Origin of the sequence: Niallia sp. FSL R7-0271, assembly GCF_038005785.1 — a bacterium.
GTDB lineage: Bacteria > Bacillota > Bacilli > Bacillales > Cytobacillaceae > Niallia.
The window spans coordinates 2,379,533-2,494,875 of sequence record NZ_JBBOTZ010000001.1; the positions used below are offsets into that span (position 1 = coordinate 2,379,533).

Annotated in this window: 117 protein-coding genes, 1 other RNA gene and 1 pseudogene (2 of these 119 running past the window's edge); 16 read left to right on the forward strand and 103 right to left on the reverse strand. The window is 39.4% G+C overall.

The window, feature by feature from the left end:
• Positions 1 to 1,073, reverse strand: the 5' portion of a protein-coding gene (locus MKX82_RS12175; RefSeq protein ID WP_237941624.1) for a YceG family protein. The gene continues 571 nt to the left of window position 1, outside the view; the window shows 1,073 of its 1,644 coding nt (coding positions 1-1,073); the start codon lies at positions 1,071 to 1,073; its stop codon lies off the left edge, out of view.
• 291 nt (positions 1,074 to 1,364) lie between these two features.
• Between MKX82_RS12175 and MKX82_RS12180 the strand changes: the two genes are divergently transcribed.
• Positions 1,365 to 1,619: a hypothetical protein gene (locus MKX82_RS12180; RefSeq protein WP_233313458.1), complete on the forward strand. Its 255-nt coding sequence runs from the start codon at positions 1,365 to 1,367 to the stop codon at positions 1,617 to 1,619.
• On the opposite strand, the gene MKX82_RS12185 is transcribed toward MKX82_RS12180, so the two are convergent.
• The 13 genes from MKX82_RS12185 to MKX82_RS12245 form a co-directional block, all read right to left on the reverse strand.
• Positions 1,594 to 2,418: an HAD family hydrolase gene (locus MKX82_RS12185; RefSeq protein WP_341077449.1), complete on the reverse strand. Its 825-nt coding sequence runs from the start codon at positions 2,416 to 2,418 to the stop codon at positions 1,594 to 1,596. The genes MKX82_RS12180 and MKX82_RS12185 overlap by 26 nt on opposite strands.
• Positions 2,415 to 3,527 (reverse strand): cysteine protease StiP family protein, encoded by a 1,113-nt coding sequence (locus tag MKX82_RS12190; protein ID WP_341077451.1) that lies wholly within the window; start codon positions 3,525 to 3,527, stop codon positions 2,415 to 2,417. Before MKX82_RS12190 ends, MKX82_RS12185 begins: the two co-directional genes overlap by 4 nt.
• Positions 3,528 to 3,532: 5 nt before the next feature.
• Entirely contained in the window at positions 3,533 to 4,888 is a 1,356-nt protein-coding gene (locus tag MKX82_RS12195) for a phosphoribosyltransferase family protein (RefSeq protein WP_251645398.1), read from the reverse strand.
• Positions 4,827 to 6,026: an HpcH/HpaI aldolase/citrate lyase family protein gene (locus MKX82_RS12200; protein WP_233313454.1), complete on the reverse strand. Its 1,200-nt coding sequence runs from the start codon at positions 6,024 to 6,026 to the stop codon at positions 4,827 to 4,829. Before MKX82_RS12200 ends, MKX82_RS12195 begins: the two co-directional genes overlap by 62 nt.
• A 223-nt stretch (positions 6,027 to 6,249) precedes the next feature.
• On the reverse strand, positions 6,250 to 7,029 hold the full coding sequence (locus MKX82_RS12205) for a TerC family protein (protein ID WP_233313453.1): 780 nt from the start codon (positions 7,027 to 7,029) through the stop codon (positions 6,250 to 6,252).
• Between the two features lie 109 nt (positions 7,030 to 7,138).
• A complete protein-coding gene (locus MKX82_RS12210; protein WP_233313452.1) occupies positions 7,139 to 7,720 on the reverse strand; it encodes a TerD family protein in 582 nt (193 codons plus the stop codon).
• An 89-nt stretch (positions 7,721 to 7,809) separates the two neighbouring features.
• A complete protein-coding gene (locus tag MKX82_RS12215; protein ID WP_233313451.1) occupies positions 7,810 to 8,400 on the reverse strand; it encodes a YpjP family protein in 591 nt (196 codons plus the stop codon).
• 177 nt (positions 8,401 to 8,577) lie between these two features.
• Positions 8,578 to 9,348, reverse strand: a complete 771-nt coding sequence (locus tag MKX82_RS12220) for a class I SAM-dependent methyltransferase (RefSeq protein WP_341077456.1) — start codon at positions 9,346 to 9,348, stop codon at positions 8,578 to 8,580.
• 100 nt (positions 9,349 to 9,448) lie between these two features.
• On the reverse strand, positions 9,449 to 9,883 hold the full coding sequence (locus tag MKX82_RS12225) for a BrxA/BrxB family bacilliredoxin (RefSeq protein WP_233313449.1): 435 nt from the start codon (positions 9,881 to 9,883) through the stop codon (positions 9,449 to 9,451).
• 79 nt (positions 9,884 to 9,962) lie between these two features.
• Positions 9,963 to 10,247, reverse strand: coding sequence for a YrhK family protein (locus tag MKX82_RS12230; protein WP_128310177.1), 285 nt, complete (start codon positions 10,245 to 10,247; stop codon positions 9,963 to 9,965).
• Between the two features lie 96 nt (positions 10,248 to 10,343).
• Positions 10,344 to 11,474 (reverse strand): conserved virulence factor C family protein, encoded by a 1,131-nt coding sequence (locus tag MKX82_RS12235; RefSeq protein ID WP_341079528.1) that lies wholly within the window; start codon positions 11,472 to 11,474, stop codon positions 10,344 to 10,346.
• A 34-nt stretch (positions 11,475 to 11,508) separates the two neighbouring features.
• Positions 11,509 to 13,392 (reverse strand): ABC-F family ATP-binding cassette domain-containing protein, encoded by a 1,884-nt coding sequence (locus tag MKX82_RS12240; RefSeq protein ID WP_341077465.1) that lies wholly within the window; start codon positions 13,390 to 13,392, stop codon positions 11,509 to 11,511.
• On the reverse strand, positions 13,373 to 14,029 hold the full coding sequence (locus MKX82_RS12245; protein WP_233313443.1) for an HD domain-containing protein: 657 nt from the start codon (positions 14,027 to 14,029) through the stop codon (positions 13,373 to 13,375). Before MKX82_RS12245 ends, MKX82_RS12240 begins: the two co-directional genes overlap by 20 nt.
• 358 nt (positions 14,030 to 14,387) lie before the next feature.
• Here MKX82_RS12245 and MKX82_RS12250 point away from each other — a divergent pair.
• Positions 14,388 to 14,661, forward strand: a pseudogene (locus MKX82_RS12250) (IS1595-like element ISSpps1 family transposase); the annotation flags it as partial.
• A 452-nt stretch (positions 14,662 to 15,113) separates the two neighbouring features.
• On the opposite strand, the gene MKX82_RS12255 reads toward MKX82_RS12250, so the two are convergent.
• The 3 genes from MKX82_RS12255 to MKX82_RS12265 all read right to left on the reverse strand — a co-directional run bounded on the left by MKX82_RS12255 (position 15,114) and on the right by MKX82_RS12265 (position 19,754).
• Positions 15,114 to 15,704 (reverse strand): hypothetical protein, encoded by a 591-nt coding sequence (locus MKX82_RS12255; protein ID WP_341077467.1) that lies wholly within the window; start codon positions 15,702 to 15,704, stop codon positions 15,114 to 15,116.
• Between the two features lie 108 nt (positions 15,705 to 15,812).
• Entirely contained in the window at positions 15,813 to 16,670 is an 858-nt protein-coding gene (locus MKX82_RS12260) for an amidohydrolase family protein (protein ID WP_341077469.1), read from the reverse strand.
• 21 nt (positions 16,671 to 16,691) lie between these two features.
• Positions 16,692 to 19,754 carry a GNAT family N-acetyltransferase gene (locus MKX82_RS12265; protein ID WP_341077471.1) on the reverse strand — a complete coding sequence of 1,021 codons (3,063 nt, stop codon included), beginning with the start codon at positions 19,752 to 19,754 and terminating at the stop codon, positions 16,692 to 16,694.
• Between the two features lie 280 nt (positions 19,755 to 20,034).
• On the opposite strand from MKX82_RS12265, the gene MKX82_RS12270 reads away from it, so the two are divergent.
• Complete coding sequence (locus MKX82_RS12270) at positions 20,035 to 20,619, forward strand: MerR family transcriptional regulator (protein WP_233313436.1); 585 nt, start codon at positions 20,035 to 20,037, stop codon at positions 20,617 to 20,619.
• Between the two features lie 80 nt (positions 20,620 to 20,699).
• Here MKX82_RS12270 and MKX82_RS12275 read toward each other — a convergent pair whose 3' ends face one another.
• From MKX82_RS12275 to MKX82_RS12290, 4 genes are all read right to left on the reverse strand, one after another.
• Entirely contained in the window at positions 20,700 to 21,494 is a 795-nt protein-coding gene (locus tag MKX82_RS12275) for a type II pantothenate kinase (protein WP_341077475.1), read from the reverse strand.
• A gap of 62 nt (positions 21,495 to 21,556) precedes the next feature.
• A complete protein-coding gene (locus MKX82_RS12280; RefSeq protein ID WP_237941636.1) occupies positions 21,557 to 22,033 on the reverse strand; it encodes a glutathione peroxidase in 477 nt (158 codons plus the stop codon).
• Positions 22,030 to 22,587, reverse strand: a complete 558-nt coding sequence (locus MKX82_RS12285; protein WP_233313432.1) for a hypothetical protein — start codon at positions 22,585 to 22,587, stop codon at positions 22,030 to 22,032. Before MKX82_RS12285 ends, MKX82_RS12280 begins: the two co-directional genes overlap by 4 nt.
• A 15-nt stretch (positions 22,588 to 22,602) precedes the next feature.
• Entirely contained in the window at positions 22,603 to 24,273 is a 1,671-nt protein-coding gene (locus MKX82_RS12290) for a formate--tetrahydrofolate ligase (protein WP_233313430.1), read from the reverse strand.
• A gap of 424 nt (positions 24,274 to 24,697) precedes the next feature.
• Here MKX82_RS12290 and metA point away from each other — a divergent pair, with 424 nt between their 5' ends.
• Positions 24,698 to 25,606: a homoserine O-acetyltransferase MetA gene (gene metA, locus MKX82_RS12295; RefSeq protein WP_233313429.1), complete on the forward strand. Its 909-nt coding sequence runs from the start codon at positions 24,698 to 24,700 to the stop codon at positions 25,604 to 25,606.
• Positions 25,607 to 25,682: 76 nt separating this feature from the next.
• Here metA and MKX82_RS12300 read toward each other — a convergent pair whose 3' ends face one another.
• On the reverse strand, positions 25,683 to 26,378 hold the full coding sequence (locus MKX82_RS12300) for an AIM24 family protein (RefSeq protein WP_341077497.1): 696 nt from the start codon (positions 26,376 to 26,378) through the stop codon (positions 25,683 to 25,685).
• Positions 26,379 to 26,521: 143 nt separating this feature from the next.
• Here MKX82_RS12300 and MKX82_RS12305 point away from each other — a divergent pair, with 143 nt between their 5' ends.
• Complete coding sequence (locus MKX82_RS12305; RefSeq protein ID WP_237941639.1) at positions 26,522 to 26,728, forward strand: hypothetical protein; 207 nt, start codon at positions 26,522 to 26,524, stop codon at positions 26,726 to 26,728.
• Positions 26,729 to 26,812: 84 nt separating this feature from the next.
• On the opposite strand, the gene mntR is transcribed toward MKX82_RS12305, so the two are convergent.
• The 5 genes from mntR to MKX82_RS12330 all read right to left on the reverse strand — a co-directional run bounded on the left by mntR (position 26,813) and on the right by MKX82_RS12330 (position 31,685).
• Positions 26,813 to 27,238, reverse strand: a complete 426-nt coding sequence (gene mntR, locus MKX82_RS12310) for a transcriptional regulator MntR (protein WP_233313426.1) — start codon at positions 27,236 to 27,238, stop codon at positions 26,813 to 26,815.
• Between the two features lie 226 nt (positions 27,239 to 27,464).
• On the reverse strand, positions 27,465 to 29,624 hold the full coding sequence (locus MKX82_RS12315) for a type IA DNA topoisomerase (RefSeq protein WP_341077502.1): 2,160 nt from the start codon (positions 29,622 to 29,624) through the stop codon (positions 27,465 to 27,467).
• A 126-nt stretch (positions 29,625 to 29,750) separates the two neighbouring features.
• Positions 29,751 to 30,728, reverse strand: a complete 978-nt coding sequence (locus MKX82_RS12320) for an aromatic acid exporter family protein (protein ID WP_233313422.1) — start codon at positions 30,726 to 30,728, stop codon at positions 29,751 to 29,753.
• A gap of 3 nt (positions 30,729 to 30,731) precedes the next feature.
• Positions 30,732 to 31,031, reverse strand: a complete 300-nt coding sequence (locus tag MKX82_RS12325) for a hypothetical protein (RefSeq protein WP_233313421.1) — start codon at positions 31,029 to 31,031, stop codon at positions 30,732 to 30,734.
• 342 nt (positions 31,032 to 31,373) lie between these two features.
• A complete protein-coding gene (locus MKX82_RS12330; protein WP_233313419.1) occupies positions 31,374 to 31,685 on the reverse strand; it encodes a hypothetical protein in 312 nt (103 codons plus the stop codon).
• A gap of 384 nt (positions 31,686 to 32,069) precedes the next feature.
• Between MKX82_RS12330 and cspD the strand changes: the two genes are divergently transcribed.
• The gene (gene cspD, locus MKX82_RS12335) at positions 32,070 to 32,270 is read left to right on the forward strand and encodes a cold-shock protein CspD (RefSeq protein WP_009791749.1); all 201 of its coding nucleotides are present in this window, start codon (positions 32,070 to 32,072) and stop codon (positions 32,268 to 32,270) included.
• A 40-nt stretch (positions 32,271 to 32,310) separates the two neighbouring features.
• Here cspD and MKX82_RS12340 read toward each other — a convergent pair whose 3' ends face one another.
• Positions 32,311 to 32,520 carry a zinc-finger domain-containing protein gene (locus tag MKX82_RS12340; RefSeq protein ID WP_233313417.1) on the reverse strand — a complete coding sequence of 70 codons (210 nt, stop codon included), beginning with the start codon at positions 32,518 to 32,520 and terminating at the stop codon, positions 32,311 to 32,313.
• Between the two features lie 47 nt (positions 32,521 to 32,567).
• Complete coding sequence (locus MKX82_RS12345; RefSeq protein WP_233313415.1) at positions 32,568 to 33,221, reverse strand: reverse transcriptase-like protein; 654 nt, start codon at positions 33,219 to 33,221, stop codon at positions 32,568 to 32,570.
• A 176-nt stretch (positions 33,222 to 33,397) separates the two neighbouring features.
• On the opposite strand from MKX82_RS12345, the gene MKX82_RS12350 reads away from it, so the two are divergent.
• Positions 33,398 to 33,808: a reverse transcriptase-like protein gene (locus MKX82_RS12350; protein ID WP_233313414.1), complete on the forward strand. Its 411-nt coding sequence runs from the start codon at positions 33,398 to 33,400 to the stop codon at positions 33,806 to 33,808.
• Positions 33,809 to 33,897: 89 nt separating this feature from the next.
• On the opposite strand, the gene MKX82_RS12355 is transcribed toward MKX82_RS12350, so the two are convergent.
• Together MKX82_RS12355 and MKX82_RS12360 are read right to left on the reverse strand one after the other, a co-directional pair.
• Positions 33,898 to 34,167, reverse strand: coding sequence for a DUF6123 family protein (locus MKX82_RS12355; protein ID WP_233313413.1), 270 nt, complete (start codon positions 34,165 to 34,167; stop codon positions 33,898 to 33,900).
• A 28-nt stretch (positions 34,168 to 34,195) separates the two neighbouring features.
• Positions 34,196 to 34,690 carry a divergent PAP2 family protein gene (locus tag MKX82_RS12360; RefSeq protein WP_233313412.1) on the reverse strand — a complete coding sequence of 165 codons (495 nt, stop codon included), beginning with the start codon at positions 34,688 to 34,690 and terminating at the stop codon, positions 34,196 to 34,198.
• Between the two features lie 119 nt (positions 34,691 to 34,809).
• Here MKX82_RS12360 and sspL point away from each other — a divergent pair, with 119 nt between their 5' ends.
• Entirely contained in the window at positions 34,810 to 34,941 is a 132-nt protein-coding gene (gene sspL, locus MKX82_RS12365; RefSeq protein WP_233313411.1) for a small, acid-soluble spore protein L, read from the forward strand.
• A 38-nt stretch (positions 34,942 to 34,979) separates the two neighbouring features.
• Here the strand turns inward: sspL and MKX82_RS12370 are convergent, their stop codons facing one another.
• From MKX82_RS12370 to MKX82_RS12380, 3 genes are all read right to left on the reverse strand, one after another.
• Complete coding sequence (locus tag MKX82_RS12370) at positions 34,980 to 35,834, reverse strand: 5'-3' exonuclease (RefSeq protein WP_233314725.1); 855 nt, start codon at positions 35,832 to 35,834, stop codon at positions 34,980 to 34,982.
• 176 nt (positions 35,835 to 36,010) lie between these two features.
• Positions 36,011 to 36,847: a sulfurtransferase gene (locus tag MKX82_RS12375; protein WP_341077514.1), complete on the reverse strand. Its 837-nt coding sequence runs from the start codon at positions 36,845 to 36,847 to the stop codon at positions 36,011 to 36,013.
• 14 nt (positions 36,848 to 36,861) lie between these two features.
• Positions 36,862 to 40,473 (reverse strand): dynamin family protein, encoded by a 3,612-nt coding sequence (locus MKX82_RS12380; RefSeq protein ID WP_341077519.1) that lies wholly within the window; start codon positions 40,471 to 40,473, stop codon positions 36,862 to 36,864.
• A gap of 615 nt (positions 40,474 to 41,088) precedes the next feature.
• On the opposite strand from MKX82_RS12380, the gene MKX82_RS12385 reads away from it, so the two are divergent.
• On the forward strand, positions 41,089 to 41,541 hold the full coding sequence (locus tag MKX82_RS12385) for a chemotaxis protein CheX (RefSeq protein ID WP_233313407.1): 453 nt from the start codon (positions 41,089 to 41,091) through the stop codon (positions 41,539 to 41,541).
• 307 nt (positions 41,542 to 41,848) lie between these two features.
• Here the strand turns inward: MKX82_RS12385 and MKX82_RS12390 are convergent, their stop codons facing one another.
• The 3 genes from MKX82_RS12390 to MKX82_RS12400 form a co-directional block, all read right to left on the reverse strand.
• Entirely contained in the window at positions 41,849 to 43,363 is a 1,515-nt protein-coding gene (locus MKX82_RS12390) for a carboxypeptidase M32 (protein WP_233313406.1), read from the reverse strand.
• 151 nt (positions 43,364 to 43,514) lie between these two features.
• Positions 43,515 to 45,434 (reverse strand): ATP-dependent DNA helicase, encoded by a 1,920-nt coding sequence (locus tag MKX82_RS12395; protein WP_233313404.1) that lies wholly within the window; start codon positions 45,432 to 45,434, stop codon positions 43,515 to 43,517.
• A 266-nt stretch (positions 45,435 to 45,700) separates the two neighbouring features.
• Entirely contained in the window at positions 45,701 to 45,868 is a 168-nt protein-coding gene (locus tag MKX82_RS12400) for a hypothetical protein (protein ID WP_237941644.1), read from the reverse strand.
• A 499-nt stretch (positions 45,869 to 46,367) separates the two neighbouring features.
• Between MKX82_RS12400 and MKX82_RS12405 the strand changes: the two genes are divergently transcribed.
• Entirely contained in the window at positions 46,368 to 46,661 is a 294-nt protein-coding gene (locus tag MKX82_RS12405) for a hypothetical protein (RefSeq protein ID WP_233313402.1), read from the forward strand.
• Between the two features lie 337 nt (positions 46,662 to 46,998).
• Here MKX82_RS12405 and MKX82_RS12410 read toward each other — a convergent pair whose 3' ends face one another.
• The 8 genes from MKX82_RS12410 to MKX82_RS12445 all read right to left on the reverse strand — a co-directional run bounded on the left by MKX82_RS12410 (position 46,999) and on the right by MKX82_RS12445 (position 55,240).
• On the reverse strand, positions 46,999 to 48,132 hold the full coding sequence (locus MKX82_RS12410; protein ID WP_341077523.1) for a THUMP domain-containing class I SAM-dependent RNA methyltransferase: 1,134 nt from the start codon (positions 48,130 to 48,132) through the stop codon (positions 46,999 to 47,001).
• Between the two features lie 182 nt (positions 48,133 to 48,314).
• An RNA gene (gene rnpB / locus MKX82_RS12415) (RNase P RNA component class B) lies at positions 48,315 to 48,698 on the reverse strand.
• Positions 48,699 to 48,779: 81 nt separating this feature from the next.
• Positions 48,780 to 49,085: a cell division regulator GpsB gene (gene gpsB, locus MKX82_RS12420; RefSeq protein WP_233314724.1), complete on the reverse strand. Its 306-nt coding sequence runs from the start codon at positions 49,083 to 49,085 to the stop codon at positions 48,780 to 48,782.
• Positions 49,086 to 49,158: 73 nt separating this feature from the next.
• Positions 49,159 to 49,719 (reverse strand): DUF1273 domain-containing protein, encoded by a 561-nt coding sequence (locus tag MKX82_RS12425; protein ID WP_233313400.1) that lies wholly within the window; start codon positions 49,717 to 49,719, stop codon positions 49,159 to 49,161.
• Between the two features lie 241 nt (positions 49,720 to 49,960).
• Positions 49,961 to 50,344 carry a CotD family spore coat protein gene (locus tag MKX82_RS12430; protein ID WP_267913266.1) on the reverse strand — a complete coding sequence of 128 codons (384 nt, stop codon included), beginning with the start codon at positions 50,342 to 50,344 and terminating at the stop codon, positions 49,961 to 49,963.
• 318 nt (positions 50,345 to 50,662) lie between these two features.
• The gene (locus MKX82_RS12435) at positions 50,663 to 51,922 is read right to left on the reverse strand and encodes a ribonuclease H-like domain-containing protein (RefSeq protein WP_233313399.1); all 1,260 of its coding nucleotides are present in this window, start codon (positions 51,920 to 51,922) and stop codon (positions 50,663 to 50,665) included.
• A gap of 55 nt (positions 51,923 to 51,977) precedes the next feature.
• The gene (locus MKX82_RS12440) at positions 51,978 to 54,224 is read right to left on the reverse strand and encodes a DEAD/DEAH box helicase (protein ID WP_233314723.1); all 2,247 of its coding nucleotides are present in this window, start codon (positions 54,222 to 54,224) and stop codon (positions 51,978 to 51,980) included.
• Positions 54,225 to 54,445: 221 nt separating this feature from the next.
• On the reverse strand, positions 54,446 to 55,240 hold the full coding sequence (locus tag MKX82_RS12445) for an alpha/beta fold hydrolase (protein WP_341077527.1): 795 nt from the start codon (positions 55,238 to 55,240) through the stop codon (positions 54,446 to 54,448).
• Positions 55,241 to 55,410: 170 nt separating this feature from the next.
• Between MKX82_RS12445 and MKX82_RS12450 the strand changes: the two genes are divergently transcribed.
• Both MKX82_RS12450 and MKX82_RS12455 read left to right on the forward strand, forming a co-directional pair.
• Complete coding sequence (locus tag MKX82_RS12450) at positions 55,411 to 55,890, forward strand: Hsp20/alpha crystallin family protein (protein WP_233313397.1); 480 nt, start codon at positions 55,411 to 55,413, stop codon at positions 55,888 to 55,890.
• Between the two features lie 116 nt (positions 55,891 to 56,006).
• Positions 56,007 to 56,159 (forward strand): YpzG family protein, encoded by a 153-nt coding sequence (locus MKX82_RS12455; protein WP_233313396.1) that lies wholly within the window; start codon positions 56,007 to 56,009, stop codon positions 56,157 to 56,159.
• A 59-nt stretch (positions 56,160 to 56,218) separates the two neighbouring features.
• On the opposite strand, the gene MKX82_RS12460 is transcribed toward MKX82_RS12455, so the two are convergent.
• The 4 genes from MKX82_RS12460 to MKX82_RS12475 all read right to left on the reverse strand — a co-directional run bounded on the left by MKX82_RS12460 (position 56,219) and on the right by MKX82_RS12475 (position 58,712).
• Positions 56,219 to 56,746, reverse strand: coding sequence for a YppG family protein (locus tag MKX82_RS12460; RefSeq protein WP_233313395.1), 528 nt, complete (start codon positions 56,744 to 56,746; stop codon positions 56,219 to 56,221).
• A gap of 167 nt (positions 56,747 to 56,913) precedes the next feature.
• Entirely contained in the window at positions 56,914 to 57,270 is a 357-nt protein-coding gene (locus tag MKX82_RS12465; protein ID WP_233313394.1) for a YppE family protein, read from the reverse strand.
• A gap of 50 nt (positions 57,271 to 57,320) precedes the next feature.
• The gene (locus MKX82_RS12470; protein ID WP_341077533.1) at positions 57,321 to 57,581 is read right to left on the reverse strand and encodes a hypothetical protein; all 261 of its coding nucleotides are present in this window, start codon (positions 57,579 to 57,581) and stop codon (positions 57,321 to 57,323) included.
• A gap of 147 nt (positions 57,582 to 57,728) precedes the next feature.
• A complete protein-coding gene (locus tag MKX82_RS12475; protein WP_341077536.1) occupies positions 57,729 to 58,712 on the reverse strand; it encodes a DUF2515 family protein in 984 nt (327 codons plus the stop codon).
• A 92-nt stretch (positions 58,713 to 58,804) separates the two neighbouring features.
• On the opposite strand from MKX82_RS12475, the gene recU reads away from it, so the two are divergent.
• Entirely contained in the window at positions 58,805 to 59,410 is a 606-nt protein-coding gene (gene recU, locus MKX82_RS12480; protein ID WP_233313391.1) for a Holliday junction resolvase RecU, read from the forward strand.
• A 47-nt stretch (positions 59,411 to 59,457) separates the two neighbouring features.
• The gene (locus tag MKX82_RS12485; RefSeq protein WP_341077538.1) at positions 59,458 to 62,187 is read left to right on the forward strand and encodes a PBP1A family penicillin-binding protein; all 2,730 of its coding nucleotides are present in this window, start codon (positions 59,458 to 59,460) and stop codon (positions 62,185 to 62,187) included.
• A gap of 37 nt (positions 62,188 to 62,224) precedes the next feature.
• Here the strand turns inward: MKX82_RS12485 and MKX82_RS12490 are convergent, their stop codons facing one another.
• From MKX82_RS12490 to MKX82_RS12575, 18 genes are all read right to left on the reverse strand, one after another.
• The gene (locus tag MKX82_RS12490) at positions 62,225 to 62,527 is read right to left on the reverse strand and encodes a YpoC family protein (protein WP_341077541.1); all 303 of its coding nucleotides are present in this window, start codon (positions 62,525 to 62,527) and stop codon (positions 62,225 to 62,227) included.
• Entirely contained in the window at positions 62,470 to 62,736 is a 267-nt protein-coding gene (locus MKX82_RS12495) for a hypothetical protein (protein WP_341077543.1), read from the reverse strand. Before MKX82_RS12495 ends, MKX82_RS12490 begins: the two co-directional genes overlap by 58 nt.
• Positions 62,733 to 63,392 (reverse strand): endonuclease III, encoded by a 660-nt coding sequence (gene nth / locus MKX82_RS12500; protein ID WP_237941649.1) that lies wholly within the window; start codon positions 63,390 to 63,392, stop codon positions 62,733 to 62,735. The genes MKX82_RS12495 and nth overlap by 4 nt, the downstream gene beginning before the upstream one ends.
• A gap of 149 nt (positions 63,393 to 63,541) precedes the next feature.
• Positions 63,542 to 64,240: a DnaD domain-containing protein gene (locus tag MKX82_RS12505; protein WP_237941650.1), complete on the reverse strand. Its 699-nt coding sequence runs from the start codon at positions 64,238 to 64,240 to the stop codon at positions 63,542 to 63,544.
• Positions 64,241 to 64,397: 157 nt separating this feature from the next.
• The gene (gene asnS, locus MKX82_RS12510; protein ID WP_233314722.1) at positions 64,398 to 65,690 is read right to left on the reverse strand and encodes an asparagine--tRNA ligase; all 1,293 of its coding nucleotides are present in this window, start codon (positions 65,688 to 65,690) and stop codon (positions 64,398 to 64,400) included.
• A 285-nt stretch (positions 65,691 to 65,975) separates the two neighbouring features.
• Positions 65,976 to 67,178: a pyridoxal phosphate-dependent aminotransferase gene (locus tag MKX82_RS12515; RefSeq protein WP_233313386.1), complete on the reverse strand. Its 1,203-nt coding sequence runs from the start codon at positions 67,176 to 67,178 to the stop codon at positions 65,976 to 65,978.
• Between the two features lie 120 nt (positions 67,179 to 67,298).
• The gene (locus tag MKX82_RS12520; protein WP_233313385.1) at positions 67,299 to 67,772 is read right to left on the reverse strand and encodes a cell wall elongation regulator TseB-like domain-containing protein; all 474 of its coding nucleotides are present in this window, start codon (positions 67,770 to 67,772) and stop codon (positions 67,299 to 67,301) included.
• A gap of 119 nt (positions 67,773 to 67,891) precedes the next feature.
• Entirely contained in the window at positions 67,892 to 70,675 is a 2,784-nt protein-coding gene (gene dinG, locus MKX82_RS12525; RefSeq protein ID WP_341077550.1) for an ATP-dependent DNA helicase DinG, read from the reverse strand.
• A gap of 208 nt (positions 70,676 to 70,883) precedes the next feature.
• Positions 70,884 to 71,267 carry an aspartate 1-decarboxylase gene (gene panD, locus MKX82_RS12530; RefSeq protein ID WP_233313383.1) on the reverse strand — a complete coding sequence of 128 codons (384 nt, stop codon included), beginning with the start codon at positions 71,265 to 71,267 and terminating at the stop codon, positions 70,884 to 70,886.
• Between the two features lie 31 nt (positions 71,268 to 71,298).
• Positions 71,299 to 72,144, reverse strand: coding sequence for a pantoate--beta-alanine ligase (panC, locus tag MKX82_RS12535; RefSeq protein ID WP_237941654.1), 846 nt, complete (start codon positions 72,142 to 72,144; stop codon positions 71,299 to 71,301).
• Positions 72,141 to 72,974, reverse strand: coding sequence for a 3-methyl-2-oxobutanoate hydroxymethyltransferase (gene panB, locus MKX82_RS12540; protein ID WP_233313381.1), 834 nt, complete (start codon positions 72,972 to 72,974; stop codon positions 72,141 to 72,143). Before panB ends, panC begins: the two co-directional genes overlap by 4 nt.
• A gap of 244 nt (positions 72,975 to 73,218) precedes the next feature.
• Entirely contained in the window at positions 73,219 to 74,202 is a 984-nt protein-coding gene (locus MKX82_RS12545; protein WP_341077555.1) for a biotin--[acetyl-CoA-carboxylase] ligase, read from the reverse strand.
• Positions 74,187 to 75,383 (reverse strand): CCA tRNA nucleotidyltransferase, encoded by a 1,197-nt coding sequence (locus tag MKX82_RS12550; RefSeq protein ID WP_341077557.1) that lies wholly within the window; start codon positions 75,381 to 75,383, stop codon positions 74,187 to 74,189. Before MKX82_RS12550 ends, MKX82_RS12545 begins: the two co-directional genes overlap by 16 nt.
• Positions 75,380 to 76,522, reverse strand: a complete 1,143-nt coding sequence (gene bshA / locus MKX82_RS12555; protein ID WP_341077558.1) for an N-acetyl-alpha-D-glucosaminyl L-malate synthase BshA — start codon at positions 76,520 to 76,522, stop codon at positions 75,380 to 75,382. The genes MKX82_RS12550 and bshA overlap by 4 nt, the downstream gene beginning before the upstream one ends.
• The gene (bshB1, locus tag MKX82_RS12560) at positions 76,519 to 77,259 is read right to left on the reverse strand and encodes a bacillithiol biosynthesis deacetylase BshB1 (protein ID WP_341077561.1); all 741 of its coding nucleotides are present in this window, start codon (positions 77,257 to 77,259) and stop codon (positions 76,519 to 76,521) included. The genes bshA and bshB1 overlap by 4 nt, the downstream gene beginning before the upstream one ends.
• Positions 77,228 to 77,650, reverse strand: a complete 423-nt coding sequence (gene mgsA, locus MKX82_RS12565) for a methylglyoxal synthase (protein ID WP_251646275.1) — start codon at positions 77,648 to 77,650, stop codon at positions 77,228 to 77,230. The genes bshB1 and mgsA overlap by 32 nt, the downstream gene beginning before the upstream one ends.
• Before the next feature lie 11 nt (positions 77,651 to 77,661).
• Positions 77,662 to 78,468: a 4-hydroxy-tetrahydrodipicolinate reductase gene (gene dapB / locus MKX82_RS12570; RefSeq protein ID WP_233313373.1), complete on the reverse strand. Its 807-nt coding sequence runs from the start codon at positions 78,466 to 78,468 to the stop codon at positions 77,662 to 77,664.
• Positions 78,469 to 78,539: 71 nt separating this feature from the next.
• Positions 78,540 to 78,863: a nucleotide pyrophosphohydrolase gene (locus MKX82_RS12575; protein ID WP_233314721.1), complete on the reverse strand. Its 324-nt coding sequence runs from the start codon at positions 78,861 to 78,863 to the stop codon at positions 78,540 to 78,542.
• 253 nt (positions 78,864 to 79,116) lie between these two features.
• Here MKX82_RS12575 and MKX82_RS12580 point away from each other — a divergent pair, with 253 nt between their 5' ends.
• Complete coding sequence (locus tag MKX82_RS12580) at positions 79,117 to 79,995, forward strand: YitT family protein (protein WP_233313372.1); 879 nt, start codon at positions 79,117 to 79,119, stop codon at positions 79,993 to 79,995.
• A 26-nt stretch (positions 79,996 to 80,021) separates the two neighbouring features.
• Here the strand turns inward: MKX82_RS12580 and MKX82_RS12585 are convergent, their stop codons facing one another.
• The 26 genes from MKX82_RS12585 to MKX82_RS12710 all read right to left on the reverse strand — a co-directional run bounded on the left by MKX82_RS12585 (position 80,022) and on the right by MKX82_RS12710 (position 104,966).
• Positions 80,022 to 81,245: an MFS transporter gene (locus MKX82_RS12585; RefSeq protein ID WP_341077567.1), complete on the reverse strand. Its 1,224-nt coding sequence runs from the start codon at positions 81,243 to 81,245 to the stop codon at positions 80,022 to 80,024.
• Positions 81,246 to 81,385: 140 nt separating this feature from the next.
• Positions 81,386 to 82,060, reverse strand: coding sequence for a zinc metallopeptidase (locus tag MKX82_RS12590; RefSeq protein ID WP_233313369.1), 675 nt, complete (start codon positions 82,058 to 82,060; stop codon positions 81,386 to 81,388).
• Between the two features lie 67 nt (positions 82,061 to 82,127).
• Positions 82,128 to 82,922: a sporulation protein YpjB gene (gene ypjB / locus MKX82_RS12595; RefSeq protein WP_233313368.1), complete on the reverse strand. Its 795-nt coding sequence runs from the start codon at positions 82,920 to 82,922 to the stop codon at positions 82,128 to 82,130.
• Between the two features lie 79 nt (positions 82,923 to 83,001).
• Complete coding sequence (locus tag MKX82_RS12600) at positions 83,002 to 83,589, reverse strand: DUF1405 domain-containing protein (RefSeq protein WP_233313367.1); 588 nt, start codon at positions 83,587 to 83,589, stop codon at positions 83,002 to 83,004.
• A 127-nt stretch (positions 83,590 to 83,716) separates the two neighbouring features.
• On the reverse strand, positions 83,717 to 84,265 hold the full coding sequence (locus MKX82_RS12605) for a ReoY family proteolytic degradation factor (protein WP_233313366.1): 549 nt from the start codon (positions 84,263 to 84,265) through the stop codon (positions 83,717 to 83,719).
• Positions 84,266 to 84,344: 79 nt separating this feature from the next.
• Positions 84,345 to 85,607, reverse strand: coding sequence for a tetratricopeptide repeat protein (locus MKX82_RS12610; protein WP_233313365.1), 1,263 nt, complete (start codon positions 85,605 to 85,607; stop codon positions 84,345 to 84,347).
• Between the two features lie 12 nt (positions 85,608 to 85,619).
• Positions 85,620 to 86,522, reverse strand: coding sequence for a hypothetical protein (locus tag MKX82_RS12615; protein ID WP_237941658.1), 903 nt, complete (start codon positions 86,520 to 86,522; stop codon positions 85,620 to 85,622).
• Between the two features lie 124 nt (positions 86,523 to 86,646).
• Entirely contained in the window at positions 86,647 to 87,933 is a 1,287-nt protein-coding gene (aroA, locus tag MKX82_RS12620) for a 3-phosphoshikimate 1-carboxyvinyltransferase (protein ID WP_233313363.1), read from the reverse strand.
• Positions 87,934 to 87,959: 26 nt separating this feature from the next.
• The gene (locus MKX82_RS12625) at positions 87,960 to 89,063 is read right to left on the reverse strand and encodes a prephenate dehydrogenase (RefSeq protein WP_341079533.1); all 1,104 of its coding nucleotides are present in this window, start codon (positions 89,061 to 89,063) and stop codon (positions 87,960 to 87,962) included.
• A 28-nt stretch (positions 89,064 to 89,091) separates the two neighbouring features.
• Positions 89,092 to 90,195, reverse strand: coding sequence for a histidinol-phosphate transaminase (gene hisC / locus MKX82_RS12630; protein ID WP_237941659.1), 1,104 nt, complete (start codon positions 90,193 to 90,195; stop codon positions 89,092 to 89,094).
• 31 nt (positions 90,196 to 90,226) lie between these two features.
• Entirely contained in the window at positions 90,227 to 90,592 is a 366-nt protein-coding gene (gene aroH / locus MKX82_RS12635) for a chorismate mutase (RefSeq protein WP_233313360.1), read from the reverse strand.
• Between the two features lie 3 nt (positions 90,593 to 90,595).
• Positions 90,596 to 91,675 (reverse strand): 3-dehydroquinate synthase, encoded by a 1,080-nt coding sequence (gene aroB / locus MKX82_RS12640; protein WP_341077574.1) that lies wholly within the window; start codon positions 91,673 to 91,675, stop codon positions 90,596 to 90,598.
• Positions 91,675 to 92,847, reverse strand: a complete 1,173-nt coding sequence (gene aroC, locus MKX82_RS12645) for a chorismate synthase (RefSeq protein WP_233313358.1) — start codon at positions 92,845 to 92,847, stop codon at positions 91,675 to 91,677. The genes aroB and aroC overlap by 1 nt, the downstream gene beginning before the upstream one ends.
• A 101-nt stretch (positions 92,848 to 92,948) precedes the next feature.
• Positions 92,949 to 93,722 (reverse strand): CheR family methyltransferase, encoded by a 774-nt coding sequence (locus MKX82_RS12650; RefSeq protein ID WP_233313357.1) that lies wholly within the window; start codon positions 93,720 to 93,722, stop codon positions 92,949 to 92,951.
• 222 nt (positions 93,723 to 93,944) lie between these two features.
• Complete coding sequence (ndk, locus tag MKX82_RS12655; RefSeq protein ID WP_233313356.1) at positions 93,945 to 94,391, reverse strand: nucleoside-diphosphate kinase; 447 nt, start codon at positions 94,389 to 94,391, stop codon at positions 93,945 to 93,947.
• Positions 94,392 to 94,477: 86 nt separating this feature from the next.
• A complete protein-coding gene (gene hepT, locus MKX82_RS12660; RefSeq protein ID WP_233313354.1) occupies positions 94,478 to 95,440 on the reverse strand; it encodes a heptaprenyl diphosphate synthase component II in 963 nt (320 codons plus the stop codon).
• A 46-nt stretch (positions 95,441 to 95,486) separates the two neighbouring features.
• Positions 95,487 to 96,194, reverse strand: a complete 708-nt coding sequence (locus tag MKX82_RS12665; protein ID WP_341077579.1) for a demethylmenaquinone methyltransferase — start codon at positions 96,192 to 96,194, stop codon at positions 95,487 to 95,489.
• Between the two features lie 5 nt (positions 96,195 to 96,199).
• On the reverse strand, positions 96,200 to 96,991 hold the full coding sequence (locus MKX82_RS12670) for a heptaprenyl diphosphate synthase component 1 (RefSeq protein WP_251646269.1): 792 nt from the start codon (positions 96,989 to 96,991) through the stop codon (positions 96,200 to 96,202).
• A 137-nt stretch (positions 96,992 to 97,128) separates the two neighbouring features.
• Complete coding sequence (gene folE / locus MKX82_RS12675) at positions 97,129 to 97,692, reverse strand: GTP cyclohydrolase I FolE (RefSeq protein ID WP_233313351.1); 564 nt, start codon at positions 97,690 to 97,692, stop codon at positions 97,129 to 97,131.
• Positions 97,693 to 97,891: 199 nt separating this feature from the next.
• A complete protein-coding gene (locus MKX82_RS12680; RefSeq protein ID WP_016203034.1) occupies positions 97,892 to 98,164 on the reverse strand; it encodes an HU family DNA-binding protein in 273 nt (90 codons plus the stop codon).
• A gap of 418 nt (positions 98,165 to 98,582) precedes the next feature.
• Entirely contained in the window at positions 98,583 to 100,061 is a 1,479-nt protein-coding gene (gene spoIVA, locus MKX82_RS12685; RefSeq protein WP_233313350.1) for a stage IV sporulation protein A, read from the reverse strand.
• 557 nt (positions 100,062 to 100,618) lie between these two features.
• Entirely contained in the window at positions 100,619 to 101,668 is a 1,050-nt protein-coding gene (locus MKX82_RS12690) for an NAD(P)H-dependent glycerol-3-phosphate dehydrogenase (protein WP_233313349.1), read from the reverse strand.
• Positions 101,669 to 101,683: 15 nt separating this feature from the next.
• Positions 101,684 to 102,994: a ribosome biogenesis GTPase Der gene (der, locus tag MKX82_RS12695; protein WP_233313348.1), complete on the reverse strand. Its 1,311-nt coding sequence runs from the start codon at positions 102,992 to 102,994 to the stop codon at positions 101,684 to 101,686.
• A gap of 294 nt (positions 102,995 to 103,288) precedes the next feature.
• Positions 103,289 to 103,474 (reverse strand): capping complex subunit for YIEGIA, encoded by a 186-nt coding sequence (locus tag MKX82_RS12700; RefSeq protein WP_233313347.1) that lies wholly within the window; start codon positions 103,472 to 103,474, stop codon positions 103,289 to 103,291.
• Positions 103,471 to 104,361: a YIEGIA family protein gene (locus tag MKX82_RS12705; protein ID WP_233314720.1), complete on the reverse strand. Its 891-nt coding sequence runs from the start codon at positions 104,359 to 104,361 to the stop codon at positions 103,471 to 103,473. The genes MKX82_RS12700 and MKX82_RS12705 overlap by 4 nt, the downstream gene beginning before the upstream one ends.
• Positions 104,361 to 104,966 carry a YphA family membrane protein gene (locus MKX82_RS12710; protein WP_237941662.1) on the reverse strand — a complete coding sequence of 202 codons (606 nt, stop codon included), beginning with the start codon at positions 104,964 to 104,966 and terminating at the stop codon, positions 104,361 to 104,363. The genes MKX82_RS12705 and MKX82_RS12710 overlap by 1 nt, the downstream gene beginning before the upstream one ends.
• 145 nt (positions 104,967 to 105,111) lie before the next feature.
• Between MKX82_RS12710 and MKX82_RS12715 the strand changes: the two genes are divergently transcribed.
• Entirely contained in the window at positions 105,112 to 105,258 is a 147-nt protein-coding gene (locus MKX82_RS12715; RefSeq protein ID WP_233313345.1) for a YpzI family protein, read from the forward strand.
• Between the two features lie 87 nt (positions 105,259 to 105,345).
• Here the strand turns inward: MKX82_RS12715 and rpsA are convergent, their stop codons facing one another.
• The 10 genes from rpsA to MKX82_RS12765 form a co-directional block, all read right to left on the reverse strand.
• Positions 105,346 to 106,488: a 30S ribosomal protein S1 gene (gene rpsA, locus MKX82_RS12720; RefSeq protein WP_233313344.1), complete on the reverse strand. Its 1,143-nt coding sequence runs from the start codon at positions 106,486 to 106,488 to the stop codon at positions 105,346 to 105,348.
• A 177-nt stretch (positions 106,489 to 106,665) separates the two neighbouring features.
• On the reverse strand, positions 106,666 to 107,340 hold the full coding sequence (gene cmk, locus MKX82_RS12725; RefSeq protein ID WP_233313343.1) for a (d)CMP kinase: 675 nt from the start codon (positions 107,338 to 107,340) through the stop codon (positions 106,666 to 106,668).
• A gap of 202 nt (positions 107,341 to 107,542) precedes the next feature.
• The gene (locus MKX82_RS12730; protein ID WP_233313342.1) at positions 107,543 to 107,725 is read right to left on the reverse strand and encodes a YpfB family protein; all 183 of its coding nucleotides are present in this window, start codon (positions 107,723 to 107,725) and stop codon (positions 107,543 to 107,545) included.
• Between the two features lie 95 nt (positions 107,726 to 107,820).
• On the reverse strand, positions 107,821 to 108,483 hold the full coding sequence (locus MKX82_RS12735) for a flagellar brake protein (protein ID WP_233313341.1): 663 nt from the start codon (positions 108,481 to 108,483) through the stop codon (positions 107,821 to 107,823).
• 149 nt (positions 108,484 to 108,632) lie between these two features.
• On the reverse strand, positions 108,633 to 109,979 hold the full coding sequence (gene ypeB / locus MKX82_RS12740; protein ID WP_251646261.1) for a germination protein YpeB: 1,347 nt from the start codon (positions 109,977 to 109,979) through the stop codon (positions 108,633 to 108,635).
• A gap of 16 nt (positions 109,980 to 109,995) precedes the next feature.
• Entirely contained in the window at positions 109,996 to 111,042 is a 1,047-nt protein-coding gene (gene sleB, locus MKX82_RS12745) for a spore cortex-lytic enzyme (RefSeq protein WP_341077599.1), read from the reverse strand.
• A 168-nt stretch (positions 111,043 to 111,210) separates the two neighbouring features.
• Positions 111,211 to 111,885 (reverse strand): glutamic-type intramembrane protease PrsW, encoded by a 675-nt coding sequence (gene prsW / locus MKX82_RS12750; protein WP_251646259.1) that lies wholly within the window; start codon positions 111,883 to 111,885, stop codon positions 111,211 to 111,213.
• Positions 111,886 to 111,931: 46 nt separating this feature from the next.
• Positions 111,932 to 112,894 (reverse strand): YpdA family putative bacillithiol disulfide reductase, encoded by a 963-nt coding sequence (locus tag MKX82_RS12755; protein WP_233313337.1) that lies wholly within the window; start codon positions 112,892 to 112,894, stop codon positions 111,932 to 111,934.
• Positions 112,895 to 113,024: 130 nt separating this feature from the next.
• On the reverse strand, positions 113,025 to 114,302 hold the full coding sequence (locus MKX82_RS12760) for a Glu/Leu/Phe/Val family dehydrogenase (protein WP_233313336.1): 1,278 nt from the start codon (positions 114,300 to 114,302) through the stop codon (positions 113,025 to 113,027).
• Between the two features lie 584 nt (positions 114,303 to 114,886).
• Positions 114,887 to 115,343, reverse strand: the 3' portion of a protein-coding gene (locus tag MKX82_RS12765) for an adaptor protein MecA (RefSeq protein WP_233313335.1). Its footprint extends 128 nt past the window's final position; only the last 457 of its 585 coding nucleotides appear in the window; its start codon lies off the right edge, out of view; its stop codon occupies positions 114,887 to 114,889.

Below are 115,343 nucleotides of genomic sequence, written 5' to 3' on the forward strand. Positions count from 1 at the left end.
TTGATTAAAAGAGCATGGTCGACATTTACAAGACTATGCATCCGATCCCAGTATTCCTTTCTATTGCTGCTTACACCAAATACTTTAGCAAAAATAGTTGGAATTTTCACTACTCCATTGCTGACTTCAAAGTTAGGGCGAATCATTGCTTTTTCTTTCTCCAACAAAAAAAGCTCATCATATGTCGTTTTTAAGGTGACAGAAGTAGGAGTATAATCCCTTAGTTGCCATGGTTTATATAGGCCAGAACCTTCATGGTTAAGAATGCTTTCAATTTCTTTGGACGCTCTGTACGCAACCGTTGCCGTTCTCCGCCGTTTTTCAGTTGGAAACTCTTCTGCCTCTTTTGCTTGCGGATATATATGTGTAAAAGCCGGCTGTCCTTCACCGGATATTTGTGTGAGGATGTCATCACCATTTGGACTGACGACCACTAAATCACAGCCTATTGTAGCCAAGTATGTCAAAAAATAAGCCTGGCTTTTGCTGCCTGTCCCGTACCACAAAAATTGCGGCAGCCTGTCTTCCTCTCTGCACGCTTCAAGACTCGGTTCAAGATGATTGATGGACCATTTAATGACATCGACAAGAATTCTTCGCAATTCGCTGCTTTTTAAGCCACTCGGCTCTGCTTCTGCAAATCGCTCCAAAACCTTAATCATCCCTTCCCTTAATTTCCTATGAATGGATGGGACTTGAGATTTCAACAGCAAATTCTCTCCATCTAAAAAAGCGACAAAGCGATTGACCGAAAGATTTTGTTCTTGCAGCAAATTCAGCACTCTTTGAATCGCCTGAAAATGCTTGTTGTCAAGCACCCTATTCAAGTGATGGTTGCTGATAAGCACAAGCCTGCTGTCATCTTGACTGACCCAATCATACAGCTGGTTGTAGTATTCGTCTTCATCCATCGGAACGCCAAGCAGCTTTACAAGCACTTGTCCGAATGTGATGACACCATTTTCTTCTTTATAGAGCGGCCTGCTTTTTGGCGGCTGCTGCAATGTTGTATACCAGTTTTCCATTGATACAGGAAGTATCTGCCCATTCAGCGTGTGTAAATTAACATTCATTTTCCCACTTCCCTAAACGAACTGCTCTGTTAAATATGGCCTTGTGATTTGAAAAGGCTTTATATGTATCATAGCAAAAGTATATAGATATTGCTAAATATTTACCGTATATAAATTAGTACGTTTACTAGTCTAAAAAGTTTCATATTTTTTAAGCACTGCTTAACTTTCTAGCCTTCCAAGCAATATCTTTTGGGCTTTATATACCTATGTTCAATCCTTTTTAACGTCTCACCATTTTGAAGCAATTGCATATTATACAGTAAATCTAGGCTAAGCAGGTGTTATAATATGAGATCATTATATCGAAAAAAGTCTTATCATGAACTCGAGTCAGAACTGGAACAATTGGAGCAAGTTATAAGTTCCAAAACCTATCTTTTCTTTGATTTGTTTTTTATCAGTTTAATAATCAGTTTTGCCATAAGTGTGACCTTCAAGTCTCTTTTGCTAGGAATATTCACCTTTTTTATTTTTTATTCTGTTTTTATTGGCATCTATCGCTTGCTTTCCAAATGGTTTAAAGATTCTCCAACAGAGGAGTAGCACTCCTCTTATAAAGCCGGTGCACCGTTTCGATGATTTCTTCACCAGCATCAGCACCAGAGAAATTAGTAAGATTATAACGATTAGCATCTCGCACTTCGTCTGCTAATTCACCATGCTTTGGCATCCAAGCATGAGTACAAGCATCCAGTAAAGGAAAATCAAGGAGAGAGTCTCCTGCCCCTGCTGTAATTTTGATGCCTTCTCTTTTTTGGATAAATTTTACGGCTTCTCCTTTACACACAGGTGCTGGCATAAAATACAGCTTTCGCCCTTGCAGGGAAACCTTCCAGCCATTTTCTGATGCTATCTTTCCAATCAGTTTTTTCGTCTCAGAAGTTATTTGCTGTTCTAATATATAATAAAAGAAGAGATCATCTGCTATTTTCATAGAACCAGGTAAGGCTTGCCCGTTGACTAATTCCATCAGTTTTTCTTTTTCAATACATTGCTTTGCAAGCTTTACCTGAACTTCTTTCGTCCAATCTGACAATATTTCTCCTTTATAATGGATATTCGCACCATTGGAGGTCACACTGTAGGTGATTGGAATGTTCTCTTCGAAAATAAAGATACGCTTATATTGCTCATACGTTCTTGTCGTCACAGGCACAAATTGCAGCTGAGATGCAAGCTCCTTTAATTTTCTTAGTGCATCTGTCTTCATATAGGAGATATAGTTTCCCTTTAATCTTTCAACAGGTACCATGCTTTCATTTAATGGAGTTCCCATTTCAGACAGAGCGCGTTCTGAATAAATCAAGGTTCTGTCTAAGTCTGACGCGAACATCATCATCATTTAGCACCAACCTTTTTAATAAGACCGCAGCATGTATAGCTCATTTGAGGATATGGAATGATTTCCACATTTCGTTCTTTTGCAAGCAAAACAATATGGCGCACATATGGGCTACTTGGGTCTTTCATGAGAATTTTCCACGGAACTCTCCTTAAAAGCACCCTAGTCGTCTCTCCGACTCCTGGCTTTACGTAATTAACTGTTTCAATTCCGAAAGAATCTTTCATTTCGAGGACTTCCTTCATTCCCTTGAAAGAGACTTCCTCTTCTTTTATAACATCCGAAATTGCCTGCTCCAATTTTTCTGTATCAATATGATGAAACTCAGAAGTGATTTCTTCCAAATACTTCTCTGAGACGTCATATTCTGTTAGTTCTTCGTAAAATTTTGCACCATGGAAATCTGACTCACCTATATAGGCATCATTCAGCACGGTTCTGCTGATAAGACCAGAGACTGTTGAATTTAAACATGCGCTTGGAATTAGAAAGTCCTCTCTTGTTCCATATAAATTTGTGCAATGCCCAGGGTCTGCCACTACAGCGAGTGCATCATCAAGCTCATATCCGTGGCTGTCTTTGAATTCAGCTAGAGATTTAGTTAATTCGATGGAAATGGCTCCTTTGCCTGTCCAGCCATCGATAAATTGAATATTGCCCTCAGGATGTGTTTTTAGGATGTACAGAAGAGCATTTTCGTCAATCCCTCTGTCTCTGATGATGGAAATGCTATAATGCGGGAAGCTCATGCTGTATTTCTGCTCTAAGTAACGTTTAATCAATATACCGATCGGTGTTCCTGCCCTAGCTAAAGAGACAAGCACCGTATTATTGCCCTTTTTTCTGTAAATCTGCTCAGCAACAACAGCAGTGCAAAAAGCAACCTTCTCCTTATATTCATCCAGAGTTTCCCAAAAAACTTGGAGATATTTTTCTGGAGGATTATATTCCTTCGGCAGCGTTTCACTGTAATGCTGTCCACCCTGAATGCGGCGCTCCCGCTCCTCTGTATCGCCTTCTAAATTTAAGCTGCTTAAATCCTTTAACAGAAAAACAACATCTTCCTCTTTATAAGAGCCAAACTTTTTTAGATCGGTCTTTTCCATCATATACACTACCTCCCACTGCAATGCACTACATTTATTTTTTTTACTCCCGTTTCTTTAAGCTTTGCAAGCAAGAGCTGAAGCTTATCCTCTTCCACTTTTCTCTCAAAGAATATAAAAATATCATCGTATGCATAAGACGGAATATTGTATAAATAATGGTCTATATGCTCATCTTCAGGGTTTAGAAAATGGATGGCTGTTTTGGCTCCATAATGGTTTTCATTATGAGGATAAATCGGGCTTCTCGTGCTGGATTGGTAGGAAACACCCTGTCCCATTAGACTTGCAATTTTCATTGGAATATACATAAACTCGCCAGTTCCAATACAGAGTGTTTGGGTGCCAAGTCTCTTTTTAGCCAAGTAATCAGCTGCTTTATCCATCCAGTGATTTTCACTTGACAGAAGTCCGAATCTTCCAGTATCCCCTAAGTAATAGCCAGGATTTTCCTTGCCTGCTAATGTTCGTGAGTAATAAGGAAGCTGGCTGTTTTCCGTAAAATCATCAAGCGAAATAAACTCCGTCTCCACATTATCCGTGATTAAAGGATTTGTTTCCTGTTGAATATCTTCGATTTGCAGCGCTCCTTCAAGACTGAATTCTCCCTTTAATAGACTCACAATGCGAATATTAATCTTGAGCTCCTGCTCTAACTGTTTTAGCTTTTGGTCATTTTCTTTGCTGCGCCAATCCAGAATGGAGACAATTGTATACTCTTTCCGCGGGAATTTCCCCTGAATATCCTTAATAATATTAATGGCAGTCTTTCCTGTCGTCAGTTCATCATCAACAAGAATGACTTCGCGAGTATTATCAAGCATGGAAACATCTATATAGCAGCGATGAGACGTAGCATGGGAGTGCTCCTCCTCAAAAGAAATTATCGATTCCATACCCTCCACTAACTCCCGAGTCGTGTGAAAAAAGGACGCATGTTGAAATGCTTTATAGAAACTGTGGCCCAGTGCAGTTGCTGTTTCGGCAAACCCGATAATAACAGGATCAGCCGTCTCCTTCCTGATGAAAGGGGCATCCTGAAAATTCGCAATGGAATGATGATAGCAGTCAAGCAATTCCTCTCTTTTTGCAGATAGACTATCTATCTTTAATTCTTCATATCTGGCAGCAAGCGCGAAACCCGTCCATAATCCAAGCTGAGGCTTAATCGGAATATGTTTTCCTAATAGCCTGCTGACAAACAAAAACGACCTTTTTTTATTGATTCTTGCCGCCATTTGAAATAGTTCTTCTGCATGCAGCTCAAATGGATTTTCCTTTATTTCAATATGCATCTTTAAATCATTTAGAATTGGCAATAAAATTTTCTTGTTTGAGTAAGTCAATGTATGTAAATTCTTCATGGAACACCCCATAAACTCTAGATTTTAGCATGATTTTCTGAGCCCAATAGAAATGGGGCTTTATTTCATTCATTTTATTGGAGAAGGAGCTTTTCATTACTCCAATCTCTCCATTACTGCTTGCAATTATATTTGCCGCGTCCAAATATTCCTCATAGCTGACAACATTTAACGCTTGTACAGGCTTAATATGGGTTGGGTGAATGATTGTTTTTCCTGTCAGGCCATTCGTAATGTCCATCAGTACTTCTCTAATCAAGCCATCCATATGCTTATCAATAAGCTGTGTTCTCATCTGCATGCCTGCCTTGCCGTATCTTTTTCTAAATGGCGTTTCCCGCAGCTGTGGTATCAGCATTCTCTCTTTGGAAGAAAAGTACTCCCAAACTGGTCCTGAAACAACATATGGACTGTCAGCGCGTAAAAATACATTGATGATATCTGTGATGCAATCGCGGATAATGGCCACATCATACACCGTTGTATCACTGTTTCTCCGAATGCCATAAAGACCGCAAAAATCAGTCGCTCCAATGCGGACATTTAAAATAAGATGTTTATATGTATCAAGAACTTTTTTAATCGATAACAGTTCTTCGAGCCTAGTCTCTTTTTCTATTATTTTCTTCGTTTCTAGTATCGGCATTGCATACAGCAAATTCCCCTTCGTATTATAGGAATCCAATTCTTGCAAAATGATGCTGCCAATTTGGGCATCAAACTTAGGAATCACAATACCTGTCAGCAAATGCATACAATCTTTAAGAGCGTTCATCAGCCGTAAAAACTGGTCAACAGAGCGAATTCTAATAAAAATCATTGGCATTTTGCTTTTCACTAATATTCCCTGCTCGATACTTGCCTTTATGTTAAGCAGCTCTTCTTTTAATTTCGCTTCTGCAAGCTCTACTTCATGATCACCGATAGAATCTTCTAAGCATATAACCATTGATGTTAAGCCGGGATGCTTGTTTATCAGAAGATCATGATAAATATTTGGTCTAGTTGCAGGCATATACAGGGTGGAGGCAAGGGCATAGGATAAAATCTCCTTATCAGAAGTTATCGACAATTCCTCAGGCTCCTTATAAAAAAGCTTTTCAACAAGCTGATTATTTAAATCGGAAAATAATTTCATTTCAGTAACTCCATTCCACTATAAAGCCTTTTGTGATTAGACTATTCTGATAATTATTATATAAAAAAAATTAGAAATTACCTTTTATTTTAATATAATATCGGTTTTCTTGCATTAATATTTTCTTGTTATGGGTAAATTTGTAATAACATGAGGATTATGTCTTTAGATGGAAAAAAGAAGGGATGACAACTTGTCATACCCCTTCTCTCTCGTTACTTTATTAAGCTTCGCCTTGCTCTGCTTTTTTCTTATTACGATTATGAACAACAAATGTTGCTGCGAAAGCGATAATTAATATGCCAAAGAATACAATATGGTGTACATGAACACCAAACACACCTAAGAACATCTTTACAGAAATAATTAAAATCAAAATATATGCTGTGCTTTCCAATTCTGGCACACGGTCAATCAATTTCAGGAATACACCTGCAACTCCGCGCATCATCAGAACGCCGAGCATACCGCCGACAAGCAGCACCCATACTTCGTTGCTGACACCGAAAGCGGCAAGAACGCTGTCTACTGAAAAGGCAATATCCATTAGCTCAACAGCGACAACTGTTCCCCAAAATGTACCGAACAAGCGGATTAACAAACCATTTTGGTTAATGCCATGCGATTCTTCTTCGTTTTCTGCTGCTTCCTTCTCTTTTCGTTTATCGATAAAGTACTTGATTGCTAAATACGCCAAGTACGCTGCACCGAGTACCTTTACCCACCACAATTTAATTAGTAATACACCGACTCCAATTGCGATGAAGCGGAATATGTATGCTCCAAGCAAACCGTAGAAAAGAGCTTTTTTACGTTTTTCAGGCGGAAGATGCTTAACCATAACAGCAAGCACAAGTGCGTTATCAGCTGATAGCAGTCCTTCCAAAATTATAAGTGTTCCAATATATCCCCAGCTCACTGGGTCTGACAGTACTCTTCCCCACGCTTCCCAATCAAAAAACATAGAATATGTTTCGATAAAGGATTGAATAATAGCATCCATTCGTGTAAGTTCCTCCTCATTGATCGCTGTATCAGTTTTGTATTTTTTTATCTGCAATCAAATGGAAAGGCAATTGAAAAGGTTATCCCCTCTAAAAGCAACTAACAGATTAGCCGACTTGCAGTCCGAAATCTGTTGCTAATGCTGCCAAGCCGCCTTGATAGCCGCTTCCGATTGCACTGAATTTCCATTCGTTGTTATGGCGATAAAGTTCTCCGACAACAAGCGCTGTCTCAATAGAGAAATCTTCTCCTAAGTCATAGCGGATAAGCTCTTCATTATTTTGTTCATTCAGAATACGCGCATATGAGTTAGAAACTTGTCCGAAGTTTTGGTTTCGTGCGTCACCGTCATGAATTGTAATAGTAAAAGCAATCTTTTGAACACTTGCAGGCACTGCTTGAAGGTCAATAATAATTTGCTCATCATCACCGTCTCCTGCTCCAGTTCGGTTGTCACCAGAGTGAACGACAGATCCGTTTCCGCCAGATGTGTTGTTGTAGAATACAAAATCAGCTTCAGATGTTACTTTACCGTTGTCACCAAGCAAAAATACAGAAGTATCCAAGTCGAAGTCATTTCCGCCGTCATACTTGTTTACATCCCAGCCAAGTCCTACGATAACTTTCGTTAATCCTGGGTTTCCTTTTGTTAAGTCTACTTTTTGTCCTTTTGATAAACTGATTGCCATGATTAATTCCTCCATTTTTTTCATTTTTATTATCTACGTTTCAAATGCTTCAATAGTTTCGCATTTTTATTATTTGTCGGGATTTTTTTTTAACTCATCCATTTAGGCGGAGTATTTTTATCCCAGTAGATATTGCCTAGTGCATAATGATTTTGGAAATTATCCTGAAACGTGTGATAATGAAAATTGAACCAATAGCCATCTTGCGGGGGGCGATCCCTTCTTACATGAAAGCGAATCACGTCTTGATTTTCTTTCACTATGTGGAAAATCCGCTCGCTCGTCCCAGGGCTCGGCATTTCTGTAACCGTAAGCTGGCTCAAATCTTCATCAGGGAAGCTTGAAGTCACATTGTTAATCGCTTTTTCAATATTCGGTAAAATCGCAATTCTGAATTCATCCTCAATCACCGGTTTAATCTTGCTCCCGAATTTCGTATAGCTTTGCACTTCTGCTTCTTCCATCAGCTTGCCCACGACCTTATCCCTTTCCGAACGCTCATCCAGAATCCCCGTATCAAGGGTTAATTCTTCTGAAGAGACTGGCAGCTTGCTTTCATCAGCAGGCTTCTTTTCATCACCATTGCTGGTATTGTAAAAAGCGGAAGGGGACGGAGTTACCAGTCCAAATGTTAAGATCGACACAAAGACAACAAGACTTTTTCGAATCCAATTAGGCATTGTAAACACCTCACTTTCAAAAATCCTGTTAATCCTATGTAAAGCCAGTTTTTTTCTTTGTTTAATGGTGCTCTAATATATATACAGTACTATTCAAGTATATAATAAAGTACAATTATTCAGCCACTATTTATACAGTATTATTTAAAAATTATAGCCTGTTATCCTTAATTTTTCCTATAATTCAATGATGCCATAGTGAAATTTGGCTGTTTTTCGCTGTATTCGCTGAAAACCAAAGGCTTCAAAGCGCGTGCTTTTATAATGGTCCTTCAGTACAACCCTTTCTTTGGCGACACGGCGTGCTTCTTCTATCATCGTGGTTGTCCATTCTTCATAAACAGCTAAATGCTTTAATGGTTTAATTCCATCTGAATCAATGCTTTCCTCAAACATTGGATCTAAATACACACAATCGATACTGTTTGTCTCTTTTTTTCTCAGCTCATCAAGTGCATGTCCGCTCGTCACCTTCACCCTTCGCATAGCTTCATCCATTTGCTCATCATGGGACTGCCAGACAGCAAGACCTTCTTTGACAATAAAGGCAATGACCGGACTTGCTTCCACTCCTTCAACTGCTCCTGATTTTCCGACTGCAAAGCTTGCGATAATGCTGTCAGACGCTAAGCCGAGCGTACAGTCAAAAAGAGACTTTCCCTCTGTTAGATTGCAAGCATCAACGAAAGGATCATGCTCCTCTTTTTGCAGTCTTTTAATTCGGAACATTGCAGAGCTAGGATGAAAGAAAAAAGGCTCGCTCGCATTTGCTGCAAACAGTTCATATCTTTCCTTGCCCGCCACTAACACATCTTCTTGATACTTAGTGATCAGAGATTTGACTGTCCTTTTATTTCTGTCCACATAGCTGCACTGCAGCAAGGCTGCTGCCGTTTTCGCTTTGTCTATCATTTCTTGATTTGTTCTTCCTGCAGTTGTAACTATCATTTTCATTCACCTTTCTTAACACTTAAAAGGAATTGCCTTTATAAGAAAAAAAGAGGGGCTGCTAGTGTGCCCCTCTTTGCTTGTTCTATTGCTTTTATTATTAGCAGTTTTGTTCGAAAGCAGACATCAAATTTTCCATAATCGCTTCCATGGAGTTGCCTTCAATATCATAACGAGGGATAAAATGGACAACCTGATTGTCTTTAATTAAAGCCATAGAAGGAGATGATGGCTCGATATCTCCAAAGAACTCCCTCATTCTTGCAGTCGCTTCTTTATCTTGACCTGCAAATACTGTAATAAGATTATCCGGTTTTTTCTCTGCTTGTAATACGGCCTGTGTTGCAGCAGGTCTTGCAAGACCTGCTGCACACCCACATACAGAATTAACAACAACCAGTGAAGTTCCTTTATTGCTGCTGATAAACTCCTCTACCTCTTCTTCTGTTGTTAATTCCTGAAAACCTGCGTGCACAAGCTCTGCTCGCATCGGCTTTACCATTTGTCTCATATATTCTTCATATGCCATCGACATTACTATTTTCCTCCTTTATTTATGCATGTGCTATAAGCATACAATAATGAAATGCATACATGCAACGAAATGAATCTGATTAGGCGTGTTTCTTTCTTTTTTCTTTTCCCACTCTTTTTACCTGTAAAAGATGACATGTTCGGATAACTGGACGAATAAGAAGCAAGACGCTTCCTGCGATATAAAGAACGGCACCTGTTATCTTCCAGCTCAACAGCATGTTGAAAATCGTTCCTAACAGGAATAACAGTCCAATCAGGATATCATTGATTGTATATATCGCCTGATATTTATCCTTTAAAATGATAGCTAAAGAACCGATAGAGATAACATGATTTTCTTCTTCTTCTGACTGTTTATTCATGTTTTTTAACACCTCGCTAAAAGAAATACTAGTGAATGTATTCCTTTTAACGGGGAGTCTAAACACAATTAGTCCAACAAGAAATATTTTCTAAAGTCAATCCTGCTTGCGTGCTTCAGTCATCTGTTTCCAGACAGAACCTTTCGCCTCTTCTCCAAGCTCAATTCTTTCGATAGCCATTTTAATTTGCAGACTTACTTCAAATTCAGGATCATCTTCATGAGCCTTTAATGCTGGCAAAGCCCTTTCATCTCCCACTTCATACAAGAACATTGCAGCACGCCATCTTACAAGCTTGCTTTTGTCATCTAAAGCTTTCATCATTTCTTCCATTGCTTCAGAGAAGCCTAAATCTGACAAGCAGTCACCTGCAGTTCGTCTTACTGTTACCGTTTTATCTTGAAGTGCTTTATAAAGGGACGGCAGCACGATTACATCTTCAATCATTCCGAGATATACTGTTGCCAGCCTGCGAATGGACGGCTTTTCATCATCAAGTGCTGCCGTTAACACTGGTATATCATCAACCGTCGGATCCTCACTTTGTTCTAATCTCTGATATCTAATCTTCCAATCTTCATGCTCTAAATCTTGAAAGGTCAGTTTGATTTTTTCCCGCTTGTTCAAAGTTGCTTCTGCTGTTTCTGGGTTCTTTGCAGCTTCTGCTAGGCTTGCAATTCTTTCATCAGGATATGCAGCCATCAATTCCTCTTGGACAGCTTGACCAATTTCGTCAAACTCACCGTAGCGCACTCCGAATTCCTGCCATTTTCTGCTTGCCACAACATTATCTTGCGGCATTCTTACCTCTGAAACGGCCTTCATGAATTGCTCTGGCAAGCCGTAACGCTTTTCTTCCGTTCCATCCGTCAGCTTTACTTGCATAGGTATCCCTTTGTACATTTGCACAAGCACTTTTATTTCACCGAAATGCTCGTTCACTTCCGGCTCTTTTTCTAAACTTTCTGCTTCTTCCCCAAAAGCATTTCGTACTTGGGCAAGAAGTTCCTTCCAGTCATATTTGGCATTTCGTTCAACTGCCAAGAAATCAGCAACATGGTAAACCCCTCTAATACCTTCAATTGCCAGAATGTCCTGGATTACCTTCGGTGCTTCTTCGACATTGTCCTTTTTATAGTTATTGCTTGTTCCCATCGGCAGCTCTTCATTTAAATTGATTTTCATCGTATTCGGGCTAGGAGTAGGTTCAATCGCCATAATTTTCATCAAAAAAATCCCCCTCAAAATCATTTTTTAACGGTTAACTTTCAGCAATCTCAGACAGATAGCTCCACCGTTCTATTAAAAATTCCAATTTCTCATTTAATTCTTCTTGTTCTTTAAGCAGAGCGTTGGCTTTTTCAAAGTCACTTCCTGTGTTTTCCATCTCTGTTTCAATCGCTTCAAGGCGGCTTTCGCAGTTTTCTATATCACTGTCGATTGTCGCCCATTCTCGCTGTTCATTATAGCTTAGTTTAACCTTCTTCTGTTTCGGCTGTTCTTGCTGCTTCGGCTTTTCCTTCACCGCTTTTTCTGCCTGCTCTTTTTGTTTTTCGGATTGGAGATATTCGGTGTAATTGCCGTAGTAGCTCTCTATATTACCGCCGCCTCTGAGCACTAACAGCTCTTGCGCTACTTTATCTAGGAAATAGCGGTCATGGGATACTGTAATAACAACACCTTTGAACTCATCTAAATAATCCTCCAACACCATCAGTGTTTGTGTATCAAGATCATTTGTCGGCTCGTCTAAAAGCAGGACGTTCGGCTCGCCCATTAGTATTTTCAGCAAGTATAATCTTCGTCTTTCCCCGCCAGACAGCTTGCCGATCATGGTTCCATGCGTATGGGGCGGAAACAAGAATCTTTCGAGCATTTGTGCAGCAGAGATCGTTTTCCCGTCTGTTGTCTCAATGATTTCAGCCGTCTCCTTTAAATACTCAATCATGCGCTTTGATTGGTCCATTTCTTCGTTTTCCTGCGTATAGTAAGCAATTTTCACTGTTTGTCCAATAATATAGTCACCATGGTCTAGCGGAATCTTGCCAGCAAGAATGTTAAGCAGCGTTGATTTTCCTGTACCATTATGACCGATAATGCCAATTCTGTCTCCAGGCTTTACAAGGAGATTAAAGTCCTTCAGAATCGTTTTGTTTTCAAAGGATTTGGAAGCAGACACAAGCTCAAAAACCTGTTTACCTAGCCTGCTGCCTTTTAAGGAAATATCAAGCTTGCCTTTATCCTGAACGGATGCAAGTTTGTCATCTAATTCTTCAAAGCGCTGAATTCTTGCTTTTTGTTTAGTTGAACGGGCTTTAGCACCTCTGCGAATCCATTCCAGCTCTCGTCTGAACAAATTCTTTTGTTTATCAATAGTTGCTGCCTCGTTTTCTTCTCTGATTGCCTTTGCTTGCAGAAACTCTGCATAATTGCCTTTATAGCTGTATAAATTGCCTCCCTCTAGCTCAAACATCCGGTTGGTAACCTTGTCTAAGAAGTAACGGTCATGTGTGACAAGCAGCAGGGCACCATTAAATTTACCTAAATAGTCTTCCAGCCATTTAACCGCATCAAAGTCAAGATGGTTTGTAGGCTCATCCAAAATGAGCAAATCCGGCTCTTGAATAAGGACTTGCGCAAGAGAAACACGCTTTTTCTGGCCGCCTGACAGCTCACCAATCTTTTTGTCATAAAAGCTGACGCCAAGCTTTGTTAATACAGTCTTCGTATTCGTATGAACATCCCAGCCGTTTTGGGCATCCATTCTTTTTTGGATCTCGAACAGCTCGCCGTGCAGCTTATTATTTTCCGGGTCCTTTTCTAACTTGAGCAATATTTCCTCATAATTCCGGACCACTTTCCATACTGGTGCATCACCTGTATACACATAATCTAAAACAGTCATTTCGGGATGGATTTCCGGACTTTGGGAGGAGTATGCGATTCGGTAATCTTTCGGGGCGATAATCTCGCCTTCATCAGGCAAATCGATACCTGCCACTATCTTCAGCAGCGATGACTTGCCTGTGCCATTAATACCAATCAGTCCAACTCTTTCTTTTTCACTTATAGAAAAGGAAATGGAATGAAATAATTCTTTTTCCCCGTAAGTTTTTGTTAAATTTTCAATTGAAATACTCTTCATAACTACCATTCCATTCTTTATAGAATTCTTTTAAGTAATTTTCCATCAATTGATGCCTTTTTGCTGCAATCGTTCTGGCTGTATTCGTATGAAGCAAGTCCTTTAATTTCAGGAGTTTTTCATAGAAATGCTGGATGGTGCTAGACTGGCCGCTCCGATATTCCTCTTCTGTCATATTTTCTCTAGCACCGACAGAAGGATCGTATATGACATGTCCCTTTTTTCCGCCATATGCAAAGGTTCTAGCGATACCGATTGCGCCAATCGCATCCAGTCTGTCCGCATCTTGAACAATTTTCGCTTCAATCGACTCTGGCTCCGCGTTGTTTCCGCCGCTGTATGAAACCGTTGCAATTGCCCTTACTATATGATTTCGATCATTCTGTTCAAGCGGGAGACTTTCTAAAAACTGCTCAAGCAGCCGAGTACCTTCCTCTTTAGATTCGTTCAGTTTTGCATCTGCCACATCATGTAAAATAGCGGCAAGCTCTATAATAAATGGATTTCCGCTTGATTCTTTTTCACAGATGAAAAGCGCAGTATTTCGCACTCTGTCAATATGATGCCAATCATGGCCTGTCACATCATCTTTTAATTTATCTTTCACAAAATTCTCTGTTAGTTGAATGATATCCATTATTTGAATGAACTCCTATCTATATCCTACCGAAATATTGTAACACGAATGAAAAAAATCAACTACAAAACCGTTTGAAGCACCGATACTCTTTTCCTATCTCTTTTAAAGTTTGCAAAAGAGGAAAAAGATAACTAAACAATAGGAAGCGGAAGAGAAAAAGAAGTCTAACTCAATGCCAAAAGAAGCAGGGATAGATCACAGCTTAGACGTGCTAAAGGAAGGCTATCAATTTGTATCAAACAGATGTCAAGCTTATCAGTCTGATATATTTGAAACACATCTTTTAGGGGTACGGGCCATTTGTATGAGAGGGAGTGATGCGGCAGAGCTTTTTTACGACAACAGTAAATTCAGCATTATAAATGGCAGCAAGAAAGAATATGTAAAGAAAGGAATCTACCATTTAAACAATATTAATAGTTACCATTCCCGTTTAAAGAAATGGATACGTCGGTTTAATTTGAGTTTCTACAAAGTATTTACTATTATATTTAGTATGGTTTCAGTTCCTTGACAATAGGAATACAGAGAGTGAATTAAGTAAGAAAAATCAAATGCTTATCCTAGCAAGTGTTAACGGAACTTGGGAAACAGCAGAAACTTTACGACTTAGAGATACGGCATTTTAGGAAGAGAAAAAAACTTGGTAACTGCATTTCCAAGTTCTAAGTAGGTATAGGGAGCATAGACTCCTAACTTTATTTGATTATTGTTTCAGCTGGTGTAACTCCTTCATATTGTTTATACAATGTAACGATTTTCGTGATATTCCAAGTTCTTTTGCTTGTAACCGGATTTTTCTCTAAAGTAATTAACTTATGTCCTGTTCCAAAGCTCTTGTAAGAACTTTTTAAATCATAAGCAATGCTATATATTACATTTTCATCGTTAATTTTTTCAACCTTCTAAACTATTCTATTCTTATACTTTAGACATACGAACGTGATTATATGAGCATATGTGTATACTTTAACATAGCCAATCTAAATAACAATTTCTTCTTAGTATTTTTTTAATAACAATATTCGAAAAAGAGCATTAATCGTAATTGGGTTAATGCTCTCGTTAATAGAGGCATAAGTTATTTATTTTCTTTTGTAAGTCCTAAGTATTCGCCGGTTTTAGGATTAAATAAAACCTCTGCATTTAGACCATTTATTTTTCCATCTACACCAAGAAAAATGTAATTTTCATCTCGCATTAATCTAAAATGATATCCGTGTGAGAAAGGGGCATCTTTTGGGCTTGGTTGCAAATGATATTTTTCAACGGCAATTTTAATAATTTGACTACTATCAATATTAATTTCTAAATGTGGAATAGTTAGTTCATCGGAATTGCCAATTATTCTGTGACTTTTATGTTTGCCTTTTTCAATAACAAATACCATCTGGCGTTTAACTGATGGTAAAGCAAACACGCCTTGCCAATTTCCTTTTTTTCCATTATAGCCACTTAAAGTTTCATCATCAACACTGTTCATAAATAAAAGAATTGCTTCTTTATCGAATTTTTCCCCTAGTTCTAATCCTAAATTATACGCTTCTTTAAGAGTTAATTCTTTCTCTGGTAAATCTACTTCATAATTCCCATAGTCTATTGTTTCTTTAGCAAAACAGGAGATAGAACCCATGAGTATTAAGATAAAAAAACAAGCTAAAATAGTTTTCATTTTATACACCTGCTACCTATTGTGTAGGTAGTAGTTTTTCCATCTTCCAAAATTAATAATGCTTATAGGACTATCTTTTTAAGATAGTCCCTAATGTTTTTTTAAAAATCAACCATAAAGAAACTTCTTGATTTTTGGAAAAACCTTCAAGGCTGTATTATAAAACACATCTTCATGATACTCACTTGGAATAAGGTTTTGAATAAATTCAATATATGGTTGGAATGGAGCTAACGGCCAATCTGTCCCGAACAAAAGCTTATCATAGGAGTTGGCATATACGAGCGCATGCCTTAAATGCTGTAAAAATATTCCTTCTTGCGCCTTCTCTAACTCCGCTCTTGCCCCAACAACCACCCCGGAAAGGTCAGCATAAACATTTCGGTTTTTATATAAAATCTCTGCACCAGTCAATGTCCATGGATCGCCAAAATGGGCCATCATAAAACGAATATTGCGATATTTCACCGCAACTTCATCAATTGCAAGCGGATGGGAATATTTCAACAACCCTCTTTCGGAGTATGTATCTCCAGTATGAAACACAACTGGCAAGTTATACTTTTCCGCTAGTTCATACACAGGATTGTATACTTTATCATAGGCATAGAACGGATAATAGCCTAAATAAATCTTTATGCCGACAACATGATCCTTGTGGATTTCCCGTTCCAGTTCTCTGATAGAAAAAGAATCTAGCTTGTATGGATTAACTCCGGCACAATAGACGATATTAGGTGGCAGTATATCTCCAAGATCAAGCCCCATCGGTGTTTGGGCCTTATAGTCGGGAAAGCCCATATGCGGCGTTTCTGTCACTCCCATGCCAATTGCTAAGACAATATTCGCATCTTTCATTTCTGATTGAACTCCGTCCGTGCTGTAATCAACTTTAGACAATGATTTTGCTGTTTCTTTAAATGATTCGATATTAGACAAATGGATGTGAGCATCAATAATTTTCATTGGTTCTCCTTTTCTATCACTCTATAATTTAGTAAACCGAAGGGATTTAAGTATGTCTAACTGTGATGATGTGACATTCATCTTATCAAAATAAAGGAAGCTCGGCAGTGTAAATACTCTGTTCTGATTGTCTCTTTCACAATTTGTCATGGAAACAAGCTGAATGATTTCATTATTTGTGTAATATTGTGTACTGATTCTGTTTCTGTCTGTGAGTAAATGCAGCTTATCCTCTGTACCTTGTAGTTTAACATGAAAGTCTTCCTTTAAAGTAATATCCTGCTCCATAGCTCCTGTAGTATAGACTCGGTTATGCAATTTATGATCAGCTAGCTGCAAAGTGCAATTGTTATGCAAAAAGAGATTTGTATGCCATTGCTCCTTCTCCATTTTTCTGCCTGCCGTTTTATGCACAGACACAAACACAGCAAGAAGAGGCAATCCTGGCATTGTGACAAAGTATTGAGAAAATGAAAGCCCTCTCCATTGGGAGTGCTGGTTAATATCTGTATCGATTCTGATACCAGACCATTTGTTTGCGAAATTATCCCACACATCGACAAACGCAAGCTTAGTCGATTCTTTCATCATAGAATAATCATTCAAATCAGGCGGACCTGCCTTCATCCCGCCGGCCCAAGGGTTCCACCAGCTTTTTGCAATCAGCTCTGGAAATGCCTGATCAAGCCATTCTGTTTCGTTTACTTGTAAGGAAAAGATACCTGGATAATAATCGGCTGCAGCGGAAATTTCCAGGATGCCGTTATGAAGACGATATGTTTCAAATCCTTTTTCGTTTATGATGTTTTTTGTTATCCTTCCTTGCGGATAAAACAGGATGTTATCAAAATAAGATTCTCTTATTTCCGTCTTCATTACTGTCGTCATTTTATTGACTGCCTGCCACGCAGCTGCTTCAAACGGTAAATGGAGCGGAGTATTGACTTTTAGATCTTGCAGATGGGCAGAAGCATTATTAATAATCAAATCCATATCAAATTTAAGCGCATTGTTGCGGTAACTTGCAAACTGATAGGATAAAGATGTATTTGCTTCAAGCATCGGGTTGCCGCCATTCCAGATTAACTCGAGACCTTTATGGATTTCCTTCTTAGAAGCTTGAATACCTGCCGCTGCTGATTCTACTTCTCTCCAATTCCTATAAGCGCCGATAGACATATACAGAGGCGGGAAGGAATAGACATTACCTTGCCTGCTTTTTTGTGACTCGAGATGCATTTTCCACCCTTCCATCCTTATTTTACTGCCTTGCGTCCAATATACACCGACAGGGCTCGACTGATCTTGAGAAAAATACCAGTTGCTGCTCATGTCTTTTGACGCAATGTCTCGCGGCTCCACCATATCGGCTTCCTTGAATACAACAACCTCCCCTTTTAAAGGTAAGTATACCTCTGCCCAATCATGATAAAAGGTCTCCTGCAGATGGATATCTAAAGAAGTCTGTTTGTTTTCAAGGAGAACCCATCTTTTCACAAGTCCTTCTGCAAATAGCTGGATGTTAAGCTTTATACTATTGTCTGGATGTTCAGTAGATTGATAATGAAGAGTGAGAATAATAGATGTCTTTTCGTAGGAGGTTTCGACTTTTTCTGGCTTCTTTTTTGACAGCTCATTGGAGTAGGGCTTGCCAAGCATCGGGGCAAACATGGCGAACGGTAAGTTCCCTGTCTGATTGGTGCCTGCTGTCATTACATTATCTGCCTTTCTGACATTCACTTGATAAATCCCATTAAAAACATGATAGTAATCTTTTGTTTCACCGAAAAATCTCTCACCAATTCCCTTTAATGCCAGTGCAATTGGTTTATTTACCGTAAGCTCACCACCTTGCCATTTCACTTGAACAAGGATGTCTTCATTCGTAAAGCCTAAAGCTAATATAGAAGCAGGTATTGATACGAACCGCTTTTCTTTGCCTTTTAGCAAAAGGCTGAATGTGGAATCTTTAAAAGACAAATATTCACTTTCAGGAAGCATAATGGTTGCCTGTACAGATTCAGTAAGATTATTTTCTAATTCCAAATCAAGAGCAATCTCGAAGCCTTCCTGCAATGCATAGTGAATCGGTTTTGCCATGATAGTTACTGGCGTTTTTGGACAGATTCCTAGTTTAAATGTCGTCATAGTGCCACCTGCTGCTATATTGACCGCAATGGTTGGGAATGTTTTGCCCTTTTCTGCCTCAGGTCCCTCGGTTAAAAAGAATGTATCTGTTATCGTCATTTCTTCTTCAACAAAGAGGCGGTGGTTAAAATCACAAATAACTCTTTCATTTGGACAGGATGATAACTCAATTAAAAGAGGAGTGGTGGACTTGTTCTTAATAAAACATGTAACTTCATGTTCTTGTCCTACGAGCAATTCATGATTTTTTAGAGATAATTCAATCGAGAAATCATCTGTTTTTAGTGCACATAAACCTCTGCCCGTTTTTTCAAAGCTTGCTTTAAGTGCGGTCTCTTTATTTACCCATTCATAGTCATAATAAGTAAACCCATCTACATTCCTTCCATCTGGCTTTAATTCCATCGTGCGCAGCATGTCCTTGTACCAGTCAATTTTAGCCATATAAGGAGCGAGCAGCTTGTCATTTAATATGGTTGGAATAAAGTTCATTAAGTGAGTATAGCTGTCTTCATCTTCCCAGAAAAAACCGCAGCGCTTATAAAGGGGGACCGCTTTCGTATTACCTGCCCATGTGTATAAGTCGAGCCGTGGCCATTTTTTATTAATAACTGCTTGTAATGCATGAAGAAGCAGCAGTTTACCAACCTTTTTCCCATGAAAATCGGGTCGAACATTTAACAGCGGGATATATAACGAACCAACATCTTCTTTATACACAGACAGCCCGCAGTATCCTACCACCTCATCGTTATGTACTGCTAAAAAAGTATGCAGATTATCTGTGCTGCGATGCTGATCAATTATTTGTTCTTCTGTTTTTACACTGCCGCCCCAAGCCTCCTTGCTTTTGTTCCACATCTTCGCAACTTCAGCAGCAAACCGATCCTCGTACTCCACAATCTGTATATCAGCAATCGTTTGATGGATTGTCATTTAGCGAATCACCTTTTTCTTCATATTGTATGGATGGAAAACATAATCCTTCCTTTCATTTTATTTAGTAATAACCCTTTCCAATCCTATTTTCTATCGTATTATGATTGGAAATTATTGTAAAGATATTATCATAAAATAACAGAAACTATTAATCAACAAAACTAGACAAACCTCGCTAAAGGAGATTTTTTTAAAATAGCGAACTAGTATTTAAAGTCGAAAAACTTATTTGTTCTTCGTTCATTTATTCTATCAAAACGAAAGGTGATGAAGCATAATGATGGAACAAGAGAGAGTCGCTTCTGCTACGGAGGAAATTTTATTAAGCGTTAAGGAGGCAGCTGTTGCAATTGAAGAAAGTCCTGGTGTTGTGCGCAACTGGCTTAGAGAGCTGAAAGGAGTTATTCCGGCGATTGTCGGCGAACACGGTTACCGCTATTTCGATGATAACGCAATGGAAGTATTGGAAAAGATTAAAAAGCTGCGTAATGAAGATAAATTATCTTTGCGAGAAATTGAAGATGTGCTGACCGACACGGAGCCGCAAGTCTTGCAGCAGCAAGTAGCGAAGCCGTCAGAAGAGATGCTTCAAGAGCTGAAAACAGTAAAAGAACAGCTTGAGCTGCAAATCAACTTCAATTCAGTGCTTGTTCAACAATTGAAAAAGCAACAGGAGCAAATGGATCAGCAGCATGAATTTATTGAGACACAAAAAGAACAGATTGCTGCCCTTACCGCTGCTGCTAATCAGCCTTACGTACACACATATGGTACAAGGAAAAGCAAAGACGAAGAGGATAAAGCGACGAAGGAAGCACCAGTCAGAAGAGGAGCGATATTCCGCTTGTTTTCGTATCGCTAATTTGTCATGTTAGATGATGGCATTTGTATGGACTGTTGTTAAGTCTTTTTCTATACAAATGCCATCATCCTTGATTTCTTTTAGACAGAAAGTAGTGCACCACAAGCACCGCAAAACTGGCCATCCTGCAGAAACAGCTGACTCTTTGGAAATAAATAATCAAAGGAAGAAATGCTTTTTTGCAAAGGCATATTCACTGAAACGGCTCCACCCGCATAGATAATCTGGTCTATTTGATGAATAGTGCCAGCCTGCTGTGACAGTAGAACAATCGTTTCGGCTGTCATTTGAAAAAGAGACGATAATTTATCTTCCTTGCTACCATCCAATGTATTTCCATAGCCAAAATTACTCGCAGTCAGGCTTCCGTTGATACCAATATCCTCTTCATATAAATCCTTCACAAGAACATCGATCTTATTCTTGCTGCCTTTAGAAGCAAGCTCTGTAATTTTTGCAAAATCCTGAACTCCAGTTAATAATTGTGCAAGTCCCATGATTGTTCCCCCGCCAATTCCGCTTCCTAAAACCCGCGAATGACCCTTCTTGCTAACCTTAAACCAGGAAGTACCAGTTCCGATATTAACAAGCAGGAATTCGTCATTAACATGAGGATAATCCCTATCCTTCAGCCATCTTGCTCCAGTACAGACAGCATCAAATTCAGGAAGAATGGAGGCATCAGGAAAAAACGCTTGTTTTAAATAAGCAGCCTTGCTTCCAGTAAGGGCTATATCATTCCATTCAAAAAGCTTCAACCACTTTAGTGCAGTATCTGTTTGAGCATTAGGATATTTTCTAAAATGAATTCGTCCGTTCTGCTCAAATGCAAGCTTAATCATGGAACCGCCAGCATCTATCCCGATTTTAGCCAAACTGCTCCCTCCTTTTGTTATAAAAAAGGAAGAACAGAGTAATCCATTCTTCCGTTTTCTTCTTATAATAACTTTTCAATATCCTCTTTCATTTCATACGGAGAAGCATTTGGAGAATACCGTTTAACTACTTTACCAGAACGGTCTACTAAAAATTTAGTAAAATTCCATTTAATCGCCTTCAGCCCCATTGCACCAGGCGCCTCATTACTTAAATGCTTGTAAAGAGGATCGGCATTTTTGCCATTCACTTCAACTTTTGCAAACATCGGGAAGGTAACGCCATAATTCAATTCGCAGAATTCAAGAATTTCATCCTCAGCCCCAGGCTCTTGATTCATAAACTGATTACAAGGAAATCCTAACACAGCAAAGCCTTTATCATTGTACTCCTCAAAAATCGATTGAAGCTCTTTGAACTGCGGAGTAAATCCGCACTTGCTCGCAGTATTGACGATAACAAGCACTTTCCCTTTATAATCATTCAGTGAAACTTCTTCGCCATTAATTTTTTTGACCTCAAAATCATAAACAGTCATCCTATCATTCCCTTCCTGTCCAAATCAATCAGCACCTTCTGCCTCTGCAAGCCAGCCAATGTTGCGAGCATATAATCAGTCATGCTGACTAAATCATCCATATCGCCTTCTGTAACTAATCTGCTGAAATCAATGGAGATATGATTATTTACTATATTATCAGAACGGAAGGGATCAACACGAATTTCCTGCTTAATAACATGTTCCGCTCCCCATACTCTTTGCAGCAAGTCCTGCAGCATCCAAACTGTTTCTTGATTATTCTTATGTCTGACATGTATCGTCAAACGAATTTTCGCTCCTATTAAATGCATTTTCTCCTCAAGCTCTAAAAGCTCTGCTGCTAAGTTTTTCAGGGAAGCATACATCGACAAAGTAATTTGAGCATTTTGTTGCCCTCTTAAGGCAAACACAAGATGAAACTCCCTGGACATTGTACTGGTATCTAAAATGTCTTTGCGATTTAAGATGTCGATTGTACCTTCAAGATCCCTATCATAAAGCTGTCCTTCTACAACCGTTTTTAAATTATCATAAGCAGTTGGGTCAAACATATATTAATCTCCTTTTTAAAAGAGGCCGATTGCTTTTCCGTCCTCATTCACATCCATTTTTAAAGCAGCTGGCTGCTTCGGCAAGCCTGGCATTGTCATTACATCTCCTGTCAAGGCAACTAGGAAACCTGCTCCGATGCTAGGTTTTAGTTCTCTTACTGTGATTGCAAAGTTACTCGGTCTCCCAAGTAGACTTGGGTCATCTGAAAGAGAGTATTGCGTTTTCGCCATACAAACAGGGAGATTACCCCAGCCGAACGCTTGGAAATCCTTGATTTGCTTTTTTGCTTTTGTGCTGAACTCGACATGGCTCGCACCGTATATTTTCGTGGCAATAGTGTCGATTTTCTCCTCGATAGAAGCATCTAAGCTGTATAAGTGTTTAAATTCATTCTTTTCTTGTTCCATAATTTCTAAAACCTTGCGAGCAAGCTCCAGTCCGCCTTCGGAACCCTTCTCCCAAACTTCTGTTAAAGCAACGGGGATACTCTGACTTGCACACAGCTCTTCTAGCACTTCGATTTCACGCTCTGTATCTGTATAGAAACGGTTAATCGCCACAACAAATGGTAGTCCAAACTGATTAATGTTATCCACATGCTTTTGCAGGTTGGCAAATCCCTTTTTTAAAGCTTCTGTATTTTCCGCTGCCAAATCACTCTTCGCCACACCGCCATGCATTTTCAATGCTCGGATGGTTGCGACAATCACAACGATTTCCGGATTAATTTGTTCATTGCGGGCTTTAATGTTCAAGAATTTTTCGGCACCAAGATCTGCGCCAAAGCCAGCTTCTGTTACAACATAATCAGCAAGCTTGCTTGCGGCAGCTGTGGCAATCACACTGTTGCACCCATGGGCGATATTGGCAAACGGACCACCGTGGATGATAGCAGGTGTATGTTCAATTGTCTGCACAAGATTCGGCTTAATGGCATCTTTTAACAATAGTGTTAGTGCGCCTTCCACACCAAGCTCGCCGACTGTTACAGGTTGTTTGTCCATATTATAGGCAATGACCATTTGGGACAGTCTTTTCTTTAAATCATTTAAATCATGTGCCAGACAAAGCACTGCCATTATTTCTGATGCAACCGTAATATCAAAACCGTCCTCTCTTGGCACACCTTGAAGAGGACCGCCCAACCCGATAACCACTTTTCTTAAAGCACGATCATTTAAGTCAACAGCTCGTTTCCAGACAATCCGTCTTTGGTCAATTCTCAGCTCATTTCCTTGGTGAATATGATTGTCTAGTATTGCGGCTAATGCATTGTTGGCTGTTGTAATGGCGTGAAGGTCACCAGTGAAATGAAGATTGATATCCTCCATCGGCAAAACTTGAGCATAGCCACCTCCTGCAGCGCCCCCTTTTATTCCCATCGTTGGCCCAAGGGACGGCTCTCTCATTGCAATAGCTGTTTTTTTATTAAGTTTTTGCAAGGCATCACCTAAGCCTACTGTAACTGTTGATTTCCCTTCTCCTGCAGGTGTCGGGTTAATTGCCGTGACAAGAATGAGTTTGCCTGACTGTTTATCTTTTAATTCCTCCAGCTTATCAAAAGAGATTTTCGCTTTATATTTTCCATACAGTTCTAAGTCATCCTCTGTTAAACCTAACCTCTTCGCAATATCGAGAACAGGATGAATGGTTGCTTGCTGTGCAATTTCTATATCTGTTTTCATTATTTTCCCGCCTTTATAAAATTTAATTTTCATTTCGTATGAATATATTCATCTTAAAAAATCTATGTACAGCATTATTTTGCCAATAATCTTATTTTACAGATGAACGAATAAAATTAAAAGGAAATATCTGAAATGTTCGTTTTTACCTTTGCCAGCATAGAAAAACAGCAAGAACACCCAAGGGGAAATATGCTGAAAAAAACTTATTTTCATACATTTCAGCAATTATATTGCGGCAAACCGAAAGGATATTTATAATAGGCTATATGTTTATACATTATTTAACTAATCTAAGTTTATGAAATACTCGGAATACAACGATAGCTTTGCTTATTGTTCTATTAATTATTCCAGCTTGGAAAATAAGGCATAACAATTGTACAACATGAAGAAAAAAGGAAAAAACAGGAGGCGAACCATTATGCCTATTAAAATTCCTCAGCTGCTGCCAGCAAGGGAAATTCTCGAAGAAGAAAATATCTTTATAATGGATGAAACAAGAGCAAAGGCTCAAGATATTAGACCATTGAATATATTAATTCTTAATCTAATGCCTGAGAAAGAAAAAACAGAAGTACAAATTCTTAGACTTCTAGGTAATACATCGCTGCAAGTCAATATCTCGCTGCTGCGCACAGCATCCTATCACTCTAAGAATACAAGTCCGAACCATTTAGAACAATTCTACACTGATTTCCAAGCCATTAAAGGTAATAAATATGATGGCATGATTATTACGGGAGCACCAGTTGAACTGATGAATTTTGAGGATGTTCAGTATTGGGAAGAGCTGACAGAAATAATGGACTGGACGAAAACAAATGTAACGTCCACATTGCATATATGCTGGGGCGCCCAAGCTGCTTTATACCATCATTTCGGCATTAAGAAATATGAACTTGATCAAAAATGCTACGGTATCTATTCCCATGAAGTCCTTAGACCGTCTGAAAAGCTGCTGCGCGGATTTGACGACAGCTTCGTTGCACCGCATTCAAGACACACTAATGTCCAAATCCGTGAAATTGATGAACATCCATCACTCCAGCTGCTCGCTGCATCTGATGAAGCCGGTGCATTAATTATCAGCGGAAATAATGGCAAACAGATTATGATAACCGGCCATTTAGAGTATGATTCATCAACACTTGCTGAAGAGTATAAACGGGATAAAGAGAAGGGACTAGATATACATCTGCCGCTTCATTATTTTCCAAACAATGACCCAAACAGAAGACCGCTTAATATATGGCGTTCTCATGCACATTTGCTGTTTTCTAATTGGCTCAATTACTATGTATACCAAGAAACACCGTATGAGTGGAAATGAAAGGCTCGTGTTACATAAAAGAGGATTTGGCTTCCAAACAATTGTTGGAAAGCCAAATCCTCTTTTGTTATGTAAATCAGCCGTTGCTGTCAGAAAAATAAACTTCTTCAAATGGCTGGATTACGACAAATCCTTCACCGCTGAATTTCATTTGGATGGATTCACCGCTTCCTCTTCCGAAAAAGGTTTTTAACGAAACGTCTGTCACAAATTCGGGCTGCAGGTTACCAGACCATGCAACAGTTGCATTCGGGTCTGTGAAAACAGGTTTTGCTGGTGTCACTTTCAATGTGAGAGGTTCATAATGAGAAGTGATGGCAATCATCCCTCTTCCAGACAAATGAATGTTGAAAAGACCTCCGGACAGCATTCCGGCAACTTTTCTCATGAGCTTAATATCCCACTTTACAGTTGGCTCAAATGCAAGAAGATCATTGCCATTAACAAAAATCGATTCACCATTCAGATGAAGAATCGTGATTTTTTTACCTTGATCTGCAAGATATAATTTCCCTTGTCCTTCTGCTTTCATAAGAGAAGCTCCTTCTCCTGTTAAAGCTTTTTTGAACATTTTGCCTAAGCCGTGTTCGAGAATGCCTTCTCTTGTAAATTTAATGTTTCCCATGTAGGAAACCATGCTGCCAGCTTTTGCCCAAACCATTTCCTCTAAATTCACTTCCAGCATCCGCTGTGTTTCCAGTTCAAACAGTCCTTCACCTTTATCCTGCTGTTCGGTTTTTTCTACAAATTCCTCCAAGGAATATCTGCTCATAAGTTTAATCCCTCTCTTTTCATCTATTAGGCTTACTTTTTACTAATACGATTACATTTGGTAAAAGTTTCATGATTATTTTTTCTGTTTTCGCACATACTAATCGATGATTTTGATTTTTAGCGAAAGGATGGATAAAAAACGTGGAAACAATCGTTGCTGTCGAAAGAAATTACTTAGGTGAGATTATAAGCTTTAAAACATCAAATGAACGGATTATTTCTTACAGAAAAGCACTGCTTGAAGCAGAAGAAGGCTTGCTCGATGGTGTAAGGCTTTGTGAGGCAAGCTATGAAGATGGACAAGCGCTTATTATTGAGGATACCTTTGCGGAATACCCGCTGATTTAATCGTTATTATGTAAGAGGGGCTAGACATAGAGACACACCTTATTGACAAAGGGGGTTTTCAATAAAAAATGTCTCTCGCCTTAATTAATCCAGTTCCTCGTTTTTTCGCTGGATAATTTTAAGCTCCTCTATTCTTTTATTATCTTCCTGAAAATATTGGACTAAATCTCCAACACGATCTATTGCGTCCCAGCTTAAATGATGTTCAATGCCTTCCACATCTTCATAAATATTTTCTTCCTTTACGCCGATGATACGTAGAAGGTCTTCTAGCAGCTCATGCCGATAAACTAGCCTTTGTCCGATTTTTTTGCCTTTCGGGGTTAGTATCAGCCCTCTATATTTTTCGTATACAAGATATTCATCCTTATCTAGCTTTTGAACCATCTTTGTAACAGAGGAGGGATGCACGGACAAGGCTTCTGCAATGTCGGAAACTCTTGCATATCCTTTGTCTTCTATTAATTTATAAATTTGTTCGATATAGTCTTCCATGCTGGGTGTTGGCATATATGACCCTCCTAATTTTGCATATACTCTCAAACACTTGCCATGTTTGGCAAAACTAGAGCAGTTTCACAACTGCTCTTGTCCTTCGCTTTGGCTTATTGCCAAACACGCAAGAACGAAAATATCCTTTATGCATTTTACTATATAAGAATTAAGGAAACAAGCACTTACCCTATTGGTTCGAACATAAAACAACATGTTCTTAACTAGGCAGGAGATCGCTTGCTTATTTCTTGCTGGAAAAATCCATTTGCCAGCTGAAATAATCATTATCCTCATTTTTGACATACTTTAATACAGCGTCAAATTTATTTCCTTTTTTGCTTGTCAGTCCTTTAACTTCTGCTTCCCCTTTTTTAAGCAGTGACTTCACCATTGTTTTTGTCGGTTTTTTCTTTAATGCTGCCAAAAACTTGTCATTCTTCCAGATTACAAACTTACAGCCTTGTTTCCAATTGCTGCAGCCGTAGCCTTTTTGCCCCTCGATTACTTTATGACCGCAAACAGGACACGTGCCAAGATTCTCTATGGTTTTTTTTGTATACAAAACCTCTTGAATGGTAACAGCTTGTTCCCCTTTAATCTTTTCAACGGAATTTCTAGTGAATTCACCAATAAGCTGCAAAAATGCGCTTTTCGTGTATTTACCTTTTTCAATATCATACAGAGACTTCTCTAGCCGACCTGTGAAATCGAGGTTAAACAATTCCTTGATTGGGAATGTTTCAACAAGTGTCTTGCCTAAGTCGGTGCAGTTAAGGTTCTTCCCTTTTGCCTCTATATAGCCGATATCCTTTAGCTTCTTAATGGTCTCTGCACGGGTGGCAGGTGTTCCGATACTGAACCCGCTTAAAATGGAAATGACATCTTCTTCCGTATCGCCTGAAGTATCGAAGTTTTTTCCGCATGTTTCCATTAAGCGCAACAGTGTTTTTTCGGTATGCTCCTTTGGTGCCTGTGTCGTATGAGTAGTTGTTTCCATCTTTTTAATGTCCACTTCTTCTCCTTTGCTTACAAATGGAAGAAGGACATCCTTTGACTTGATGTTCTCCGCTTTTTTCCATCCTTCAACAAGCTGCACTTTGCCTTTTGTATGAAACACACCGTTTAAATTTGCATCTAACACTTTTGTGACAATTCTCGTTTCTTCATATTCAGCAACAGGCATGAATTGCATCAACAGCCTTGTTCTAATTGCTTCATATACTTGCTCCTCATCCTTAGTCAGCTTCTTTGGAATAAGATAAGTTGGTATGATGGCACTATGGCTTTCGACTTTTTTATTATCAAAAACTCTTTTGGATGCATAAAATTTAATATCGTCTTTATACGGTAAGTTCGCTGAAATGGCGCTGACTACCTTTGCAGTTTTGCCGATCAAGCTTTCCTCTAGTGCCATACTTGCCGTCCTTGGATAGGTTATATACTTCTTTTCATAAAGACCTTGGGCCACCTTCAATACTTTATCTGCAGTCCAGCCTTTATATTTGCTCGTAATATACCCTTGCAGATTAGACAAGTTGAACAACAACGGAGGATACTCTTTCTTTTTCTGGACGGTTTTGTCTGCCACAACAGCCTTCTTTCCTACTATTTCCTGTTGTATTTGCTCGAGTTCTGCCTTTGTTTTAAACTTGTCCTCTTTGCCGACAGTATAAATGCCTGTGTATTTTCCTTCAGCAGCTAAGAATGTGCCTTGAAGCTTAAAATAATCCTCTGGCACAAATTCGCGAATTTCTTTATCTCGATCATAGATTATTTTTAAGGTTGGAAGGAGGACGCGGCCAATATTAAGGGCTTTTCCTTTCCCCTTCTGATATTTCAATGTTGTAACAGAGGTAAGATTAATGCCGATGAGCCAATCCGCCCATTGTCTGCTCACACCAGCATCCTGCAATGGCCTCATTTCACTGTTTGACCTGATTTGCTGTAAACCGTTCAACACTTCATCCGGTGTCCATTCATTCAGAAGCAGTCGGTAAACTTCCTTGTCTGTCCGAAGATTATAAATTATACTGTCTCCGATAATCTGCCCTTCCCGATCATAGTCGCAAGCCGATATAATCGCGGTGACATCTTTTCTTCTCATAAGCTGATGGATAATCCGCAGCTGTTTTTGCGCACCACTATCAGGCTTATCTCGGTTACGAGGGTCACTTTTTACTTTATATTTAAAGTTCTCCGGTATAAACGGGAAGTTTTCCATCTTCCATGTTGCCATCTTTTCATCATAATCTTTTGCATCATTCAGCTGCAGTAAATGTCCGAATGCCCATGTAATAATATAGCCATTTCCTTCAAAATAACCGTCCTGCTTGGTTTTTATTTTTAATGCATCTGCAATATTTTTTGACACAGATGGTTTTTCAGCAAGTATTAACTTCATGTTATCACCTTTTTTATATGCTTAGCCTTGAGCTTTTTGCTATCAAAACAAAAGATTCTCCTAAACATCTCATTTTCTCTAAAGAGACATGCATGTTCAGGTAGAATCTTTTTCATTTCTATTATATCAATTATAAGCTACTTTGAGTGATTTTTTCACTTTCAAATACTGTTCAAGCTCTTTCAGCACATTATAGAGCTGAGCCTGTTCTACAAACAAATCCCAATCCTGCGGCAATGCTTGCATCCTTATTTCTTCCTCTAGCTTTTCAAGCTTGCTCAAGAAAAGCTGTGCTGTATTACCAGGATGTATGCAAAGACTCAGTTCTTCCAGGAAATTAGCAATCGAATGGCGCTGTTCCGGAAGCCTGTTTACTGTCGTTACCTTCGCGAAAAGTCCTTCTATTATTTCTAGCTGTTTTTCCCTAATTGTAAAATACTTATAATAATAGTTTTCTTTTCGGGTAAAATGATTTTCAACATCCCTGTATGCAAGCGACTTGGCAATCTGTACTTCCTTCGCTGTTTGCATCAGCTTCAATTTATAATCGAAAGCTGACTCATTAGAACGCAGGAACTCAACCATCCCTTGAAGCATTTCCTGAAAATCCTTTTCAATCTTCTGCTGGTATACCTTCATTTCCTTGTCGAGGCTCGGCATATAGCTGTTGACTAACAGCGCTGCGCCAATTCCGATTACAATGAGCATGAACTCATTTTGAATGACATCCCAGTTCATATGGCCATTTGAATAGATATGAAGGATGATGACAGTGCTTGTTACGACGCCTTCATTTACTCTCAGCAAAACAGTTGCAGGGATAAATAACAGGAGTAACAGTCCAATCGCATACGGTTTATAACCAATCAGCTCAAAAAACACGTAGGAAAACGGAATCGCAAGCATGCATGCTATGAATCTCGCAAAAGCGCTGTGCAATGATTTCTTTTTAGAATTTTGCACACAAAGAATCGTAATGATAGCAGAAGATACGAAAAAATCTAGGCTGCATAATTGAGCAACGGTAATTCCCAAACTTACAGCAACAGCAGTCTTGAAAGTACGGTAGCCTATTTTATATTTTTTTAGAGATTTTATTAGCATTGGTCAATCACAACCTGTAACTAATAGATCATCCTGTAAAGAAACCAACTTCCCATTAATTGAAATTTCATCTCCAGTTTTCACAAACAATGATACTACACAACCGCTGAATGGAACTCCGATCTCCTTCAAATCTCCTTGATCGGTTTCGATTGTCAAAATTGTTTCCCACTCATAAAAGTATGCTTTTTCCTGAACAAAAACCTTCTTGACTGTTCCAGCAAACGGACTCAATATCACTTGATCTTCCTTAGAAATTTCATAATACGGACTTTGACTGTTCTTTACAATCGTTTCAATCATTTTTTAAAATCTTCCCTTGTAAATTTTTTGCTCCATTGGTTTGATGGACGAGCATCTAATCCAGAAAAAATAAGTCTTTTTATCATGTTAATAAAAACACATTTTCACCGACATTTCAATGGTTTCCCTCCTATTTCCACATGTTTTTTTTATGATAAGCCTTTCATTTTTATCCATAAAAAAAACCGGCCTTTTACCGGGGGTTGACTGATGAAAAACTTTGTTATAAAAGCAGCTTTTTCTTTGTGCAATAAAGGGAGCTATAGTGTCTTCGGAATTCCTCACAAATTTGAGTAGGAGTCTCCAATCAATCTTTATTCACGAACAGGAATTTTGTTCCTTCTAGAAAGATTCCTCTTTGCCTGGTTCAAAGCCGTATTTTTTGATTTGCTTTTCTGTTTGTACATACCATTTATCCCTTTCAACAATATTGGAGACCGTCAATATAAGCGAAGGGATTTTTTCTACCATAAATACAATTAATCCGATATTTTTGTTCATAATAACAAAGGATTCACCGTGAGAAAAGGTGGTCAGCTCCTTGCCTAATTGAAGGATGCTTTTGACAATAGCCTGCTTGCTTTCATCTTCCAATACAATATTAGGCGAAAAACGCAAAATCCAGTTAGCATTTTCAATCGAAAATCGATACATACTTGTCACCTTCTTTTATTGTCTTCGCAAAAAAGCATAAAAGCAGACAACTGTCTACAGCTGTCCTATTATAAACAAATCCTTTTTACTTATCATTATATGGATATGTTGTAAAAGATGATTTATGTACTTAAAAATATTCTTTTACACTAATATTCACAAGAAAACAAGCACTGTGGTGTATCCGTTTTCTTTTGTTTCGAGCTCAAAAATACTTTTTATGAAAAAACTCTATGAAACCTTGACTCTACTGGGTTAATCGTGTATATTATAGACATCATTTAACAAAATTCTGAAAAATTACTTTCTATTATTATTTTGTTCTATGAGAATATTTATTTTTCAGCACTAATGTGTCTTGAAAGGCTTAGGAGGAAACTTAACATGCAAAACGGTAAAGTAAAATGGTTCAACAACGAAAAAGGCTTTGGATTCATCGAAGTTGAAGGTGGAGACGATGTATTCGTACACTTCACAGCTATCCAAGGTGACGGTTTCAAATCACTAGAAGAAGGTCAAGAAGTTTCTTTCGAAATCGTTGAAGGAAATCGTGGACCTCAAGCTGCTAACGTAGTTAAACTATAATAAAAACTTAGAGCAACAATATCCAAGAGCTGGCATTTTGTCAGCTCTTTTTATCTTCCTCTTTATAATTTCCTGCCAGCATATCTCCGAATTTTTTTATTTCTAAGCCGACTGTACATTCTGAAATACAAAAACGGTGTGCCTGCCTTTTACCTTTTTCTATTTTGTTATGCTCATATAAAAAACAGCCTTTACAATAATCATTTATAAGCTCTTCTGCTTGCAGCAGCCATTTTTTTCTATCCGTCACAAGGCATTCTCTCCTCTTTCTAACATGATTGGCATGCAACATGTACGTTAAATTATTTGCATTTTGCTATAAATCCGCTTCTCTTCAAGAGCTTGGGTAGCCAATTTATCCGCCTCTTTATTTTCATTGCGGCCAATCGGTGTATATTTAGCATTTATTTTCATATCAGAAAGCTTTTTTTCAATGCGGTCAAGCCACTTGTTTAGAGCTTCTTCGTAGCATGGCCACTCTCCTGACAGCTGATTTAAAACTACTTGTGAATCACCTTTAAATTCACATGTTGCTCCTTTGACTTCTAATTCTTCCAACAGATTCAAGGCGTGATAAAAAGCAGCGTATTCTGCTTCATTATTGTTTTCCATATCATGAAATAATTCGTTAGCCCGAATGCGATATTTTTTTTTGCCTTGGTTGAAATAAAGGATAACTCCAAGCCCAGCTGTGTTTGTTTGCTTTCGATACCCGCCGTCAAAATAAATGACAAAATCATGGGGCTCCTCTTCCACTTCAGCATTCAGCTTAATAAGCTCCTTCAAGCTCCATTCCGTTCCATTTTCATCATAGTAAGTCAAATCAACGCCTTTTTTGTTTTTCTCCATATCTTCCCCAATTAAAATGGCTGTGCTTTGTGCCATCCAGTCAGAGGTGAAATAAACCTCTTCTTTTTTTAAGCGGTATTTGTATTCAAGCTTATATTTCATCTAAAAAGCGCCCCTTCTATATTAGATTCTATTCATTAGAAATGTTAAACGGTATAATAAAATGGTTACTAAGTTAAAATCCATATAAAATAATGTTATGTAATTTGGCTAACTTTTATAGCTTAAAGCTCAAGTCCACTGTGAATAATAATACCAGATAATTTGGAGGTTTAGAAATGATAGAAGTCTACATCGATGGTGCAAGTGCTGGAAATCCTGGTCCGAGCGGTGCTGGCATCTTCATTAAAGGGCATGGGAGCGCCGAAAAATACTCTGTGCCGCTTGGGTCTATGAGCAATCATGAGGCAGAATACTATGCGCTGATTCACGGTCTTAAGATCTGTTTAGAAAAGAACTATCGGACAGTCAGCTTTCGGACAGACTCTGAGCTTGTCGACAGAGCTGTAGAAAAAAGGTTTGCTAAAAACAAAAAATTCTCTCCCCTTCTCGAAGAAGCACTTCTTATGGCAGATGAGCTAGACTTATTTTTTATGAAATGGATTCCAAGTGCGGAAAATAAAACAGCGGATGAATTAGCCCGACTGGCAATACGCAAAAATAATCCGAATGATATGCAAAACTCATGAGGTTAAGATTCTTTTCTTGCTGTCGCTAATATTGCAACTCCCTATAGCAAATCCTTTTGAGTAGAATAATCTAAGTAAAAAACCCCCTATTATAGGGGGAATAGCTGTTCATCCTTCAAGTATGTTAATGCTTCTTTTCTTGTTGTCACCTGCGCTTTTACAAAGCGTTCAAGAAGTGACATATAAAAGCTGCCATCAAAATGCTTCTGAATTTTAAGTGTGCATTCAATAGCTGTGTTAATTAACTCATCTGCTGCATTTGTATAAGCTTTTCCGAAGTAAATAAAGCCAACCGCATCTTCCCCGAACGAAAAGCCTTTGCTTTCTAAAAACAGCAAATACTCTTCAACTGTCTTCACCTTTCGCCCAATCCTCCCGAATTTCATCTTATTTCCATGTTACTTTATTCTTCGACATATTTCTATCTTTTTTTAGTACTATATGCCCTAATGTTCCCATCAAAACGCCCAGTAGAGCGCCTCCAACCACTTCCTCTGGCTGATGGCCAAGCATTTCTTTTAAGCGTTGCGGCTGCTTTTCCTCAAATGGAACCTTTTCATCTGTTTTCAGCTTTTCCATCAAGTCTCCCAAGTCATTGACTTTCAGTGTCAGCTCTCCAGTCTGGCGCCTGATTCCTTGTGCGTCATACATAACAATTAGCCCGTATACAAGTGATAAGGCAAAATCAATGGTCGGCACGCCTCGTCTTAATGCAATAAACGTCGTTAAGGATGATACTCCAGCAGAATGGGAGCTCGGCATTCCGCCAGTTTGGAAAAACAGGCGGTTATCCCATTTTTTTGTTTTTACATAATGAATGGGAATTTTCAAAAATTGAGCCAATCCGATGCTTGTTAAAGCAATGTAAACACCTTTGTTCATATCGTCACCTCAAGATTAGTTTTCATGAAATATGTTTAGATTATTCCATCCTGCAAATACTACAAATGATTATTTATTACCAAATGGTCGATTCCAACATAAGCAGGGGGTGAAATTTCATGAGCAAGGATAGAAACAGAGGCACAGCAGCAGGCGGCGTAAATCCGCAAGGCTATGGACAAGATGCTGATCAGACGCCTGCACCGAAAAGCAAGCTGGAAAACGCGGCAAAAAAGAAAAACACAAAATAAAAAACAGGACCGTACATACGGTCCTGCTACTATTATCCTTATGCGAGAGCCTCGTCTTTTTTCTGAACGAGACGATCAAAATGCTTGAATTCTAATTCTCTGAACTTGGCAATTGCTTTATCTGGAGTGATTTGATACAGACTTTCCTCAAGAAGACAGTCCACTGGCACATCACATTTAATTTCTGCCAATGTTCTGCTGAGATGGAGCATGTCCAAATCTGCTTCAATTTTGGCACGCTGACCTTTTGTCAGTGAAACAAGATTCTCTAATATTCCTTCTATGCTTGCATGACTCTGAAGCAGTTTCAAAGCTGTTTTTTCTCCAATCCCTTTTACTCCCGGATAATTATCGCTCGTATCACCCATCAAGGCCTTCAAGTCAATCATCTGCTTAGGCTGAATCCCTTTTTCCTCATAAAAACTATCTGGTGTATGCACTAAATAATTGCCATATCCTTTTTTTACAAGAGCTACTGAAATATGATCATCAAGCAGCTGCAGAATATCTTGGTCACCTGTTAATATCGTTACATGAGCTGACCCCTTCATTTTTTTGGCAATTGTACCGATGCAATCATCTGCTTCAAAACCGACAACACCTATATTGGGAATATCAAAGCTTTCCACCACTTCTTTAACAATATTAAACTGCGGCATCAATTCTACTGGTGCTTCCGATCTGTTCGCTTTATAGTCAGGATACATTTCCGTCCGAAATGTTTTGCTTCCCATATCCCAGCAAACTGCAACATGTGTTGGATTAAAATGGTCTACCGCTGTAAAAAAATGTTTAACAAACCCGTGGATTGCATTTGTTGGTAACCCCTTTGAATTTATCATAAATTGCCCTGTAACAGCTGTTGCAAAGTAAGCCCGGAACAATAGGGCCATTCCATCAACTAGCAGCAGGGATGGCTGTTTTTCTGTATTCAAATAGATCGCTCCTATTCATTTAGTCTACTCTATTATAACAGAATTCCAATCAAATTTAAGCTAGTGCGTTTTTCCATTGACAAGTGAGCACAAAAAAGGATAATCCTGCGACTATCCTTTTTTGTGGTTTTTTTTTATTTTAAAACGTCAACCTTGTTATCATCATAGGAAATCCAATCACTGAAGCTGCCCGGATATAGGGACACATTTTTAAATCCAGCTGATTTCATCGCAAGATAGTTAGGAATTGCGGTTATGCCTGATCCACAATACACAATATACTGCTTTTTTTCGTCCAATTCAGTGAAGCGCAGCTTTTGCTGCTGTGCATCTTTAAATCTTCCATTCACTAAACCATCTGTCCATACTTTATTGATTGCACCCGGGATATGCCCGCTTTTTTTGTCAATCGGCTCTATCTCACCTGTAAATCTTTTATGCTCTCTTGAATCAATTAATACTGTCGCATCACTTGGCTCACGAACGAAAGCTTTCACCTCTTCATAAGTTGCTGCCATACTCCTATTCACATCAGGAACAAAATGTGATAATTCATAAGCAGGAATCTCTGCTGTAACGGGGCCGCCAATCTCGAGCCATGCCTGCATTCCCCCGTTTAAAATATATACATTTTTATGTCCCATATAGTTTAAAAGCCACCACAGTCTTCCTGCAAATGCACCTTCTTTGTTGTCATAGGCGATAACAGTTGTATTATTACTAATACCTGCCTGTGCAAGTTTTTCTGTGAACAGCTCCACATCTGGAAGCGGGTGTCTGCCCCCATGCTCTTTGACTGGTCCTGACAAATCCTTTTCCAAGTCGAAATACAGACTGCCAGGAATATGATCAGACTCATACAGTTTCTGTCCTTCATCAGGATTTGCCAGACTAAAGCGGCAATCAATAATTCTTATATTTGGACTGGACAAATTTTGCACAAGCCAATCTGCCTCCACTACAAACTCCATCTGGTCTTTCCTCCTTACCTACTGTTAGCATATGTTAATACATTTCTGTCTTTAATTGCTTGCAGTGCATTTTTCATGTTAATACGGGTTGCTTCGTTTTGGAACAGCTCTGCTTTCCCACTGTAATATTCCTCCATTTGTCTGTGGAGGGTTTGAACCATTGCTTGTTTTTCTTCTTCCAAACAGTCATTAAAATAATTAAATAGCCGCTCTTTTTCTGTTTCAAAAAAAGTATAGCCTTCGCTTTCGATTACGGTTTTTATTTCTTCGGCAAGGTATTTTCTATCTCCTTTTTCAAAGAAAGCTTTCGGGTTTTTATAATAAGATAATGCTTTTTTAAAAAGCGCTCTGTCAAATGTTCTAAATGGAGCCAGATGGGTTAAAACATCTTCCAATCTTTTTGTATCATCAAGCTGCAGGATGATTTCTTTATTTTTTTGGCGAATGCTTTTAATCGACTGTTCAAAAAGTTCTTTTCTTTGCGCATAAAAGTAATTCTCACTTCGTAAATTGACTGCCCTCAGCTCTTGCTCCACTTCATGGCTAAGCTGCATAAGGAAATCATCCAGCGCTTTTTCTCCTTCCTGTTTTCGGCTTTCGCCTTTAAGCAGGCCAGGGTGGAACGCTTCTTTCAGCCAATCATTGAACTGCAGGAATATTCTCTGTTTTAAGTAATGAACCTGCTCATCTATTTCTGCTTTCAGCTTTTTATTTAAATAAGAATGCTTCTGTTGAACAAGGAGGGAGCGAAGTTCTTGTTCTTCCCTTTTCCACCGCTCCATTTGCTCCTTTTGCTTCTCATGCTCTGTTTCAGATGTCAGGATAAAGTCCTCCAACATATGTATGCCAGCTAAACAGTCTGCTTCTGCTGCTTTCAGCATAAACGGAAGCCATTCATCCTCAATGAATTGGAGCAGACTCGCTTTAAAATGTTCCATTTGACCTTTATATGGTTCATCACCGCTAAAGAGACTGGAAACTGGGAAAATACGCGGATTTCTAATTCCATAATGTTCGAGCTGTTCATAAAGATAATCAAAGACAAGATCTAATTCCTCTTGATCCTTAGCCAAGTCAATAGCGTTCATAATAAAAAACATCTTATCCTTCTCAAAAGAATCTTTCATTCTTCCTAATTGAAGCAAAAAGGACCGATCTGCTTTAGCAAACGCGTGATTATAATAAGATAAGTACAGGATAGAATCAGCTGCCTTCATGTATTCAAAGCTTAGCTCACTATGCCTTGTATTAATGGAATCTCCGCCAGGCGTATCGACTAATACGATGCCTTTTCTTGTCAAACTGCAGTCAAAGTACACATCAATTTTCGCAATGAAGCAAGATACAGCTTCAACCGATACATAGTGCTCCAGTTTCTTCATATCCTCTGTTGTGACCGTACCTAGTGATTCTTTACGTGCTTTATACCCTTCAGAAAAAGCATCTAAATAGCGAAAGTGACTCGCCGAAGACGGTGATTTTGCTTTTTTGATATTTCCGATGGCAAGCAAAGCTGCTTGCAAAGACTCGGCTTTTTCATGAAACACTTGCAGATAATCTTGAAGCTCACCTAATATCTCACTCTCACTTTTCCAAAAGACAACCATTTTACCATGCTGATTGTTTCTATCAACAGGGAGGATGCGGTTAATGGCTGCTGTCATCGGATTAGGCGACACTGGCAGTAAAGGATGTCCAAGCAAGGCATTAGCAAATGACGATTTCCCTGCAGAGAAAGCACCGAATAAGCAGATGGTATATTGTTTATTGCGAATGGTATCTGCTCTTCGCTCTAGATTGCGGACAACCTCCTTAAAACCTGTTAATCCTGTTAATGCTTCAGAAACAAATGCAAGCTGTTCTATCATTTCCTCCGGCTTCGTTAATACTGTTTCTGTTTTAGGCCGGACTTCCGCCTGTCTTTTTCTTTGAGTCGGTTGTGCTGCGTTGACAGGATTTATTTGCTGGACAATCGGCTCTGCTGGCTTTTCAATCAGCTGCAAATAATGAGGCTCTTCCTCTTCTCGCCGCTCCTCCATCAGTTCTGTTAAGCGGTTTTTCCATGTATCCCAGCTTGTGTTTATTTCAGCAATTTTCTGTTTTGCTTCTAGTAAGGTTTCGAGGTTTTGCTGTTGTTCTGCCAAGGCAAGCTCCTCTTGTTTTGTGAGCTCATCCTGCTCGCTTACTAAGATAGAAAACAGCTTAATCGCTTCTTTTTTTACATTGCTTTTTATGTAATCTTCGACCTCTTCACAATAGCGGAGCAAATATGTTTCTGACATTTGTGCATTTGGGTTCACAAGTGATTGCAGAGCAGTCATTTCCAAAATAAACATAGATTCTGTCATATATTGCTCTTTAAATGCACCTGCATCACCGCCCACTTTTCCGGCAATAGAACTAAAAAATTCTGTCATTGGGCCGAGCAGCTGTAACTGGACTGTTTTAACCAAAACTCCATGAAATTCTGATAATCTTTTTTCCTGTTCGTTTTTGATTTTTTGTTTGCTGGAGAAAAGTCCAAGCTTAAATTTCTTATCTTTGGAATTCAAGTAGCTTTCTGCAAGCTCTCTATTTGCATAAGGCATAATATACGCATTTTTTATAATAGAAAGAAACTCAGCTTCCCACTCTGCCTGCTGCTCCTTACGACTGACTAGACGTTGAAGCTTCAGGTTAAGATTCTCCATTTCAAGCTCTAATTTTTCTATTTGCTCCTCGCTTATTGCCGCAAGAGGCAGGCTTGCTGCTTCCAGGTTTTTCTTTTTCCGTCTTGTCATTGTATTGCTGTGGTCTGTTTTTATTTTTAAAAACGATTGATCTGCAGAGGCTTCTGCTAAGGAATGTTTATTTGCTATTTTCTCTGCTATATATTGTTTCAGCATGCTGATTTCATTTTTATTTTTGTCCATGTCTTTGATGGAAGTGTAGAATATCTTCTCAGGCACTGCCCCACTAGATATAAAAGCATGCTCTACACTTTGCTTAAATGCTTCAAAAGAGATTTCTTCTTCTCGGTGCTTATCAATCTGATTGATAATTAAAACAAAACTTTTCCCGCTGTCTACAAGCTGTTTCGTAAATTCGATATTAATTTCAGACTGAACATGATTATATTCTACGACATAAAAGAGAACATCTGACAGATGGATGCTTGATTCTGCTGCAAGCATATGAGCTTTATCAATACTGTCAATTCCCGGTGTGTCGACAAAGACGATATTGGCTGATAATTCGATATCGCTTACATTTAAGGCAACACCATTAATTAACTCCTTGTTATTCAATTGGCTGTCCACTAATTTTAAGTCTGTGCAATTGGGAAATAACAGAGGCGAGCCTTCTGTGAAATCAACTCTAACAGAGTCTGCTCCATGTTTTACCCTGATTTTATGAGCTGTAGTGGGAATAGGACTGCTCGGCAAAAGACTCTTGCCCATAAGTTCATTTATTAAACTTGATTTGCCGGCAGAATAATGGCCGCAAAAGGTAAAAATAAAATCTCCTTCATGGATCTTATTAATTAAATCCTTTACCTTTTTGCCAGCTGCCGGATCATTATAACTAGCAAGAAATTGATAAAATTGAGTGAGGTGGTTTAGTTGAAAAATGGTTGTAGGAAGCATGATTAACTCCTTTTACTTTGGTGATTAGTTTCATTTTAACCATTTTCAACATTGGAATAAAGAAAATATTTTGAATTTTACACATAAACCGAGAAAATTTGAGGAAATTTGCGAATAAAACTAGCATATCGGAGAAAAAATAACTGCAAAGCAAATATGTATTTATTTTGAGTGAGCAGATGGGGATACGTTTTTCAGAACATATTTCATAACAGATAAGTAACCGACTGCTGCTGCAGCAATAAGAACTGCGATCATAGTTGAACACCTCTTTTCTAAATGAGAGCGATTTTCAAATTCAGTTACATTTTAACATTAATGATAATCATTTTCAATATGGAGGACATTGTTTTTTTTACAATATAAAAAAATTCCTCTAAAAAGAGGAATGAAATGTTTTGAAGGATGTTGCTGTGCATCTTTATTATAAAATGCCTGCTTTGAAATTTCATTGTAAATAGTATCCAGTACTCGTGAAAACAAGCAGGAGTATAAGCCTATATTAGTTAGGAAAATATAACCACGCCATTTTTTCCGTAAATTCCAAATTTACTTATCCAAATTTTATTTAAACTATGATAAGATGTTGTTAACTACAGTATGGGGGAATGAATTGTGACAATCACGCGAAGTGCAACAGAAATATTAAACGGGACTATTGAATCAGTTAAAAACGTAATCCCCTTTGAATTAAGTATTGATAAACCTACTTTAATCACGGCACCTTACCAGCAAAAATCATTAGGTGTTTTAATCGGTTTAACAGGTGATTTCCGTGGAAGAGTCATTATAGATGGAAACCAGGAAGTATTCGGAAAGATTGGCGAAGCGATGTTTGGAATGGTGCTGGAAGGAGAAATGCTTGATTCTTTCTCTGGAGAGCTTGGCAATATGATCGCTGGAAATCTTACTACATTTGTTTCTAAAAATGGGATTGCTATGGATATAACTCCTCCGACCGTGTTGGTGGGAGAAACGAAAATGTATGGCTTTGACAAGGCCCTTAGTTTAAAAGTGACACTTGCTGACACAGGCACTATTCACATCATTTTAATGCTTGAAGTGTAAGTTTTCGATAACAAAGAGATGGCAATTACTAGTCAACTCTTTGTTATTACAGTAATTCACTCATTTTCCTTCTGGCTTTGCACCTCTATCTTAATCTTGTTCTCAACCTTCATTCCGCAATGAGGGCATATAGTGCTCTCTTTATAAAGAATGAGGCAGTGCTTGCAATAATAATGTTCCATCAATTATCACATCCAGTTTATTATCTCTAACAGTATATTTATAAACAGCGCTTTTCGTGCATGCAAGCATACTTTCCCTTTAAAATAGAGGAAAGAGCAAGGAAATATTCCTTGCTCTTTTTTGTTTACAGCTTATAAACATTTGAGTACTTGTCATAAAGATATTGTATTAAATACTGTGCGTTTAGCCCTTCGCCAGTTACATCATTTAAAATTTCAAGCGGTTTTTTTGTTTTTCCGAACTGATGAACTTTTTCTTTGAACCATTGCTTAATCGGCTCAAGCTCGCCTCTTTCTAGAAGCTCGTCAAAGTTAGGAAGATCTTGGAGAAGTGTTTCTTTAAATTGAGCTGCATACATATAACCTAAGGCATACGATGGAAAATATCCGAAGCTTCCGCCTGCCCAATGGACATCCTGCAGCACTCCTTCCCCGTCATTTTTTGGCTCAATTCCTAAATATGACTTGTATTTCTCATTCCACACTTTCGGAAGATCTGCTACTTTCAGTTCACCGTTAAACAGGGCCTTCTCTATCTCGTAGCGAATGATAATATGCAGTGGATATGTTAATTCATCTGCTTCAATCCGAATAAGTGATGGCTTCGATTCATTGATTGCACGATAATAGTCTTCTACATCAACTTGATCAAACTGGCCGTCTGCATATTCCTTCAGCAAGGAATAATTTTTCTTCCAAAACGAAGCGTTTCGTCCGACAAAGTTTTCATAGAATAAAGATTGTGACTCATGGATACCCATCGAAGTTCCTGTACTAAGCGGTGTTCCGACAAGTTCCTCCGAAATATTTTGCTCATACAGTGCATGCCCAACTTCGTGCACAGTTCCAAACACAGCTACCCGAAAATCTGATTCCACATATTTAGTCGTTATGCGCACATCTCCTGGGTTTATGCCTGTAGCAAAAGGATGAACCGTTTCATCCAGGCGGCCTGCATCAAAATCATAGCCAATTTGCTTTAACAGCTCAAGGCTAAACCCATGCTGTTTGTCTTTTGGAAAGTGAGCGAACAAAAAGCTTGTTTCTGGTTTGTGCTGTGACTTGGCAATTTTTTGTACGAGAGGCACAATTTTTTCTCTTAACTCAGCGAAAACTTCGTCTAATATATGTACTGTAATACCCGGCTCATACATATCAAGAAGAACATCATATGGCGTGCTGTCATAGCCCCAATAATCGATGAATTTTTTAGTTGTTGCTACTAATTTTTCCAAGTAAGGCTCAAATAAAGAAAAATCTGACTTTTCTTTCGCCTCTTCCCAAACGCTTTCTGCTTTCGATTGAAGCATCACATATTCTTTAAATTCACTCGGAGGAATCTTTTTGTTCCGGTCAAATTCCTTCTTCATTTCTTCCACTGTTTTTTTCGTGACATAAGATAACTCATCTTGAACACTTGCATCAGATAATTGGTTTAAATATTGTTCTAGCTCTTGCGAAACAGACAAATTAAATGCTTCTGCAGACAATGTGCCGACTACCTCTGTGCGCTGATCAACACCCTTTTTAGGTGCGCCTGTGCGCAAATCCCAATAAATGAGGGCCAAGGCCTCGTTGTATGCACCAATTTTTTTTATATAAGCTAAAAAATCCTGTTCTATTTCTTTAATATTGCTCAAATTTACTTCTCCTCCTTATCTGAAGCCCTCTGATTTTATTCAAAGCGTTTTCTGAAAACTATCTTACCATATTTTTCTTTCGAGGAATATAAGGGATGCTTATGTATAAATATAAAAAAGCAGTTCTTTTTTCAAGAACTGCTTAAAGTATTTATATATATGCAGGTTCTACCGGCAACGCTGCAACTACTGCATCTTTCACTTGCTTCTGCTCTTCTTTGTCCATAAGGATATGGATATGACCGCTGTCCTCATTTGTACGGATTAATCGTCCAATTCCCTGTCTTAAGCGGAGAATCATATATGGCAAATCTACTTCTGTAAATGGATCTGCTGCATTTTCACGCTTTGATTTATAAACAGGGTCATTTGGAGGGAATGGTAAGGAGTAAACAAATACATTCTCTAATGAACTTCCTGGCACATCCAGACCTTCCCATAAGTTAACAGCACATAATATAGACTCTTCTTCATTTTGGAATTTAGAAACAAGGCCGCTGATTTCTCCTTCTCCTTCAAAATAAATCGGAAGGGTGAAATCCTTTGGCAAGGCTGTCTTAAACTTCGCTAAGTCTTCCTTGCTGTTAAACAGCACAAGCGATCTTCCGCCAGCGGCAACTAGCTTCTCGATTACATAATCTTTCTTCAAATCTGTATCATCATGATTATATTCTGTCATGATTACATTCATGTTTTCGTCATAATCAAATGGAGACTCCACAGAGAAGGATAAGAACTCTTTAGCTCCTAAGCTGTTTGCCATATATTCAAATGACTTGTTATCCGATAATGTTGCAGACGAGAAGATAATCGGCTTGTTTTGGCTGAAAACATCTTCCTTCATAATATCTTGTACAAGTCTTGGCATAATTACAAGTGTCCGCTCTCCGTCATGCTCTTCAAACCAAATAATACCGTTCATTTCTCTTAAGAATAAGTGCAGGGAATGAGAAATTTGCTCCAAGTATTCTTCTACTACTTTCAAATCATACTCATTAATAACATACATCTCACTTTCAAAGACTAGTTCTTCCTCCAAATCAGAGATTAGACCTGCAAGTCTTCGGCCTTCTTTCATAACAGTATCAGTCTTTTTGATTTCCTGCTTGTCCGAACCTTCTGTTTCAAAAGAAGCATTCGTTAATGCAGCAAAAAATTGCTCGTTTTGATAGATTGTATCTTCTATAATATTTAATGTTTTTTCTCTGACATCATTGGCAAGCAGCTTAGTAAGTAGCTTTTCCAAATTTTGTTCTGTCAAGCGGTATGTCAATGCTTTTTGGGCTGCATATTCCAACAGATGACCCTCGTCAAATACGACACAGGCGCTATCTGGCAACAGTGGCAATTGACCTTCTCTTTTTCTTGATTCCTTTGTCCAAATATGCTCCATGTAAAAATCATGAGAGCAGATGATTAAATCCTTGGCATTACGATAGTAATCTCTATGCAAAGTTTGGCCACAACGGTGGCGCTTATCGCATGTGAAGCAATCCTGCATGGAATCCCATGCCACACCGCCCCAATCTTCATCTGTCAAGTCAGGGTAATCCTTTCTGTCCCCGTATGGCGCAAATGACTGAAGTGAACCACTGCCGTGAACAAAGTCAGGTAATGTATCATAAATAGAATTATACGTGTCCTCAAACGTTATTTTTTGATCTAGCTTGTTCAAGCAAAGATATTGGTTTCTTGACTTCGCCAGACGGACATCAATTTTCAGTCCTAATGCCTGCTCCAGTTTGGCGATATCGCCTTCCTTTTTAACAAGCTGTTCGATTAACGTTTCATCAGAGCATGCGATGATAGCAGGCTTGTTCACATATCGAGCATAGCAAATGCTGTACAGTAAATACACAAAGGTTTTGCCTGTGCCAACGCCAGCCTCTGCAAATATTGTCTTTTTCTCCTTGAACGCCTTTTCAAGCTGATAAGCCATAAACACTTGCTCATCGCGAAGCTCATAGCCGGCCTCTGGAAGGATGTCATAAAAAACATCCCCAATCCATTCCCCTAATTTATCGTAAAATGATTCTGTTTTTGAAACCTCAAATGGCATGCTGTTTTGCATGATACCCCTCCATAAAATGAAATACGAGACACTCCTCACTTGACTAAAAGGAAATTTCTAAAATTATTATGCCAAGGCTTGAAGAAGTTTGCCTCTATTAAAAACTTACGCTTATCGAAATGAATGCATTTATTTATAATAGGCAATTCCAAATAAACATGCAAGAGAAAAGAGGGCCGCCAACCGCAAGCTAGGCCCCCTCTTAACTTATTGCTCTAGTATGAAAAGAGCCTCACAAAAAAAGAAAAGACAGCATCAAGTTATTCCTACTTGATGCTGTTTGATAACGAAAAATTCATTGCCTGCTTAACGGATTGCTGTGCATCTATATAAGTTTGAAGCAAATCTTCTCCGATATCTTCATTTTTAACTATGTCTAATGACTGGTTAATGGCATGCAAAATTTTTTCATAATCGATCGTATTGTCCATCATTATAAATCCCTCCACACAAAACTATATAGACTTATATATACACATGTTGAAGGGATTTTATACGCTTTTGGTTTGTCTCTTTTATGCTGATTATCGTTTTCTTCTGCCCCAGTACTACTTGCTGAAGCCGTTGACTGCTCTTTGTTAGTTTTTGATCGAAATGTGGGCTTTTTACCAGTTCAACCCGATTATCTGCTTCCCAATTCCTTCATATTATATTATGGTTTTATAGAGGTGTAAACAAATACTATTAAAATCTAATTTTTCAGGTTTAATACCTGCAACAAAGAAGTTATGTTAAAAGACATTTCTAATAATGGTTTAGGATGCTTAAAGGGCTTCCTATTATCTTTACCATAATAACCATGTTTCACCTTAAATGTACTTATTTAATTTAATGTGGTATGCTTATCCGTAAGCACTTTAAATAATTTTAGTAAATTACTTGTATCTCTACTATTACTTGTGGTAGGTGTTAATACCGAAAAAGGAGATCAAAATGAAAACTAAAGCTAAAATTATAGGGACAAAGTACAATACGGACTATATACGTCCTAGATATGGTGTTAAACTTGAAACACTTGAAGGTAAGTTTTTAATTATCGATTTTGATTACACGGAAACACCTAAGCTGAAAAGCTATACGCCACGCAGTGTGTATTATGATGGGAAAGACTATGGTTCCAAGCTATCTTGGTACACAAAAGCAGTGGAAAATATGACAGTTCAGAAGTTCTTAGCTAATATTGCGGATAAACTGGATAAAAAATATTTACCTACGTTAAGTAAATAATATAAATATTAAAGACTATGCCTATTTTAAAGTGTAGTTATGAACGGCTATCATTAGCCGTTTTTTTTATTGATTTATAATAAGAAGAGAATGAAAAATACCAAATACGCTTATAAAACTACTCTTTAATATTTATTTTTACGAACAAGGCTTATTCCCTTCTTCGCTGTACGAATACATATCATTTTATTTAACAGTTTAATGTCTGCCACATTTAAAATATGTTGTATAGTACAGCAAGTCAAGAATAAGCCCAAATTCCTCCTATATATGGTTAATTCATGCAGAAAGTTCCCACACTAATTAATAACTCTTTAAGACCCTTAACATATAAAGGTTAATCCCGTTTTCTTCTGCCCCAGTATTGATAATAATCTGTTTTGATGAAGCCGTTGAAGAGCTTGCGCTTCTTCGTTGCTTTTTTGCCGTATTGTTCTTCAAATTCTTCATCTGATGTCAGCATGTAAATGGACCATGTTTCAAGCGTTTCGAATGCTTGTCCCATTTCACGGTACATCCTTTGCACTGATGGCTTGTCGCCTAAACGCTCTCCATACGGAGGGTTGCCAACAATTACACCATTTTCCTTTGGTGTTGTAAAGTCTCTTACTTGCATTTGCTTGAATTGGACTAAATCACCAAGTCCAGCCTCAAAAGCATTTTCCTCGGCGATTTTGACCATTTTATGGTCAATGTCAGTGCCTGTTATGTCAAGAGGCTGATCATAGTTTGCCAAGTCTTCTGCTTCCATTCTCACTTCATCCCATAGCTTTGCGCTCATCCAATCCCATTCCTCGGATAAGAACTCACGGTTAAAGCCAGGAGCGATATTCTGCCCGATTAAGGCTGCTTCTATCGGAATCGTGCCAGATCCGCAGAAGGGATCGACAAATGGACGGTCTGGTGTCCAGTTTGTTAGCTGTATCAAGGCTGCTGCAAGTGTTTCTTTAATCGGCGCTTCTCCTTGTCCAGTCCGGTAGCCTCTGCGGTGTAGTCCGTGCCCAGATGTATCTATTGTTAATGTAGCTACATCTTTTAATATACTGACTTCTAGTTTGAACAGCGGGCCATTTTCTTCAAGCCAGCCTGTTTTTTTATAATGTGTACTCAAAGATTGAACAATCGCTTTTTTGACGATTGCCTGACAGTCTGAAACACTGAAAAGTTTTGATTTTACTGATTTTCCTGCTACTGGAAATTGAGCGTTTACAGGAAGATAGTCATGCCAGTTCAATGCCTTTGTCTTTTCAAACAATTCATCAAAGGTAGTTGCCTTAAACTCGCCGACAACAATTTTAACTCGGTCTGCTGTCCGCAGCCACATATTGCTTCTTGCGATTGCTTTTTCATCACCTTTGAAATGCACTTTGCCGTTATCTACCGTACACTCGTAGCCAAGATCTCTAACCTCTTTCGCTACAATTGCCTCCAGCCCCATTGCAGCTGTTGCAACCAATGAATATTTTTTCATACTTTCACCTATTTTCTAAAAAATAACTAATTATGTATATCACTTATTATGTCCATTTGGCATCTGCCATTATCATTTATCTTCAAATAAAAAGATGACCTTATGTTTACCTGATTGAAACAGAGTAAACATCAGAGTCACCTTGTGCTATTTTTATCATCATAATGTAATCAACATTAACGCTTTATAAGCCATGTTCTGTTCCTTTGTACTGTAACGACCTTAAAGGCCTCGTATAAAGGCGGTAATCATCTATCTACAGATTATAAATCTGTCCTTCTCCTCGTTTAGTTCCTCAGAGAAAGTTCCCCTACCAAAATTTGGGTTTCTCGCTCGCGGGGTTTACCTCGTTCCACCCTTTTCATTTCTGAAAAGGCTCCGTCACTGTGGCACTTTCAAGGTATTCATGCCATATCCTATAAGGACTTAGGCATTTTCCCTGCCGTCAGCATAATATATGCTGCCCTAGCTTATTTTTTGGCTAGGCACGAACACTACAGGCATCTCAGCCTGTGCGAGCATGGACTTTCCTCTACAAACAATGTTTGCAGCGATTACCAAAGCGTTGTTATTGATACATTTGCTATTATAGTATGTCCAGCTGATAATAGCAATAGCAGATTCTGGATTTTCTAATTCATTTCAAATCAATCATATAGCTTGCTTCCAAATACATGCTTTTCCAGATTGGAAAGTCTTTTTAAAATATCAAAGTTAGTTGTGCCCGCAGTAGTTGTTGGCGCCTGCGGTCTTTTGGAACTTTCGTCAACCTGTCTTTTTAAGCGCATATTCTCCTGCTGCAGCTCTTCAATTTCTTGATGTAATGTTTCATAATCCTTTATAACCAAGTCTAAAAACTGGTCTACTTCTTCTGGTTTATATCCTCGCATTGCCGTTTTAAATTCCTTCTCGAGAATATCTTTTGCCGTTAACTTAATCTTATCTGATAGCATCATATTCCGCTCACCTCAGTCAATTGCCGTATTAAATTAATTTTTCCAGACATTTAGCGATTTGTCAATTTTTCTAGAAGAAGTCTTTATTAAATTCTTCTTCCTCCACAATTGCCTGCAGATCATAAAAACTGATTAATCGAATGTCGTAATCATTTCTTTCCTTATATTGTACTGCAAGTTCGTATAAATATTTAGGGTTTCCCGTTTTTTCTGTATCATAAAACAGCAGTAATGCATCGCTTTTTTGCAAAAGAAATACATTTTTCATCCGAAACTGGTTCGGACTTTCGTATTCTTTTTTTGATACAGAGTCGACATAGTCTGCCTGCATCAATATTTCTTCATACCATTCTTTATTTTCTTCCTTCCAGCTTTGCTCCTGATTTAAAAATGGGGTGACTACTCCAAGCTTTAGTTCAGGATGACCATTTAACTGCAAATCATAGACGACCTCCGCCGCCCAAAGCTCTGTTCCCAACTGACCGCTGATGAGCACCCATTCAAGGCCCTCCTCAAGCAATTGTTCCAGTTCTTTTCTTATCGCTTTTTTTATGTATTCTACAGCAGGGTCATTTTTTTTAAACAGACCAATTTCGAATGGCTTATATCCTGAAATAGCAGCTACTTTCATTTTGTCCATTCCCTTGCCTATAAACTTCTTATTTTTTCAGTTCATGTTTAACCTTAACTAATCTATTTCTGTTCCTTTTAAAAAATGACCTTTTTATTTGCAAAATATTGTAAAAAAATAACCTTAACCTTCCTTAAGAAACATTATAAGCATTTTTGGCAAAAAGAGAAATTTTTTTCCCTCACTTCATATCAAATGGCTGCCGAGTAAGGAATCGGCAGCCACGGATTATTAATAATTATTATCTTCTCGGAAAACCGCCTGGGAAACCACCTGGTCCTCCTGGAAAACCGCCTTGGCCACCTGGGAATCCACCTGGTCCTCCTGGCGCTGCTCCAGGATAAGCTAATCCAGTAGCTGTAAATGGTACGCCACCAGGTTGTGCAGGTTGCTGAGGCACCGGAAACGGAACTGGCGCTGGCCCCATATTTGCTTGCGTATTTGTCACCACATTCTGAACAGATTGTGTGTGCGGGAAATAATGCTGATGCTCATAATTCACGTGATTTACCGTCGTTGTATGGGATGGGTGAATATGAGGAACAATATTGTTTTGGAACGTGTTATTTACACAGCATTTCGTTGGGTGTACAACAGCAGGCAGTACATTAGGTTTGCAATGCATATTAAAATCTCCTCTCCATTCTTTAAGTTTTATTATCTTACAGTAACAACTTATGTTGGGAGAGGTAATCTTGTACTAATACAAACACCTAAATTTCCACTCTTTTTAAACCTTATAATAATGCGTATAAATTTTCTTTTAAAGATGAAAATAAAATGGCTGTCAGGCAAACGACGACAAAAAACATGAACATTACAACTTTATACAACATGCACACTCCAATAACTCATAAAATAGGATAAACTTTAATCTTATCTTATTTTAATAGGAATGGGGCTGCTAGACAACAAGGTAAATAGTGGCTTTTTCAATTTCTAATTAGGCTAATATACCCATTTTCTTGCACAAACGGTTTTTCCGCTTATAAACATCTGTCATAATTCGTGTATTTTCAGCAATTTTCGTGCCTTCTATCAATTTATGAGCACGGGTTGTATATTCTAATGCCTTTTTATATTCTTTTAATTTATGTTCATAAAGCTTTGCAGCCTCTATATAAGACTCATAAACTACTTTTTCATCTATTTTGCCTTCTGCTTTAATAATATTTTCCCAGAGGGTTTGTGCTGCATCATCATTTTTGTCTTTTTTGTATTGCTTTGCCAGCACAAATTGAGCCAGTAGATTCTCTTCCTCATTGCCATCCATAATCGTTTTCAGACTTTCAACTGCCTGTGTGCTTTCTCCAAGAGAAGCGTACCATCTGCCTACCTCATATGTTTCTCTTGCTGACATAGACTCATCCTTTTGCAATAACTGAAAGCTTAAATGCGTATAGAGGGTAATAAGGGAAAGAATGTCGATTTCATTATGCTTTAAAATTCCAAGCATCCCTTCTGGGTTTTTTCTTTCCACAAAATCAAAGTAAATCATCGGCGCGAGAAATCCAGGGATATCATCTTGCCTTTCGACACCGAGTACATCCTGCTCCACAATGGATAGCTTCGCTCTTTCCAAACGGTGCTTCCACATTCTTCTAGCAGCATGATATAAATCAAAGTGGCCAAATTCCGGAAGCTTTGGCACATGCTCTCTTACAAATACATGTCTTGTCTTCACTTGCGGCCAATCAAAGGCTTTGCCATTATAAGTAACTAGTGTTGTATAATCAACATTTTCCAGAAAGCTTTTAAACAGCGGCACTTCAGAACCTGGATTTGGCAAAATATGCTGCTTAAGGACAATTTCATCCCCTTGCACTCTGGCATAACCGAGAATAAAGATGGTATTGCCAGTACCTCCCCCTAAACCAGTTGTTTCTGTATCAAAGAAGAACAAGTCTTCGGCCTGATGACCTTTTGCAGATAAGGGATGAGCATTATTTGTGTTATTCCATTCACTGACAGCTCCTAAAAAATCACGAAAGGCATAATTACCATGTTTATACTCAAGCGGATATCGAACCTCGCGAATAAGGCAGTAATTATCATCGACCCAATACGGCGCAACATTTTCATTAGTCCATACATCCATGAACGGTATTTCAGCTTGGCTTTTTGTTTCAGGGAGCCTTTTTTCACTGCTTGTTCCGCTAGTTAAATGTGGTTTTAAGCGTTGCAATTTATTTTTTATAGACATGAGCAATCTCCTAATTTATAAGCATAATGAAACATAAAAAAAGTAAACGGACAGATTAAAACAAATCGAGAATCCTGATGCTGTTTTCCTTTGCAGCAATCCCTTCTATTTCTGTTCCAATACAAGCCGGACAGCCGTCTTTGCAAGGGCATCTTTGAATTAAGTTTTTCGCTGCGGCCTTTACTTGGTCAAAACGCTTATAAACATCTTCTGCAAGCCCGATTCCGCCAGGATAGTGATCATAAAGAAAAATGGTCGGCAATCCTGTATGATTTGCTTTTATTTGAGAAACAACATGGATATCATTTCGGTCACACATAACATGGACTGGAACAACATGCTGAAGCACATTGGAGATTCCTAACAACACTTGCTCTAATGTCTTCTCACCAAGATTTTCATCAATTTCTTTCAACTCAAGCCAAGCGGCACTTGTATGAAGCTCTTCCTCTGGCAGATGAATCGGTCCTGAGCCGATATTTTCAAATGTTGTCAACCGGATTTTCTTAAAGATAGAAGGAAGGATATTAATGGAAACATCACCATAATGGATAGCTGTCTTCTTTCTCGTTTCGGTTTTATCAATTTCCAACACCTTTAGCTGAACGGCTAAATTAGCATCTGTATAGTATTCGACGTCCACTTCGCGGACATATGCCTTTTTATGCTCCCAATCGAGCTTTTCAACTTGAAATTGAACACCTTCATGAAGATATATTGCCTCATCATGCAATAAGGTCATGGCACTAAACCGATCCATTTCGCCAATAATCTTATGACTGGCAGTCTCAGACTGATCAATTATGACGACATTCTCTTGAGAAGCAGAACGCAAACTGATATTTCCCGCTGGAAATGACTGATTTGCCCAGTAAAAAGCATCACCATTTTGATGTATTACTCGTTCTTCTACTAAATATTCCAAAATATCTTTCACATCAAGCGGCCCGAATTCTTCATTGTCTTTGAAGGGCAACTCATAAGCTGCACATTTTAAATGGTCCACTAAAATGATTAGATTCTCTGGATTGATTCGTGCTGACTCTGGTGATCTGTCAAAAAAGTATTCTGGATTTTGAACAATATACTGATCAATCGGCGTTGAGCTGGCAACCATTAATATTAAGGCCTCGCCATGTCTTCTGCCAGCACGTCCTGCCTGCTGCCATGTGCTGGCAACACTGCCTGGGTATCCGGTCATGATGCAAACCTGCAGCTGTCCGATATCAACGCCCAGCTCGAGTGCATTCGTACTTACTACCCCTAAAATCTCACCGTTTCTTAAACCTCTCTCAATTTCACGGCGCTGTTTCGGAAGATAGCCTCCCCGATACCCTCTAATGGACCTTGATCCGATTTTGTCTTTAACAAGCTCCTGAATATGACTCAATATAATTTCGACCCTAACCCTGCTGCGTGCGAACACGATTGTTTGAATTTTATTCTTTAAAAACTTTCTTGCCAGCTGATTGACTTCGACTGTGGCGCTTTTGCGAATATTCAACGGTTTATTTACAATCGGCGGATTGTAAAAAACAAAGTGCTTTCTTCCGCGCGGTGCTCCGTTATTGTCAATGAGACGCATAGGATTGCCTGTTAACTGCTCAGCGAGTTCCTTTGGATTTGCTATCGTTGCAGATGTGCAAATAAAAATAGGATCACTGCCGTAAAATTTACAAATTCGTTTAAGCCGGCGAATAACATTGGCAACATGACTGCCAAACACGCCTCTATATGTATGAAGTTCATCTATAACCACATACTTAAGGTTTTCAAATAAGCTGACCCACTTTGTATGATGAGGCAAGATTGCAGAGTGAAGCATATCAGGATTTGTTATTACAATATGGCCGGCTTTCCTGACAGCCTGACGTATGCTTGGTGATGTATCGCCATCATACGTATAGCTTTTAATATCAATGCCCATCTCCTCAATTATCTCATTTAATTCGCTCTTTTGGTCCTGTGCTAACGCCTTAGTCGGAAAGATGTAAAGAGCACGGTTTGCGTCATTTTCAGCAATTGATTGGAGAACAGGAAGATTGTAGCATAATGTTTTCCCTGAGGCTGTCGGTGTTACAGCCACAATATTCTCTCCTTTTTTTAAGGTTACATATGCTGAGTATTGGTGGCTGTAGAGCTCGCCAATCCCTCTTTTTTGCAGGGCAAGTTTAATTCTATGATCAACACTGTCAGGCATTGGCCGCACGGAAGCTTCCTTGGGCTCAATCTCCTGCCAGTTAATAATGTTTTCATTCTTCTTTAGTTCCTCTATTAATTCAGAAAGGGATTTTTTCCTTATCATGAGTCTTCATTCACCTCTTGTACATAATATACCGAATAAACGTTTGGTTTTCCAGCATATAAATGCAAAGAAAAAGGGCCTGACGTAAGTTAGGCCCTGCTTCTTGTTACGGTCTTATGAATGATAATCCTTAACATAGTATGACGTTTATGCATTTATACAATTTTTCTTTCAAGCGAATCTTTTTCAATCTATCCAGAAATTACCTAAAGAGTAAATTAGCTTGTACTGCTATCAATAAAATCGGTCAAGAGTGAATGCAGTTCTTCTGGATTTTCCAACATGCCCATATGGCCTGCATCTAGTACTTTTACTGTTACATGTGGTGCAGAGGAACGAACAGCACGGTCAGCTGGAACCACCTTATCAAATTTCCCTTGTACGAGTAAAAACCTGAAAGACTGCTGGTCGATGACAGCATTGCGATCTGGACGTTTTCTCATTGCTGCTAATGTTTCCATTGCTGCAAGAGGATCTGTTTTATAGCCGATTTCTTTCACTTCCAAAACTTCCTCTTTGTTTACGAGTTTATAATCTGCTGCAAACAGGTTCGGAATAAGACCGTCGATAAACGCATGTATTCCTAAGTCCTGAATCTTTTCAATCGCTTTAAGCCTGCCTGCTTTGCCCTCATCTGTATCCGGATAAGCAGTGGAATGAATCAGGCCATAGCTTTTAAGTCTATTGGGATAATTTTCAGCAAAAGCCAATGTAACATATCCGCCGAGGGAGTGGCCGAATAAATGGACAGTGTCAATTTCAAGGGTATCTAGAAGCACTTGAACATCACGGGCTAAGTCCTCCATTTCGAATGCTTCGCCGTCAAAGCTTGATTTGCCATGACCGCGTAAATCCATGGCGATTACATGATATTTACTTGAAAGTGGCGCCATCATTTTTTTCCAATATTCTGTACTTCCGCAAAAGCCGTGAAGCAGGACAACTGTTTGTTGATTGCCTCTGCCTTGCTCCACAAAGTTAAGCTCACGGTTATCTATCGTTATTGTTCCCATAACTGTTAACTCCTTTTTTAAACGTCTTACGTATATTTTAAGCTATTTTTCCGGTATTTAAAAACATGTATTTTAAGATTTGCCAACCTTTCGTCTAGATAGTTAAGCACCCACAAATGTTTGATGCATAAACTATTCACAAAAACCTATATAAAGGAGGATGTGCTAGCATGTCATCACAATTCCCTTTTGAACCGAGAAAAAACAATCCTGAAAAGCAAGAGCCGTTTCAGTTAATAAAAAAATCCATGAATCAATTTTTCCAAGAAAGACCTGTTAAGAATTTCCTGCAGTCAATGGATGAATTCTTTAGCAATCCCTTTCCCAATATGTCCTTCCCCGTTTCTGTCAACGAAACAGCAGATGAACATATAATAAAAGCGGAGCTTGCAGGTATTAATAAAGAGCAAATTCATCTTGATGTATTTGATTATCGTTTAACAATCAGTGTCACCCATTTAGAATTAGTGCAAGAGGAGAATGAAAACCAGCAACTCGTTCATAAAAGCCAAACTTACAAAAAAAGCTCCCGAACAATCGCTCTTCCCTATATTATTGATGAAAAGAAAGTGAAAGCTTCCTATCAGAACGGTCTTTTAACAATACGAGTCAAAAAACAAAAAGGTAAAAAAATAAATATCCTTTCATAATAGATAACTGTTTTAGAGTAAAAATTTGAATTAGACGCATACTAAAGAATGTTCCATAAAGGATCATTCCTTTTTGGGCATTCCTTTTTCTTTAAATCCTGCTAAGAGGTGATTTGATGAGTTACAAAGATAATTTGGATCCTCATTCTGAGCTATTTCATCATAATTGGACTAGACCTAAACGTTCCAAGTCGCAAGTAAACGGGCATACGGAAATGTCTAGGAATAATCTTATCCTACGTCGAAATGCAAAAGCTAATCGCTGGTAAGGTGAAAAGAAAAAGCAAAAACTTGCTGCTATCTGCAGCAAGTTTTTTTTCACAGATGACTATACTTTAAATATTCCTCCAACACCTTTGACAACTCCTGTTACTTGGTTCATGGCGTTCATCATCATTCCAGCTGTATCTAGCATCTTATTGAAGTCTAAGGACCCGTCCTGTGATTTAAATGAGTTCATAAAGCCTTTGAAATTGCCTTGTTTTTTCTGGTTAAACGATTGTTTCGGATATGGATTCATATACTGCTGGTGCATGCTTTGCTGCATCATCGGCTGATACATTTCTTCTTGCTGGTGAAGCGGGTTTTGAAACACATTTTGGGTATTTGGCTTATAAGCATTTTGCGGATGAAAATAGCTTTGCTCATAACCGCCAAAAGCTTGATGCTGCTGGTTCACATCATTACCGTAATACCCTGGATAATGCTGATTCATCATTGGGTTCCATCCTTGATTCATATATGGATTAAATGTACGGTCAAACGTTTGGACGTTTTGGGGGTGAGAAGCATAGCCGTTCATATAAGCACGCCCACTGTTTGTTAAATGTCCATGCATATTTATGTTTTGATGCATATATATCCCCTCCTATTCATGCAGCCCTCTTTTATCTTATGTATAAAATGCCTAGATGGTGCCTAACTGCTAAAAGGGAAAAGGAAGCAAAAAAAAATAATGCTCCTTATTTTGAGGCTGGTTTTATACAGCTTCATAAACGGCAGAAACATTATGGTTATCTTTTTTTACAGTCTGTCTAAAACAGTCTGTAAAATAAATTGCACTGATTTTGCTGAATCTAAAAATCTTTTTTTACTCGTCTCCTTGAAAAAGGCTTGTATCGAGATAACCTCCAGATGATCAGAAGCTGTGCTTATTTGGCTTGGATGCAGATAAAGGGGTTTTTCTGTTTTCACCCACTCTTCAGCAAGATCCTTCCATTCGGCATTCCATTCTGCCACTTTATTGGCATATGGTCTGACAACCTCGTAAAAATCTTCGCTTTCTCCTGTCGATTTTACTTTTTGAAAGATGTCAACCAAGTAATTAGCACTTTCTTGTAATTCTTCTGTAAGCTCTTTTAAACGCTGAAAATTTGTCATAGCTGCACTCCAATATAACGTAAAACATGTTTTTCTTTATTTTAGTGAATTTATGATCCTAGTTCAAGTTTTAATGAAAGGCTGCTCATATACGGTTGGTGTTGATTATAATCTGATTCGTTTTGAGAAGATATGCATCTGTCTTCAAAGGAGGCCAACGCTCCTTCCAAGCGGTCGAGCGTTTGTTCATGCAGCATGATGTCGTTAGTCAAGGCAGTATTCCTATCCTGTAATAACTGGTCGAGTTCTACTAAGTCTTCCTGTATTCCTTCCAGTAAATTCATCAATTCCTCTTTATTATAAACAGACATCTAATCCCCTCCATGCTTATTGTGTATACTGATTTCTCTGTTTCCCTGTTAAGTCCTGCATGCCTGACAAAACTAGAAGGGATTCGTCAAAGAAAGCGGGAATTCTCCAATCGACCTTCTTCATTTCGACAGCAAAGCTTCTCTAGTTTAAAAAATGCCAGCAAGAAAAGTTTCTAGCTTTATCATCCTGTGAAGCTTTTCCTGTTTTCTTTTGTACCACTCTGTCATAGGCGCTAGTTCCACTTGCACACTGTCTTTTTTCCATTTGGCCTTCACTCTTGTATGGATACTCCAATCATTGCCGCTCGTTTCCTTTTGTATAAAAACAGGATAGCTCGTCCTAAGCATGGGCGTGTTTTTGCGGTGCCGAGGGTAAACATATTTTTCATAATCAGCCCGTGAACCTGTATGTGGTATATTTAGTGCAAATTGCAGAAAAGACTCATTTAGCCTTGTATTAAACAAAATGGCATATAATTCTTTGCCAAGCTGAATGCGGCGATCCAATGAGCTGAATGATGAGACACTCCTTCCATATATGTCTCCATTAAGTGTTGGGAAAAACACGGAACTGAAATGCCAGAAATCTTGAAACCTATAGGCGAATGTATGAAAAACCTCTTTTTGGAACAGCTTATTTTTAATGATTGGTTTTTCAATGACATTCTGTTCATTGATGATCAGGCTGAAGACAAGCCTTTTTTTATTCCGATACTGCCAATAATGCTGCCATTCCTTTTCCATAAAAGTGGAAACAGAAAAATATTTAAGTAAATGAAACATTGGCGCTCTTCTTTTCGTCGAATACTCATAGAGAAGCAGCTGTGGGTATGCATCTTGAAAAATCATCCAGTTTGCCCGTTCATACGTAGCAAATAAATTGAGGCGAGTTTTCTCGTTTAAAGACAAGGGAAACCAGCTTCCAGCCAAGTCGCACATATTCCAGCCTGCATTCCTTGACACGAGGCTTGCAAGGAGTGACCATTGGATTTCTTTATTCATGGTATAATATTCGAGATAACTGTCTGTTCTCGTAATATTATCTAAGTTATTTTTTTCTGTTAAACAGCGTATGTCTTTTATTAGCTCCTTCTCTTCAGTTGATAAGAAATGCTCATTTATACCTACCACAAAAGACACCTCTTTTTCAGAAATTATGTTATATTGTTTGTTGTTATCATGAAGTTATTCTTTCTTAGGGTTAAAAGCTGCGAGGTGAAAATGTGAAACTTCATTATCCAAACGGAAAAAAGTATATACCTAAATTAAAAACGAACAGCTCCGCCAGCAAAAAGCACAGCTACAGCAACCGGGGCATGACACTTGAAGAAGATATCAACATAACAAACCAATACTACTTAGAACTGGGCAAAGCAGTCATCCACAAAAAGCCAACTCCATTACAAATCGTAAAGGTTGACTACCCGAAAAGAAGCGCGGCAGTCATAAAAGAGGCTTACTTTAAACAGGCATCTACAACAGACTATAATGGGGTATATAAAGGCAAATACATTGATTTTGAGGCTAAGGAAACAAAGCACGGGACCTCTTTTCCCCTGAATAACTTCCATGACCACCAAATCAAACATATGCGGTCTGTTTGTGACCAAAATGGAATCTGTTTTGTAATTATTCGATTTTCTTCATCAGATGAGATATTCTATTTAGAGGCAGAAAAGCTCTTCATTTATTGGGATAGAATGCTAGATGGAGGAAGAAAGTCCATAACGAAGGAAGAGCTAATAAACACTGCCCATCCGATAGCACTTGGCTTTCAGGCGAGGATTGACTATATTAGAGTAATAGATTATCTTTATAGCTTCGATTAAGCGATATCTTTGTTGTTTGTTTTTGGAAAAGAAAGGTAGGAACTAGTATGACAGATAAATACCAAACGAGAGAGGAGCGGCGCAGGCAGCTCCAATCGGCGAATACTAAAAAAACGAAGGAGAAAAAGCCTAAAGATAAAAAGCAAAAGAACAAAAAAGGCGCCAAGCAGATCTTTAAACGGATTTTCCTTGTGCTGATCAGCCTTGGTATAGTCGGCATTATTGCAGGCGGCATCACATTTGCTGTCATGGTGAAGGATGCTCCGGAGCTTGATGAAAGCGTCTTAAAGGACTCCATCTCTTCAACTATCTATGACAAGGATGATAACCCTATTGAGAAGATTGGGGCTGTTAACAGAGATTATGTCCAATATGAAGATATCCCAGACCTTGTGAAAAATGCGGTTATCGCAACAGAAGACTCCCGATTCTTTGAGCATCATGGAATTGATCCAATCCGTTTAGGCGGTGCGGTTATCGCGAACTTCACCAACGGTTTTGGTTCAGAAGGTGCAAGTACAATCACACAGCAGGTTGTAAAGAACTTCTTCTTCAACCAGCCGCAAAAAACGCTGTCGCGAAAAGCGCAGGAAGCATGGCTTGCCATTCAGCTTGAACGCAAGTATACAAAGCAGGAAATCTTCGAAATGTATGTAAACAAGATTTTCATGTCTGAGAATATGAGCGGAATTAAAACTGCGGCAAAGGTATATTTTGACAAAGAACTAGATGAGCTGACATTGCCAGAAGCAGCGACGCTTGCCGGAATGCCACAGGCACCGAACGCTTATAATCCGTTCAAAAACCCGGACCGTGCTGAACAGCGCCGCAATATCGTCTTGTCGCTGATGAACCAGCATGGATATATATCAGAAGCGGAAATGAAAGAAGCTCAGGCAACACCGCTTGCAGACTCTCTTGTAGCGGAAGATAACAGAGAAACGTCTGATATGAAATACGATCCATACATTAAGCAAGTCATTGCTGAAATTGAAGAAAAATACCCAGATGTCAATGTATATACAGACGGATTGGAAATTCATACAACTTTAGATACGAAAGCTCAAGATTATGTAGATCAGGTGATGTATGAAGGCAATATCGTTGAATTCCCGGATGAGGAGTTCCAAGCAGGGATTACATTGCTTGATACGAAAACAGGCGGCATTCTCGCACTTGGCGGCGACCGTGATCCTGATGTGAAGCTCGGCTTCAACTATGCAACAGAAAATCCGCGTCAGCCTGGTTCGACTATTAAACCGATCCTAGACTATGGTCCAGCAATAGAATATTTAAAATGGGGCACATATGAAACGATTGAGGATAAACCGACAACGTATAATGATGCTGCCAAAACACCAATCAATAACTTTGATAATAAGTTTCTTGGTTCAATGTCCATCCGTGAGGCGTTGGCAAGATCCAGAAACATCCCGGCATTAGAAGCATTCCGTGCAGCTGGTGCTGATAATGCGAAAGAGTTTGCCAACAACTTGGGTATCCCTCTTAAGAACGCATATGAATCCTATTCAATTGGAGGAATCGGCGGGGAAGATAAAGGGATTACCACACTTCAGCTTGCAGGTGCATACAGTGCATTTGGTAATGAAGGTGTATACAATACCCCTCATGCTGTTCGCTACTTTAAGCTGAATGATGGCACGAAAATCAATATGGAGCCAGAATCTGAAGTGGCCATGCAGGATTACACAGCGTTTATGATTACAGATATGCTGAAAAGTGTTGTTAACTCAGCATATGGCACAGGATCTACTGCTAATATTCCAGGCTTGCCGCTGGCAGGAAAAACCGGTACGACAAACTATTCATCTGATGAGATGCAAAAATATGGAATTCCGGCCGGTGCGTCACCTGATGCCTGGTTCGCAGGATATACAACGAATTACACGATGGCCGTCTGGACTGGATACGCTGAGAGGAAAAATTACTTGCGCTCCAATACTGTCAGCAATGACCAGCGGATTGCCCAGCTGCTATTTAAAAACATCATGCAATATATTTCGCAGGATGTAGAAACAGCTGATTTCAAAATGCCTGACAGCGTGGAAAAAGTCAGCATCGAAAAAGGCACATATCCAGCACGACTTGCGAGCAGCTACACGCCAAGCAGTCAAATCATGACTGAATATGCGGTCAAAGGCAATATCGTCCAGAAAGTATCTGAGAAATACAATAAGCTTGATCCAGCTAAAAATGCTAAAGCTTCCTATGATAAAGACAATGATCAAGTAAATGTGTCTTGGAGCTACGGTGATACAAGTGATGTGAAGTTTGATGTAAGTGTCAGCATTAACGGCGGCGCTTCTGAACAGCTTACAACAACATCTGATACGAGCATTAAGATTGCCAAACCAGATCCTGACAGCACGTATTCATTCACCATTACAGCTAAGAGCGGTGACATGACAAGCGACGCTGTATCAGCATCGGTCAAAATTCCTGCCAAGGTGGAAGAACAGCCTGCAGAGGAAGAAAATGAAACAGTTGACGATGGCCAAACGACCGATGATGAAAATACAGGTGAAGAGGAAACCGACAACAGCAACAATGAAAATGGCAATAACGGTAATGGTAATGGTAATGGTAACAACAATAATAATGGCAACGGTAATGGTAACAACGGCAATAACTCAGATGAGGAAGCAGATGAAAACGAACCTGACGAAAACGAGCCTGATGAGAATGAGGCGGATGAGTCCACACAGACAGATGATTCTTCTGCAGACCAATCAGAGCAAAGCGCCACAACGCCATAATAAAAAAATCGTTCTCCTTTTGAAGGGGAACGATTTTTTATTTGCGTTTAATCATTTTTATCGCAAACTGTTTTTCCAGTTCTTTAAACAGCTCATCCAGCTGGCGGTAGGAATGGTAGCCTCCAGGTCTTGATAAAATAAAGGTAAGCCTCTCTTCTGCATTAAAGGGCTTAACCGACAGCTCGTTTGCAATAAGGCCCTTTTGCAGATGAACAGGACTGTCATTCGTCCAGTACAAACATTCAAGGAAAAGACGGACCCCTGTTTTGACTGTACGTACGGTTACGTCCTTATCTTTTTTTGAATCGCAGCCTCTATCTCTGTCCTTTTTTCTTTCCAAAGATTAAAAATGGCTGTTATACAAGCTTTTTGCTCGTCAGGATGCCATGGGTAAAGAGTGTTCAGCCCGTGGTAATAAGCTGCCTCATGCATAAAAGGCCGATTTACTTGAAAGCTTTCCGTATCATACACCTCTAGCTTCCCTTCTTTCGGATCAAGAGCAATATGCTTAATTTCCGCAGGAATATCCACTATAACGAGACTTGTCATACAAGGACACCGGCCTTTTTCATTCTTTTTTTGCCTTCTCTGCATTCTGTCAGCAGCGGACAAGCCTCACATTGAGGATTTTGGGCTTTACAATGGTATCTGCCGAAGAATATCATGCGATGATGAGTGACTGACCATTCTTCTTCTGGCACCTTTTTCATCAGCGCTTTCTCTACCTCAAGAACAGAGTCCTTCCAGCGGCAAAAACCAAGCCTTTTACTTACCCTTTCCACATGTGTATCAACAGCAATTGCCGGAATATTATAGGCAACAGACACAACAACATTTGCGGTCTTTCTTCCTACCCCAGGAAGATTAATTAATTCATCCCTGTCTTTCGGCACTTCGCCATTATAGTTCTCCAGTAGCATTTGGCACAGCTTTTGAATATTTTTCGCCTTGTTTCGAAATAGGCCAATAGACCGAATATCATTTTGAAGCTCTTCTAACGGAACACTCAAATAATCTTCTGGCGTTTTATATTTCTGAAACAAGTTTTTCGTAACCTTATTAACTAGTGCATCCGTACATTGTGCAGATAAAGCAACTGCAATGACTAATTCAAACGGATTTGCATGGACAAGCTCGCAATGTGCTTCTGGGAACATTTCGCCCATCACATCAAGACAATGTCTAATCTGATCTTTTTTCAACATGTTCTTCAGCCCTTTTTGCTAGTTTTCGCCAAAGAGATGCTCTTTGGCTCACATGATTTTTCCATTTAATAGTTTGATAGTTCACACAAGAAAAGACTGTCATTCTTATTTTCCTTAAAGAAAAGAGAATTTTAACAGTCTCTAAAATGTTACTGTTCCAGCCAATTGTAAAAGGGAACAGACTTTGTTGGTGCTTCTTCCTGCTCCTTGTTGCTGTTTTGAAAAGAACGGAACTTCTTTCCGTGGCTTTTGGCCTGCTGTATTGTCTTAATACCGTTTTTCTTCCACTCAAATAATATTCGGTCAATATAGCGGAAGTTCAGTTTCCCAGAAATAACAGCCTCTTTTAAGGCAGCTTTAATGATGACTGTATCATGGTGATCATCGTCAATCCACATACCTAAAGTCTCAATTTCAAACGGCGAAAGCGGTCTGCCGAACTCTTGTTCAAAGCATGTGTAAAGATCTGTTTCTTTTTTCTGATCGAGCACTGCTTCTTCTTTTTTATCTGCAGCCAAATATTCATCAATCAGCTTTTCCCAAAGCGGTTCTACAGAATAACGCTCAAAGCGGATGCCATGATCATTTTCGCCGTCCATAATAGCGATATATCCTCGGCGAATAAGCTGACTTAGCAGTTCATGACATTCCACTGCATCAATAGACATATTTGCTGCAATTTCTGTCGGAGTCGGAAATTCATTTCCTTTATCTAAAAAAGCAAGAACTTGAAGCAAAAGAACTAGTTCCTTTTCATTAAGTTTAAGTGCATGATAATGGGTTAGAAGTGTGGTTGGAATATGGATGTTTCCTTCTTGGAGCCATTTTAGCATAACTGATTTATTCATTGTAACACCTCTAATCTAGTATAGCATACAAAAGGGTACTGCTTGTATCGTGGATATACAGGCAATTGAAGGAAACACAAGTGTCCTTCTAAAAAAACGAAAGGGAGAATGCATGGATCATCTCTAATCGATGCATTCTTCCCTTTTATGTTTATTATTATGGGTACAAACGGTTTAACAATCTTGGGAACGGAATCGTTTCACGGACATGTTCTACACCGCTAATCCATGCTACTGTTCTTTCTAACCCTAAACCAAAACCGGAATGTGGCACAGAACCGTATTTACGAAGCTCTAAATACCATTTATATGTTTCTGCATCCAAGTTATGTTCCTGAACACGTTTTTCAAGCAAGTCCATATCATGAATACGCTCAGAGCCGCCGATAATCTCACCATAGCCTTCAGGTGCAATCAAGTCAGCACATAAAACAACATCGTCCCTGTTAGGGTCTGGCTGCATGTAGAATGGTTTTAGTGATGTTGGGTAATGCGTAATGAAAACAGGCTTATCGTAAGTTTCAGCAATTGCTGTTTCATGAGGTGCCCCAAAGTCATCTCCCCATTGAATATCATCAAAGCCTTTTTCATGCAATAATTTAATTGCATCATCATAGCTGATTCTTGGGAATGGCGCTTTAATTTGTTCAAGCTTGGACACATCTCTTCCCAATGTTTTCAATTCAAGCTGGCAATTTGCCAAAACAGATTGAACGATAAAGGAGACATATTCCTCTTGAACAACTAAGTTGTCTTCGAACTCATAAAAAGCCATTTCCGGCTCGATCATCCAAAACTCAATTAAATGACGGCGTGTTTTAGATTTTTCTGCGCGGAATGTCGGGCCAAATGAGAATACTTTTCCTAATGCCATTGCTGCTGCTTCCATATACAGCTGTCCGCTTTGAGAAAGGTAAGCATCTTCATCGAAATATTTAGTTGCAAATAATTCTGTTGTACCTTCTGGAGCACTGCCTGTCAAAATTGGCGGATCGACTTTCGAGAAGCCATTTTCGTTAAAGAATTGATAGGTCGCACGGATGATTTCATTTCTGATTTTCATAACAGCGTGCTGACGTTTTGAACGAAGCCATAAATGGCGGTTGTCCATTAAGAACTCTGTTCCGTGCTCTTTTGGTGTAATCGGGTAATCTACAGATGTATGGATTACCTCAACGCCAGTAACAAGAAGCTCATAACCGAATGGTGAGCGCTCATCCTTTTGTACCTTTCCAGTAACATAAACAGATGATTCCTGTGTTACAGACTTCGCAGCTTGGAAAACTTCTTCAGCCACATCACTTTTCACCACTACACCTTGCACAAAACCTGTGCCGTCACGCAGCTGTAAAAAGGCGATTTTGCCGCTTGAACGCTTATTAGCAATCCAAGCACCTAGTTTTACTTCTTTATCAACATGTTTCGGTAATTCAGCTATAGTTGATTTAATCACAATATACTCCTCCAAAAACGATAAAATCAAAATGATATGTAATAGCAAACCCAAGGGTTAAATTAAAGCTAAAGCATGAGCATGCTTTAGGAATTTCCGTTAAAAATGCAACATTTCTTTACAAATGCCGAGTCATTTTTACATAGTTTTACTTGCTATCTATCATAACATTATACCCTTCTTGACAATCACAATCAACATAATCGCTGAAAGGATTATTTTGCAGAAAATTCTGTTCGCAGTACAAAAAAAGCGGCAGGTCCAGCCTGCCGCTTCATCGTTTTATACCGTTTCTTTTGCTGCTTTGCTTTCAACAAAGCGATGAATTCTATCCACAGCCTTCTCAAGCAATTCCAATGATGTTGCATAAGATAAGCGAATATAGTTATCAGCACCAAACCCTGATCCTGGGATAACTGCTACTAGCGCTTCTTCCAGCAAAGCAGTTGCGAACTTATCTGCATCTGCGTATCCAGTAAGCTCGACCGCTTTCTCAATATTAGGGAATAAGTAGAATGCGCCATTCGGCTTCAGACAAGTAATCCCAGGGATATCATTCAGTTTCTTATGGATGATATCAAGCCTTTCGCTAAATGCAGCTTTCATCTCTTCCAGAGAGTCTTGCGGCCCCTCATATGCTTCAATCGTTGCATATTGGGAAGGAGTTGTTGGATTGGAAGTGCTGTGGCTCGCAAGGTTTGTCATAGCGGAAATAATTGCTTTATTCCCTGCTGCATAGCCGATGCGCCAGCCTGTCATGCTGTGGGATTTTGACACACCATTGATGACAATAGTCGCTTCCTTCAGCTCTGGAGAAAGAGAAGCAATGGAAACATGCTCATTATCTCCGTATACCAATTTTTCATATATTTCATCTGAAATAATCAGAATATTATGCTCTAGACAAATCTCTCCAAGGGCAAGCAATTCTTCTTTCGAATAAATCATGCCTGTCGGATTGCTTGGCGAATTTATAATCACTGCTTTTGTTCTTGGTGTAATAGCTGATTTCAGCTGTTCAGGAGTAATCTTGAACTCGTTCTCCTCCACTCCATTTACAAAAACCGGCACACCATCAGCAAGCTTTACTTGTTCCGGATAGCTTACCCAATAAGGAATAGGAATGATTACTTCATCCCCTTCATCTAGCAGCACTTGAAATAATGTGTATAAGCCGTGTTTTGCTCCGTTCGTAACAATGATTTGATTAGGCTCATAGCTTAGGCCTTGGTCTCTTTGCAGCTTGTTGATAATCGCTTTTTTCAAAAGCGGCAGGCCAGCTGCCGGCGTGTATTTTGTGTGACCTTCATTCATGCTTTTCACAGCTGCATCGATGATATTTTGAGGAGTGTTGAAATCAGGTTCGCCTGCTCCCAATCCGATGACATCATGTCCCTCTTCCTTCAAGGATTTCGCTTTTGCCGTAATCGCAAGAGTCGTTGATGGGGTTAAAGCACTTACTCTTTTTGCTAATTGAACATTCATTGTTTTTCTCCTCCAAATACCATTCTTTAAAAAATTCAGATATATTCCTGCGAAGCTCTCTGTTAAGAGAGCCCTTTTTTTAGCTTAATGGCGTAATGCTTGCTAAAATTTTGTACACTTCTAAATATTTTCAATATTTCTATGCAATTCTCCTGTTTCATAATCAAAATAAAAATAATTGATTAAATCATCATCTGTGTGGGCGTACACTTCCCAAACAGGAAGACCTTCAAGCATGCCAAGACGGACTGTATCAATGGATGAAAGCTCCCTCTCCGATGATAGTTTATTAATGACTTGCTGTTTTGTCAGCCCATCTTTTTTATTTTTGACCGTCACCGCATGGCTTTTTTCTTCAATCCACACAACGATATCTTCCTTATCCTTATTTTTTCCTTCTACTACGTAGTAACTGTCATTGCCGTTATAGAGAGAAAAATTATCCATGCTGACAAGGCCTGCTTCTTCTTTTGCTATTTTTTCTGCGGTCTCACGAGCCTTGGATACTGGCTGATGAGCTGTTGTATATGTATAGATGACAATTCCGAGTACAACAACTGCCAGGCCGACAAAAGACCAAATCCACTTTTTCATTTCATCACTTCTTTATTTATGTTTTTTATTTTTCATAGAGGCCGGAGTCTTAGCTCCAGCCTCTAGTATAAAGACTGCTTGGATATTTCGTCTATTATTTTAACACAATACAGTATCCATTAAATCCATTCCTTGATAAAAAATTCAATTTCATCTAACTTCTTTCTGATTACGGGCACTTTGGGAATGGACTCTAAAAAGAGCTCTCCATAAGTGGTTGTTATGATTCTTCTGTCCAGGATTACAATAAACCCTTTATCTGTTTCGGTCCTAATCAGCCTGCCGAATCCTTGCTTAAATCTTAAGACTGCTTCTGGTAAGCTGTTTTCCAAAAACGGATTGCCGCCCATAGACTTAATACGTTCATTCTTGGCTTCATTCAACGGCTCATCTGGAGAGGAGAACGGAAGTCTTACAATAATTAAACAGGTCAGATCCTCTCCCGGAATATCAATTCCTTCCCAGAAGCTGTTCGTGCCAAGCAAAATCGCCTTGTCATAGCGCTGAAAATTCCTCGTCAGCCTCATTCTGCTGCCAGTTGTAATTCCTTGAGCCAATATCGCATAATCTGGCAGGCTTCCTCTTGCTTTAATCATTTCATACGTCTTCTTCAGCATCTCATTGGACGTAAATAAAATCAGCATCCGCCCGCTTGTAGCTTCTGCAATGGAAATGATATGTCCTGTTACTGCCTCGATATATTCATCAAGCGGCACATTATTTATATCTGGAACCTCATCTGGTACAATCAGTCTGACTTGCTTATCATACTCAAACGGAGAAGGAATCTGCTTCTCCAAATGCTTAATACTGGAAAGCCCGAGTCCGTTTGCATAGTATTCAAAATGGTTGTTAACCGTCAATGTCGCAGAAGCAAACACGACACTTTTCTTCCGAGCAAAAAGGGTCTGCTGAAGTATTTCCGCTACAGAATGAGGCTGGGCGTAGAGAATAGCCTGATTCGGAAAGTTTTTCCAGTCGACTTCAAGCCAAGCAATGCTGTCTTCCTCCCGTAAAAAAATATGGCGCAGTGTCAGCATGTATTTATCCCATTCATCCATAATTGCCTTTATTCTGTCTGCAGCCATTACTTGGTCTGCACTAAGGGGAGCTGCATCATGTGTGCTGTATAGAGCGTCCACTAATTGTATAATCGCATCTTTACAATCCTTCAGCAAAAAGATGAACCGCTCTGCAACAATCTCTACTTGCTGCCACTGAATGGAATCGTCTCTTTTGATGCGGATGCTCGCTTTAGGGCTGTTCGATTTGCCGCCAGTTTTTTTCGCATAGCGGAAGATAGTTCTAAACAGCTCCTCTAGTTCAAGCGGCAAATCGGAAAGCAGTCTGTTCAGCTTCTTTTTATCTGTGTACTCCAAATTCTTCTCTTTTGAATACAGCTTGTAAAAGAGCTGCTTCTGCTCATATGTTCCTATCGATTGAATGCTCATTTTTGTGCCGAAATAAGAGAATTGATGGCCAAAATGTTTCGTGGCATTCTTTTCAAAGTGATGGCCTTCATCAATGACCGCATATTCATAATTCGGAAGCAGCCCTTTGTCTCCAGACAAGTCTTGTAACAACAGCGCATGGTTTGTAATGATAATATCCGCTTTTTGCGCTGCATTTCTTGTCCGCCGATAAAAATCCTTCGGTGCCCATTCTTTAGAAAAAGACAGAGAAAAATTACCGTCATTTTTAATTTTATGCCAGTATTTCATACCGCCGCTTGACAGGTTCAGTTCATCCTTATCTCCTGTTTTCGTTTCTGTAAGCCAGATCAGGATTTGCATTTTTGTTAAAATCACATCGTAATTGTCATCCTGCTCTTTAAGGGAAACCTCAAATTTATCTAAACTGATATAATGATTGCGTCCTTTTAGCACCGTATATCCAACAGCAAATGGAAGAATTTCCGCTAAGAGCGGCAAGTCCTTGCGGGTAAGCTGTTCCTGCAACTGTGTAGTAAAAGTGCTAACAACGATTTGTTTGTTTTCTTTTTTCGCAAAAAATGCAGCTGCTATTAAATAAGCAAGTGATTTACCCACACCTGTTCCAGCCTCAATTAAACCGTGAAGATCTGTTTGAAAACAGTGAAGAACATCTGTGATCATTTCCTGCTGCCCTAATCTTGTAACATAGTTAGGCAGCACTTGCGTCATCCTGTTTTCTACTTCATTCCTGTCAAAATCTATGTATTCTTGCTTGCTCTTTGCTGACTTATCCTTTTCATCTGATCGAAGTGCCAATCCTCTGTACAGCTCCAGCCCTTCTCGAATATAGGGCAGCTTACTCTCCTTTTGAATAGCGATATTGTCTAGCAGCTGATCAAGATCGCTTTTTAACGCGCCGCTTAAACCCTCTAATTGTCTAATTGTTGCTAGCGGCAAGCCTTGTATCTTATTCAGCATAATTAATAGAAGCTCTGCCGTTACATAGGCGTCACTATCCGCTTGATGCGGACGATTATGTTCAATATTTTCTTGAATGGCCAAATCTGTCAGCTTATAGCTGTCTGCTGTCGGAAACAGGATTCTAGCCATTTCCACTGTATCAATAATCGGACCATAAAATGCTTCAAACCCAGCCTGCTCTAATTCATCCGATAAAAAAGTCAAATCAAACATGACATTATGTGCAACAAAATAGGCTTCCTTTAATAAGGACTGCACCTTTTCAGCTATTTCTTCAAATAACGGGGCAGCTTCGACCATTTCGTCATTAATGCCTGTAAGTTCCTCTATAAATGGTGAAATCGGCTGCAGAGGATTCAACAGGGAGGAATACTCCTCTACTATTTTCCCATCCTCGATCACGACTGCCGCGAACTGAATGATCCGATCTCCTTTTTTAGGTGAATTCCCATTTGTCTCCAAATCGACCACCACATATTTATTCCCCATTGCATCCACCTCTAACTTTCAGTCATTCAAACGGTATCATAAAATGGAGAAAAGGAAAAGAATTTACTTCATTATAATTGCCCGTTTAGCCGTTGGATTTTGCTGCAATGCACTAAGACGATGGCAGCAAAAAAGGCCTTTTGTTCCTCTTCTCGCGCATTACTAGCTTTTACATAATGCAAGAATTATAACAAAAAGCCTTTTAAGTTTAAATAATTGTCTTTTCCGGTTCCTGTCTCAACAATTCAACAATTCGGTTGTTCTCGCCCATAATCGCGACCTTCGGCTTATGGCTGTGAGCTTGTTCATCGCTCATTAACGCATAAGAAATAATTATTACCGTGTCCCCAACTTGCACCAATCTTGCTGCGGCTCCGTTCAAGCATATTGTTCCGCTCCCTCTTTGTCCGGGAATGATATATGTTTCCAAACGTGCGCCATTATTATTATTAACAATCTGCACCTTTTCGTTTGCAAGCATACCGACCGCATCCATTATATCCTCATCTATTGTGATGCTTCCAACATAGTTCAAATTAGCTTCCGTGACAGTCGCTCTATGAATTTTTCCATTCATCATCGTTCGAAACATGTGTTTTGCTCCTTTTGCCCTATTTTTCTGTTTATAAATCAAAGATGATATTATCGATTAATCTGGCACTTGGGAAACGGACGGCTATTGCGATAATGAAAGTTCCCTCCCATACAGATGGTGCCTCGAGTTCAGGATAGGTGAGAATTTCCAAATAATCGACTTTCCCGCTCGTCTCTTTTTCAATGCGTTCCTGCAATTTGATGACTAACGGTTTTAGATGATGATTCCCTTTAATCAGTTCTTCTCTTGCGATTGAAAGAGTCTGATAAAGAATGCCTGCTTCTTTTCTTTCCACAGGAGAAAGCTTCACATTTCGTGAGCTTTTCGCCAATCCATCCTCTTCTCTGACTGTTTGAACAGCATGCAGCTTAACTGGAAAATGAAAATCTTCAATAAGTCCGGCAACGACAGCGACTTGCTGGGCATCCTTTTTGCCGAAATAGACATTATCAGGCTGAATTAACTGAAACAGCTTTGTTAAAACAGTCGCAACACCGTCAAAGTGTCCTGGCCTGCTGCTGCCGCACAGTATATCTGCCCTTTTTTGGACATGGACAGTAACGGAAGGTGTGTGTGGATACATCTCTTCTGTCGTTGGAAGAAATAAATAATCAACCCCTTCTTCTTCAGCTGCCTTCTTATCCTGTTCAATCGCTCTTGGATAAGAATCCAAGTCTTCATTCGGTCCGAATTGAAGCGGATTAACAAACACGCTCAAAACAACCACTTCATTATCATCTCTTGCTTCTTGAAGGAGGGCACGATGACCTTCATGCAAATAGCCCATCGTCGGCACAAATCCAATTGTTTTTTGTTGTTTTTTTAATTGCAGTGCCAATTGCTGCATCTCTGTTTTTGAATGAATAACTTTCATCGTTTCCCTCCATACAGTCCTTCTAATACGTCTTCGTTCATCGTATAGCTGTGCTTTGTTTCCGGGAATGCCGAAGCTTTCACTTCTTTCACATATTGCTGAAGCGCATGAAGAATCGGTTCATCTACATTTGTGTACTGCTTGACGAATTTAGCGACTCTGTCCACTCCATATGAAATGATGTCATGATAAACGAGCACTTGCCCGTCTGTATCTCGACCAGCTCCAATTCCGATAACTGGAATCGTCAACCTTTCTGCTGCTTCCTTCGCCAGCTGCATGGGGATACATTCTAAAACGATGGAAAAAGCCCCAGCTTCCTCGCATTTTTTTACATCCTCAAGCAGTTGCATAGCATCTTCCATGCTTTTCCCTTGCACTTTATAACCGCCTAATACACCTACAGACTGAGGTGTTAACCCAAGATGGGCCATCACAGGAATACCGGCATTTGTGAGTAAACGTATTTTGTCGATCACATCATTTGCTCCTTCGATCTTGACGGCATTTGCTCCTGTTTCCTGAATCAGTCTTGTGGCATTAATTAATGTGTCACGGTCTGACAAATGATAGCTCATAAACGGCATATCAATCACGATAAATGTATCTTTAGCTCCCCGTCTCACTGCTTTGCCATGGTGAATCATATCCTCCATTGTCACAGAAACAGTAGATTCATAACCGAGGACTACCATTCCGACAGAATCACCGACTAGCAGCATATCAGCACCTGCCTTGGCCGCCTGCTTGGCAGATGGATAATCATAGGCTGTTACCATGCTGATTTTTTCGGCATTTTTCATTTTGATAAAATCACTTGTTGTTTTCAATACTTTTCCTCCTTTTTAGGGAGAGGGGGATATAAATAAGCAGAAAAATCCCTCTATACAAATATAGAAGGATACGTTTACTAGTTTGTTTTTTTATCCCTCTGTCCTTGTCCTCTTTGTTGGATCTAGGCAGATACATCATTTAAATGTACTACAATTACTTACCTTTTAGGTGCAGTTCAAATAGATACTGCCCAGCAATAGCATTATAGCAGACCTCTTATATGTCTTACTACAAAAAAGTTTATGATTCAATTAAGATATCGGCTGAATATATGGTATGAACTTTGCCTTCATCATCTTCAAGGAGCAGAACGCCTTGATCTGTTATTCCTTTGGCGATTCCTTCTAAAGTACCGTTCAAGGTTGTTGCTTTCACTCGCTTCCCGATACTGACTGCATAGCTTTCCCAGAGAAGTTTAATTGGATAAAATCCGTTTTCCAAATAGAGAGCATACAATCTTTCAAGCTCCAGCAAAATACTTTGGACAATTGTGGCCCTGTCCCATTCCTTACCCGTTTCAATAAACAAGGAAGTCGCTGTTTCTAAAAGGTCCTCCGGATAATCTGCTGCCTCCAAATTTACATTAATGCCTATTCCGATAATTAAGGAATGGATGCGGTCACTGTCCGCCTGTAATTCTGTCAGTATACCACTCACTTTTTTTCCATTAATCAGCAAATCGTTCGGCCATTTTATCCCTGGCTCACAGCCAGTTGCCTGTTCAATCCCCTTCACGGCAGCAACAGCCATAAGCAGGGTCAGCTGTGGTGTTTGCATAATTGGAACTTTCGGTCTTAAGATGATGCTCATCCAAATTCCTTTATATTTAGGAGAGTGCCAGGAGCGTTCAAACCTTCCTCTGCCGCCCAGCTGCTCTTCCGCAATAACAATCGTCCCTTCTTCTGCACCATCATATGCCAGCCTTTGGGCAATTCTTTGTGTTGAATCCACTGATTCTTCATAATGAATATTTCTTCCAAGCTGCTTTGTTTCCAAACCAAACCTGATCTCATCTGGTATTATTTTATGAGGTACTTCTAAAATTCGATAGCCTTTTTTACGAATAGCTTCCAATACAAAGCCATCCTTTCGGAGCTCTTCAATATGCTTCCAGATAGCTGTCCGCGAACAGCCCAGAACTTCGGCTAGCTCTTGACCTGATAAATATTCATCAGGCCTATCTGCGAAGGCTTGCAAGAGCTTTGTTCTTAAATCATTTCGCACTGCTTAAGCCACTCCTTTATTGCCTTACTTTCATTAGCCAGTCTATTTTCCACAACAGCGGTTTCCACATTGGCAATCGTGTCTTTCATCCAAGGACCAGGAGGCTTTCCGCTCCATTCCATCAGGTCGCGGCCGCCGATTTGCAGTTCTTCCCTGCTTTTAATCGAAAGCTTGCTGTAAGCATCTTGTACACCAATTACATCCTCGGTTTTGCCGGTAAGCACACTAAACACCTTTTCTCCACTTACAGCAATATTTAAGCCGAAAATATAAAGATTCATGCTTGTCCACTGGTGATTTTCTTGTCTCTCTATCACACTTTTTATGATAGCTTGAACTGTTTTAATACGCTTGACTGGCAGCTTCCATTTGCGCAGGAACCTGTCTGCCTCCTGATGTGAGATTTCGCACGTTATTAGCAGGAGAGACCACATCTCATTGATGTCCAAATCCCAAACGGAAAGTGCAGACAGCAAGCTTAAACCATCCTTATAGGATTTAAGCATAGGCAGATGCTCATACAGCTTTGTCTCCATCATAAGCTTAAGCGCTTCGTTTCTTGCTTCGCCAAGCAGTAATTTTTCAAACTCCGCTGTAATTCTTTCTACGGCAATCTTTTCAAGCAGCTGTCTGTTGACCTCGACTGATAAACGAGTCTGCTCCTCTAACTGAAATCCAAGGGTGCTGACAAATCGAACTGCCCGCATCATCCGCAGGGCATCTTCAGCAAACCGCTCATTTGCAGACCCTACCGTTACGATACGTTTGTTAGCCAAATCGGTTTTCCCGTCAAAATAGTCTATGATATGGCCTTGTTTATCCATCGCCAAGCTGTTCATCGTAAAATCACGTCTTTGTAAATCATCACGAAGATTACGGACAAAGGCCACGTCTTTCGGTCTTCTGAAGTCTTCATATTCACTTTCTGTCCGAAATGTTGTCACTTCATAAGTCTCGTTATTGTAAAGCACCATAACGGTTCCATGCTCGATGCCAATATCTACTGTTGCTTTAAAAATTGACTTAACTTCCTCCGGCGTAGCAGAAGTCGCAATATCAACATCATGAATCGGCTTATTCAGCAAATAATCCCTTACTGCGCCTCCTACAAAATAGGCAGCAAAGCCTGCTGCCTCTATTTCTTCAATAATTGGAATTGCAGCTGCAAACGGTTGGTTCATATGTATTCTCCAGTTAAAATTAAATCTTCATAGATTTTCTCATACTGGCTAACAATTGTTTCTCCACGGAAATGATCCATCACTCTTGCGACAGAATTGGCAGCAAACTGCTGATGCCTTTTCTGATCAAGAAGAAGGGCTACAGACTTTTCGGCAATTTCTGCTATATTGCCAAGCTCACAGATTAGACCTGTTTCCCCATCGACAATTACTTCAGGGATGCCACCGATATTCGTGCCGACACATGGAACACCGCAAGCCATCGCTTCGAGAGCAACTAGCCCAAAGCTTTCTTTTTCTGATAACAAGAGCATTAAATCACTGATACTATACAGCTCTTCCAGGTTTTCCTGCTTCCCTAAAAGCCGGACTTTAGCTTTTATGCCAAGCTCATCAACAAGCTTGCATACATTTGCCATCTCAGGACCATCTCCAACTAACAGCAAGGTTGCAGACGTTTTATCTGAAATCCCTTTAAAAGCTTTCACAACATCAGTTACTCGTTTTACTGCCCGGAAATTCGACACATGAATGATAACCTTATCATCAGGACTAATCGCAAACTCCTTCTTCAGATGAGTGGAATCAATCTTGCGGTACACACGCTCATCTATGAAGTTATAGACTGTTTTTATGTCTTTTTTAGGATTAATCAGATCATATGTCTGACTTACAAGCGACTGAGATACTGCTGTGACGACATCGGATTTTTCAATGCCAAAGCGAATGCTGTCAGCTAAAGAAGAATCATAGCCTAAAACGGTTATATCTGTACCATGCAAAGTTGTGACAATTTTAACATCTCTTCCACTCATTTGCTTTGCCAAAATGGCGCATACGGCGTGAGGTATAGCATAATGGACGTGAAGAAGATCCAGCTTTTCCCGGTTTATCACTTCTGCCATTTTGCTGCTTAATGCAATATCGTATGGCGGATATTGGAAAACGGAATATTGACTTACTTCTACTTGATGAAAAAATATATTATGGTACATTTTATTTAAACGGAAGGGCATGCTTGATGAAATAAAGTGTATTTCATGTCCTTTTTCTGCAAGCATCTTTCCAAGCTCTGTAGCTATTACACCAGATCCCCCGACAGTCGGGTAACATGTTATTCCTATTTTCAGCTTTTTCATACCGTACCACCCAACAAATCATTATGTATTAATAAAGGCTTCTTCGTCTTGAACCCTTCAGCAAACTTCAGCCCGACTTCTTTACCAAAAAGGCGCTCTCTTGCTTCCACAGTTTCTATGTATCCGTTGACAAGAGGTGTATCCACACTTCCTGCAGATTTTGTAAATTGGCTTGCATAGCAGTTCAAGCTTTGTTTTTTTACTTCCATAAAGTCGCTTACGTCTGTTACAAAGTCCGGTTTATGAAAACCGTTAATCATATAGAAATAAACATTACTTGTCTTATGCGGCTCTGTACCCTTCACTTTGTAATTTCGGATGCCGGCAGAAAAAACAGCCTCTTCCACTAATTTTGAACAATTGCCATGATCAGGATGTCTATCCTCCCAGTACGGAGCAAAGACGATTTTTGGTTTCACAAGCCTGATCAGCTCCACGATTGCTTCCATATTCTCATCCACATTCCAAAGGCTTCTGTCCTTTAACGAAAGGGTAAACCGGCCATGTATGCCAAGGACCTTTCCTGCAGCAAGTGCTTCTGCCTTTCTTGTTTCAACCGTACCATTTGATGATAATTCACTGCTTGTTAAGTCACAGATGATTATTTTTTTGCCCATTTGAGCATATTTGGCAATGGTAGCACCCATGCCGATTTCCACATCGTCAGCATGGGCGCCTATTGCTAATATATCAATTTCGTCTGTGCTAAATGTCTGTAATTTTGTCTGTATTTCCATGTACAATATTTCTCCAATCTATATCCCCCTGCTCTAAGCCTCTGATCAGTACTTCTCCTGTACCCATATTGGTTGCCAACGGGACAGAATAAACATCACAAAGACGAAGAAGCGCTGTTACATCAGGCTCATGGGGCTGTGCAGTCAATGGATCGCGGAAGAAGAATACCATATCCATCTTATTATTGGCGATATAAGCACCGATTTCCTGGTCTCCTCCTAATGGCCCTGAACAAAAGCGATGTACTTCCAAGCCTGTTGCTTCTTGTATCTTTGAACCAGTAGTGCCTGTTGCGAACAGGGAATGCTTCTCAAAAATCTTTTTATAAGCTACAACAAAGCGAATCATATCATCTTTCTTCTTATCATGAGCTATTAATGCGATATTCATTAATTACACCTCTACTCCATAATATTTTCTAATCCATATATTAAAACATTAGCCTTTAACACTTCATCAACGGCAAATCTCACACCAGACATAAAGGAGGTGCGATTGTATGAATCATGCTTCAAAGTCAGCGTCTCTCCCTCTGCTCCAAACATAACCTGCTGATGGGCGATCAAGCCTGGCAGCCTAATGGAATGAATTCTCATGCCGTCAAAGTCTGCTCCTCTTGCCCCAGGGATTGTTTCCTTCTCTTCTGGATGTCCTTGTTTTTTCGGCTTTCTTACTTCTGCAATCAGTTCTGCTGTTTTAACTGCCGTGCCACTTGGTGCATCCAGCTTGCGGTCATGATGCAATTCCATGATTTCCACATCATCGAAATACTTAGCAGCAAGCTTAGAGAATTTCATCATCAATACGGCACCCAACGCAAAATTAGGCGCAATGATGCAGCCCCTGTCCATCTCTTCACATAATGCCTCAAGCTCTTTCAAATTCTCACTTGTAAAGCCTGTTGTCCCTACAACTGGTCTTACGCCGTATTGAAGCGCTGTTTTGGCATGGAACATTCCGAATTCAGGTGTTGTTAAATCAATTAACACATCCGGTTTGACGTCCTGCAAACATTTTTCAACATCTGTATATATCGGTACATCATAGGAAGGAGAGTTGAAATCATCAAGTTCACTTAATCTTTTCCCCTCATGCTTATGATCCAAAACGCCGACAAGTTCAAAGTGATCAGTACGTCCTGTCAGATAAACTGCTTCCTTTCCCATTCTCCCTCTTGGTCCTGCGATTACAATTTTTACTTTTTCCACTGTCTAATACGCTCCTTTTTATTGCATTCATATGTATTATTGCATGTTTTTTTGGTTAGCAATTTTACTGCTTATGTTTCGCTTTCGTCCTTTCTTGTCCAGCGATCTTTATCCCTTGTGTTAAATTTATGCATAACTTTATTATGGGAATCTTCCAAATCAATGTTCAAACTGTTTGCTAAACAGATAAGAACAAAGAGCATGTCTCCCAGTTCGTCGGCAATTTCCTTTTCATTTTCCGAAGCCTTTTTTGGCTTTTCTCCGTAATAATGATTAATTTCGCGAGCCAGTTCTCCCAGCTCTTCTGTCAGTCTGGCAAGCATCGCCAGCGGACTGAAGTAGCCTTCCTTAAACTGTCCGATGTATTCATCCACTTCTTTTTGAAGCTCTTGCATTGTTTTCAAATCTATTCACCTCTAAAAACTGCATTATTCTGCCTATTCCCCTTCATGTTAGCTAACATTTTCTTTTTTTACAAATGTTTTTGATTATTATTTTTCGGAAAAAGGACGTCGCCCGTCAGAGCTGGTTTTTCCGTAATGAAGATTGCTCATACAAGACCGATTCGATATAATGGATAGGCTTCAATATAATTGGTTCATACTAAGGTTAAATGATGACAGCTATACATAGAAAGCAGGCGAAAAAATGTTTAAGACGTTAAAGCTCAAAAATATTTTCTTCATTGTGCTCGGATCAGCTATATTTTCTTTTGGAATTGTCCATTTCAACATGCAGAATAACTTGGCAGAGGGCGGATTCACAGGTATCACCCTTTTGTTATTTGCAAGATTTAACTGGGACCCTTCGATAACAAACCTGATTCTAAATGTACCGCTCTTTTTTCTTGGCTGGAAACTGCTCGGGCGCAATGTCCTTATCTATACCATTATTGGCACGGTAAGCGTGTCTGTATTTTTTTGGTTCTTCCAGCTGCCCCAAATCGAGCTCCATATACCACTTAAAGAGGACTTAACACTTGCTGCTTTGTTTGCAGGAACCTTCATCGGTATTGGGCTTGGCATTATCTTTCGTTTCGGCGGCACAACTGGCGGAGTCGATATTATCGCAAGACTTGTTAATAAATATTTTCACTGGAGTATCGGCAAAACGATGTTTTTGTTTGATGCCTGTGTTATCACATTATCCTTGCTAACATACTTAACTTACAGAGAAGCCATGTATACCCTTGTTGCTGTCTTCGTAGGAACTAGGCTAATCGACTTTATGCAGGAAGGTGCTTATGCCGCAAGGGGGGCCATCATCATCTCAGACAAAAATCCAGAGATAGCAGATAAAATCTTAAAGGAAATGGACCGCGGTGTTACTGTCTTAAAAGGACACGGTTCATTCACTAAACAAGATAAAGAAGTTCTTTACTGTGTTGTTGCTAAGACAGAAATTGTGCCGCTAAAGGCCATTATTACAAGCGTTGACCCCCATGCCTTCGTATCAGTAACTGTTGTTCATGATGTATTGGGAGAAGGCTTTACTTTAGATGAATATAAAAAGCCGATTGAACATTAAAAGAGGGGGAAAGCTCCCCTCTTTTTTTATGGTCTTTGGTGGATTTCTTTTATGCGTGCATCGCTCGGGAGCAAGTATGTAAGTACTCCTAGTAACGGCAGCATACTGCAAAACACCATAATTGTTTGAAGGCTGTATACATCACCAATCACACCGAAAATAACCGCTCCTAATGCTCCCATCCCAAATGCCAGACCGACAATCAGTCCTGACACAAGGCCAATCATACCAGGCAAAAGCTCTTGGGCATAGACAACTGTAACACTGAAGCTTGATTGCAGAATAAAGCCAATAATAACCAGCAGCGGAGCTATACACCATTGAGGAACATATGGCAGCAGCAATGCAAATGGAGCTGAACCAATTAGAGAAAATAACAGGACTGTTCGTTTGCCGAACCGGTCTGCGAGTGGTCCGCCAAAAAATGTACCAGCTACCCCTGCAGCCATAAACAAGAAGACATATATTTGGGCGTGTTTAATTGTGCTATCGAATTTTTCTATCATATAAAAATGAAAAAAGTTATTAATGCCTGCACCATACCAAGATCTGGCAAAAACTAAAAAGATCAATAAACAGATTGCCACAATAACTTCCTTGTTCCAGCCACTTTTTTCTGTTTTAGCTGTTTTTTTCTTGACTGCCGGCACCTGAACGACAAGCTCTTGCTTATACCAATTTGATACAAAGAACAAAACAAGCATGCCCAATGCAGCTAACAGTGTAAACCAGATTGTACCAAATTGGCCTGTGCCAATAAAAATGAATGCTGTAAATAACGGAGCGAGAGACTGGCCGCCATTCCCGCCGACTTGGTAAATAGATTGTGCCAGCCCTCTTTTATTCCCTGCTGCCATGTACGCAACTCTAGAGCCTTCAGGGTGAAAAATAGCAGACCCAAAGCCAATGAACAAGACAGACAGAAGCACACTGATAAAATTAGGTGCTAGTGCTAGACCAAGCATTCCGAGCATGCTTGAAAACATAGCAATTGGCAAAAAATAAGGAATTGGCTTTTTATCTGCCAGCACTCCAAAAACTGGCTGCATGATAGAGGATGTAATATTAAGCGTAAACGCAATCCAGCCTATTTCTGTATAATTCAAATTCATAGTCGGTCCTATAATCGGAAATAAGGCCGGCACAACCGATTGCATGCAATCATTGATGAAGTGACCTAAACTGATGGCAAAAAGGATTCTGTATACAGTTATTGGTTGAGTATTATGTATTGCTCTTTCAGCCTGCAATATAACCCTTCTCTCTGTTAGTGATTAAGGAAAATCAGATTTATTATACAACTATCTTTCGATTATGGAAATAATCTTTAAGAAACTTTCAGAATATTTCTTCGGAAATAAAAAAAGTCTATGGAAATAAAGTCCATAGACTAATCGTTGCGCTGCATACCTGTATATATCATGATAAGTCTCAGCAGTTCAAGGACTGCAACGGCCGCGGCTGCAACATATGTTAAGGCGGCAGCGTTCAACACCTTTTTCGTTTCTCTTTCCTCATCATTGCGGATGATTCCTAATGCAACCACTTCATCCATAGCACGGCTTGATGCATTGAACTCAACTGGAAGTGTTACGAATTGAAACAATACTGCTGCTGCCATAAAAACAATGCCCAATAGTACAAAATTGCTTGCTCCAAGGATAAAACCAATCAAAATCAAGATCCACGAAAAATTGCTCCCTATATTAGCAACTGGTACTAATGCATGACGAAAACGTAAGAAAGCGTACGCTTGCTGATCCTGAATAGCATGGCCGACCTCATGTGCTGCAATTGCAGCAGCTGCAACTGAAGACCCGTGGTAGTTATCAGTGGAGAGACGAACAACCTTTGATCGAGGGTCATAGTGATCTGACAGCATCCCTCTCGTTTCTTCTACAGATACATCATATAATCCATTAGAATCCAGTATTCTGCGCGCCACTTCTCTTCCTGTCATCATGGAGGAAGATGCCACTTTTGAATACTTTTTGTAAGATCCTCTTACTCTCATTTGTGCCCATAGAGGAATGATGAGAATGATTATAAAATACACAATAAACATGCTTTTTCCCCCTATTCTTCGTTAGTATATTATAAATTGTAAGCAGGGAAATCTCGCAAGTCAATTATTAAGGCCGTTTGTGCCTTCTTCGCTTTTCTTCCTTGTCTCCTAAATATTTTCTCCATCCTACATAGGATAATGTAAGGATAATGATGCTTCCAGTTGAAATTATTACCCACCATAAAGATGGATCTGCCTCATCTTCATATACCTGGTTAAAAACATCCTCAAGCTCTGATTCCAACTCGTCCAATTGCTTTGTTTCACCTTTTGTAAAAATTTGCAAGCGGTATGTATCGATATAATCGACCATCGTATTTAATTTTTGAAATTGTGCTGTTGTCACATCAAGCTTCAAGCTTGGATTAATGATTTGATACAATGTTAAAAACGAGTTCAGTTTCGCTTCATATTCCTGCTTATCGTTAGTGACAGCAGCATCTTTCATATCCCGGTAAGAAGCCATCACCTGTTCTTCCATTTGTGTCCATAATGGCTCTTGCCCTGACGAAACAGCATCAACTGCAAGCCTGAACTTGATTGCCGAGTTAATCCGTTCATTCGTATCTGCAGAAGGGCTAGTAATTGCCTCAACCGCTTCATCACGAGCTCCGGTCAAAATTTGCAGTTCATCCATCGTAAAGGTACGCTCTTTCTGTCTTACGATGCTGAATTGATTGGAAAAATAATCAAGAATTTTTTTTGCATCGTCATATCTTTCTGACTTAACCAATTGCAGTGCTTCATCTGATAATGTATCTAACTCGTCTATAGGCGAATCTTGGTCTGCATATACAGATATAGAAATAGGCGTAAGCAGGATTAATAATATTAATAATACAACCAATTTAGCCTTCATCATACTTGTCCCTCCCCGATATACTATTAGAAATGTATGTCAGGAAGGACAAGGTTAGACTATAAATTTAAAACTATGTACACTAAAGAATGGAAAGCGTCGTTTTCCTTTTGGCAGCATAAAAACAGATGCCAATACTGACGATACTAAGCCAAAAAGTAAAATAACCAATTTTGTCCATCGACTGATCAAGAATACTGTAATTCGGCATCATCGAAAATACATAGTCAATAACATCATTATGCAATGTCCATACCGCCGCAATGGCTGCATGCTGCCATTTAATCCGATAATACGGTAAATACAATAATCCTTGGACAGCCATTGCTCCGTGCGAAACAATCAGCATCATGGATTCAATCTCTAATTGGCCTGTTTTGGCATATACAAGGAGATTCATCACAACCGCCCATATTCCGTATTTAAACAGTGTTAGAAGCGCTAAAGCTTCAAACAATGGGGTGTTCTTCCTTAGTAAAAACGCTATTAAAACAAACATAAAAAACAGGCTGGCAGTCGGACTGTCCGGCACAAATAATAAGAAGATCTTGGGCGTCTCCGCCAACTGAAACCTATACCAATAATAGCCATAGATTGTCCCAAGTGTGTTAACGATGAGGAGCAGCCAAATAAACGACCGATTTCCTAATATAAGCTGTACCCATTTCATGTTAGGCAGCCACCTCTTTCAAGATTTTTCATTTCCCTTTATAATAGCATAATTCGGAATTCTATCTCTAATTTTTTCACGACAAAACAAAAAAGCGGTATGACTAGTCATACCGCTTTAAACACTATTATTCAGTACTTTGCAATTGCTTCAGGCGATCTGTCAGCTCGCGGAATGCACGCTCATCTCCGTTATCGAGAGCCTCATCAATCAGTTCCAGCAGCTTTTCCTTTTGGAATTTTTCGATGCTGGTAACAAGGAATTGCTCAGCAATATAACGGTCCTTCTCACTGATTTCCAAATTCTTAGGCATGAAAGGATTTTCTACAAGCACAGCCGCATACTGATGCGCCTTATTGGAAGCATAAAAATTCAGTTGGATATAGATGTCTTCATCTCTGTTTAAGCGAATATCGTGAAAGGATTTTTCCGCATCTGTCGTCATGACATTTTCCTTATAAAAGCGAAACGGAACTTCATCAACACAATGCGTTGACATCACCAAGCCCCTAGGGCATTTCTCGGCATTTTCGACGAAATGCACTTTTTCCATAAGCTGATCATGACTCATCAAATAATTCAAAATCCATACGCATTCTCTTCTTTTCAATTGATAGTGATTCAAAAACCAACGAATGAAGTCTTTTTTTTCGTTGACAGATACAGGGGTTTTCATGTTTGTTTCCCTCCTCTGCTTGCAACCAAGTTTTTAGTTTTAACACCTTGATCCTAAATTCCAGCGAATAAAGGCTTAATTACTCGCCGCTTGTTAAGCGTTGAACGATTTCGATAAACTCTTCATTGCTCGGGTCTTTTTCTAATAGGCTACTAAACACTTCTGCAGCTTCCTGTCTTTTTCCTTCTTCCAAAAGAAAATAACCATAATCATATAAAAAGTCTGGGAGTTCTTTAAAGAAAGTATATGCTTCTTGGTATTTGTTTAATGCCTCTGAATAATTTTCTATTCCTTGCAATGCCTTTGCCCCATCCCATAACAGCTGAGGCTCCTCTATATCTTGAGAATCCATAAGCTCTACCAGCTCGATAATATCCCCAAAACGGTCTTGCGTTAAAAACAGCTTATTTAAGAGCAGCACGCTTTCGGTGAATTCAGGGTCAATTGCCAAGGCTTCTCTGAAATACTTCTCAGCGTTCGCTTCGTCCCCTAGCTTTAGTGAAAGCTTTCCTCCAAGCAGATAAAGCTCCTTATTAAACTCATCATGCTTAACACCATCTTGAACCGTCTCAAATGCTTCTTGAAGCATTTCCTCTTGTTCGTAGCTTCTAGCTAAATATAAATACAAGGAATGGAAATCAGGATCTAATGTTTTTACTTCTTCAAATCGGTTAATAGCAATTGTAAGCTGTCCTGCCTGCAATGCTGTCAGCGCTAAGTTAAACAGTGTGTTAATTTCAATCTTTTCTTCAAGGGCAAGCTCATAATAATTAATCGCTTCTTCAAATGCGCCGCCTGCGCTCATATTGTCGGCAATTCTTCCATTAACATTAACTCCACCGACTGTTGTTTGCTCTGGTACAACTGTTTGATAGGCCTTAATGGCGTCTGCAATTCGGCCTTGTTCAGAGTATAGCTCCCCTAAAGCGAAATCAATAATTACCTCATTAGGAAGGATTTTTTTCGCTTGAAGCAGCTTTTGTTCACTTACTTCATACAGCCCGTCCATTTGGTAGAGATCTGCTAACAGCAGAAGGCTTTGCGGGTAACTTGCATCTTCAGGATTGATTTTTTCCAGCTGTGAAATAGCCTCTTCCTCATTGCCAATTTCCATTTCAGTTTCAGCGAGTAATACTAATAGTTCGCCTTCTTCTGGATAAGCTTCCAGCAGCATCTTAAATAAAGCTTTTGCCTCATCAAGGAAGCCGAGCTGAAACAACTCCTCCCCTAGTACGAATCTTTCTTCATTTGAACCTTGGCTGAGTATCTCTTCATAATATGATAAAGCTTTAGCTTGTTGACCATTTTCTAATAACGTCAGTATTTCGTTTACTCGTTCCATTTTGTATCCTTTCTAAACTCCTCCTGTGCTAAAGAAGGAAGGTACTTTTATTTCCATCTGATCTCCAAATCCAGGATGGTAGAACACTTTTTCACCAGCTCGAACGCATACACCTTTATGGTAGGTGACAAGTATCTTATTATAATGATAATGGTATAATTCCTTTTCATCAATATTTATGATTGAGCGGCTTTTTTCATAAAGATTATAGGTAACTTCTCCCCCTTGATAAATATTGCCTTTAAACGGATAAATTCCTATCTTGATAAGTGCCTCATAGGAGATAATATCATTTTCCATTAATTCTTTCTTAAGAGAAGAAATATTGGCATCTCGCATGATGATTGACCATGCTGTTTGCGCTTTTGTCCGCTCCTCTTCGTCTTCCATTAAAAATTGGGGGATCAGCGGACAATTAAACGGGAAAGCTGCCTCTTTTATCCAACCCCAAGGAACTTTATATAAATCTTCAGCTTGATTAATTTCCACGATAACAGCTGGAATTTTTTCTTTTTTACAAGATCTGATCAGACTTGCTGTTAGGATTTTGAGGGGGATTTTAATACATATAACATAATCGACGGCACAATTCAACAGCATATTCTTTGTCTTTTTTAGTTCGGCCGATAGCTCTCGTTCCTTTCTGACATCACATGCTGTCAGGACCATTGTGCAGCCCCTTTTTATCATAGCTTGAATATGCTCCTTTTGCTCACTCGGCTTCAGTTTTGTCACATCGTTATCGTATACAATAGGTGTTGGTGTCATAATATACGAATTTCCGTCCATTCTTATGCTGCGCTCCTTTGCGAAGCGCTCCTTCAATGCATCAATCCGATTGTCTTGAATGAGCATGGAAGTCTTTTTTAGTGACTGTTTTTTTAAAATACTTATATTTTCAATGATATATGCCATATACCCACCACCAAGCTTTTTAAGACAAGCTATGATAATTTTGGAGATTTTATGACTAATGTTTTTACCATAGAAAAAAGAGGTGTTTTTTAGACACCTCTTTTTTCTTCCTTATTTTCACAGCTTAAACTGTCAAGCTCTCCATATGTTCGAAGAATGATGGATATGAAACGGAAATTGCCTCGGCGTTTTCAAGGATAATATCCCCTTCTGTTACTAATGATGCAACAGCAAGCATCATGCCGATTCGATGGTCGCCGTGGCTGTCAACTGCAGCACCTTTAAGAGTAGCACCTCCGCGGATAATCATGCCATCTTCTGTCGCTTCAATATCAGCACCAAGTTTTTTTAATTCATGGACAACCGTATCAATGCGGTTCGTTTCCTTCACTTTCAGTTCTTCTGCATCTTTAATGACAGTTGTTCCTTCTGCTTGCGTTGCCAGCAAAGCAATAATTGGGATTTCATCAATCAATCTAGGGATAATATCGCCTTCAACTGTTGTACCCTTTAAAGAAGAAGCCTCCACTTGAAGGTCACCGGATGGTTCAAACTCATCCTTAGAGTCAATAATTGTAACTCTTGCTCCCATTTTTTCAAGAACATCGATAATTCCCGTTCTTGTCGGATTTAAGCCGACATTTTTTAATGTAACAGAGCTGCCTGGAACAATGCTTGCAGCGACAAGGAAGAATGCTGCAGAAGAGATATCACCAGGCACGTGGATATCTGCTGCCACAAGCTTTTGACCGCCTGTAACCTGAATATTTTGTCCATCTACACGAATATCCCCGCCGAATGCTTTGATCATTCTTTCCGTATGATCTCTCGTTGACACTGGCTCCACAACTGTTGTTGTACCTTCTGCCTGTAAACCTGCAAACAAAATAGAGGACTTCACCTGAGCACTAGCCACAGGAAGTTTATAAGAGATTGCCTTTAGTTTTTGTCCGCGAATGGAAAGAGGCGTGAACTCTCCGTTGCTTCTTCCATCGATTTTTGCACCCATCTCTTTAAGAGGGTTGACCACTCTGGTCATCGGACGTTTGGCGATGGAGCTGTCTCCTGCCAATGTGCTGTGAAAATCTCTTCCTGCAAGAATTCCCGACATCAATCGGATTGTCGTGCCGGAATTCCCTACATCAAGCAGTTCGTTAGGCTCCTTAAGACCTGCAAGCCCATTAGATTCAATTATTACTTTCTCATTATCATGCTGAATGTTAACACCGAGCTTCTTAAAGCAAGCGATTGTGCTTAAACAATCTTCTCCCATTAAGAAATTTGTAACGGTCGTCTTTCCCTCTGCAATTGAGCCGAACATAACAGAGCGATGGGAAATAGACTTATCTCCCGGTATAGCGATTTCCCCTGCAAGCGGCCCTTGTGCTCGCTTCAACTGTTTTTGATCCATATTATCACCTTAATCCATACAAGTCTTTATCCAATAGAGGTCTCGTAGTTGGAATATGCAGCAATACAAGCCTGCGCCCTTGTACGATCCTCTTCTGTCTGGAAGCTTATCACTAACACACCGTATATTTCTTCTCTTGTTTCCACAATACGAATATTGGTGATACTAATATTTTCCTTAGCCAAAAACCCTGTTACTTCAGAAATAATCCCTGGATAGTCAGGAACATCTACATATAAGTCATAGAAGGCAGGAATCGCACCCTTTTGGTTTTGCGGCAGCTCATCTCTGACATTTTTCGCTTTTTGGAAATAATCAAAGATTTCACTTGATTCCTCTTCCCTAATCAAATGCCTTACCTTATCCATCTCAACCACCCAGCTGTCAAGGAGCTCGAGCAGCACTTCTTTATTATGAAGAAGAATATCCCGCCACATCGCAGGGCTGCTTGAAGCAATTCTTGTTATATCCCTGAATCCTCCAGCAGCAAGCCTTGTAACAAGCTCGTTTGTCTTGCTGGTTGCATCCGCTTGATGAACAAGAGAAGCTGCCACGATATGAGGCAGGTGGCTGATTACGCCTGTCAATAAATCATGTTCTGCTGGTGATACAACAAGAAACTTCGCATTTGTGCCAGACAGCCAATCCATCAATAATGGCACAGCATTCTTATCTGTTGTATCTTCAGGAGTTAACAAATAAAACGCATTTTCAAACAAAAGTGCTTTAGAGGCAGACACTCCGCTTTTATGAGAGCCGGCCATTGGATGACCACCAATAAAAGTGATGCCCTTTTCTTTTAACAGATGAGATTTCTCGACGATTTTGCCTTTCGTGCTTCCTACATCTGTTACGATGACCTGCTCTTTCAAAGGTAATTGCGCCAATTTCTCCATCATGATTTCCGCTTCCCTAACAGGGGTTGCAATAATAATCAAATCGGCATCCTTAGCTCCTTCTTCTAGCATATCGACTGAATCATCAATGACTCCAAGCATTTTGCCAAGCTTTTTGTTTTTCTCCGCTATATCAAAACCAATTATAACAGTATTTGGATATTTATTTTTTATAGAGAGAGCGAGTGATCCCCCAATAAGTCCCAATCCGATAACGAAGACGCGACCATTCATCCTATCACCGCCTTCTTTTCTTCTAAAATCAAATGGCTGCTGCTTTCTCTTGCAAGAACTTGGCAAGCACATTGATCAAGCCTTCGTTCTCTTCCTTCGAACCAATGGTGATGCGGACAGAAGTCGGGAATCCTAGCGGTACTCCAGAACGGACGATGTACCCATGTCTCATCAAGTATTGGAACACTTCATTGCCGTCGACTTTAAAATCGACTAACACGAAGTTTGTTTGGGAAGGATAATAATTCAATCCATGCTCTTCACAGAACGTATACAGCTGCTGAAGGCCTTCTCTGTTTCTGATGCGGCAGTTTGTTACAAAGTCCTGGTCTTTAATGGCAGCTTGTGTAGCAATTTGCCCTAAAGTATTCACATTAAACGGCTCTCTGATAGGCTCAAGTGTTTGAATTAGATTCGCATTTGCCACACCGTAACCTACTCGGAAGCTTGCAAGTCCGTAAATTTTGGAGAATGTGCGCAGCACGATTAAGTTATTGAACTGTTTAGCAAGCTCCAATGCATCATAATAGTCTTCAGCAATAACATATTCATAATAGGCCTCATCCAAAACTACAAGAACATCCTCTGGTACTTGCTTCAAAAAGCTGACTAATGAAGATTCTGAATTATACGTTCCTGTCGGATTATTAGGACTGCAAACCCAAACAACACTTGTGTTCTCATCCATTTGCTTAAGCATTTCCGGAAGATCATGTTCTCCTTTTTCCGTAAGCGGAACTTCTCTGACTTCAGCGCCGTCAACAACAGCGTTATGCTTGTATTGCCCAAACGTGTGGCTTGCCATCACCGTATTTCTGCCAGGTTTTAGCAAAGCTCTTGAAATCATTAAAATAAGATCATCTGAACCGTTTCCAAGTATAAGCTCTTGTGGGGAGACTTGAAGAAATTCAGCAAGTGCGTTACGCAGGTTTGTCGCATATCCATCTGGATATAATGCAAAAGAGCCGTCCACTTCCTTCAGGCTTTCGATTACTTTCGGCGAGCTGCCAAAAGGATTTTCATTTGATGCCAGCTTTACTATTTTTTCTAGATTAAATTCTCGTTTTACTTCATCAATTGTTCTGCCTGGCTGATATGCTGTAAGATTTAGGAGCTGCTCTTTCCATTTCATTAACTTTCACCTCTAATAATGTATGGTTTATTTATTTTTCTTTAAGGTCTGGTCTTAATTGAATTGCTTTTTCTAAATAGATATGATTGATGTCCTTTTGTGGGGTATCTGTATTAACATGCATCATGATGCGGATACACTTTTGCAATGCATTAGGCACATCAATTTCCTTCATGCACATTACCGGCACATATGTCCAGCCCTCTTGAAGACGAATCACTTTAGCAGGAAAGGCGGACGTCAAGTCGTCCGTGACGGAAACGAAAACAGAGGCAACATTATCAGCTATTATCGCATTCTTTCTTATCATTTCCTTCACAAGTTTTTCTGCTGCATCCAGAATCACTGTTTCTTCATCCACTTCAACTGTGATTGCTCCCCGTATTCCTCTAATCATGATTTATTCTCCCTTAAATATATGTAGTTCTTCTCTTAATTCTTGTTCATCCATTTGGACAAGTTCAGGTGTGCCTATACTCTTTAGCAACACAAAATGAATTGTTCCTTTTACGGATTTTTTGTCCTGCTTCATACGGTCAAGCAAGGCATCCACACTTAAGCTGCTTGGCACTTCTGTTGCATAACCTAAAGTTTTGAGCCATTGTGTAAAGCGGCTACTATCGAAATCCAGTCCAAGCTTCTTTTCACTTAAACGCAATGCAAACAGCATGCCAATTACGACTGCTTCACCGTGGGACATATTTCCATATCCCATTTCCGCTTCTATTGCATGACCTAAAGTATGACCAAAATTAAGGTACGCACGGACATTTGCTTCCTTTTCGTCCTGTGCCACGACATCGCTTTTCACTAAAATCCCTTTTTCCAAAAGTACGGCCCATTGTTCTTCTGGCACACCCGCTAGGTCCGTAATATCGTTGAGCAGAGATTCATAAAACTCCATATTGCTGATTAAAGCATGCTTCATCACTTCACCAAAGCCCGATCTCAGCTCGATAACAGGCAGTGTTGCGATATAACTAGTTTCATAAAAAACTGCTTCCGGCTGATAAAAGGCACCTATCATATTTTTGCCAAGAGGATGGTTGATGGCCACCTTCCCGCCAACAGCACTGTCATGTGCAAGGATGGTCGTCGGAACCTGAATAAACGGAATTCCCCTCATAAAGGATGAAGCGACAAAACCGGCAAGATCACCGACAGCTCCCCCGCCTAAAGCTATAATCAGTGATTTCCTGTCTAGCTTTTCTTCAAGAGCAAAGCTGTGGCAGCCATAAAAAACATCAAATGTTTTCGCATGTTCTCCAGCAGGCACGATATGGGAGACAACAGGAAATGCTGTTATCTCCTTTTGAAGTGCTGCCAAATGCAATCCTGCAACTGTCTCATCTGTTATGATAAGTATTTTTGAGCAATTGGGAAAATGCTGCTGTAAAAAGGCATTCAGCTTTGAGACTGTGTTAGCACCGATAAAAACAGGATACGATTTAGAGCCTGCATTTACTTGAACTGTTTTCATTAAAATTCCCTCGCATATTGACGATGCTTTTCGACATTTTCAAGCAAACCGTCAAACCGATCAGAATAGAACTGATCAACAATAGCACATGCCAGCTCCCATGCCACTGCATTTTCAGCAACCACAGCTGCAGCAGGAACTGCACAGCTGTCAGAACGCTCAATGCTAGCAGCAAATGGTTCCTTCGTTTCAATATCCACGCTGTTTAAAGGCTTGTAAAGTGTTGGAATAGGCTTCATAACACCTTTAACAATAACAGGCATTCCTGTCGTCATACCGCCTTCAAAACCGCCTAAACGATTAGTTTTGCGCGTATAGCCTGCTTCACTGTCCCAGATGATTTCATCATGGACTTCACTTCCAGGCTTACTTGCCGCCTCAAAGCCGATGCCGATTTCGACTCCTTTAAATGCATTAATGCTCATGATTGCTCCAGCAAGCTTAGCATCAAGCTTCCTGTCATAATGAACATAGCTGCCAACACCCACAGGCATTCCTTCTGCGATGACTTCAACGATTCCGCCGATGGAATCTCCGTTCGCCTTCGCATCATCAATTGCCTGCATCATCTTTTTCTCTGCAACTGGATCTAAGCATCTGACAGGTGATTGTTCTGTGATTTCAATGATTTTGTCAATGGAAGGATATTCTGTCACTTCCGCCTTCACTCCACCGATTTCTAACACATGGGAGGCAACCTTAATCCCAAGCAGTGACAATAATTTTTTTGCGGCAGCACCTGCAGCCACTCTCACTGTCGTTTCTCTTGCAGATGAACGCTCAAGAACATTGCGCATATCGCGATGGCCATATTTAATTGCGCCGTTTAAATCTGCATGCCCTGGTCTCGGACGAGAGATTTTACGTTTAATTTCACTAGATTCCTCATCATCAATAGGCCCTTGACCCATGACTTTTGTCCAGTGCTTCCAGTCGTTGTTTTCCACAATAAGTGACACTGGCGATCCTAATGTTAGACCGTGGCGAATTCCGCCGCCGATTTCTGCAGTATCTGTCTCTATCTGCATCCGTCTGCCTCTTCCGTGCCCTTTTTGTCTTCTTGCAAGCTGTTCATTGATGTCCTCTGCTGTCAATGGCATACCAGCAGGCAGACCTTCTATAATGGTAATTAGTTTTGGACCATGTGATTCCCCTGAAGTTAAATATCTCATATCAAAATCCTTTCTCCCTTCAACGCTTTAAAGGAAATATGTTTCAATATATCATACGTTCGTGAATATGGATAGTAAAAAATCCTAAAAACCTGCATTTTTTATACTTTTTTATAGAAAAATGTATCTTCTGTCTCAAAGCCATACTTGCCAGGATTAAAAATTTGCTCTGTGCTGCCGACAAAAAATATGCCGCCAGGTCTTAATGCATTCGCAAATTTCTGATATAAAATATCCTTCGCTTCCTCTGTAAAGTAAATCATGACATTTCGGCAGACAATTAGATCGTAAGGCCCTTGAAAGGGATCAGACAATAGGTTTTGTTGCTTAAATGTCACAGGCTTTTTAATTTCCTCGCTGATTTTAAACATGCTTCCCGATTGGGTAAAGTGCTTCTGTTTTTGCGCAATCGGAACTTCATTTAACGAGCGCTCCACATAAAGGCCTTTCTTTGCTCGTTCAATAGCATTAATATCAAGGTCTGTAGCAGTAATTTGAAAGCTAGTCGGACGGAGGTGGTTTGATAGAATCATGGAGAGAGTATACGGCTCCTCACCAGTTGAACATGCTGCACTCCAAACCTTCAAGCTAGAACTGCCTTTAATCAAGGTCGGCAGAATTTTATTCTCAAGCACCTCCCACCGTCTGAAATTACGGTAAAATTCTGAAACATTAATGGTCATGCGGTCCAGTAATTCTTCGAGAAGCTCCTTATTCTTTCCTATTGCTTGAGAGTATTCTTTAAAAGACCGATAGCCTCTTTTTTCATATAGAGAGGTTAACCTTCTTTTCATTTGCGCTTCTTTGTAGAGAGATAAATCGATGCCTGAAATTTGCTGAAAATTCCTGATAAATTCTTGATAGTCTTTTTCCATAATGAAACCTCGCATCCTGCTGCTAGTAATTTTTCTTTTTTACTAGTATAAACGATAATGATAAGAAATGGGGCAATTATTTAGCAGCTACTTATTAAATAAAAGACAAGACATTCCTATTATTTTTGTTTACGGCAGCAATCATACTACTTTTCAAACAATAAAAAAGCTGCCCTTGAGCAAGTACTTGCTCAAAGGGCAGCCTATATTATGTAAGGGGCATTAATAAACCCAATTATTGCTGAGCTTATTATACTCAACAAGTTCTTCTTCTTTAAAAAATAAGCCGATTTCTCTAGCTGCGCTTTCTATACCATCTGATCCATGAATCACGTTTTTTCTCATTACTACTGCAAAATCACCGCGGATTGTGCCGGCAGCAGCATCTATAGGATTTGTCTTGCCCATCATGAGCCTAGCCTTTGCCACCACATCTTCGCCAGCCCACACCATAGCAAATACAGGCCCTGAAGTGATGAAATCAACCAGCTCCATGAAGAAGGGCTTGTCCACATGTTCTTGGTAATGCTTTTTAGCAAGCTCCTCTGACACAACCATTAACTTGGCACCAACAAGCTGGAAGCCTTTGCTTTCAAAGCGTTCTACAATCTTGCCGATTAAATTTCTTTGCACTCCATCTGGTTTGACCATCAAAAACGTTTTCTCCATTTGATTCACTCCTATGTATGTAGTAGTAAGAAAAAATGATTTCATGAAAACGATATCATACATAAAGCGACAATGCAAAGCTTATATTAAAACTTCCTTTTCCCTAAGTACTTCGCTATATTGATGAGGGCAGTTTTGCTTCTACCCTTCGGAAGATCAACAAGCGCATCAAGTGCTTTTTGCAGATACATATTGCTCACCTTAATAGAGCGTTCAATGGCATCAGAGCTCTTAATCAAGCTTATAATTTCTAACAAATCTTCCCGGTCCATCTCTTCATGAACGGTTTCTACCTTTTGGCGGATAACATCATTTTCCATTGCATACAAAACAGGCAAAGTAATATTACCTTGCAATAAGTCGCCGCCAGCAGGCTTCCCTAGTTCTTCTTCTGTACCGACAAAATCAAGAATATCATCAATAATTTGATAAGACATTCCAACATAATAACCGAATTTATGTAGTTTTTTCTGATGCTTCTCTTCCACATCAGACACAATAGCCCCGACTAAAGAACTAGCAGAAATAAGCAGAGCTGTTTTTCTTTTTATGCGGCGAAAGTAATCCCTCACATTTTGTTCAAACTGGTATTTGTCTTTAATTTGCTGAATTTCACCGAGGCAAACCTCAACAATCGTGTCTGCCAACACTTTATGAGCATCCGGCTTTTCCAGTTCACTCATAATTTCAAGGGATTTAGCGAAAATATAATCACCACTATACATAGCAACTTTATTATCCCATTTCGCCTTAATCGTCGGTTGCCCTCTGCGCAAGTCCGAGTCATCGATAACATCATCGTGAACAAGGGATGCCATATGAATCAACTCGAGTGCGACTGCTGCCTTTTTAATGACATGGATGTCATAATTGCCAATTTGACCAGCGAGCAGGACAAAAATCGGCCTAATTCGCTTACCGCCCGCTTTAAGAAGATGCAGCGACGACTCTCTCAATATAGAAGTGTTGGCATTCACTGTATCTTCCAGTGTTTTTTCTATTAATTCTAAATCAGAATTCAAAAATGAATACATCATTTTTAATTTCACTTAAGCCTCACCCGTCTTTAACTGCTGTACAAAATAGATACAGACATTATTTTTCTTTAAAGCCGATATGCACAGCAGCCACGCCACCGCTGTATGCCTTATACGTCACATTGGACAAGCCTGCCTTTTCAAAAAGGGAAGCGAGCTCTTTCATTCCTGGAAAATCCTGAGCTGATTCCTGCAGCCAAGAGTATTCCTTGTAGCTTTTGGCGAAAATCTTTCCAAACAGGGGCATCACAAACCGGAAATAGAAATAGTAGCCTTGCTTAAAAACAGGCATTGTCGGTTGAGATGTTTCCAGACAAACAACCTTGCCTCCCGGTTTAACTACCCTTCTCATTTCCTTGAGCACTTGCAGATAGTCAGGAACATTTCGCAGCCCAAAGCCGATTGTCACAAAATCAAAGCTGTCATCAGCAAACGGCAGCTCCATAGCATTGCCATGAATCAATTGGATTTGCTGATAATCCTTTGTTTTCTCTTTGCCGATGCTCAGCATGTTTTCGCTGAAATCAAGTCCGATTACTTCACCAGTTGACCCGACTGCATCTGCCAGACTTATTGTCCAGTCCGCTGTGCCGCAGCAAACATCCAAAGCTTTTGCGCCTTTAGGAACATTCATCCTTTTCATCGTTTCTTTGCGCCAAATCTTATGCTGCTGAAAACTGATTACTGTATTCATTTTATCGTAATTGCCATATATCTTTTCGAATACATGGTGCACTTTTTCTTCCTTTGATTGGTGCTCCCGCATTGCTCTTACCCTTCTTCCACATACATTTGTTGTTTGATTTTATCCAAAACTGCCACAGTTCTGACCCCGATGCTGTCCTCATCAGGCGCATAGCTCTTAAGCGCTTCTGTTAAGCTGTCTGCCGCTTTTTGAACTGCCGGATCGAACAGACGATATCCTTGATCCTCTGCAAGGCGGCCAAGCTCCCCACTATGACGATTCAGCATGCTGAATAAAAATGAATCCCCAGTTAAGTTATATGTATTCCTGTCTTGCAGCATTCTGTTCAGAAATAGAAACGACAATGCAAAAGTTCTCCAATTATGCAAGCGGAAACGGTCAACAAGCTTATCTAAAATAGAAAACTCAACAGCTTCTATGGCATCTATCAATTCTGGAAGTCCGGCAAAAGCTTGCTGATAGATAATCATCTTATTCTCGTTAACCTCTTTAATTGCTTCGGCAAACACTTTTATCATCTCATAATCTCCGAGGTCTGCCAGCAGCTTGTAATATTGACCGCTGTAAAAATCTCCGGCCAATATTGTTAACTGCCTGTTCTTTTCTATTCCTTTATGAACGCTGTCATTGGTTACAAGCTCATGGGTATCAAGGGCAATTTGAATAAGCATTGTTGTTGTGGCATATGTGATGACTTGGCTGTCATCTATGTCAGCCTGCTTTAATAGAAAAACGGTAAGCAGAAGCTTGTCTTCATCAATTATCGGATTATCAATATGCTTAAAAAGATAAGGATGAGCAATCTTTTGTAATACCTCTTCCCGCACATTCTCCACCATTTCTTGAAATAACATCATAATATCACCCTTGTTCCCCCATAAATTTCTCTTTATATATACATTACAACTAAATTATATTTGTATAAAGTCTAGCTTATTATAGCATACTTGCTTGCTGACACCACTTAAAAAGCCTTGTAAGACAAGCCTTTATGTCACTTAATTAAAGACAGCACCTCTGTGCGGGCATCTGCATTTTCTGCATACTTACCGCGGACAGCTGTTGTAACTGTCTTCGCACCAGGCTTGTTAACGCCTCTCATTGTCATGCACATATGCTCTGCTTCAACTACGACCATAACACCATGCGGATCAAGCATTTCTTGAATCGCATCAGCGACTGTTGAAGTGATGCGCTCTTGCAGCTGCGGTCTTTTCGCAACAGCTTCAACCGCTCTTGCTAATTTGCTCAAGCCCGTTACTTTTCCGTTTCTAGGAATATAGGCTACGTGAGCAACTCCATAAAACGGAACGAGATGATGTTCACACATGCTGTACAGCGGAATGTCTTTAACAAGCACAAGCTCCTCATGGTCTTCCCCAAAAATAGTATGAAAATACTCTCTTGGATCCTCATTTAATCCTGAGAAAATATCACTATACATTTTGGCGACTCTTTTTGGGGTATCAAGCAATCCTTCTCTTTCAGGATCTTCCCCAATCGCTTCCAGTATTTGTTTTACCGCATCTTCTATCTTGGCCAAATCAACATTCGACATTCTTTTTTTCCTCCCAAAGCTATCAATCCAATTTCCTTTAATCATATTAGCATATAAAAAGAATGAACACCACGAATACCGTTAATTCTATTCAATTCCCATTAAGCCATTGGCTAAACTTTTGGAAAATATGCTAATAAATAGAAAAAACCGCGAGTAATTCGCGGTTTTTAGAGAAATAATATGCAATGTATGTAAATTACTTCACTGCGTCTTTAAGTGCTTTACCTGGTTTAAAAGCAGGAACTTTGCTTGCTGCGATTTCGATTTCTTCACCAGTTTGTGGGTTGCGACCTTTACGAGCAGCACGCTCACGTACCTCAAAGTTACCAAAACCGATAAGTTGTACTTTATCGCCATCTTTTAAAGCATTCAAGATTGTATCAAAAACAGCATCAACTGCTTTAGTAGCGTCTTTTTTAGACAATTCGCTTGCTTCTGCAACTGCGTTAATTAATTCTGTCTTGTTCATGCCTTTCACCTCCTCCCAAATGTTTCAAATAAATCCTAAAAAATCGTTTCATATCATTATTTGTAAACAATTTATCGGAATTATATACGTCATCAAGAATATTTTTCCTTTGCAGCATCATAGGGTTCCATAATGCTACTACTAACGTGACAAGCATTTATAATGTATATCATAATGCTTTAATCGCTGTAATGACGCTGATTCCTTTAAAAGATTATCATAATCGTTTGAGCATATCAAGAAATTTTATATATTGATAGCAATCTTTTCATCATTTGATATAAAAGTGTAATATTAAATCAATAAATTTACATACATATCCGAAACTGACAAATTAAGAGAAATAGCCCAGTTCTTATTATTTAGTAGGGAGAAGTTAACGCATGCAAAAAAAAGAAACTCCCACAAAGAGAGTTTCCTATAAGATTATTGCAATAAGCCCTCCTGAGCCTTCATTGATGATACGCTCAAGTGTCTCTTTCAGCTTGTAGCGGGCATTTTCAGGCATAAGTGAAAGCTTTGCTTGAATTCCTTCCCTAACAATGGAGCTTAAGCTTCTTCCGAAAATATCCGAATTCCAGATGGATAATGGATCATCCTCAAAATCCTGCATCAAATATCTGACAAGTTCCTCACTCTGTTTCTCAGAACCGATAATTGGTGCAAATTCTGACTCAACATCCACTTTAATCATGTGGATAGATGGTGCTACAGCCTTTAATCTTACACCGAATCTTGAACCTTGGCGGATGATTTCCGGCTCATCTAAGCTCATATCGATAAGGGATGGTGCTGCAATGCCATAACCTGTTTGTTTAACCATTTTCAGTGCATCTGAGATTTGGTCATACTCTGTTTTTGCATGGGCAAAGTCCTGCATTAGCTCAAGCAAATGATCTTTCCCTCTGATTTCCACACCAACAATCTCTTTCAAAATTTCATCATACAGCTCATCTGGTGCGTACAAATCGATTTCGGCAACACCTTGCCCCATCTCAATTCCTGCAAGACCAGCCTTATCGATAAATTCAAAGTCGCTGAATTGCTGCACAACACGATCGACATCTCGCAGTCTCTTAATATCTTTAACTGTTTCCTTCACAGCCTCTTGATAGTTGTCACGCAACCAATGGTTCTCCCGAAGAACCATTACCCAGCTCGGCAGGTTTACGTTCACTTCAAGTACTGGGAACTCAAACAGTGCTTCTCTCATTACATTAAGGACATCTGATTCTCTCATGCTTTCAACACTCATTGCGATAACTGGAATATCATATTTTTCTGATAGTTCACTGCGAAGCTTTTCTGTATTAGGGTGATAAGGCTGGGCGCTGTTGACAATCATAATAAACGGCTTGCCGACTTCCTTCAGCTCTTCAATAACCCTGTTTTCTGCTTCTAAGTAATTACTTCTCGGTATATCGCCAATCGTTCCATCTGTTGTAATGACAACACCGATTGTGCTATGTTCCTGAATAACCTTTCTTGTACCAATTTCAGCCGCTTCATGAAATGGAATTGGCTCTTCATACCATGGTGTATTGATCATCCGAGGCCCATTTTCGTCTTCATAACCCTGCGCGCCTGGAACCGTGTAGCCGACACAATCAACTAATCGGATATTTACATCCAATCCTTCATCCACAGTTACAGATGCCGCCTGATTTGGAACAAACTTTGGCTCTGTCGTCATAATCGTCTTACCTGCCGCGCTTTGCGGCAATTCATCCTTTGTTCTTGCACGGTCACCTTCATTATCCATATTCGGAATAACAACCAATTCCATAAACTTCTTTATGAAAGTAGACTTGCCTGTTCGAACAGCACCCACTACACCTAAGTAAATATCACCGCCAGTTCTTTCGGCAATATCTTTAAAAATATTTACCTTTTCCAAATGATCCCCTCCTGAACTCTCCCTAGTGTAGAGATTAGCAAAAACCATTTAATGCAATTAGACAATATATATTTATGATGTTGTCCTATCTCATTATGACTACTTTTATAAATTCCCCCTTTTTTTTATGGAAGATTTCTTCTCCTTAAAAAACTACTTCGTAAAAAAACATATAATCAGCGGACTTTATCGCAAATCATAAAAGAAGTTAAAGTAATGCTCAGCTTATTTTATGATTTTTATTCACGCCAAAAAAAATAACCCTTCTAAATCATATATACACATGAATGATAGGGTTATGACTATTTCTATAAAAATTTATTTTATCGGTGTACATAGGAGCTACAGAGTCATTTTCATTCAAAAAAAAATCAAAGTAAAAGCAGGGGAACCTTTACTTTGATTTATGACTATATAACCCATCACCTGTTCATTCCACCAGGTTGCTTCAAAGCATTGTATGCATAAATACATCATTCGCACACCATAAAATGCCTAATAATCGTAACAAATTTCGAAAAACAGATTTTTAAAGCTCACTAAAGGATGTATAAGACTTATTCTACGTACTGGGAAGCAAGTATGTTCACAAGGTCTTCCATCTCATGTGTTTTATCCCTTGCCATTAAGCCTTCCACTACTTCCTTCGCATTCTTCCCATTAAACAGCACATCATATAAAGCATTCGTAATCGGCATCTCAATGCCATATTTCTCAGAAAGCTGTTGGCCTGCTTTAGTTGTTCTGATTCCTTCTACAACCATTCCCATGTTCTCAAGAACCTCTTCAAGGGGACAGCCCTTTCCAAGCAAATTACCAGCTCTCCAGTTTCTTGAATGGACACTCGTACAGGTCACAATCAAATCACCAATGCCGGTTAATCCTGAGAAGGTAAGGGGATTTGCACCCATTTTTGTTCCTAATCTCGCCATCTCTGCAAGTCCTCTTGTAATAAGTGCAGCTTTGGCGTTGTCACCAAAACCTAGCCCATCTGTAATTCCAGCACAGACTGCGATAATATTCTTTAGTGCACCACCGATTTCCACACCGACAATATCAGGATTCGTATAAACCCTGAATTTTGAATTAATGAACAAGTCCTGAACTTTTTCTGCTTCCTCCATGTTTTTAGAAGAAACTGTTACTGTCGTCAAATGGCGCAAGCTTACTTCCTCTGCATGGCTTGGTCCTGACAGGACAACAATGCTCTTTAACAGACGCTCCGGAATCTCTTCTTCCATTATTTCAGATATGCGAAGCAGTGTTCCTGGCTCAATCCCTTTGCTTACATGAATGAATGTTTTTGGTTCATCTAAGAAAGGTATAATTTGTTGGATTACTTCGCGCATCGCTTTTGTAGGAACAGATAAGACAATATAATGGACATCCTTTAAACTTTCCTGCATGGACGTATATCCAATGATATTTTCCGAAAGCTTTATGTCTGGAAGATATCGTTTGTTTACATGATTTTTGTTGATTTCTTCAATATCTTGTCCATTTTTACCCCAAAGATGGACAGTATGTCCATTATCGGCAAGCACTAACGCAAGCGCTGTCCCCCAGCTTCCGGCTCCGATCATTGCAATTTTTTTATGATTACCCATTACGATCCACCTCTATTATTTTCTTTCACGCGCAAAAATTCTAATTGGTGTTCCTTCGAAGCCAAAGGCATCTCTAATACGGTTTTCTAGGAAACGTTCATAGGAGAAATGCATCAGCTCTGGATCATTAACAAATACAACAAATGTTGGCGGTCCAACAGCTACTTGAGTAGTATAGTAAATCTTCAAACGTTTACCTTTATCTGTTGGTGTTGGATTCATCGCCACAGCATCCATAATGACATCATTCAATACACTTGTCTCTACCCTTAAAGTATGATTTTGGCTGGCGATATTAATCATTGGAATCAATGTATGAATCCGCTTTTTCGTCTTAGCAGACAAGAACACAACCGGTGCATAATCCAAGAATAAGAAATGCTCTCTGATGTTTTGTTCAAATGTTTTCATTGTTTTTTCGTCTTTTTCGACAGCATCCCATTTATTTACAACAATAATAACCGCTCTGCCTGCTTCATGGGCATAGCCTGCGATTTTTTTGTCTTGTTCAATAATGCCTTCTTCCCCGTCTATAACAACTAAAACAACATCTGATCTTTCAATCGCTCTTAATGCACGAAGAACACTGTATTTCTCAGTACTTTCATACACTTTCCCTTTTTTTCGCATACCTGCTGTATCAATGATTACGTATTTTTCACCGTTAACAGTAACTTCTGAGTCAATCGCATCTCTTGTTGTGCCGGCAATATTGCTGACAATAACGCGGTCCTCTCCAAGCATTGCATTAACAAGCGACGATTTCCCTACATTCGGACGGCCGATTAAAGAAAACTTAATGACATCATCAGCATAGTCTTTTGTGTCTCTGTTTGGGAAATGCTTGGCAGCTTCATCTAATAAGTCACCTAAACCTAAGCCGTGAGATCCGGAAATCGGCATCGGCTCACCAAATCCTAACGAATAGAAATCATAGATTTGTTCGCGCATCTCTGGGTTATCAATTTTGTTTACAGCAAGAACAACTGGTTTTTTTGCACGATAGAGGATTTTTGCTACCTCTTCGTCGGCAGCTGTTACACCTTCACGGCCGTTCGTAAGGAAAATGATAACATCAGCTTCGTCAATTGCTACCTCTGCCTGTGCTCTGATTTGCTCTAAAAAAGGCTCATCGCCAATATCGATTCCGCCTGTATCAATCAGGTTAAAATCATGATTCAGCCACTCTGCAGAGCTGTATATTCTGTCTCTTGTTACACCAGGAATATCTTCAACAATGGAGATTCTCTCCCCGACAATTCTATTAAAAATAGTAGACTTTCCAACGTTAGGACGTCCTACTATTGCTATTACAGGTTTCGCCATTCTTACTTACACCCTTCCATACTCCAAAATAGTCTTTTATGCTTTTATGTCTACACAAACAAATACTATGTAAATTATTATTCCAAGCTCTTCTAAATCAGCCTGACATGTCAACTAAGATCGCAATACTGCTTGCCACAGTCCAAAAGCGTTAAAAACAATTAGGGGCTAGCCCAAGCTTTTAGGCAGTCCCCTAACTAATATATCTTAACAGAGCAGCATTGTACAGGCAAGTACTAGAAAATTGTTAAGCTATGCTGGGATTTGCCAGTCCTAAACTAACTGCTTGAATGCTCAATGCTTGACGATAATATAAACATCTTCGCTGATTTTATGGGCAATCCCGTCAAGAATAGCTTCCAAGTTTGTTGCTACAACTTCCATTTCACTAACGTCGCTGCAATAAAAAACGCCAGTGCCTTGCGCTACTTTTTCCGGTTTCGTTGTTATAGCGGCCAATATATACTTTTCAATCGTCACTGTGCTTCTTCCTCTCTTAACAGCCTTTTGCTCGGCATCCGGATGGCATTTTCAAGAGTTGGAGTTGCTCCAATAATCTCAAGCGCTTTTTCCGGGTCATTATGCTGCGGCAAAACAAAAACAGCGACCCTTCCATCCTCCAAGTCTCTTTTTGCTAAAGGAACTAAAGCTGGTGTTCCAGAATCGCGGTACACTCCCAATGCAGTCGAGACATCGTACAGAATTGCCTGTCTTTGCCCAAGATTTGCGATTGTCGTTCTGGCATTGAAGTTTTTAGGTGTGAGGATAAATCCCATCCCGTATTTCAGCACTTCCTCCTGCCGTGCTGGTATCCCGATATTCATAATATAAATATTATCAACATACAAGCCAGCATCTTCAAATCTCGGTTTCACATATTCAATTGTTACAATATCGCGAAGCTTTCCGCCGGACATGAGCTTCCTGCTGATAAAAAACGATATAATTGCCGCTATAATTCCGCCCCATATATGGAAAGTAATGAATCCAAAGGTACTCAAAAGGCTTGCAAACATAACAAGATAATTTCTGCTTTCAAATGCAATTGCTATTCCTTCGATATACGTTTTCCCACGTGGCACCATCTCGTAACTGTCAAGCTCTGTTAAGGTGTTTCTTTCCATATTGCGGACATCCCGAAATTGCGAGGCAGCGACAGTGAGAAAGGTGACAGCTGTAAAGTCTTTATCTAATATGGAGGGAATGGCAACTGTGCCTAGACCTGCCGCTATGAATCCAAGTGCAACATGAATGATTTTGCCGTGAAGATATGTCGGGTATTGCCTGTAATCAGTGCGAAGCATAAACATGCGTAAAGCTGTTCCGATAATGAGTCCAAATAGAATTGGATATGTAAATGTGGTCATCATAGTTTTTGCTTCTCCTTTTCGATTAAGTATATTTGCTGTTCCAATTTCGCAAGGAAAACTTTAGCAATATTCCACGCTGTTATGCTGGCTATACATAAGAGCAGACTGTCGAAAAAGGCCGCTGTTCCAATTCTTTCGTCCATCCTGTAGTAATGGAGCAAGTATCCGTACAGCATTTCGCCAACAGAACTTCCTATAATGATCATTAAACCCTGAGTTGCCATTGTACGATGCAGCATCACACTTAAAATAGCAAGCATTACTGCAAGCATGACGTCTTTATCTATTAACAGCCAAACTGGATCAAGAATGCTTAAAAGCTGCAAAGCGCAATAAGCAAGCATTGTCATAAAGGCTGTCAGCACCATATAAAGCTGCTGGGACGTCCGTAGCCTGGCAGCATAAATAAAAGCTGACACTATTTGGACAAGCAGCAATACAGACACTTCCATGCCCATAAAGGGTAAATGATGAGGATATAAAATTATTGCAATAAGCAAAAAAGATGCGTATTTACTTCTATTATTATTATCTTTCTCCATAAAAAAAGTGGGTATTAACCAGAGCATCCAAGCAAACCAAAAAAACATATTACCTTCCATAACTATTCACTCTCCTACTTTTTCCATTATGTCAATTAAATATGTACTTTAAACTTAGAAAAGTAAGGTTTGGCAAATGCTGGACAAAATCCCTCTGCATAATGTGGGGTGTTATTTATCATTCTATTGATAGGGGGTGTTACAAGTGGGAAAGGATCGTCAAGAGAAGAAATTAAGACAAAGCCACCGCGTCGAATCTGACCGCGACCAGGCTATCCATTATCCTGGGGCGACACGTTTACAAAGCCCTAGTGAAGGCAGAGCCTTAAACGATAATAAATCCAGTGATTGACACACACTAAAAAGAGCTGTCCAAGAATAACCAAACAACGTTCTCCTTTAGAGAAGCTGTTTGCCCTTCTTGGACAGCTCTATATAATTATTGCTGCTTTAGTTTTTTCAATTGCTCGCCAATCATGTCACCTAATTGGAACCCTTTTGATTCCTCTGGCAGCTCATATACTTCATCTTCTTCTTGCTCTTTTTCCGTCAAGTCTTTGATGTTTAAGGAAAGGCGCTGTTCCTCTTCATTCACATCAAGCACCTTCACTTGAACTGTTTGCCCTTCTTTAAGCACTTCATGCGGTGTGCCGATATGCTTATGAGCGATTTGAGAAATATGGACAAGTCCTTCTACCCCTGGGAACACTTCAACGAATGCACCATATGAAACGATACGTTTAACTGTTCCTTCTAAAATACTGCCTTTTTCCGCTTTTTCTGCGATATTTGCCCACGGTCCTGGCAATGTATCTTTAATAGATAAGGAAATTCGGTCATTATTGCGGTCAACGCTTAAGATTTTCACATTGACTTCTTGACCTTCCTGAACAACATCTGAAGGGTTAGTGATATGCTCATGTGACAGCTGAGAGATATGCACTAAACCATCTATACCGCCCAAGTCTACGAATGCACCAAAGTCAGTTATTCTTTGAACAACCCCTTGAAGCGTCTGTCCTTCTTGCAAAGATTCAAGCAAGTTTTGTTTTTGCTTGCTTTTCTCTTCTTCAATAACAGCCTTATGGGAAAGGATTAAACGATTTTTATCCTTTTCAAGCTCTACAATCTTAAAGGAAATAGTTTTTCCTTTATAATCAGAGAAGTCTTCCACATAATGTGCTTCTACAAGCGATGCAGGAACAAAACCGCGCACACCTAAATCAACGACAAGCCCGCCTTTTACTACATCCTTCACTTCTGCATCAAAGATTTCACCAGAGTTGAACTTTTCTTCTAAGCTTTCCCAAGCTTTTTCAGCATCGACTTTACGTTTAGACAGAACAAGAGCATCCTCTTCTACTTTAATAACTTGAAGATCAAGCTCTTCTCCTTCTGAAACTACATCTTCTGCTTTTTCAATATGAAGGCTGGACAATTCGCTAATCGGAATAATACCATCCAGTTTACTGTCACTGATGGCAATAATAACTTGTTTTTCTTCAACCTTAGTAACTTTACCTGTTACGCGGTCCCCAACTGTGTAGTTATGAACAACGATATCATTTAATTCTTCAGACATATGTACTCCTCCTTAAACTTTTCTAATGAAATAATGCAATAATTGCTCATTCCATATAGCTTTCATAAAAAATTAATAGAATAATAAAAATTTATTTTCTTCTATCTAACTTCTTATAAATGTGATTATTTGTCAAGTAAGAAACACTAGCGCGCTTTACAGCCGCATAAGCGGCAATCAGTTTGTAATCTTATCCTCTGTCAATGCCATAATTTTGCCTACCACATCATTGATGGATAAAGAAGTCGTATCAATTTCGATTGCGTCTTCTGCTTTTTTAAGCGGAGCCACTTCTCGTTCAGAATCTAATTTATCTCTTGCTGCTATTTCCGACTTCAGCTGCTCCAAATCCGATTCAAAACCTTTAGCAATATTTTCAGTATGGCGTCTAACTGCTCTTTCCTCTACTGAAGCAAGTAAGAACACCTTTACTTCAGCATGCGGGATGACATGTGTTCCAATGTCCCTACCATCCATTACCACGCCTCCGCCGATTGCAAACCCCTGTTGTCTGCGAACCATCTCTTCACGCACTAACTTATGCTTCGCTGCAATGGACACAGAATTTGTCACATTGCTTCTGCGGATATCTTCCGTAACGTCGACGCTGTCCAAGAAAATTTTCTGTCCCTTTTCACCAGGGAAAAGCTCGATAGCCGTACTGTCTAACATACTTTCTAACGCTGCCTCGTCCTCCAAGTTAATCCCAGTGTTTAAGGCTTTTAAGGTTAGCGCCCTGTACATCGCCCCAGTATCGATATATATATAGCCTAGTTGTTCTGCTACAATTTTGGCTACTGTGCTTTTTCCGGCAGCTGCCGGTCCATCTATTGCAATGCTGATTTTTTTCATATTTCCTCCTAAAACCTTCACTATCCCAGTATCCAACATATAATTTGAAATTACTTAGAACAGAATTTTATCCGTTTTTATTTTATCATATTTTCTATCCCAATTTGTTGATTAAACCTATTAAAATCCGTACTATTTTTTCACATTTGATTTTCAAGTACAAAAAAACCTTTCAGATTAAAATCGAAAGGTTTTTCAAGCTCTACTCCTGGCTAAGCCCGAGTGTTTCCAAAATGGAGGTGTAATTCGACTTAGATACCCCTTCATATTGGGCAAGCTGATGCAGTTCTGGAAGTATGTTTACTTGATGAAGTATTTGACCAGCTAGCAAAAAAAACAACTGGATGGCAATTAACTTAAACAACAACCGTTCAAATCGCTTCATTTTCCACTAACCTCGATTTCTGTTGTGCCCTTTTTGATATTAAACAGGCGAATTCACTTTACCTGTTTAGTATCGGAATATCTTATCGAGTTTATTCAGATTTCCAGTCCTTTCTTACGGAAAGAAAGCTGACGGTCAAAACAGAAACGCAAGAAAAGCTGGCGGTCATTTGCGCTTACCTCGATAAATTCCAGCGGCGCTTTATTATGTGTTTCATTATAATTAATGATTTTTTTAACGATTGCCTTCACCTTTAAATAATAATAATCACCGTTTTGCATCGGCAAAACAAAGTTGGTGTACACAATGGTCTCTGCCTTAAGATTAGAACCTGCCGGCACAAGAATGGCTGCTCCGCCTGCACTTATGTCTGTTGTTATTGTCGCAAACGGCGCCACTTCTGTGTCGTCAGAAGAGATGGCAACATCCACATTTGTTTCTACTCTGACATACTCTCTCCTCTGAATCTTAATAAACTGGTCACTGTTCGGGAAATGAAGGATAAGCATTGGTATATTGTTTTGCTTCTCTCTCCCGATAATTTCTGAGTCGAACATGTAAACCGCTCCTTGACTTGTAACAAAGCTGACCTTTAGCTGTGTTCCGTTCAGCAAGAAGACGGCCTTTTTTGTTTCAGCATGGATGGGATAATCTATATAGATTTCATTTTCTTTTCTATCAACTAAACGGCATTTATATTTTTCTGAGTTCTCACTATGAGCTGGCTCTAATATTAACGTATCTCCGATATTTATCACTATAGTACCACGCTTTCTTCGTTTGCTAATTAGGAATTAATTCTTTTTACCTATATTATCGCAAAAACATCTTCCTTATCAATAGTCCACAGAAAAAAACGTAGTAAAAAAGCAGCAAGGAACAAGATGCCCCTACTGCTTTTTTACTATTAAACAACGTCATCATATAAAGGTTCAGCATTTTTGAGTTTTTCGACTTTTTCTTCTGTGCCAGTATCAGCATTAATATAAATACGATACGTATCATCATCCAATGTGCCGATAAATTCATAGCATAATACTTCATCGTTTAAATCATTAAGAATAACAGCCAATCCGTCTTCCATAATGTTAACATTTTTGCTGATTTTCTTTTGTGCCTCAGACTTAGATATTGCGGGATCTTTAAAATCCCGACTCTTATGCTGTTTTAAGTAATCTTCAGCAGTAAAGCCGATAATATTCCCATTATCTAGAGCAACTTTTATCTTAATGCTGTCTGGATAAATTCTTACCCCGTTATCCTCTGTTACATAGGTAAAGACACCGATATTGTCATATTGCATACTTTCAAATAATGCCAAGTCTTTAAAGTCATGCTGTTTCAAAAAATCCGTTGCCTTGTTGCTAGCATCATTTAAACTGATTTTTTGTTTTTTAACATCTCTTGAAACAATCGACCAGATTGGATATCCGCCCTTTTTGGTAATATCCATATTTGCTTCTGTTCCAGTATCTTTTTCTTTAAGAGAGACACTGTAAAATCCATATCCAGATCCTTTGCCATTCTCTGTGATGTTGACTTCCACATCACCTTTAAATGCTGCATAATCTTCGGCGATTTTTTGCGCTTCTTTTTTCGTGATTTCTTCTCCTTCTAAACTGCTGAAGTTTTCATCCTTTTTTTCCATATTAACATTTGTAACGCCAAAGCTTGTTTCTTGGTAGCCATCTACTTTGTCCTCAACAGTTTTTAAACCATCAATGATTGTATTATCTCCTTGCTTATTCGTTGCCAAGGCCATCTCAACGTCCATCCAGCGTAAATTGTTTTCTAGGACTAGATGCTGCACATTGCGCAATTCATCTTGAATATCCTTTGCATCTCCATACAGCTTTTTCAATGATTTATATTCCTTATCGGACAGTGGTTCATCATCTAAATTTCGGACAGCAGTCCGGTAGCTGAAATCTCCGATATTTGCTAAAAATTCCTCTGTCTTATTGAATGGCAATAAAGTGAGCGGCAGCTGGCCAACATCGCTATGGGCCTGTGAAGTTATTCTCCATACTTCCGCCAGTGACGGAGACAGTGATTCTTGTGAATTCATCGCAAGTGTTGTTCCAATTTGATCATGAAGCAAATCTATTTGATAGGAAAGATCATGGAAAGCACGTTGATAGCTGTTTTCAGCATTCATTAATACTGCATTTTTTTCCTTATGTTCTTGATAGCCCCAAAATGCTGCACCTGCAACTCCGATTGTCAAAATACCTATCAATATCCCTCTAAGCATTTAACGTTCACCCCTTTTATTTACAGAATATGTGCTTGCCTATTTGCTTAATTTGCGGTCTTGACCAAATCCAACCGCTAGTTGCGGTTGCTGGGTTAAAATAATAGATAGCATTTCCTGTAGGGTCCCATCCATTTATAGCGTCAAGGACAGCTTGTTTTGCCGTCTCATTAGGTGTCAGCCAGATTTGTCCATCTGCAACAGCTGTGAACGCTCTTGGTTCAAAGATAACCCCTGATACTGTATTCGGAAACGAAGGGCTAGTCACCCGGTTAAGAATGACAGAAGCAACAGCAACCTGACCGATATAAGGCTCACCTCTTGATTCTCCATAAACGGCATTTGCCATTAGCTGAATATCATTCTGTGAGAAACCGTTAGGAACATTAGCAGCTGTCGGCGTTTTTTTCTTCACCGATTCGCCAGCATTCGCTTTTGGCGGAGTTGCCTTTGTATTATTGTTTGCGACATTATTGTTAGTGTTTGCTTTATTATTGGCTCCAGCGTTATTTGCTTTTGATTGATTTGTTTGCTTTTTTGTTGCTGGTTTTTGTGTTGCTGGTTTTTGCTGATTATTTGCTGGCTTATTTGTATTAGTTCCTGTGTTTGACTTATTAGAAGTCCCTGACTTATTTGCATTGCCAGCCTTGTTTTTATTTGCAGAAGGTGTTTTTTGCTTATTTAAATCTGTCCCACCGTAATGTGAGAATTTTTTCCCGGTGTCAATTTGTTCTTTTACAAATTGCTCATTATACTTTGATGCTTTAGCTAGCTTTAGTTTTGTTTGCCAGCCGGCCAGTCCGTCAATTGGCAGCCCGAATTCATATTGGAAGTTTCTTAATGCCCAATATGTTTTCCAGCCAAAGACTCCATCAATTTTGCCATTGTAAAATCCTATATATTGGAGTCTTGCTTGCAATTCAATTACATCATCTCCAACAGCACCTTGCTGAATCACTTGATTCGAGAACGCTTCCGCTTTATGCTCCACATTCGCTAATGTTGCTAGAATGATACAGGCGGAAATTACGACAGAAATTTTCGTTAAGAACTTTTTATTCATGCGTGTTACCCCCAGATGTGAATACTATTTGTCATTGACTCTATTTTTTGTAGCCACTTGGTTTTTATGCAAAAAAAAAGAAAATGAACAATTTCATTTTCTTTTCAAGGGATATATTCGCATATTTTAAGCTTTATAAAAGGCTAAAGACGGCCTTTCATGCGCGCTCTATAGGTTTGCATTCATATATTTGCTGACATGTTCCCGACTCAGCTCTCTTGCCATTTTAACTTTTCTCAAACCAAGCCACCAAAGAAACAGCATGAACGGCGTAATGAACAAAAGCCAATTTTTTTGAAATGTTAATATATAATCGTAAATCCCATGTAGGATGAACGGTACAATTAAGGAATAGAAGATCCATTTGCTTCTTGGCATAGTAAACTTCCCTTTACCAAGGTAATAGCCCATGATAACACCAAATAGAGCATGGCTTGATACAGGCAGCAAGGCTCTTCCTAATGCATATTCCACACCATTTGCTACAAGATAAAGAATGTTTTCAACAGTCGCAAAGCCAAGTGATATGGACACTCCATAAATGATTCCATCATATGGTTCATCAAACTCAATATGCTGATAAGCTGTAAAGAACAAAATAAACCATTTGAAAAACTCCTCTAAGAGGCTCGTTGTTACAAAGGAATTCAATAAATGAGATGGAACAGCTTCTTCGACGCGAAGAACATATTGGATAAACATGATTGGAAAAACAAGCAGAGCACCTGTTATAAATGCTCTAAACACTAGCGCTATCGGTTCTGATTCATATTGATCTTTTAAATAAAAATAACTTAAAAGCGCCAAGCCAGGTGCAATACCAGCGGATAGTATGGCTAACATTCGCTCTTTCCCTCTCCCTTTTTTGCCAGCGAACTTTTGCGGATTCTTATTTTCTTGCCGCTATCGCTTCAGCTATCTGGTCCCCATGGAACCTGCCATTTTCAATAAATATTTCGTTTGCATTATTGCCAGCTGCAATTACCCCGGCGATGAAAATTCCTTCCACATTCGTTTCCATAGTGTCCGGATTAAATACAGGCCTGCCAGAGTCTGCTTCGATTTCGACTCCCATCTTCTTAATAAATCCGTGATCAGGATGATATCCAGTCATCGCAAACACGAAATCATTCGCAATTTCCTTATTCTCACCTTGCTTCTTATACGTTAAGGTTTTTTCTTTAATTTCTACCACTTCTGAAGCAAATTCCATTTTTATAACACCGTTTCTGACAAGGGCTTCAAACTCTGGAAGAATCCACGGCTTAATGCTGCTTGAATATTCTGTGCCTCTGTACAATACCGTTACGCGGGCTCCTGCTTTCACCAATTCAATCGCAGCATCCACACTTGAGTTTTTTCCGCCGATTACTGTTACATCATGATTAAAATACGGGTGCGCTTCCTTAAAATAGTGGCTAACCTTAGGTAAATCCTCCCCTGGTACATTCATATAGTTCGGGTGGTCATAATACCCAGTTGCGACAATCACGTAATTGGCGCGGTATTCTCCCTTTGAGGTTTGCAATTTGAACAGGTTATTTTCCTTTGTTACATTCTGCACTTCTTCATATGCATGAATCCTTAAATTTTTTCGTTTTGCTACTTCTCTATAATACACAAGCGCCTGATTTCGGTTTGGTTTATATTGTTCAGTAAGAAAGGCCACATCCCCAATTTCCAGCTTTTCGCTCGTGCTGAAAAAAGTCTGGTGAGTTGGATATCCATGTATCGCATTTACCACATTTCCCTTTTCAATGATAAGGGGGTTAATGTTGATTTTTTGCAAGGCGATAGCAGCAGCTAATCCACAAGGCCCAGCACCGATTATAATCGCTTGTTCTTCGTTCATGTTAATCTCTCCTAACTTCTATACAACTCTCATGCACAGCATGAGCAAAATATGTAAATACCTGAAAAAAAATCTCCTATTTATAGCATAGGAGATTTTTGGTTATTATACAATAGTTTGTTATCCTAACTTAAATCCAGCCGCGGAATCTTGACGCTTCCGCCATTTTTCGAACACCGACCATATAAGCAGCCAATCTCATATCCACCCTGCGGATTTGTGCTGTTTCATAAATGTTCTCAAATGATTTGCTCATAACTTTTTCCAATTTTTCTTCGACTTCTTCCTCAGTCCAGTAGAAGCCTTGATTGTTCTGAACCCACTCAAAATAAGAAACTGTTACACCGCCTGCAGATGCTAATACATCCGGCACTAAAAGAATGCCTTTTTCCGTCAAGATTGTTGTAGCTTCAAGTGTTGTAGGCCCATTTGCCGCTTCTACCACAATGCTTGCTTTAATATTATGAGCATTTTTTTCAGTGATTTGGTTTTCAATTGCTGCAGGAACCAATATATCACAATCCAATTCCAAGAGCTCTTGGTTTGTAATCGTATTGTTAAATAAATTCGTTACCGTTCCGAAGCTGTCTCTTCTGTCGAGAAGATAGTCAATATCTAAACCATTTGGATCATGCAAAGCACCATATGCATCGGAAATTCCGATTACCTTAGCACCAGCATCATGCATAAATTTCGCTAAAAAGCTGCCTGCATTTCCAAAGCCTTGCACAACAACTCTTGCTCCTTTAATTTCGATGCCTTTTCTCTTGGCCGCTTCTCGGATGCAGATTGTCACACCTTTAGCAGTTGCCGTTTCCCTTCCATGTGAGCCTCCTAGTACGAGAGGCTTGCCTGTAATAAAGCCAGGAGAGTTGAATTCATCAATTCTGCTGTACTCGTCCATCATCCATGCCATTATTTGTGAGTTCGTGAAAACATCAGGTGCAGGAATATCCTTTGTCGGGCCGACAATCTGACTGATTGCTCTTACATAGCCTCTGCTCAATCTCTCCAGCTCTCTGAAGGACATGTCTCGAGGATCGCAGACAATTCCACCTTTACCGCCGCCATATGGAAGATCAACAATTCCGCATTTTAGGCTCATCCAGATAGAAAGTGCCTTTACCTCTGTTTCTGTAACTTGAGGGTGGAATCTGATCCCTCCCTTTGTTGGGCCGACTGCATCATTATGCTGTGCCCGGTAGCCAGTGAATATTTTCACACTGCCATCGTCCATCCTTACAGGTATCTTCACTGTCATCATACGGATCGGTTCCTTCAGTAGTTCATACACCTCATCAGAATATCCTAGCTTATTCAATGCCTTATGAATGATCGTTTGTGTTGATTTTAAAACATCGTGTTGCTCTTCAACAATCTTTTTTTCATTAGACTTTTTGGCTACCATTTAATGAATCCTCCTAAAAAACTGCAAAGTTAAATTATCATTTTTAACGGTCAAAATTCTCATTAAAGACTAGCATTTCCTTTTTGTCTACATACATTTTAACTTACTTTAAAATTATAGTATGTACATTTCTCGAAGTACACTCAATAAAGAACTCATTGCTGCTAACTTTTTTTATAAATGGATCGTCTCTGTAGCCGTTGCATAACCTTTTTTTGGTATGCAGGACAGAGCCAATTAATCAAAATGACTTGCCACTGTGGAAAGATGTTTTATAGTATGCTCTCCTTTATAATATATTCAAAAAGATACAACTTTGTCCTTATCTTTCACACTTTTTTGGCATATTCTTTTCTTTTTACTAAATAGAGATTGCTTGACACACCTATAAAGAATTAAGATATAATTCTTTATCATTATCTTATCATTTTTCCTCGAAATTACCAATGATGAAGTTAACTGATTTTGATTTTTTTACGTGTAAATTTAAGGCCGCGAAAATACAAAAAAGCTCTTTACTGGCAAAATGCGGCCAAAAAAGAGCTTGAGGGAAAAAACCGAGTAAAAAGCATTATATTTTGTCTTCATTTAAAATATTGGTTGATCATCTCAATCGCGTTTTTCTTTTGGATTGTACACCCGTATTCCTCAATCATGTGGATGCTCTTGATGCTTGCTTCACCGAATTCACTTAAGATTGCTGCTGCCTGTGCTTCCTTGACAGCCTGAATATCAGGAAAATACAAGTAATATTTGCCATCAGCGCTCGAGAATGTTCCGCCGGAAAATCCTGCTTGAAAAAGCACCTTACATGCTTGAATGGCATCTTCAAGATCAGAGAACTCATATAATATATCAACAGTTTCTTCAACAGTAACCTGCATCTCCAAAAACCCTTCTGCCAACAGTTCCTCATCTTGGAATTCTTCCTCGTTCATCGTCAAGATCATGACCATTCCTTGTGCCTTCATCGAGAAAATCTCCACCGCAACAGAACCATGTATTTCCAAATCAAACATATCATTAGCTTCTTCGAGCATT

Excerpts from the sequence above, each read along its gene's own strand:
- MKX82_RS12375 (WP_341077514.1), bottom strand. The coding sequence starts at position 36,847 with ATGGAGTTTGTAGTGGAGGCAGATTGGCTTGTGCAAAATTTGTCCAGT.
- MKX82_RS12755 (WP_233313337.1), bottom strand. The coding sequence starts at position 112,894 with ATGAACGAAGAACAAGCGATTATAATCGGTGCTGGGCCTTGTGGATTA.
- gpsB (WP_233314724.1), bottom strand. The coding sequence starts at position 49,085 with ATGCTATCAGATAAGATTAAGTTAACGGCAAAAGATATTCTCGAGAAG.
- MKX82_RS12280 (WP_237941636.1), bottom strand. The coding sequence starts at position 22,033 with ATGACTGTTTATGATTTTGAGGTCAAAAAAATTAATGGCGAAGAAGTT.
- MKX82_RS12590 (WP_233313369.1), bottom strand. The coding sequence starts at position 82,060 with ATGTTTATTGTGTATTTTATAATCATTCTCATCATTCCTCTATGGGCA.
- MKX82_RS12285 (WP_233313432.1), bottom strand. The coding sequence starts at position 22,587 with ATGTTTGACCCAACTGCTTATGATAATTTAAAAACGGTTGTAGAAGGA.
- sspL (WP_233313411.1), top strand. The coding sequence starts at position 34,810 with ATGAGCAAGGATAGAAACAGAGGCACAGCAGCAGGCGGCGTAAATCCG.
- MKX82_RS12290 (WP_233313430.1), bottom strand. The coding sequence starts at position 24,273 with ATGAAAACAGATATAGAAATTGCACAGCAAGCAACCATTCATCCTGTT.
- MKX82_RS12350 (WP_233313414.1), top strand. The coding sequence starts at position 33,398 with ATGATAGAAGTCTACATCGATGGTGCAAGTGCTGGAAATCCTGGTCCG.
- ypjB (WP_233313368.1), bottom strand. The coding sequence starts at position 82,922 with ATGATGAAGGCTAAATTGGTTGTATTATTAATATTATTAATCCTGCTT.
- MKX82_RS12710 (WP_237941662.1), bottom strand. The coding sequence starts at position 104,966 with ATGGAAGGTAATATGTTTTTTTGGTTTGCTTGGATGCTCTGGTTAATA.
- MKX82_RS12265 (WP_341077471.1), bottom strand. The coding sequence starts at position 19,754 with ATGACAATCCATCAAACGATTGCTGATATACAGATTGTGGAGTACGAG.
- MKX82_RS12410 (WP_341077523.1), bottom strand. The coding sequence starts at position 48,132 with ATGAAAAAATATTCATTGGTTGCAACAGCTGCAATGGGGCTGGAGGCA.
- MKX82_RS12705 (WP_233314720.1), bottom strand. The coding sequence starts at position 104,361 with ATGACCACATTTACATATCCAATTCTATTTGGACTCATTATCGGAACA.
- ndk (WP_233313356.1), bottom strand. The coding sequence starts at position 94,391 with ATGGAGAAAACGTTTTTGATGGTCAAACCAGATGGAGTGCAAAGAAAT.
- panD (WP_233313383.1), bottom strand. The coding sequence starts at position 71,267 with ATGTTTCGAACGATGATGAATGGAAAAATTCATAGAGCGACTGTCACG.
- mgsA (WP_251646275.1), bottom strand. The coding sequence starts at position 77,650 with ATGAATATCGCATTAATAGCTCATGATAAGAAGAAAGATGATATGATT.
- MKX82_RS12380 (WP_341077519.1), bottom strand. The coding sequence starts at position 40,473 with ATGCTTCCTACAACCATTTTTCAACTAAACCACCTCACTCAATTTTAT.
- MKX82_RS12190 (WP_341077451.1), bottom strand. The coding sequence starts at position 3,527 with ATGATGGAAAAGACCGATCTAAAAAAGTTTGGCTCTTATAAAGAGGAA.
- ypeB (WP_251646261.1), bottom strand. The coding sequence starts at position 109,979 with ATGCTTAGAGGGATATTGATAGGTATTTTGACAATCGGAGTTGCAGGT.
- prsW (WP_251646259.1), bottom strand. The coding sequence starts at position 111,885 with ATGTTAGCCATACTATCCGCTGGTATTGCACCTGGCTTGGCGCTTTTA.
- der (WP_233313348.1), bottom strand. The coding sequence starts at position 102,994 with ATGGCGAAACCTGTAATAGCAATAGTAGGACGTCCTAACGTTGGAAAG.
- sleB (WP_341077599.1), bottom strand. The coding sequence starts at position 111,042 with ATGAATAAAAAGTTCTTAACGAAAATTTCTGTCGTAATTTCCGCCTGT.
- aroA (WP_233313363.1), bottom strand. The coding sequence starts at position 87,933 with ATGGATCAAAAACAGTTGAAGCGAGCACAAGGGCCGCTTGCAGGGGAA.
- metA (WP_233313429.1), top strand. The coding sequence starts at position 24,698 with ATGCCTATTAAAATTCCTCAGCTGCTGCCAGCAAGGGAAATTCTCGAA.
- MKX82_RS12395 (WP_233313404.1), bottom strand. The coding sequence starts at position 45,434 with ATGCAAAACAGCATGCCATTTGAGGTTTCAAAAACAGAATCATTTTAC.
- MKX82_RS12485 (WP_341077538.1), top strand. The coding sequence starts at position 59,458 with ATGACAGATAAATACCAAACGAGAGAGGAGCGGCGCAGGCAGCTCCAA.
- mntR (WP_233313426.1), bottom strand. The coding sequence starts at position 27,238 with ATGCCAACACCCAGCATGGAAGACTATATCGAACAAATTTATAAATTA.
- MKX82_RS12665 (WP_341077579.1), bottom strand. The coding sequence starts at position 96,194 with ATGCGGGAGCACCAATCAAAGGAAGAAAAAGTGCACCATGTATTCGAA.
- MKX82_RS12245 (WP_233313443.1), bottom strand. The coding sequence starts at position 14,029 with ATGGATATCATTCAACTAACAGAGAATTTTGTGAAAGATAAATTAAAA.
- MKX82_RS12445 (WP_341077527.1), bottom strand. The coding sequence starts at position 55,240 with ATGGGAACAATAACGATAGATAACCGTGAGCTTAACTTTGTGGAGCAA.
- MKX82_RS12575 (WP_233314721.1), bottom strand. The coding sequence starts at position 78,863 with ATGCAAGAGCTTCAAAAAGAAGTGGATGAATACATCGGACAGTTTAAG.
- bshB1 (WP_341077561.1), bottom strand. The coding sequence starts at position 77,259 with ATGGAAATACAGACAAAATTACAGACATTTAGCACAGACGAAATTGAT.
- MKX82_RS12230 (WP_128310177.1), bottom strand. The coding sequence starts at position 10,247 with ATGAATAAACAGTCAGAAGAAGAAGAAAATCATGTTATCTCTATCGGT.
- MKX82_RS12650 (WP_233313357.1), bottom strand. The coding sequence starts at position 93,722 with ATGGAAAAAGACTATCAAGAATTTATCAGGAATTTTCAGCAAATTTCA.
- hisC (WP_237941659.1), bottom strand. The coding sequence starts at position 90,195 with ATGAAATGGAAAGAGCAGCTCCTAAATCTTACAGCATATCAGCCAGGC.
- MKX82_RS12205 (WP_233313453.1), bottom strand. The coding sequence starts at position 7,029 with ATGGATGCTATTATTCAATCCTTTATCGAAACATATTCTATGTTTTTT.
- MKX82_RS12200 (WP_233313454.1), bottom strand. The coding sequence starts at position 6,026 with ATGAAATTATTTTCCGATTTAAATAATCAGCTTGTTGAAAAGCTTTTT.
- MKX82_RS12730 (WP_233313342.1), bottom strand. The coding sequence starts at position 107,725 with ATGAAGCGATTTGAACGGTTGTTGTTTAAGTTAATTGCCATCCAGTTG.
- cmk (WP_233313343.1), bottom strand. The coding sequence starts at position 107,340 with ATGAAAAAAATCAGCATTGCAATAGATGGACCGGCAGCTGCCGGAAAA.
- MKX82_RS12225 (WP_233313449.1), bottom strand. The coding sequence starts at position 9,883 with ATGTCGATGGCATATGAAGAATATATGAGACAAATGGTAAAGCCGATG.
- MKX82_RS12215 (WP_233313451.1), bottom strand. The coding sequence starts at position 8,400 with ATGCCTAATTGGATTCGAAAAAGTCTTGTTGTCTTTGTGTCGATCTTA.
- MKX82_RS12405 (WP_233313402.1), top strand. The coding sequence starts at position 46,368 with ATGAAAACTAAAGCTAAAATTATAGGGACAAAGTACAATACGGACTAT.
- MKX82_RS12505 (WP_237941650.1), bottom strand. The coding sequence starts at position 64,240 with ATGAATAAATCAGTTATGCTAAAATGGCTCCAAGAAGGAAACATCCAT.
- bshA (WP_341077558.1), bottom strand. The coding sequence starts at position 76,522 with ATGAAAAAGCTGAAAATAGGAATAACATGTTACCCGACTGTCGGGGGA.
- MKX82_RS12370 (WP_233314725.1), bottom strand. The coding sequence starts at position 35,834 with ATGGCCCTATTGTTCCGGGCTTACTTTGCAACAGCTGTTACAGGGCAA.
- MKX82_RS12470 (WP_341077533.1), bottom strand. The coding sequence starts at position 57,581 with ATGTCTGTTTATAATAAAGAGGAATTGATGAATTTACTGGAAGGAATA.
- MKX82_RS12425 (WP_233313400.1), bottom strand. The coding sequence starts at position 49,719 with ATGAAAGTAGCTGCTATTTCAGGATATAAGCCATTCGAAATTGGTCTG.
- MKX82_RS12610 (WP_233313365.1), bottom strand. The coding sequence starts at position 85,607 with ATGGAACGAGTAAACGAAATACTGACGTTATTAGAAAATGGTCAACAA.
- MKX82_RS12270 (WP_233313436.1), top strand. The coding sequence starts at position 20,035 with ATGATGGAACAAGAGAGAGTCGCTTCTGCTACGGAGGAAATTTTATTA.
- MKX82_RS12495 (WP_341077543.1), bottom strand. The coding sequence starts at position 62,736 with ATGACAAGTCTCGTTATAGTGGATATTCCTGCGGAAATTAAGCATATT.
- MKX82_RS12235 (WP_341079528.1), bottom strand. The coding sequence starts at position 11,474 with ATGAAAATTATGGCGATTGAACCTACTCCTAGCCCGAATACGATGAAA.
- MKX82_RS12580 (WP_233313372.1), top strand. The coding sequence starts at position 79,117 with ATGTTTAAGACGTTAAAGCTCAAAAATATTTTCTTCATTGTGCTCGGA.
- MKX82_RS12320 (WP_233313422.1), bottom strand. The coding sequence starts at position 30,728 with ATGCTAATAAAATCTCTAAAAAAATATAAAATAGGCTACCGTACTTTC.
- MKX82_RS12515 (WP_233313386.1), bottom strand. The coding sequence starts at position 67,178 with ATGAATGTTCAATTAGCAAAAAGAGTAAGTGCTTTAACCCCATCAACG.
- MKX82_RS12455 (WP_233313396.1), top strand. The coding sequence starts at position 56,007 with ATGAGTTACAAAGATAATTTGGATCCTCATTCTGAGCTATTTCATCAT.
- MKX82_RS12460 (WP_233313395.1), bottom strand. The coding sequence starts at position 56,746 with ATGCATCAAAACATAAATATGCATGGACATTTAACAAACAGTGGGCGT.
- MKX82_RS12690 (WP_233313349.1), bottom strand. The coding sequence starts at position 101,668 with ATGGGTAATCATAAAAAAATTGCAATGATCGGAGCCGGAAGCTGGGGG.
- MKX82_RS12605 (WP_233313366.1), bottom strand. The coding sequence starts at position 84,265 with ATGAAAACCCCTGTATCTGTCAACGAAAAAAAAGACTTCATTCGTTGG.
- MKX82_RS12625 (WP_341079533.1), bottom strand. The coding sequence starts at position 89,063 with ATGAATGGTCGCGTCTTCGTTATCGGATTGGGACTTATTGGGGGATCA.
- MKX82_RS12255 (WP_341077467.1), bottom strand. The coding sequence starts at position 15,704 with ATGAAAACTATTTTAGCTTGTTTTTTTATCTTAATACTCATGGGTTCT.
- cspD (WP_009791749.1), top strand. The coding sequence starts at position 32,070 with ATGCAAAACGGTAAAGTAAAATGGTTCAACAACGAAAAAGGCTTTGGA.
- MKX82_RS12180 (WP_233313458.1), top strand. The coding sequence starts at position 1,365 with ATGAGATCATTATATCGAAAAAAGTCTTATCATGAACTCGAGTCAGAA.
- MKX82_RS12465 (WP_233313394.1), bottom strand. The coding sequence starts at position 57,270 with ATGACAAATTTTCAGCGTTTAAAAGAGCTTACAGAAGAATTACAAGAA.
- MKX82_RS12430 (WP_267913266.1), bottom strand. The coding sequence starts at position 50,344 with ATGCATTGCAAACCTAATGTACTGCCTGCTGTTGTACACCCAACGAAA.
- MKX82_RS12450 (WP_233313397.1), top strand. The coding sequence starts at position 55,411 with ATGTCATCACAATTCCCTTTTGAACCGAGAAAAAACAATCCTGAAAAG.
- MKX82_RS12185 (WP_341077449.1), bottom strand. The coding sequence starts at position 2,418 with ATGATGATGATGTTCGCGTCAGACTTAGACAGAACCTTGATTTATTCA.
- MKX82_RS12360 (WP_233313412.1), bottom strand. The coding sequence starts at position 34,690 with ATGAACAAAGGTGTTTACATTGCTTTAACAAGCATCGGATTGGCTCAA.
- MKX82_RS12760 (WP_233313336.1), bottom strand. The coding sequence starts at position 114,302 with ATGGTAGCCAAAAAGTCTAATGAAAAAAAGATTGTTGAAGAGCAACAC.
- MKX82_RS12330 (WP_233313419.1), bottom strand. The coding sequence starts at position 31,685 with ATGTATCGATTTTCGATTGAAAATGCTAACTGGATTTTGCGTTTTTCG.
- MKX82_RS12345 (WP_233313415.1), bottom strand. The coding sequence starts at position 33,221 with ATGAAATATAAGCTTGAATACAAATACCGCTTAAAAAAAGAAGAGGTT.
- MKX82_RS12195 (WP_251645398.1), bottom strand. The coding sequence starts at position 4,888 with ATGAAGAATTTACATACATTGACTTACTCAAACAAGAAAATTTTATTG.
- aroC (WP_233313358.1), bottom strand. The coding sequence starts at position 92,847 with ATGAGATATTTAACTTCAGGGGAATCACATGGTCCAAAACTAATTACC.
- MKX82_RS12550 (WP_341077557.1), bottom strand. The coding sequence starts at position 75,383 with ATGAACCAACCGTTTGCAGCTGCAATTCCAATTATTGAAGAAATAGAG.
- MKX82_RS12615 (WP_237941658.1), bottom strand. The coding sequence starts at position 86,522 with ATGGCATATATCATTGAAAATATAAGTATTTTAAAAAAACAGTCACTA.
- MKX82_RS12325 (WP_233313421.1), bottom strand. The coding sequence starts at position 31,031 with ATGATTGAAACGATTGTAAAGAACAGTCAAAGTCCGTATTATGAAATT.
- rpsA (WP_233313344.1), bottom strand. The coding sequence starts at position 106,488 with ATGTCTGAAGAATTAAATGATATCGTTGTTCATAACTACACAGTTGGG.
- MKX82_RS12600 (WP_233313367.1), bottom strand. The coding sequence starts at position 83,589 with ATGAAATGGGTACAGCTTATATTAGGAAATCGGTCGTTTATTTGGCTG.
- MKX82_RS12300 (WP_341077497.1), bottom strand. The coding sequence starts at position 26,378 with ATGAGCAGATATTCCTTGGAGGAATTTGTAGAAAAAACCGAACAGCAG.
- MKX82_RS12670 (WP_251646269.1), bottom strand. The coding sequence starts at position 96,991 with ATGATGTTATTTCAAGAAATGGTGGAGAATGTGCGGGAAGAGGTATTA.
- MKX82_RS12315 (WP_341077502.1), bottom strand. The coding sequence starts at position 29,624 with ATGAAGTTAATACTTGCTGAAAAACCATCTGTGTCAAAAAATATTGCA.
- MKX82_RS12680 (WP_016203034.1), bottom strand. The coding sequence starts at position 98,164 with ATGAACAAGACAGAATTAATTAACGCAGTTGCAGAAGCAAGCGAATTG.
- MKX82_RS12520 (WP_233313385.1), bottom strand. The coding sequence starts at position 67,772 with ATGAAAAAGTGGATTTGGTCTTTTGTCGGCCTGGCAGTTGTTGTACTC.
- MKX82_RS12240 (WP_341077465.1), bottom strand. The coding sequence starts at position 13,392 with ATGAAGAGTATTTCAATTGAAAATTTAACAAAAACTTACGGGGAAAAA.
- MKX82_RS12400 (WP_237941644.1), bottom strand. The coding sequence starts at position 45,868 with ATGATGGACAATACGATCGATTATGAAAAAATTTTGCATGCCATTAAC.
- panC (WP_237941654.1), bottom strand. The coding sequence starts at position 72,144 with ATGAAAGTTATTCATTCAAAAACAGAGATGCAGCAATTGGCACTGCAA.
- folE (WP_233313351.1), bottom strand. The coding sequence starts at position 97,692 with ATGTCGAATGTTGATTTGGCCAAGATAGAAGATGCGGTAAAACAAATA.
- dinG (WP_341077550.1), bottom strand. The coding sequence starts at position 70,675 with ATGGGGAATAAATATGTGGTGGTCGATTTGGAGACAAATGGGAATTCA.
- MKX82_RS12220 (WP_341077456.1), bottom strand. The coding sequence starts at position 9,348 with ATGATAGTTACAACTGCAGGAAGAACAAATCAAGAAATGATAGACAAA.
- MKX82_RS12210 (WP_233313452.1), bottom strand. The coding sequence starts at position 7,720 with ATGGCAATCAGTTTATCAAAAGGACAAAAAGTAGACTTAACAAAAGGA.
- MKX82_RS12260 (WP_341077469.1), bottom strand. The coding sequence starts at position 16,670 with ATGAAAATTATTGATGCTCACATCCATTTGTCTAATATCGAATCATTT.
- MKX82_RS12435 (WP_233313399.1), bottom strand. The coding sequence starts at position 51,922 with ATGTCTATAAAAAATAAATTGCAACGCTTAAAACCACATTTAACTAGC.
- aroH (WP_233313360.1), bottom strand. The coding sequence starts at position 90,592 with ATGATTAGAGGAATACGGGGAGCAATCACAGTTGAAGTGGATGAAGAA.
- aroB (WP_341077574.1), bottom strand. The coding sequence starts at position 91,675 with ATGAAAACAGTTCAAGTAAATGCAGGCTCTAAATCGTATCCTGTTTTT.
- nth (WP_237941649.1), bottom strand. The coding sequence starts at position 63,392 with ATGTTGAAAAAAGATCAGATTAGACATTGTCTTGATGTGATGGGCGAA.